This window comes from Paenibacillus sp. GCM10027629, from assembly GCF_042676425.1.
Classification (GTDB): domain Bacteria; phylum Bacillota; class Bacilli; order Paenibacillales; family Paenibacillaceae; genus Paenibacillus_K; species Paenibacillus_K terrigena.
This window is the reverse complement of record NZ_JBHTGZ010000009.1, coordinates 703,420-818,762: the sequence shown is the minus strand read 5'-3', so window position 1 is coordinate 818,762 and position 115,343 is coordinate 703,420. Positions and strand designations below refer to the sequence as shown.

Here is a 115,343-nt window from a genome sequence, read left to right as displayed (position 1 = left end):
CTCTTTTTGCTATCTCTTCCTGCGTTTTAATTTGACATTCTACTAATGGTGGCAGCTGAGGCATCCAGGTAATATACGGAATACCCCTTTCATGTAAATAGGCTATACTCCTGTCTTTTCGTTGTTCGCCTTCCTCAGATGTGATCTCTGGCCCCAGTACTTTTCTAGAAGCGGCATGAGGTCTGAAGTCAGCCGAACCTGAGCTGCCGTCAGGATAAACAATAACTTCTCCTTCTTGATCGAGTAAAATTCCGTTTATCAAAAAGCCGATCCCGCCAATTTCCGATAGCAGCTTCGTAAAGAGTTGCATCAGCCCGTCATTTATTTCCTTCTCCGATTCGATGGCAAACATCGTGTTTAAGACAGATATTTGTGTCATCACTAACCCTTTAAGATGCTCGTCTTCAAAAGGAATCCGATCATAGAACCCCATCATTCCTGGAATATTTCGCGAGAAATACTCGGGACTTGTTTCTTCAGTTGCGACTCTGATCGTGATTTTGTGTTTGTTGAACAACGTCTTGGACTTGATAAAATATTCATTCTCGTTAACCTTAACGTCAAAGCCCTTAACAAAAACGTCTAGTATTTTCGCTTCAATATCGTCAATGTCGTTCCTCGATGCAAATATCGTGAAATGATTCAAAACTAGTTCCTCCTCATTACCTTGTAAGCATTTTTAATAGAATGTTCATCCAACAGATACCAGTCTATATAAACATCTATTAAACTGCAACAATCGAAGAACTACTCCTTAACACCACCTGGAGTACATCCAACTCCGATTCAATTGTCTTATGAAATAATATTTCGATATTTAAATTTTGTTCATGTTTTAATTTCATAAAAATATATTAGAAATGGAGGTGCGAAATCAATCGGAGTCATCATCATCATTATTATTTTGGAGGGAAAATATTGAAACTGCTTCGAACAATCCAATGGAACAAGCTGTCGCTCGCTCTTGCAGTCGCCTTACTGGTGGCTGCCGGATTCATACCTGGAGTTCCTGTTTCTATCAAGTCCGTGCCTTCTGTCTATGCGGAGCAAGACCAGACGAATTCATTGCAGGAAGCCTTCGAATCCGCTGCTAATGAGTTTGGTGTGCCAGTGAGCATTTTAATGTCCGTTTCCTACAACCTTTCCAGGTGGGAGCATCATCATGGTGAGCCCAGTACTTCAGGCGGATACGGTGTTATGCATTTGACCGACTATACGCAACAGAATAACGAAGACTATAAGGGAACAGGCGACGGGGATAGAACATCGACTTTGTTGAACGATCCGAGCCTTCATACGTTGTCGGAGGCGGCCCAGCTATTGAACGTCGATCCGGAATTATTGAAGCGGGATCCTGTGAGCAACATTCGGGGAGGAGCAGCATTACTAGCGAATTATGCGCAAGAAACACTCGGTGAACTTCCTGTGTCGGAATCCGACTGGTATGGTGCTGTTGCCGAATACAGTGGTTCTCAAGAGTCAGAGGCAGCCATGGAGTTTGCCAATAATGTATTTGATACGGTTCAGCAGGGAATATCGCGGCAAACCTCGGAAGGACAACTTCTCAGTCTGACATCCAAAGAAATAAAGCCTAACCCTGATTCCGTGAAAAAAATGTATCATCGCCCAACGAAGCCCGAAGCCGCCGAGTGCCCTCGTAATCTCCATTGCAGTTTTGTTCCTGCAGCCTATCAGCAGAACGGGGATGACCCTTCGGACTATTCCAATTACGATCTTGCCGACCGTCCTAAATTTGGTCCTGATATCCGTTATATTGTCATTCATGATACCGAAGAAACCTATCAGGATACGCTCAACATATTTACCAATCCGGACTCTTACGTCAGCGCCCACTATGTTATCCGTTCCTCCGACGGACAGATTACGCAAATGGTCAAGAACAAGAATGTAGCATGGCATGCAGGCAATTGGTATTTCAATATGCATTCCATCGGCTTAGAGCATGAAGGCTTTGCTATGGAAGGAGCAACCTGGTTCACAGAAAGACTTTACCGTTCTTCAGCTGCATTGGTTCGTTATCTGGCGGAGAAATACGATATTCCACTCGATCGGGCCCACATTATCGGTCATAATGAAATACCAGGTCTAACTCCGGCGCGTCAAAAGGTTATGCATCAGGATCCCGGTCCATTCTGGGATTGGGAGCACTACATGGAGTTGGTTGGAGCACCGATCCGCTCCAAGCATGGGTCCAAAGATATTGTGACAATCAAGCCTGACTTTAAGACCAATCAGCCAGATATCAATGATGCTCCTGCTCAGCCGTCTAACTTCGTTTATTTATACAAAGAGCCTGACTTTAACGCTGAACTGATTGATGATCCTGCCCTTGTCGCACAAAATAAGAAAGACGGTTTCAGCGTAGGCGCCAAAGCTACCGTAGGGCAGTCCTTCGCACTTGCCGACAAGCAGGGAGATTGGACTGCAATCTGGTTCGGAGGACAGAAAGCCTGGTTCTATAACCCGCAAGGAATGAATACGGTTTCAGGCAAGGGAATGTTAGTCAAGCCGAAAGCCGGCACCGTTTCCATTGCGGTCTATGGTGCTGCTTATCCGGAAGAAGCGGCATATCCTTCGGATCTCACGCCGAATGTCTTGATCCCGCTTCAGTACACCATTTCTCAGGGACAGTCTTATATTGCTGTGGAGAAAGACAAAAGCGATTATTACGATGCTCCGATGTTCACGACTGACCCATATGCGACCAGTAAACTGGTCAATGGCAAAGAAGAGTTCTACCAAATATTCTTCAACCACCGCTTCGCCTTTGTGAAAGCCTCAGATGTCGAGAAGGTACGGATGCGGTCTATGAACGAAGAAGAGAATGACGATTAAACGATACGTCAGGATTTCAAGAGGCTGTCATTTGGGATAGCCTCTTTTTTGCTGAATGAAGAATGACAATTTTATATGGTTGATAAGATTGTGAAGAATGAAAAACGAAGCGGTCCTCCAACTAAGTTGGAAAGATCCGCTTCGTAATATAAGTCTAGTATAATTATCCCTTAACGAACAGGTTACTTGTTTTTTCCTTCAATGATATTGAAAATGATTTTTGCATTATCCGTGTTATCAATAAGTCCGGCGAACTTCTCTTTACCAGGCCCAAAAGCATAGACCGGCACATCTTCTCCAGTATGGCCGCCAGTAGTCCAGCCCGTATTGGAACGCGTATTAAAGATGGCTTCGATCGCATTGTCAGTCTTGGTTTGATCTTTGGTTGCAGCTGCATCTTTAACGGATTTGATTTCTTCATCTGTCAGTTCTAAGTTAATATATTTTTTCAATGTTTCTTCAACTGTTGCACCTGCAAGAATTTCTGCTGCCATGAAATCTGGTGTGCGTTTAGCAGCTTTAATCGGAGCTACATCAAAATTGTAGATGCCATTGGCGCCAATCGAGAATCCACCAGTTGAATGGTCAGCAGTCGCAACAACTAACGTATTCCCATCTTTCTTGGCAAAATCAATCGCTTCTTTAAATGCCTTCTCGAAATCGGCCATCTCGCTCATGGATGCGACGACATCATTATCATGTCCAGCCCAATCGATTTGGCTGCCCTCTACCATCAAGAAAAATCCGTCTTTATTTTTGCTAAGACGTTGAATGGCCGCTTTCGTCATCTCTTGTAGTGAAGGGGTCTTTTCGTTGCGGTCAATCATTTTATCCAATCCACCAGGCGCGAATAATCCGAGGATTTGGCTATTTGTGTCCTTCAACAAGCTTTCACGATCTGTTACATAGCTGTATCCGGCTTTTTTGAATTCTTCAGTCAGGTTTCTGTCCTTACGTACAAAATTGTTCAAACCGCCACCTAGTAAGACATCAATTTTGTGTTTCTTATTGACGAGTTCGTCGAAGTAATCATCTGCAATGGCATCCATATTCTTGCGATTGATGTCATGTGCTCCGTAAGCGGCAGGTGTCGCATGTGTGATTTCAGATGTAGCTACCAATCCGGTAGACTTACCATTTTCTTTCGCTGCTTCGAGAACCGTTTTAACTTCTGTGAAGTCATTATCAACGGCGATTGCAGCATTGTATGTTTTTACACCTGCGGACATGGCTGTTGCGGCAGATGCGGAGTCGGTAATATTCTGATGTTCGTCCTCAGGATAAGTCATTTGTGACCCAACGAGATATGTATCGAATTCTGTTTTTTCTTTAACGGGTGTTTTGGGATCATCTTTCATATAGCGATATGCAGACGTATACGATTGCCCCATGCCATCACCGATAAGGAAAATAACGTTTTTAACCTTTTTATCTTCTACTTTTTTAGAATCTGCTGAACTCGGTGCAGCACCCGATACCAAAGCTGTAATCGCCAGTGATGACACGACAGCGAAAGGAATTACTTTTTTAGAGATTTTCTTAAACATATATACCCTCCTTAGTAGTTAACGCTTTAAAATAATAATAGATTATCATTATTAGGAGAATATCATCAGAGAGTAAACCGAATGTAAATACTTTCGTGGTTAAGTTACAAGAGTTCTTCTCAAGTTCGCCATAAACAGCAGGTATCCCCCCATGTATTAATAAGTCGAAACACGAGTCTAAACAGCGCTTAAAGTCCTCTGTTTCGTTTATTCGGATTTCCCTCTCTCCGTTGCCCTATACTAGAAAATTTCGCAGATCCCCACCACTTTAAACGGCTGCTATATTGCAGCCTTTTAGCATTGAACTATCGTCTCCCATCCTGCAAAAATCTCCTCTCTTCTTTCACATGATTCATGACTAACCACACTGTCGACGTCCTGTTAATCTCATTGGATGTTTTCCAGAAAAATCCTTTATAGCGAATCTATCCGTCTTTTTTTATTCAAATTCGGGGTTGATTTGAAAAGTTCATTAGGTTACTATTATAGTAGTAACTCTAAACTGTGGTTCGTGACATAATAAAGAGATCTTATTACAGATGAAAAACTACAAGTGTCTTTGGATGAAATAGGAAAATATGCATATAACTAATTCAAATCTCAGGAAAGGAGCATAAGAACATGACCGATTCGATAAAGCCCAACGGTTCACAGCATGCCGCACCACCATCGAATGATCCGAAGAAACAAGGCAGGTCTGCAGCAAAGAAGAAATCGAAGTAACTCTGATATTAAATGATGGATAGGCCGCCGGTTTGGCGCTTTGGATCATCCGACAGCTTGCGTTTTTTGAACTCAAGTTCCTCGTTAACGTAACAACAGGCTACGCTGACATCCTTAATGGATGCACCTCGATTAACTGAGACCCCCGATGGTAAATCCAACGGGGGATTTGACATTGAAAGTCCAAGCATGTGACTTACAATACAACTAGCATTATGAAATCAGATTAGCAAAATCATAAATACTCGCATTGAAGGAGGCCAGTCCCGTATGTCAAATCATTCGTTAGAGCTTGAACACGTATTGCACCAGCTCCCCAAGGTTGAATTACATTACCATCTGGATGGAGGCTTACGCGCCTCTACCGTACGTGAGCTTGCTATCGAAGCTAATATTTCCATTCCCGAAGATGAGGCTGCATTGCTAGAACTCATTCAAGTGCAAGGTCACTGCAACAGTTTGACACAATATCTTGAAAAATTTCAGCTCCCTGTAGCCGTTATGCAAACATCAACTAGCTTACAGCGCGTAGCCTATGAAGCTGTTGAAGATGCTGCTAGCGCTCAGGTCAAATATATAGAGATCCGATTTGCCCCTCAGCTCCATCTTGAACAAGGATTAACATTAGAAGAAACAGTAGATGCCGTGCTACAAGGCATGCAACTTGGTGAAGCGAACACTGGAACGATTGCTCGACTCATCCTAACCTGTATTCGCAACCATCCCGTAGAGATGAATTTACAGGTTCTTGAGCTTGCGAAGAAATTCTATCTGCATGGCGTCGTCGGTATTGATCTTGCCGGCGATGAAGCAGGATTTCCTCCGTTGCTCCACCAGGCGGTATTCGAAGCTGCCCATCAAGCAGACATTCCGATTACCATTCATGCCGGAGAAGCTGCTGGTGCAGACAGCATTCGTGACGCAGTAGATTCTCTACATGCTAGGCGCATTGGCCATGGCGTTCGACTAGAACAGGATCTGGAGTTGCTCGATGAAATTCGAGCATCAAGAATTGCTCTCGAAATGTGCTTCACAAGCAACATTCAGACAAAAGCTGCTTCAGATGAAGCATCACACCCAATCCGCAGATACTACGATCTTGGTCTTGCTGTAACTATAAATACGGATAATACTACGGTATCCAATACGAATTTGTCCTACGAATATGCACGTTTGGCAGAACACTTTCATTTTGAACCAGAAGATTTTCAGAAGATGAACGTAGAAGCCATCCAAGCCTCTTTTGCCGAGGATGCAATCAAGAAAGAGTTATTGCAGCACTTTATCGGGTATGGTGAGGAGAAGAACGATGAATAAACAGCCCGGACAGATCGTCGTGGTCGGTAGTCTGATATGGACATTGTTGTGAAATCGCCACACTTTCCTGTGAACGGTACTTACGACAAGAAAACCGCAACCAGCACGTCTTATCAAGACATACCGCTTGCGGTTCAGAATTATTTAATATTGCTACACGGCGATCGACTGGATCTGCTGCACCAGCAGTTCAGTAAAATGCGCGGCATGCTTCGCAACGTCATTTAGATTATTATCGAAGCTGTCGGCCGAATCTGCGCCATGGCCGGTAATATCGGATACTGCCTTGACAGCTATCACCGGAATGCCATATTGAGCAGCAGCTTGTACAATCGCGAGCCCTTCCATGTCTGATACCTTGACGGTTGGAAAAGTCGATTTAATCCATTCCACTCGCTCGGATTCACTCATGAAGGAATCCAGCGTCAGTACTAATCCGAAATCTAGGGCATACGGCAGCTCTGCTTCGGCAGCAGCTTGTCTCGCTACATCTACCCAGTCACTGTTCAGATCGTATTTCGCCGGCATCTGCGGAACCTGGCCATGCTCATATCCAAAGCAGGTCGCATCGACATCGCCATATCTGTACTGTGTAGCGACAACGACGTCTCCCACCTTTAACCCTTCAGCAAAGGCACCCGATGATCCAGCATTGATGATCAAATCCGGTTGAAACCGTTCAATGAGCAGCGTAACCGCAACGGCTGCATTGACTTTGCCAATACCGCTCTCTACCAGAATAAGAGGTTTATCCCGGTAAATCGCTTCTTCAACAATGACCTTGCCCACCTGTGATCTTGATGTAATTCGTGATTCACTACGAAATGGAGCCATTTCCTCTTCCATGGCAGTGATAATTGCAATTCTCATAAGCTGCCTCTCTATTCTTCCAGGAATGTAACCGGCTTACTGACTGGTACTTTCGTGCCGCCGAATTCCTGTTCGATATATTTTTGCGTATCTTCATTATGGTACAACTCGCCTAATTTCAAGATGCCAGGATTGTCCTTTTTATCGGCGCTGGTCACAAGCACGTTGATACTGCTTTTGGTATCGACAGAAACTTCCTCATGGAATAAGGAGTCCTTCAATACATTCAGTCCGCCTTCCATCGCGATCGTATTACCGATCAATACAAGATCCACATCTTGAATCACGCGTGGCCCGGTCGTATCGTCGATCAACTTGAATTTTAGATTCTTGGGATTCTCAGTGATATCGTTCACCGAACCTGTTCCCTCATTGAAACCGTCCTTTAACTTGATGAGTCCGGATGCCTGCAACAGTTTTAATCCTCTGGCTGTATTGGCCGGATTATCTGCCAAGGCGACGAGTGCACCGTCCGGCACATCATTGATATTCTTGATCTTCTGAGAATAAATCCCCATCGGCTCAAGATACGTGGTCGCTACCGCTACGAGATTGGCATTGCTTTCTTTATTGTAGCTGACCAAGTAACCCCAGGATTGGAAGGCGTTCACGTCAACCTCTCCCTCTTTGGTCGCGTTATTCGTCACGACGCCCCCATCGATCTCCTTGACTTCAATATTGAGCTTGGCATCTTTAGCCGCCTGAGACTGCGCGATATGCTTCCAAATCTGGGCATCAGAGCCCATGGAACCAATGACGATTTTCTCGCCGTCGCCCGATGTTTTGCTTCCACAGCCTGCAATCACCAGTGTCAATGTTAATCCAAGCGCTAATCCGCCCCATAATTTTTTTATATTCATATGCTTTCGCCCCCCTCGATTCAATAAAATATCATTGCCCTAATGCATTGTCATGCCGCCGGTTACATTAATGGCCTGTCCTGTCATATAGGAAGATAATGGACTAGCCAGGAACAACACGACATTCGCAATGTCCTGAACCTCGGCGGTCCTTCCCAGCGGAACCTGAGAACAATCCTCTGCGTAGATCTCTTCTGCGGTCATTCCGCGGATGAGTCCACCTTCAATACGCTCTCGATGCTTCATCGACGTCTCCACAATACCTGGACATACCGCATTGACCAGAATGTTATGCCGCGCCAATTCAATTGCCATGACTTTCGTTAATCCAAGAACAGCATGCTTGGACGCGCAATATCCGCCCATAGCCCGATAACCGTTCTTTCCGGCTTGTGAAGCCATCTGTATGATACTCCCCGGCTTCCCGGCCTCGACCATCGCTTTCGCGAATATTTTGGATACCAGATAGAGCCCGGTTGAATTGATAGAGAATACCTTTTCCCAATCTTCCAGCTTACTATCAATTACATAATCCATCGTGGAAATGCCGGCGCAATTCACGACGATATCCGGAACACCTGACCGCTCGAGGATGAGATCTGACCAGCGATAGATATCTTCTGATCGGGACAAATCCAGTCTGCTCTCGGACAAGCGCCCGTCGATGTCCTTATAATCATCTGTATAGACGAGATCGGCTGAGATCACCTTGGCCCCGCTCTGCAGCAATATTTGCACGATACCTTGCCCTATGCCTGAATGGCCGCCAGTGACAACCGCCGTTAGATGCGATAAATCCAGCGTAATCATCGTCTATTACAAGACTCTCTCAAACGGGTCTCTGCTAATGCCGGCATCGAGTACAATCTTCGCATATTCTTGAGCCGAAAATAGCGAATGATCCTTGTAATTGCCGCATTCTAGCGCGGATACCGCCGGAACCACTGTCGTTTCGAGTACGCGCTTCAACGTTCTCTCTAGTGCGGATGCGATCTCTTCCGGATCACGCTCATTCCAGAGAATCAGATAATATCCCGTTCTGCATCCCATTGGTGAAATATCGATGATGCCTTGAATCTCATCCCTCATATATGTAGCCAACAGATGTTCAAGCGTATGAAGCGCAGCTGTCGGTATCGCATCTTGATTCGGTTGCAGGAAGCGCAGGTCGTATTTTTGCACGGTGCTGCCTTTCTCGTCATGCTCGACCCCTGCCGCTCTGACATAAGGTGCCTTTACGATCGTATGGTCCAATTGAAAACTTTCTACTTTTGCCATTGTTCTTCAGTCCTTTTTGTATAGTATTGTATATTTAATTCAGCACGTACCCGAAGGCAGCATACTGTATTAACCGTTACAAGTCTGCTATTAACGCATTGTCTTCTTGGTGAAATAATCACCGATGAATTGGCACACAAACACCAGAATCAGGATCAAAATCGTTGCTACAAGTGTGACATCCGTCTGGAATCGGTTATACCCCTTATTAATCGCCAGACTTCCCAATCCTCCTGAGCCAATGGCGCCCGCCATCGTCGTCAGTCCGATCAGGTTAATGATCGTAACCGAAGAAGCGCGGATAATCCCTGCCAAGCCCTCCTTGAGATAGACTCGGAAAATAATCTCAATCGGCCCCGAACCCATGGACTGAGCCGCTTCGATAATACCGGGATCTACTTCTACCAACGCATTTTGTATCTGTCTAGCATAGAAAGGTACGATTCCGATGACCAAAGGCACGATAGCTGCATGCATACCGATCGATGTCCCTACGATGAGTCGGGTAAGAGGAACGACAACAGCGATGAGTATGATAAACGGAATGGATCGGAACAAGTTAATGATTTTTTCCACGACACTATAGATCGGTCTGTTCTCCAGAATACCTCCCTTATCTACCACAACCAGGGTAACGCCAAACAAAATGCCGAATATCACGGAAAATAACGAGGTCACAGCCACCATATAAATCGTCTCATAGGTGCTCAAGAGGATATCCTCTCTTGAACTCCATATATTCGGGAAATATGTCATGAAAAATTCGCTCATACCGGATCACCTACTTTACTGTTCTGCAGATAACGGGAGTCGATCATTTCAACCGCCACCTGAATGGATTGCAAATATTGCAGCGCTGCTTCCAGATCGCTGGCGGCGCCCGACATGACAACGATCAGATTGCCGATCGGCGTCTGTTGCAAGATTTCCACATTCGCGAATATTAGATTGGTGGTCACGCGATATCGAGCGGTAAGCGCCGAAATGACCGGCTCGCTTGTACTATCGCCAACATAAGAAATCTTGCACAAGATATCGTTGTCCTTCAGATGAACCAATGACGGATGGAGCGCGAGCTTCTCCAGCGTCTGCTCTACATGTGTCGCCGTATTGATGAAATCACGGGTTAGCGCATTTTGCGGACTGCTGAAGATGGAGACGATATCGCCCTGTTCAATGATACGACCGGCTTCCATCACGGCAACCTTGTTGCATATTTCTTTCACCACCTGCATTTCATGCGTAATAATCACGATCGTCAGGCCGAGGTCTTGATTCAACTTCTTCAACAATTTCAGGATAGATAACGTTGTTTTGGGATCCAGCGCACTGGTCGCTTCGTCGCATAATAGAATTTCCGGATCATTCGCCAGCGCTCTGGCAATGGCCACCCGCTGCTTCTGCCCACCTGACAATTGAGAGGGGTATGCATTCCGTTTATCCGATAAACCTACCAGCTCGAGCAAGTCATTGACCTTCTGGGCTCTTTCACGCTTGGATAGCTTGGAGCTTTTCAGAGGGTAATCCACATTATCATAGATCGTTCTGGAATTCATGAGGTTAAAATGTTGGAAGATCATCCCGATCTTCTTCCTGGCGGCGCGCAGCTCTTTAGGGAGCAAGGCCAGTAAATCCTGACCGTTCACTTCAACGTTTCCTGATGTAGGTCGTTGCAGCAGGTTAATGACGCGAACCAGTGTACTCTTCCCTGCCCCGCTGTAGCCTACTATGCCATATACGTCACCGGCATCAACCTGCAGATCGACATCCTGAACGGCTGTCACTGTCTGAGAACTAGATTCAAATGTCACGTTAATATTCGATAAAGAGATCATGATGCCCAACCCTTCCTAAAACTTCTATGTACGAAATCTCCAATAATTTTTATATCAGTAATTGTACATCAGAATACTCGGAATTGAAACTAAAATTTTTAAATAGGATCCTGACACCATTTTAAGGCATTGTCCTAACAGTATTCTCTTTGAGACATAGATTGCTTCAAACAGTAAAGTCAGAATTAAGGACACCCGATCGGGTGCCCTTTGTGTGTAACGTCATATTCTACCTGGAAACTTTAGTAAAAGTTTTTTACTAGTGGCCACGATGCTTTTCTTTCGCCTTTTGTGCGACTTTTATGTTTATCTTGAGGCAGGCATTGTATGTTGAATTTCAAACGTCGACTATTCGGTTCGGTATAACTGTCCGCATGCAGCATGAATGTCCGATCCGAATTGAGTTCGGACTGTAACGTTCACACCATTTTGCTTCAATGTCCGGACGAACGTTTTGATCCTTTCGGGGTCAGTCGGCAAATAGCTTTGAGGCGTCACTTCTGTCGAATTATAGGGAATGAGGTTCACGTGGTAGAGATGTTCCCAAGATCCCCTTCCCTTCAACAGAGCGGCAACTGCTCTTGCATGCTCCGTCGAGTCGTTGAACCCTCGAAGAAGAATATACGCGATGTACACCTTTCTCCCCGTATGCTGGATATGGCGATCCAATGCATTCAGCACGTCGCGAAGCGAAAACTGCTTATTAATAGGCATCAGTTCGCTCCGTTGATCGTCGAACGGCGAATGCAGCGAGAAGGTTAGATTGACCTGCGGAAACTCCCGCGCCAACCTATCGATTCCCGGTAACAGGCCGATGGTGGATATCGTAATTCTTCGATGTCCTAAACCGAATAGATGCGGGTTGGTCAAAATCGCCAGTGCATCGAAAAGGTGCGGGTTGGCGAGCGCCTCCCCCATGCCCATGAAGGACACACTGTCCAAGGCGTGGCCGTTCAAGTGAAAGTGTAGCAATTGGTCGGTAATTTCGTCGGCGGTCAAATTACGTTTCAAGCCGATAGTACCCGTGGCGCAAAAGCGACACCCGAACCCGCAGCCGCACTGCGTGGAAATACAATACGATTTCCACCCCCGTTCATAGGTAAGTCGTACGGTCTCTACGCGTTCGCCACCATCGATGGCAAACAGCACCTTGCTGACTTGTTGCGAAGTGAATTCCTTCACTGGCATAACGCTGGAGACGTGCGGACCAAGCTTCTGGACCAACGCTTCTCGCAAGAATTTAGGAAGTATGGTGATCCGTTCGTATTCAGCAATTTTTTGATTGAAAATAGCGTCCATTATTTGCCCGTATCGGTACGCAGGCTGTTTGAAGTCGTTCAAAATTTGCCTAATCGTTTCATATTTCGAGGTTGGTTTCATGTGTTCTCCTTACCGCCGGAGAAAATGCAAAAAAGCAACCGTCATCCGTCGCTTTAATGCATCATTAACCAATTACGCAGGAAAAACACGATGCGTTTGCGGATAGAATCGCTACGTGCATCTGTCGATAGATTGGTAAACCTCCGGCAACAGATCTATTATTTTGTGAACCGAGTCAGCCGGCAGGAACTGGTTCACATTATCATCTACAATCTCAAGCTCATTGATCATCACTTTCATCCCCCTTGAAATGAGTTAAACGTTCAGTTCCACCATTTTTGTTGCGATATGATTGCAAAACTCGCTATCGTGCTCCACGAAAAGAATAGTCGGCGAATACTCAAGCAGCAGCTCTTCGATTTGCATCCTGGAAATGACGTCGACAAAATTGAGCGGTTCATCCCAAACATGCAAATGCGCGCGTTCGCAGAGGCTTTTCGCGATCAGAACCTTCTTCTTCTGACCGCCGCTATAAGAAGCGATGTCCTTTTCGAATTGCAGGCGCGAAAAATCGAGTTTTCTCAAAATCGCTTTGAACAAGCTCTCGTCAATCTCGCTGGATCTGGCGAATTCCGTCAAATTGCCCTGCAACTGCGAGGTGTCTTGTGAAACGTAGGAAATTTTCAACTGGCTCCCTTTTCGAAACACGCCGGAATTAGGTATCTCCTCGCCGCAGATCAGTTTGAGCAAACTGGATTTGCCTGAGCCGTTCGGACCGGAGAGCACGATGCGATCCCCTTGCTCAACCGTAAAGCTGATGTCGCGGCAAACGTTCTTTTCGCCAAAATGAATTGAAACGCGGTCAAGCTCGACCAATTGGTGTTTATGATAAGTCATTTGCGAGATTTTCAGACTTTCCGAGCTATCGACGTTTTTCAGAAGCTGGGATCTATCCTCGATCGCGGATTGCTGTCTTTGCTCGATCGACTTGGACCGCTTCATCATTTTGGCGGCCTTATGACCGATGTACCCTTTGTCGACCTTGGAGCCGGAGTTACGGGTGCCGTTTTTCGTTTTTTCTACTTCGTGAGACCAGTTGCTCGTTCGCTTAGCCGCTTCGGACAGCCGCTTTATATCCTTCCTCAGCTTATCGTTCTCAGCTAGTTCGAAATTGTCCTGTCGTTGTTTCATCTCCCACCAGTCTGAAAAATTCCCTTTCTGGATTTCGATATTGGTCTTATTGATCGAAATAATGTGGTCCACACAATTGTCGAGAAACGCCCGATCGTGTGACACCAATATAAAACCGCTCTTGCCATTCAAATAATCACTTACCAGCTTCCGAGCATGCAGATCCAGATGATTAGTCGGCTCGTCGATCAGCAAAAAGCTGTTTTCCTTCAAAAACAGGACTGCCAGCATCACCTTCGTCTGTTCACCGTTGGACAACGAGTCGAACGGTCGGTACAACACATCTTCTGACAACTTCAGCAACGTAAATTCGCGCATGAGTTGCCAGTGCTCATAGTCCGGAAAGATGTCGTCGATTACCTCGAATGTAAGTTTCTCCTTGTGTTCGACATGGTACGGGAAGTACTCGAAACTAACGTTAGAGGAAATGGTTCCGCTATATTCGTACTTACCGAGCAGCAGATTCAGAAACGTTGTTTTACCCCGGCCGTTCCTCCCCGTAAAGCCCAACTTCCAGTTGGTATCGATCTGTAAGCTTACATCCTCAAAAATGTTGTCGTAGCTGCCGTCATAGGCAAACGTCATATTCGTAACCTTGATCAATGCCATTTCAAAAAACCTCCTTTGTTCTCAAATAAAAAAAGAGCTGCAAGAAAGTTAACCTTTCTTGCAGCTCAAAAAATAAGACAAATCCAACCCTGCGCAGAGTCAGATAAGGATATATTTTTAGAGTGAAAAGAATAAGGTAACTTTCTTGCCAATAAAGAATAAAAACAGCGCAAAAAGAACTTGTTTTATTCTTTAAACTTCAGCAAGAAATTCTACATTATCCTCTTCAACTCCAATCATCAGAATTAGCGTAATCTTATCATACTCGCTATTTCATTTCAACTAACTCTTCGATGAAGACACCATTGATTTTGAGACTTCGACTTTGCTCGTCAGCCAATTTCATTTTCCATTTTTTACGTTATCCTGCCCGGTAGCTTAATAGGGCCTTTCAACTAATTAAACCCAAATTTAGTTTCTTTTTAACTAAATTTCATATTACTTTAAGGAATATATACCAAAATCAGGATATTCTGTTCACCGTAATTTAGGAGGAGATTTTTTGACGATCCGGTTGCGAATTACGCTTTGGTATATGTGTCTCATCACATTGATTCTAATTATTTTTAGCACAGCACTTTACAGTTACGTCAGATACAAAACAAATCAGGACATTGAATCTACCATAAATAAAACTGCGATGGGTATTCATATCGCTCCATCGTTAGATTTCTGGAATAACCTTCAAATCAGTATCTCCCCGAGCATTGCTAACAATCAAGTCATCATCCAAGTTGTAGATTATATCAATCAGCAAGTCCGCTACTCCAGAAACCTCGTAGAAGCAGGCATTAAGCTTCAGTATCCAGAACCAAGATTAGACTTTAAAAAAAATTACAGCAAGATCAGTGTTAATGGAGATCCATTCACTCTCCTCAACATTCCAATATTACTCGATGACCACAGCTTAGTTGGGCTTCTACAGGTTGGAATCTATACAGGAAAAGAAGCTAAAATTCTCCAGAATCTGCAGTGGATTTTGGTGTTATCATCGATCACGGTGCTGGCCATCGCCTTTCTATTGGGCTTATTGGTAACCAAACGAGCGCTGAAGCCTTTACACAATGTCATCCATGCCTCCAAGCGGATTGAGAGCGGGGACGATCTGAAAAAGAGAATCCCAAGAGATGTGCCTAACGATGAAATTGGACTTCTAACCGATACGCTTAATAGCATGCTTGTCCGATTGCAGGAGGCTTATCAGGACTTAAACGAAGCTTACGACGTACAGCGTCGGTTCGTTGCCGATGCATCACATGAGCTTCGTACGCCGCTTACTACGATCCGGGGTAACGGCGACTTATTAAAGAAGCTTTGGAGCACCATTGCCTCAAATCCGAATCATCATTTAGAGCCGCATCATATGGACTTGTCTCTGGAGGCAATTTACGATATGAACTCAGAAGCCGAACGTATGACCCGACTTATTAACGATTTATTGACCCTGGCTAGAGGCGATTCCGGTATTGTCATGGACAAAAAAACTGTAGCTATCTATTCCGTTGTTACCGAAATCGTTCGGAAGGCGAATTTGCTCCCGCGGACTGTTGAATGGCGAGTTGAGAATATAGATGATCTCATACCTGTTCAAATCCATGGAGATTCAGATTATTTGCAACAGCTATTGCTCATTCTGATCGATAATGCCTTCAAATACACATCGAATGGCTGCGTCGAATTATTTAGCCTGCAAAAGGATGGCAATGTTGGAATATGCATTTCGGATACGGGAATAGGCATGAATTCGGATGAGCTCTCCAGGATTTATGAGCGCTTCTACAGAGCGGATATTTCCCGAGGTAAGACTTCGGGGTACGGACTTGGGCTCTCCATTGCCAAATGGATCATCGAAGAACATGCCGGCTCAATTGAAGTGTCATCCAAGGAGAATGAAGGGACGACATTCATTGTCTGGTTACCAATGATATTCTTAAACAAATCTAGCTGAATTTGAGCATGCAAAAAAGGCTGATTCCTCCTCATGGTTCAAGTTGGAATCAGCCTTTGAAAGCTTATCAAGTGGTTGTCTAGTTAGTGTTTAACCATTTGCTGATATCATCGCCTTCTAACCTTATTGGTTTCTCTTCTGTTCCAACAAATATATATTGGGCAGACACTTCATCCATCCCTTTTGAACCTTTAAAGCTGGTTCCATAGAGAAGTGCTCCATCAAGTATAGCGCTTGTTAAATCAACATCAGAAAAATCTGCGTTGCTTAAATTCGCTCTTCGAAAGGATGCTCGCCTCAGGTCTGATCCAGATAAGTCAGCAAAGCTAAGATCTGCATCATCAAAAGACGCCTTTATACCTACGCAATTTCTCATATTTGAATGTTTTAAAGATGCGTAATCAAATACTGTTTTACTAAGGATACTTTCCGAGAGATTCGTTTCATCAAACGATGTACTTAAAAAATAGCAATCACTCATATCATTATTCGTTAAGAATGAATGATTCATATTTGATTCTACAATTTCTAAACAACTTAGATTCACCCCTGTAATGTGAAGTTCACTTATTTCTCCTTTTACAATTTCTAATTTCTCTCCAGTCTTACCATCCGATTGTATCCATTGGTGATGTTTCAAAAACATATTTTCTATATCCATTCGATACTTCCTTTCGGTTTTTTTATGGCCACCACAACACTTTATCACTTAAACCTAATTTTTTAACTGCCTCGCTTACTTCTTTGATATGTTCTGGAAACATTTTTGTTGTATCAATGATTACATTTTCGCCTTTTGAAAGAGATTCTTGTATGTCAGTAATTGCCTTTTCAAGGGTGTAGCCCTTTGGTGCGAATTTAGAGTACCATCCTTTTACGTCCCACTTTACACCATTAGCATCAATAAACTCTGCACCAGCAGGATTAGGGTCCCTAGCTATAGGACCAGGTAAATCCCCTCTAGCTTCTAACTCTAAGCCTGCTTGTCGCTCGATTTTTGATTTTGCATTAATACCAAAGTTTTTAGCTGGATCTTTAGCCAAACTCTCATACTCATCATGAGACCTTTCGAAGTATTTTCCTTTGTCCCCATACTTGTCTATTATGTCTTTATAGTAATCTGGAGCAGATTCTCTAATTTTGTCTAAGTCTGCTTTTGAGGTCCCCTCATCGGTTTTATCCTTATTCGGCGTATCGTCATCCGGTTTATTGGGATCGTCCGGATGCTCGCTCGGGCTTTCGACGTCATTCTTCGGAGGTTTCGGTTTATCCGGAACGTCGATATCCGGCTTCCGGGAACCTAGCTTATCCAGAATCTTGCGCACATAGTGACGCCCTTTACTCCCCAGCCATGTTAGCACTTTACCAAACGGGATTCGGTTAAGAGCAATGTTTATAGCGACGGAAAGCGCATTTTCGGGAGTCAGCAGCTTCTTCGGATCTCGGATATAGCCGGCAATCTCATGCCCGCTCCCGGCGATTCCCATCCCCGTCATTACGATACCAAAAGCCGGCCAGAATCCGACGAACAGCAGTGACAAGGCAAGGGCTCCAAGCAGGATCGCGCCCTGTTCATACCATTCCAGTCGATCCCACCAATCTTGCAACGAGTCGAACATGCAGGCGAAACATGCCGGTTCTCCACCGCTCGTATGTGCCCCTATGCCTGCGAACAGACCGGCCACGAGAAGAATTATAGCGAGTCCGGTTAACGCCTGGCAAAGAGCTTTTACCCGAGCATCGATAGGCTCCTGTCTGCTGGCCGCTTCGTCATTTCCATAAAGCATATGAAATCCAAGCTCCCTGCGCTCCCGGTAAAATCCAAGCCAATAGATGAATTTCCCCCGGTCGAGGCAAAAAGAGCGGCCCATATTCCACAGTTCGGTAAACGGATTAAGAAGCCGCTCGTTCGGCAGCGACGGAAGTCGGTTCCGTATTTTGTTCAGCGACCAGTAATCGGCAAAAAGCGATGCAGCCAGCATCAATAGGAAGACTGGTTGCGTTTTATAACCGCTGCCGGTCCACTCATGCAGCCGGAACACCCAACCCGGCAGTTGGTGTTGACCATTATAAGCCGCGTGATCCAGGATGGACCACAGCAAAATGATTACCGGGAACAGAAAAAACCATTTCGTCAGTCTTCTTCGCAGCCGGTAGGCTATTCCGCACGCAAGCGCGATCATTGCTGTATGTACGGGATGACCGACGGTCATTAGCGTCGGAAACAAACTTTCCTCGAAACGCCCCGGAAACAGCGAGAATAAGTCCCAATGGATCGTTTCGCCGCCCAGCCATGTATAGCTGTAGCCGAACTTTTCTTCAAGAGCACCGGAACTCAGCCATCTTCGGGACAACTCCTCCATCAGCTGGAAGCCTACACCCGTTGCCGCGCCGATAAGCGTGTAATCGCTCAAGCTCAAAGCGGAAGCTCGACGCGAGAACAACAGGAATATGCCGAGCGGAAGCAGCTTCCACAACTCTTCGAATATCGGCGTGATCACGGCAATAGACCAAGTGTCGGAAGTATTACCGCCGAAAAGCACGTGGAGAGCATTGACCGTAAACGTCGTGAACGGTACGACTAGAAAAACGCCAGCCAATACGAACAGAACGATCGGCTTCCACGGCATCGTCTTGCTGCGGCACAGAAACCAAAATTGCAGCAGCACATAAAACGACCATAAATATTGAACCACCATGGTGCGCGATTCTTTAACGAAAAACAAGCTTAAAACAAACATGATTAGCGACAACCAGGAATAAATCGTATACATCGATTTAATAAACGGATATTTCTTAATCCATGCTTGGCAAGTCCGGTAGATGGCCTCAAGAAAATCCCGAATTCCGGTTCGAATGGACCAGATCGTATTCACTACGGTCGCCTCCTTTGAAAGCCTGCCGCGTGCGAGCGGGACGTCTCCCCTGACGACGGCACGGCCCCATGAGTACAAATGAATTCATGAAAACATGTATCTAACCTTAATCTCACAGGATACCAGTATTATAAATATTCATATAAAATCTGGCAAAAGTCGTTGGTCTCAAATCTTGATGGATTATTTCGATAAAAACCGGGAAATTTCGGAAAATAATATTATATTTCATTAACAAAAAGACGCCATCCCGATAATACGGATAGCGTCTCTTTTTAATCTTATTAATTCACTTTCACCAATTTCCAGAGCTGGTTAGATGAACCACGCCCGGTGTATTGGATAATTGAAGCTGAATCAGAAGTAGATTCACCTTTAACATCAAGTACTTTATCGCTATTGATATTCACAATGGAGTAGTAACCTCCACCTGCGTCAATAAGCTTCCATTCTTGATTGGCACCCCGCCATTCCGTATCGTGGTACTGGACAGCCTGTGCTCCGTCTGACGTTGATTCACCTTGAATTTCTAACATTTTAACGCTATTACGGTTTTTGATTTTATAAATGCCTCTGCCCATATCTACAAATTGCCATTGCTGATTGGCTCCACCGTTATCTGCGTATTGAACGACACTCGTGCTATCGTCAAGATAGGCACCTTTGACATCCATTACTTTTCCGGAATTTTTATTCACAATTTTGTAGTATGCGGATGTATCAATTGCTGCACTGGACGTGTGATTTTTAAGGTTTATACCATCGACTACATAAGTAGTTACGGAATAAGCAGGCACTGTATTCTGGAACGACTTGTTGTTCATTACCACATTGATATTTGCAAAATTTTCTGGCGTTACACCATTGGATGGAGCTACGGTGCGGTACGCTGTTACTCCCCCGGTAATATCACCGAATTTAGACAGATCATAAGTCACATCGTTTGAAGCGCTGCGATCGTTAACCGTAACGATGACTAGTTTTTGTGAAGCTGCATCATATGCCGCAACGGAATCGCCATCTTCGATATCGATGATTCTATACCCTGGACGAATGAACTTGCTCCATTGGGCCATGGACCAAAATTTTTGTTTAACATTTGGTGTAAAAGCGTTGTTATTTGCGTCGTTTAGATCGGTTTCAATCATACCCCACCCAGGAGCGGCATTTTCCTCTACGGCTTGCCAATATACCCAAGCGGAGTTTTTCATGTACTTGATGTCCGATACGATGGATCTCGACATTTCGATCCCGTTCGCTTCGCCATCGCCGTGCTCAGACATCCAAATCGGTTTGTTACCCGCGGCATAGAAGACTTGTTTTCGTTCTGTATCATTCCCGTAATACGTATGGACATTATACTGACTTATCATAGACTTCGTTATATCTGTATAGGCATTGATCGTGTCTCTCGCTAGAAAAACGGCGTTCGAATCCGCGGAGCTTTGGGTTGTTGGCAGACCTTTTTGCACTAATGCATCATGCACGTGTTGGATAATCGTTCCTCTGCTGTACTGCGAGTAGAAGGCTCCCTCTTGACGGTTGCTGTACACCCAGAGCCCGTCCGGTTCGTTGATCGGAGAAAGTGTTCTGAATGTAATCCCTTCATTGTCCTTAAAATATTTAACGACAGTAGTCAAATAGTCCGCGAAATCATCGAACATATCACCTTTCAGGTTATCCGTCAATGGTAATACTGGACCTGTAACACTGCCGCTATTCGTCATCCACCATGGAGGCGAGTTTGCAAAGGCTTCGGCGATAAAATGCTCAGGAGTATTTCTTGCTTTGGCGGCTTGCAGCATCCAACGTTGATTGGCATCGCTGCTCCAGTCATAGTCCGCCGTTGAGCTTGCCTTAAATCCTGGCACGGCTGCACGAAGTTCCAAAAAATGATGCTGTGGATTTTCACCGCCACCGATATTGTAACGAACAATATTAAAGCCTAAACCTTGGTTCACATCAAATAATTGATCTGCATACCAGTTGCGTGTTGCATCCGATGCGCCTCCGATCCGGTTCGCAAACCAAGCTAGTGAGGTACCCCAGCCTTCCCAGGTTTGATACTGCTTGTCCGGGTTTACGATGGCCGTGTAAGAAGAAGCGTTTGCAGTTCTTTGGAGAAAAGGTGTACAAAGCGAAAAAATTAGTGCAGAAACAGCTACCAGAACAGTAAATCTTCGTTTAATCAACTGCTTTCTAATGTCATTCACCCTCCATTCTTGAATTTTAAATTTTGATGTCATAATCCGTATGCAATATGATTCATATCATGGCTGATGAATTTCAGTAAAGTGAACTATTTAAACCTTAGTGAATAATCGAGATGTTTTTCGTATTTATTGTGTTAAAAACGAAAAAAGCGCAGCTATAAGCTGCGCCACAGGCTGTTGCTAAAGTCGACAGCCTTCTTTAAATCTATTTAGGTTAATAAAATACCGCGTTAATATGATTTAAGGCTCGTCCTTATTTCCAGCCCCATTTTTGAAAGATTTGGTGAGATTCTTCCGTTCTTAAATAATCAATAAATTGCTGTGCTTCTTTTTTCTGATCGGTGATTTCCGTCAGGGCGATCGGCGTTCCACGATAGAGCTTTTCTTCTTCGGGCAGCTCGACCAGGTCGGTCACATCTTGGAGCCGGTAATGCCACGATTCATAGGTAATCCAGGCGTCCATGCTGGAATTCGATTTCCATTGTTCAATGGCTTCGGCACTGGATTTTACAGAAAGGTTAATATTTTGGGATATGCCTCCGATGAGCCCTTTTCTGCCTGCCATGTCTTCCCACAAGCCAAGCTGGCCAGCCCCATTCACATCGAGTATTTTTACTCCATTCTTCGTTAAATCCTCCAGGCTTTCAATCTTCTTAGGATTTCCTTTCCTCACCAAGATTCCTGCAGCACGCGTGTAAAGCTCCGTTCGTGATTTAGTGTCGATCATTTCAGGGTGGTTAAAAATGAAGTCCTGCAGCATATACTCGGAGCCACCGAAAATAATATCTGCATCTTGTTTTGCCTGGCCAATCCATTTGCCCTCTGGTCCGGCTGTTACTTCCACCTTGATTCCTGTTTTAGCTGAAAAATGTTCAGCAGCTTCCTTGATTGGTTCAAGTGGCCCGCCCGGTCCGTACACCCGGATGACATGATCACTTTTGCTAGAAATTGTTGTCGCCTGGGACGCCGGCTTATTGTCCACTTTTGCATAGGCTGACACTCCGGCAGTAGTAATGACAGAGAGCAGTAGAGCTGATAGGAGCACGACCTTCTTCATAATTATTCCTCCATTTTATACATGATTTTTACCGGTACTATTAAAGGGAACGAAAGAAGGCCGTAAACGGTTTGATTATAATTGCAAAATAGTTAGAAAGATTCATAACCTATTCCTTAAAACAAAAAAGCCGCCAATTTGGCGACTTCTAAAAAGCGTATATGTTCTTGGCCATTCAAAGTTCTCGACTCCTCGCGGGCATCCAACAGAATACAAACGGGTCTTCAGTACCATCGTCCAAAAAGTTACGGACTTTAAGTCCTCTCTCTTTAAGCCAAGAACAATGCATTTCATATTTTGTCTCCCAAATCCCTAAGGTCACGTCGTTAATTTAGCATATACAACAAAGAACACCATTACTTCTCCAATGATTATGTAATTGGGTAGAAGGAAGAACAAATCTACTGTAAAAAAGACTCCCAATAACCCTAATAAGAACGCTAAGTGTGATATCCCTAATCTTTGATGGATATGTCGAAATTTATGAAAAACCAACGAGGTTGAAAAAAAGTAGAGCAATACAGATCCAAAAATAAAAAATAACATAAATGAATAATTCAGTTGGTTCAGAAATAACAATTGAATCGAAGCTGCGATCATACACATGGATAAAAAAATGAATAAATGACCATAAATAATAGTTTGCCCTGCAGTCTCGATTGTTTTGTTGACTTTCTTCTCCACGTTGTCAAAATATTGCCACCACATCGCAATAATTAATATAAAAGTTAATGACGCAAATAAAATAGATTGCCACATCCATTGGCTAGACTGCAATACGGCTAGTATACTGATTACTGATTCGCCAAGAAGAATAAGTGTAAACAGTGAGAAGCGTTCTAATAGATGGTGAGTATTTATTGGGCTTTTCACCAGGTATTGCCGACCGATTAATGGGAGCAATATGTCAACAGCAATTCCCGCGTACAACACTGCATAACGAATCCACGAGTCAAAGAATAGTGATAAAGAAGATATCACCATACCAATCCAAAAGCGGCTCCCTAAATAACGGGCAGTGCTCTTTCTATGTGCCTCTTCTTTCTTATGCACCGCAAGATATTGAATAGCCGTCATAGCTCTTAAACCAACATAGCCTATTAAGAATGAAACATAGTATTGATCAAAATCAACCGATAGGCTGGCCGTCATGATTAATACAAAAAATAATTGTAGAATCAGAAATATTCGGTGAGATAAGATATCTTGTCCAAACCGATTTACAAAGAGCGATTGCCCTACCCAAGCCCACCAAATCGGAACAAATATTAGGATGAATTTCGTTAAGTACTCTACTGGAATTGAGCCATTTTCGACATGTAACAAGACATGACTTGCTTTAGAAACTGCCGCCACAAAAAGTAGATCATAAAATAGTTCTAGCCAAGTAACCTTCTTATCAGCAGATGCTTCATTTTGTTGAAATCCCGATACGTGTTTATTCATTATTTGCTCCTTTGCTATTTATATTTTGGGAACTCCCTTACTTCCGGCTGAAACACCGGCTATGGATACATGTTCTTGACCTCCGACACTACTAGGATAATAGAGCAAAAGCAGCCTATCCTCTGACGAGGAACGAGCTGCTATTTTTGTTCATTCAATCCAACCAACTCAGATTACACATTTCCTCAAAACTGAGGCTTTTGCAACGCTCTCCATGGCACCCTTTTACGGTATTACTGACTTATTCTGAGGATGTCTTGAGGCGGCACACCAGTGCTTTGAATTTGGGAAATTTGGGAGTTCGTAAGATTGCGGCCTACCAAAATAAACGAAGATGTGACATTGTTAAATTTAAAATTACTCAAGTTCGCCACGTTTTGGCTGCCACGGAACACACGGAATGATCCCTGAAAGTTAATTCTCGAAAACAGTACAAGTGTTACTTGAGATCTCTGCACAACATTTCTGAGTTGAAAACTCGAAAGAACGTTGTTAAACCGAAACGCTCCAAGATCACGAACCGCAACTCCTCCACGTCTGAATTGGATCCGACGACCAGTAAAATTAATACCTGACCAAAGTGAAAGACGTACATCTCTGTTTGCCAACTATATCACTCCTTTTCTGAGGTTGATATAGTTTATTACTATTTTCAAAGAACGGTTAAAGACAAATATACTAGATTTATAGTTTGTTTTTTGGATTTCCGGATTTACATCTTCCTAATAATCCATATTATCCGGATAATATGACTCTATGCTATATTTCTTAGAAAAATTGAAACATATTCCGTAGAAATTCATTTCCATATAAAAAAACACCTTAGTGCAGCTATGCTATAATACTCGTAATAATACTCCTAAACTGTTATATACTGGAGTGACCTCTGATGCAATCGAAACTAGGCAAACCCGTTGGACTGTTAAATGTAAACATAGAAAATCCCAAATTCTCAGTCTCCCAGTACTCACCCTCCGCCGATCTCATCCATTTCATTGAACATTACTGGATTGTCTGTTGGGATCTTCGAGGGCAGGAACCGTACCTACAGGAAACCTTGCCTCATCCTTCCGTTCATCTTGTGTTTGAAAGAGACAACTCGCGAATTGTGGGTGTTGTTAAAGGTAGATTTTCTGTGCTTCTCCAGGAACAAGGAGCCGTTTTCGGCGTCAAATTCCGTCCTGGGGCCTATTATCCCTTCCTGAAAAATTCCGTTTCAACCATAACAGACCGTACAGTTCCTTTCCAGGATGCCTTCGGAATGAGCAGCCAAGCGTTGGAACAACGGATTTTTTCCTTGGAATCCGCAGAACAGATGATTCCTCTAGTAGAATCTTTTATTCGGGAACGGCTCCCTGAACCAGATACCAATGTCGAATTCATTAATACCATCGTTCAAAGTATTATTTCCGATAGAAGTATCGTTAAAGTTGATGACATTGTTCGCCGCTTTCCTATTCACAAAAGGCAGTTTCAAAGCTTATTCCGTCAGTATGTGGGGATCAGTCCCAAATGGATCATTCAACGCTACCGACTTCACGAAACGGTAGAAAGGATGGCCGACGGCGATATTCCCGACTGGTCAAGGCTTGCTTTGGATCTCGGCTATTACGATCAAGCACATTTCATTAAGGATTTCAAATCAATCGTAGGTAAATCCCCAGAAACCTACACCAAATTGTTAAATGAACTAAACTCGGGCAACGACCATTAAAGCGGGTGTTTATATAGTTCGATCACATTACCATCGGGATCGCGCAAATGGGCAACCCTGGCATTCCAAGCATGCCGATCATGAGGTTCGTTAATGAGTACCACCCCTTTATCCTTCAATCGGGCGCAAACCTCATCGACTTCATCCACTGCAAATGTGAGTAAGAATTTCGATTGTGGTGCTGCGTCGGTTGGAAGATTCTTTTCCTCGATCACTTCAGCCATATTTTGACGTGAGAAAATTTCGATTTTGGTTTCACCGGTATTAAACGATGCGAACTGCATCTCCTCTGCGAAAAATCCCATTGGAAACTCCATCACGTCTCTGTAAAACGCTACACTTTTTTGAAAATCATTAACCAACAGTCTAATTTGCGACAATTTCATGTGTTCCACTACCTTTCTGTACAAATATTGGCTAACCCTATAGTACGAAGTTTTCCTATGCTCAATATAGCAAAATCACGGAAACCGGTATTGTAAAAACACGATGAAATCTTTCGCTGTAAAAAATATGTCTGCAGGCGCCATTTTTGAACGGAGACGTCCTCTATAGCGATGAAGTCTTAACTGTCGCCATCAACTCTGACTACGTTACTGGCTAAAACGGCAGGTTTGACGCTGTGTGGAAAATGGGAAGTGATTTCTCCCGACTCCATTCACTGAGATACACTAATCTGCCGTTAGCGGAACAAAGGGCTGCCAAGTGGCAGCCCTCCCGTCATTATTTATCCGAAATGGCCTGCGTCAGCGCCTGAACCAAGGTGAGAATTGATGACTTGTTCTTATTGTCCGTCACACTACCGTTCGGCCCGAACATCTTACTAACGAAAGGAACGGCTAACGTTGCTTCGTCCGGGATAGAGGCACTCATCATCTTTAGAGTCATAATCAGCGATTGTTGAGCCGTTGCACCCCCATCTGGATGAGGAGACGCGCTTATAACCGCCGTCGGCATGTCTATGAATTCTCCCGAAGATACGACCCAGTCCAGCGCATTCTTGAGCGAACCTGGGACACCTCGCGCATATTCCGGTGTACAGATCACAACTGCATCTGCTGCTCGTAATTCCTCCCGCCATTCACGTACAGCTTCATGCGATTCGGCTTCGTCACCATCTGAGTCTGGACTGAAATGCGGTAAAGCCGCAAGCCCTTGATACGTACGAAACTCTATACTGGCTGGCATCATTCCCCCGATGGACGAGAGCAACAAAGTATTGGAGGACTGCTTGCGCAGACTTCCGGATATACCAAGTACGATATGACTTTGATGTTCCATTTGATTCACCATCCTTTTCATTCGATATCTACATTGTACACCCTGACATTAATGTCATAGTCAATGCATATCCGACGCGCTCAATCGCTCCAGCTTCTAATTTTCCCACTATCCTATTCGTCTCATGGATTCCTTAACCATTAGGTTCACGCTTTGTCATTTGTGGCAGCCCGCTCCAGGAAACTTGCCGGATTTCCGAAGCGGTTCGTCCTTTGTATTGCTTGATCAATCGGGCAAAATGATTCGATGTTTTAAAACCACAGCGCTCGGCAATCTCGGAGACGGTTAATCCGGTATTCGTGAGCAGTTCCACTGCCCGGTTCGCTCGATAGGCCCATACGTATTGCATCGGTGTCGTATGTTCATGCTGTTTAAACAACCGAATCAAATGCTCCGACGAAACACCTGCATGACCGGCCAATTCATGTAGTGTAATTTCGTCTGAATAATGCTCATTGATCCATGTCAGCGCGGTATAAAGGGCTGGATGTTTCTCCCGCTGCAGAAGGAGTCGTCTCGTTTCAGTCGGGTAAAGATGTATCGCTGCGAGTCCAAGACTGAGGATCGTTATATCATTAGAGGGCACATGCCGCAGCATGCTGAGCATAAGATCAGTCAGCTTGTTCATCTCTTCCGTGAGCGGAAGCAGTTCCGGGAGCTGATGCAGCGTATTCCTCATCTCTTCTGACAGTGGTGAGACGTGCACAGAGATCCAGCGATGCCAGGTTTCTTCGGTTTTCGAGAAAGCAAACAATTCCTCGTGACCCGGCTTCAAAAGCACGACATGCCCAGGTTGTACATGTAAGGGGCGTCCGTCGATAGTGACAGTCATCTCTCCTGTGTATAACAGAACGAGCTGAAGATCCTGCTGAATACGGGGCCCATAGCGACCGCCGGGCGGATATACGATGGATCCTGCATACGCATTTCGTAAAGAATCGAACGGAAGTGACAAAGATACCGGCATCATGCTTACAAACCTCCATTCATCTCCACTATTTTCTCATTAGATAAACATATCAATTCCAGATACAATATTGCAAATTTGAGGCATTGTTGCACGTACGAATACAAGGTAAGCTGAATAGCAAAACAACGCTCACGAAGAAAAGGGGAATTCGAAATGAACACAACAATACCACCACTATTAAAGCCGTTCAATGAGGAACAAATCGATTTTTTCAGAGAAAATGGATATATATTACTCAAGCGAGGTTGTTCCAGCGATTTAGCAGATGCCTTTAATGGACACATCTATGATATCCGCAACCAGTCACCAATGCCGGAATGGGCGGCATGCGAAGAAAGCAAGAAATATGCTGTGCGGCTGTTCAATCCCCACAAGAATGATAGTTTCTCTCGTCAATTGATGAAGCTTCCAGTAATCCGCGGCGGTCTGGCCCAATTGATGGGCAAAGAGGCCGTATGTGTTCAAAGCATGTATTTCTATAAAGAACCAGGAGCTCCCGGACAGGCATCGCATCAGGATTATTACTACATTAAGAACGATCCGATGACGATGATTGCCGCATGGACCGCGATGGAGGATTTGGTTGATGAAGAGAACGGATGTTTATGGGTCATTCCGGGCACCCACAAGCTTGGCTTACTGCCGCACGGCGCCGTCAAAAACTTGGAGGAGCATGAATCGTGGACGGAGGAGACTGAGGGTATAGATACGAGCAATCAAATTCCAGTGATCATGGAGAAAGGTGATATTCTCTTCTTCAGTGAATTACTGATACACTCTTCGAACAAGAACAGGAGCAAAGAACGCTGGCGCCGATCTTATGTATGTCATTATATCCGCGAGGATGCCAATGTTCTCCATCATAAAGATCTTCGCCAGAAATACCCGCTTTATTAATAAGTTTTCTTGATCCTCATATGTAAACTTTTGATAAAACTCGTGTTCTTCCGGCTCCCAATAGACACCTTTTGCATAAATGCCCATTCTGAGAGCCGTAAAACACAAATATAGAGTACTATGGATAGACAATAGGATTAATCGGGCTTGCGGCGACATCCCCCGGTTTATCTCCACTATTTTCTCATTAGATAAACATATCAAATCCAGATACAATATTGCAAATTTGAGGCATTGTTGCACGTACGAATACAAGGTAAGCTGAATAGCAAAACAACGATCACGAAGAAAAGGGGAATTCGAAATGAACACAACAATACCACCGCTATTACAGCCGTTCAGTGAGGAACAAATTGATTTTTTCAGAGAAAATGGATATATATTACTCAAGCGAGGTTGTTCCAGCGATTTAGCAGATGCCTTTAATGGACACATCTATGATATCCGCAACCAGTCACCAATGCCGGAATGGGCGGCATGCGAAGAAAGCAAGAAATATGCTGTGCGGCTGTTCAATCCCCACAAGAATGATAGTTTCTCTCGTCAATTGATGAAGCTTCCAGTAATCCGCGGCGGTCTGGCCCAATTGATGGGCAAAGAGGCCGTATGTGTTCAAAGCATGTATTTCTATAAAGAACCAGGAGCTCCCGGACAGGCATCGCATCAGGATTATTACTACATTAAGAACGATCCGATGACGATGATTGCCGCATGGACCGCGATGGAGGATTTGGTTGATGAAGAGAACGGATGTTTATGGGTCATTCCGGGCACCCACAAGCTTGGCTTACTGCCGCACGGCGCCGTCAAAAACTTGGAGGAGCATGAATCGTGGACGGAGGAGACTGAGGGTATAGATACGAGCCATCAAATTCCAGTGATCATGGAGAAAGGTGATATTCTCTTCTTCAGTGAATTGCTGATACACTCTTCGAACAAGAACAGGAGCAAAGAACGCTGGCGCCGATCTTATGTATGTCATTATATCCGCGAGGATTCCAATGTTCTCCATAGGGAAGATCTTCGCCAGAAATACCCGCTTTATTAATAAGTTTTCTTGATCCTCATATGTAAACTTTTGAGAAAACACGTGTTCTTCCGGCTCCCTATAGACATCTCTTGCATACATGCCCATTCTGGGAGCCGTAAAACACAAATATAGAGTACTACGGATAGACAATAGGATTAAGCGGGCTTGCGGCGACGTCCCCCGGTTTAAGTCCTGGAAACCACCTTGCTAAGTCACTTCTTCGTGAATTGCTATCCGGTTCAGCAATAGGCGTTCCATCCGCAATATAGATGATAGTCATCACTTCGCGCATGCGATCCGTTGGGTTACCGGGAGCGCTGTGGAGGGTCCAACCAGCGTGAAAAGTAGCGTCTCCAGCTGCCATAGCGCCGTATCTTACTTGTTCTAACCCTTTACCCTCAATGTAGTCCTTCAAGGTGCGATGTGACTCATCAGAAATCCCCTGCTTCGTGATATAGCCATTGAGATGGGAAGCGGAAGCAAAGGTCATAGATCCGACTTCCTCCGAAACGGGAACAAGAGGCATCCATAAGGTTATTGTTTTGTCGGTATCCAATGGCCAATAAATTTGATCCTGATGCCATGGCGTATGTCCGCCCCCAGGCTCTTTGAATAATGCTTGATCATGATAAATTCTTACTGACGGTACTCCCATCAGATCAGCGGCTACTTTTGCAAACCGACGCGCCATAACAAATTTTTTAACGGAATCGCTCATTGTCCATAGGTTTTCGATCTGAATAAAGGCTTTGCCATACGTGTCCCTTTCATGCACCGGTTTTGTATGGTAGTTATGTTCTTGTACCATCTCACTGATGATCTCGCGATAGATGGAAACTTCATCGTGTTTCGCCAGTCCTCTTACAATTGTATGCCCATCGCGCTGATAATGAAGGATTTGCTCTTCTGGTAGATGATATGCCTCGTCCAAATTAGGCAGGTTGTTTGTTATGCTCATTCCGCTCTCTCCTTTATCAATTCATCATGCTTTACATAGCTAATTGTAAGAGATTTTGACAGTTTGGTCTTTGTATGCCATAATCGCGTTACTTGTATAAAACGACTAAATTTATAGGTGAATATCATGAATCTGTTTTCATTTTCTTACACCCATCCCATTGTCCCTTACATAAGAGAGAGCGATTTCGCGGTACGTAACGCCTATTATTCTCCTTTCCGTAAACTTCTCGATTTTTTGTTTATCTATATACAAAAAGGAGAACTAACGGTCGTCGCCGATGGAACAACATATCAGCTTCAAGAAGGACAATTCTGTTTGCTTCAACCCGGAACCGTGCATGATTTGAAAGCCATTTCTGATAATGAAACACCATTTGCTCATATGGACATTTTCTTCCATGCTGACAGAGACAAAAGCTTTCCAACAAAACCTGGACAGATCGATGTACATGCCTTTCAGCATCTCATGCAGCCTAGACTTAATGACTTCGAAGGTTTATCCATCCCTGTTCTGCTAGAGCCTAGCAAGCCGTATCTTTATCGCAATTTGTTCATGGAAATGATAGGAAGCTGGCTTGAACCGAATCCATTATCCAAACTGAAGACACAAGCAATTGCCACCCAGCTGCTCCATCTCATCATTCAAGACCACTCTAATCCTGCCAACCTCGGTTCGAGCCATCCACATGATCTGGATTGGATTCCGTCTTATTTTTCGGTTCATCTTGCCGAAACACTGTGTATACAAGACTTGGCTAAGCGCACAAACCTTTCCCCTTCTCGATTTAGAACCGTTTTTCGTGAGCGTTACGGAGTTCCCCCGCATCAGTTTTTAATCAATCTCAGACTGGATCACGCGAAGGAGCTGTTATCTTCTTCTACCTACTCAATCGCCAAAATAGCTGAATACTGCGGTTTCTCGGATGTCAGCCATTTTACAAATAGGTTCCGATCCCGAGAAGGCATGACTCCAGGAGCCTTTAGAGGAAAATGAACAAAATATCCAACATGTAAATGGCGAGAAAAGTTAAGCACACGCTTACGCTGCTTCGTGCAGCCGTGCCTAACTCTTCTCGCCTGATTCTCCTTATAATCGAAATCGATACCCTGCGCCCCATAATGTCTCGATGTATTGGGATTTAGATGCATCTATCTCAATTTTCTCTCTTAATTTCCGGATATGGACAGTGACTGTCTGTGAATCACCTAGCGCATCCATTCCCCATAATTTCTCGAACAATTGATCCTTGCTGAATACACGGTTGGGATTTACGGCTAGAAAATATAGTAAATCGAACTCCTTCGTCGTAAGGATCACCTCTTGATCATGAACGAAAACTCTTCGTGACCCATAATCAATCAAAAGGCCGTGAATCCGGATCTCTTCTTTTTTTTCCTTACTGCCAATCAGTCGCTCGTACCTAGCTAAATGAGCTTTCACTCGTGCAACTAACTCTCCCGGTTTGAATGGCTTGGTAATATAGTCATCTGCTCCAAGACCTAAACCACGAATCACGTCGATATCTTCTTTCTTCGCAGTAACCATTAGAATCGGTACATTATGCTTCTCGCGTATTTGTCTACAGACATCAAAACCATTGATTCGTGGAAGCATCAAATCCAAAATAATTAAATCGTACTCCCCGCTCATCCCTAGCTTTAACCCCGACTCGCCATCCGTGGCGATATCTACGTTAAAACCATTCGCCTCTAAATAATCTCTTTCCAGCTCCGCAATGATTTTCTCGTCTTCTACAATTAGAATTTGTTTCATTGTTGGTCACCAACTTTATGATTTCGGCGTGGTAAGGTCAATGTAATACACGTACTCTCACCAACCGTACTATTTGCTTGAATCGTGCCATCATGACCATCCATAATTTGTTTGGTAATCGCGAGGCCAAGCCCGCTTCCCCCCGAGTTACTGTTCCGAGACAGATCCGCGCGGTAAAACCGTTCGAATACATGCGGCAGTGCGTCCGGTTCTATTCCCTGGCCATTATCCGTCATCTGAATAACAACGTCGTCTTTTGTCATATAAGCCTGTAAATGAATCGTCTTCTCCGGTTTGTCCATATATTTTAATCCATTATCAATAATATTCGCGAATACCCGTTTAAGTTTGTCTCGATCGATTAACACATACGTCTCCGGTTCTAATGCAATATTCGATGAATATTGTACACCTTGTTTGCCGAGATCAAATTCGAGTTCTTCCGATAAATCGAATAAAAATGCGTGAAAATCAACGATTTCAAATTGAAATGGCAAACGGTTCAAATCCAGTTTGGAATATAAAAATAGCTCATCGATCAAGTGGTCCATCTCTTCCGCTTTGGAAGATATGATATCGATATATTTCTGTCTTTTCATCGGTGTATCTGCAATTCCGTCTCCCAGACCATCAATATACCCTCTGATTGCAGTTAAAGGGGTTCGAAGATCATGGGAAATGTTCGAGATGAGCTCTTTCCGATTCTCTTCATATTGGATTTGCGTATGAATTGAAAGCTGCAGCTGATTTCGCATTTGTTCAAAAGCAACACTGAGCTCTCCGATCTCATCCCTGCTCGTCGGTTCAACTTGAAATTCCAAATCGCCTGCTTCAATACGTTTCATGGCATTCTTCAGCTTCTGAAGAGGTCGAATGATACTTCTAGATACGAAATACGTCAATAAGGTATTCGTCAGAATCAGAATAATAATACTGGTGATAAAGAGAATCGGGAAAAATTTCTGCGCGAAATTCACGACGGGATTCACGTTGGTCACAACGATGACACTACCGGGTGTTTGGTCAGCGAATCTAAAGTCAAAATGTCCGAACGAAATGAGCTCCTTGCCAATATGTTCTACTTCATCTCTTTCCACATGTCCTGATCCTTCATATGCCGGCAAATGCTCCAGAATATCCGTCTGTTGTAATGAAGGAGATGAATAGATAATGCGTTGATCTTTACGTACAATCAAATTTGATTTATTCCGTAACAGCTCTTGATCCAGATCAGACAAGTAACTCGAATCGGACAGAATGGAAGGATTCTGCTCAACGGATCGTTTCATCTCCTTCAATATGCCTTCAACATGTTGATCTTCGAACATGCGATGGGCACCTGCTCCGTATTGCTCACGGATGGTCTGAAGATCACCACGAAATACGACAGTCAATAGTATAGCTGTGAAGAATGTGATAACTAATGGAATAATTAGCATGGCTGCATACGAGAGCAATAACTTAATACGAATCGACATCGGTAGATTCCCCGTTTACACTTCTTTTCGATCAAATATATAGTAACCTAGTGTAAAAAACAACACACAGCTGGATAACAAATAAAGTGAAGTAGACCATAACTTACTTACAGCGACGGTATGGCTGATCCATAGCATATGCCAGTCGGTATAGGAAGCAGGTGAGAATGTAGACATGGCACTCAATAGAAATGGTGAAATTTTAAGTGCCACATAGAGTACAATAGCAGATACCATAAAACCACTCGCACTCTTGAAAAATTGAGATACAAAAACAAAGACAGCAGATAGCGCGACCATCGCAACGAAAGCAGCAACATAGGCCTTTAATACGCCCATTCCCTCTGCGAAACTAAGGGCAGTACCTGCAAATACATTACAAATCAACGTAACCACGCCTAGTAATACAAGTAACGCACAAATCCCCACAGCGAGAGCTGCAACCTTCGCACAGAACACTTGAAATCTCGTATTGGGCCGTAAGAAAGCAAGCTTCAATGTTCGTGTAGCCACATCACTTGGGAATAAATCTGCCGTCATGGTTAAGATGAAGAGGGGAATCCATACCACCGTATAAATACTTAACATCTGAATCGGAAAGGATTGGCTAACCGCTACAAGTCCCAATATAGGCTGTAATGCGTGAAGCGACACGGCTAGTAGAATCGGAAGAATGACTGAGAATGCGAAGAATGCTACCATTTTCTTACGGTATAAGAGCAACCATAGCTCATTGATAAATCCTGCTCTCCATTTATGCACTTTCCTTCCCCCCTTTCCTGCATTCTAATTCATGAATATAGAATTGTTCCAGCGATTGCCCACTCGCAAGTAAGTGAGATACATACCCTTCCTGAATCAATTGCCCCTCCACGATGATCCCCACTCGGTTACATAGTTGCTCCAGTTCGTGGATCATATGACTAGAGATAAGAAATGTCGTTCCATGCTCTTCAGACAACTGTTTAATAAGCCGACGGAACATGACCGTGCCTTCAATGTCCAGACCATTCGTAGGTTCATCCAAAATAACAAATTTCGGATTCGGCAATATAGCCGCAGCAAGCGCTAATTTCTGCTTCATGCCGGTCGAATAATTTTTGATTTTATCTTTGCGAACTTGGATCAAGCCTACAACCTCTAACACCTCCGTAATTCGTTGATCCGTAATATTCGAATAGAATCGACCAACCAACTTCAAATATTGCGATGCCGTTATAAAATCATGAAAATCTGCTGATTCAATCATACAGCCAACATGCTGCATACCCTCTTCAAATTGATCGATTAGGTCTCCATTAAAGAGTGTAATCTTCCCTTGATCCGCACGGATCAAACCTGTAATGAGCTTCAAGAATGTTGTCTTGCCTGCCCCATTCGGCCCAAGTAATCCATACACATCACCGGCATGCAGCTGCAGACTGATATCTCGAATCCCTCTACTGTTACGATACACTTTCGTAAGTTGATGCGTCTCTAATATCGGTTCCATCTGGATGATACCTCCTTCATATGGTGATGCAGCAGATAGGCGCTGAGTAGAAGCCTACCTGCTGCTGATCCATTCTCGTTACTTCATTTATTCATTGTCATCGTGAAATTTACCATGATGACGGTTATCCATTTGTTGAACCTTTTTACCAGAAAGATCAATCGTATCTGGTGTTGTTGTGTTATAACCCGAAAGGTTCGCCTGCAGGTGTAAAGTCACTTGATGCGCTGTGCCGCTAGCATCTTTACCGGACACCGTGATGTCAGCTTCTTGATGCTCAATATAGTTAGCAGCGTTAATATTCGCTTTGAAGGAAACCTTCTCAATCTTAATATCTTGACTCAATTGAGGTGTTGAACCTTGAAGTACATCGCGATTAAATGGAAGTTGTTTCGCATCGTTGTTGTCTTTCTTCTCCCCATCTCGCTCATGATTGGAAGCATGTTTAATCACAATCGGTGCGATCGCATTCACAACCGTTGGAAGCTGTGAATTATCAAGTTGAGCCGTAATCTCCTTGGAACCATCTGTCTTCGCATCTACAGCAACATAATCCTTCAAGTTCCCTACTAGCGCATCTATAACCGTCTCAACTTGTTGCGAAATTTGCGGATCTAGCGTTTCTTTTGCTTCGTGCTTGTTTTTTCCTTTGTCACGTTCTTGTTGGACATAATACGTGTCATTGCTATTCGTTTTAAGTACGGTCTGATCTTTCTGCTTATAGAAGTTAACCGATTGTGTTGCACCATTCGCCTTTACATTTGCACTACCGCTCGCTGCCTGTTTGTCTAGGCTGATCTTGAAGTTACCTGCCGCGCTTGCAAGAACATTGCCATTATCCTGCAAAGAAGCGGATGCTTGCACAGCTACATTCTGAATCGTTCTTGTGTTCTTCAGTGCAGATTTATACGCGTCATACCCCGATGTACTCGCAAATGCACTTACTCCTGTTGTAATCATCATGACGCTACTAATACCTAGAGTGCCGCCTAGCATTAACCATTTCTTCTTCATGTTCTACCTCCTGCAAAATAAGATTTTTGACTTACAAGATCAATCATAGGCACTAAAACTGAAAATCTTGTGAACCAATTATTAAAATCTTATTAAATCAACAAAAAGCATCAAACGTGAATTTTCATGAGAAATAGACAACTGCCTAAGACAGTTGCCCTTACATTCTAGTTTATGTAGAATCCTTCTCATTATATTTTAATCTTACTAGATTAATGTTGAAAAACAGATATTTTTATTATTTGGGAATAATAAAAAAAAGTTGTGGGAAACCACTACAAAGAAAGGAAGTTATGTATGGAAGTGAACGAAAATAAATTAAAAATTATACTTAGCAAGGTACCTGAGGTTACTATTTTCTTTTGGATTATTAAGATTTTATGCACAACGGTCGGTGAAACATTTGCCGACTTCATAAATTTCAATCTCGGATTTGGTTTATCGCTCACGACAATCATCATGGGAGTAGCGTTTTTCATTGTATTGTTCTTTCAATTCAGAGCAACGAAATATGTTCCAAGCATTTATTGGCTAACGGTTGTGCTTATTAGCGTATTTGGGACGTTGGTAACGGATAATCTGACAGACAATATCGGGATACCTCTTGAGACGAGTACAATCGTTTTCTCCGTGCTGCTAGGTTTAACTTTTCTTTTTTGGTATCTTAGTGAAAAAACACTCTCGATCCACTCGATTTATACAAGAAAAAGAGAAGTTTTCTATTGGCTTACCATTCTTTTCACATTTGCACTTGGAACAGCAGTTGGCGATTTATTCTCCGAACAACTCGGTCTTGGTTATCTTCTCACAGGAACTACAGTCATTATTATAATTGCTTGTGTATTCTTGGCATGGAAATTCCTGAAACTTGATGGGATATTAGCGTTTTGGATTGCTTATATTCTCACTCGTCCACTCGGAGCATCATTAGGAGATTACCTATCTCAACCAACAAATAATGGTGGGTTAGGTTTGGGGACAACCGTTACGAGTGTCATTTTTCTTACAGCTATTTTAGCGATCATCGTATTTCTTGCTGCTACAGAATTTGATACAACGGCAAAAAATGAACCAGCAGAAACAAACCAAGCAACTGGAAGTAAGAAAAATGTTTTGGTGCAAACCATTGTGGTACTGTGTATTTTCTTAGGTGTTGGTATAGGCGGTTATGTTGGGTTAAGCAATAATATTGCATCGCAAACCGATTCTACACAAGCTACATTAGCAGGACAATTAACTGATTTCGTTAAAATTGAAAGTGATATGCTAAACAATGTAAACGCAAATGACTTTACTTCGGCCAAAAAAGGCGCTGACAATTTGGAACTTCAATGGGATACCGCTGAGCCTAAGCTTCGGAAAATTGATAGCAACACATGGGTCCAAATTGATGGAACGATTGACGTGGTATTAGCAGCAGTTCGTTCTGGTAACCCTGATGCTAGCCAATGCAAATCTGCACTTAACGATTCGCTTAGTACCTTAAACGGAGCAAATAAATCAGCATCACAAACCGATTCTTCACAAACTACTACATCAGTTGGAAAATCGAAAACCGATTCTTCACAAAATAAATTAGCTGGACAGTTAACAGACTTCGTTAAAATCGAAAGTGATATGCTAAAAGATGTAAACTCAAATGACTTTGCTTCGGCCAAAAAAGGCGCAGACAATTTGGAACATCAATGGGACACATCTGAGCCTAAGCTTCGGAAAATAGATAGCAAAACATGGATACAAATTGATGGAACGATTGATGTGGTATTAGCGGCAGCTCGTTCAGGAAACCCTGATGCCAGCAAGTGCAAATCTGCACTTAACGATTCGCTTAGCACCTTTAACGAAGCAAATAAATAAGCGTGAACTACGGTCGGCTGATTTCAGTCGACTGTTTTCTTTTGATCCTGATAAATTTTCTGACTTGTTAAAACTGCCTTCTGGGTGTTTTGAGTAAAATTTCTAATAAATACCTATACTATCCGTATTCTATAAAGGTGGTGTAGTGTTCTCGTGACGTTCCGACCATTAACAACGATTACGCCGTTGCAAAGCGCGTTGCTTTGGATCACGGTCATCGGTGTATCCAATCACGTCCTCATCATGCCTATACTACTCGATGCTGCTGGACGCGATGCATGGATCGGGGCTTTGCTTGCATTTCCGCTGATGCTCCTTTGGTGCGGACTGCTCTGGTTTATCATGGGTAAAATCAACGATTCTCTTGTTCCCTGGATTAAGAAAAAAACAAATACCGCCATCGCCATCGGCGCGGCGCTCATCTATACGGTATACTATCTCGTCATGACCTCATTTGATGTGCAAGACACGTTGCAGTGGACCAAGACAGCTTATTTACCACAAACACCCATTTGGTTTACCAGCGCCTGTTTAATCGGATTCGCATACATTACTGCGAAAAAAGGCATTGTTACAATTGCCATCACGAACGGGATTTTGCTTCCCTTCATTATTGTCTTCGGTTTGTATGTAATGACCGTCAACTTTCAAGTCAAAGATTACCATTATTTGTTACCAATCGGAACACATTCATTTTCTGACATTTGCATGGCAGCACTCTTCACAGCAGCGGGTATTAGCGGGATGATTTTTATTGTATTTGTTAGCGATGACCTGAAAGGCAAATTAAAAAAACGCCATTATGCGATAAGTTTGCTTATCTTAATTGAACTTACGATCGGACCGCTTATTGGTGCCATCGCTACATTTGGACCTACAGAAGCTGCGAGCATGTCATTTCCGGCATTTGAACAGTGGCGTATCGCATCGGTTGGAAACGAGATTGCACAAACGGATTTTTTGTCGATTTACCAATGGCTTGCCGGCATCTTTATCCGCCTATCACTAGCGCTGTATATTTTTCAAAAGTTATGGGGGCAAAAATCGCTGCCTTATTTGGCGTTACTGATCTATTTCTCGTCTTGCATCGGGCGATTTAACATTAACTTAGAAAAAACATCGGCGCTAATCTATCTGAGTGCTTTGGTGCTCAACATGGCCTTTACGATCTTTTTGTTCATCCTGTGCCAAATCAAAAAGAAGGAGGTAAATTAGGTGGACAGACAATATCTTCAAGAATATTTTGCAAACTGCGCGGACGTTCAAATTTTAGAATCAAGCCATGGTATGCTCATCCTCTATGTCAGTGGACTGGCAAACATTGAGCGTATTTACGAGCTCATCATAAGCAACTCTCTTGAACGACTGCCAGCGAAATCCGTTAAAGACATCATGGAAATTGAAACAGCCATTTTTAATGGCGAACTGGTTGTCGTTGACTCAGAACAAGGCGTGATTAGAAGCTTTATTACATCTAAGTTGCCGCAGCGTAAGCCGGAAGACGCCGTAACGGAAACGACAATTAAGGGCGCACGCGACGGATTTACCGAGAGCATCGAAACCAATATCGCGCTCATTCGCAAACGCATCCGCACAAGTACGTTTAAATGCGAGATGTTTAAGATTGGTACACGATTCCAAACCAAAGTGGCTCTCCTATATTTCGAAGATGTTGCAAATGCCGAGCTCATTGAAGAAGCGCGGCATCGATTGTCGAACATTGAGCTTGACGTTGTTATCGGAAATACGTCCATTGAAGCGGCGCTATCCGATAAAACTCGCTCCCTTGCACCGGTTGTTGATACAACAGGGCGTCCTGATTATGCGGCAGAATGTTTGAATGCAGGTCGGTTTTTTGTTCTTATCGACGGTTCATCCATTGGTATTATCGCCCCCACATCGCTTATCTCTTTAATTAAATCGCCGGAAGATGCCTATTTCACTGCACCCATTGTGAATATGCAGCGTGCATTACGCATTTGCGGAGGGGTATTGTCTGTTTTTTTACCTGGTTTTTTAATTGCGCTTACGACGTATCATTTTGAGCAAATTCCGATGCCTCTGCTTGCCACTTTAACGGCTAATCGCATGGGACTACCGCTAAGTTTACCTCTGGAAGGTTTCTTAGCGTTAATTTTGTTTGAACTATTTAAAGAAGCGGGGATCAAACTGCCCAAAACGGTTGGACCGACCGTCACGGTTGTCGGAGGCCTCATCTTGAGTACCGCGACAATCGAAGCCGGACTAACCTCGCCAACTGTTATGCTCGCAATGGCGGTTTCTGTTATTGCCGGCTATACACTCATCAACACAACCATCAGTTCTGTCGTACCCATCATTCGGATGTTTGTGTTTATCTTGTCATCGCTTTTAGGGATGTTTGGTTTTTTTATGGCAGTTTGTTTGATCATCGCGCTTCTAGGTAGCAAACAATCGTTCGGTGTGCCCTACTTGTCGCCTATTTCCCCACCCATTAAGTCCGACTTTTTCAAAGGCGTCTTTAAACCGTATACGGTAAACAATCCCACACGACCGAAAAATTTACACACACAAGATGAGACCAAACGACCGGAGGATCCCAAGTGAAAATCGCAGCTGTAACCATCTGCTTGCTTAGTGCGATGTTGCTTGCGGGCTGTTGGGATGTAAAAGATGCACAATATCATATTTTTGTGAACGAGCTCGGGATTGATTATCAAAATGGCGCATACACCGTTAACGTGCAAATCAACGAACCGTCCGCAATGGCGAAACAAAAAGGCGGTTCACCACCTCCAAATCCGATTATCGTCGGCAAAGCAACAGCTCCTTCGTTGGCAATGGCAATGGATGAAGTTGAAAAAATAAGCCAAGTCAAATTGGTGTGGTCGCAAAATAAGGCAGTCATTCTAACGAACAATGCACTAAGTCAAGGGTTTCGCACATTAAAAGACGATTATTTGCATTCAAGAGAGACGCGATACACTGCCTGGGTCTATATCACAGACGAACCGCTGGAGAAGGTGCTGAACACAAAGCCCATTACCGGCAGCTCCTCTATGGCAACATTGACGTATCAGCCAAAATTAACGTATAACATGCAATCGCTTCTCGCACCAAAAAGATTCCAGCACGTATTCCGCTCCCTAGGTGAGAACTGGGAAACGGTTGTAATTCCTAAAATCGGAATAAGCGAAAGGTGGACAAAAGGTGGAGAGAAAGAAAAAGTAACCGTCATGAAAGGTGGCGTCGCAATCACGCAGGGAAAGGACCCGAAATCATTTACCGAGTCGCAAATACAAGGGATGCGTTGGCTCGATCCACATGCAAAAAATGCAAATCTTGTCTTGGAGGATAGCAAAGAAAATACGACGATCTTATCGTTAAGAGAGCCGAAAATAGAACGAAAATACCACCGCGAAGGCGATTTTATTGTCGCGGACTATACAATCAAAATAAAAGGATTCATTCGTGTTCAAAAAGAAAATTTGACGATTGCAGAAATCGCTAGCAAAGCTGAAACAGCCGTCCAAAACGAGATCCGCGAGACGTTCGATGCAGCAAACAAGCAAGGTGTCGACATTTACAATATAAAACTTGGTTGTTATCGACAAAACATAAAGCCATGCGATTCGATCAAACTTGGGAACATTGACGTGAAGGTTTCGATCGAAAGCACAGGGATGAGACAAAAATGAAAAATAGTGAAGAAATAAAGAGACAGTTTAGCAGCAGGTGTTTCTTTAAGGTGAACCTGTAAACTCTTCTATGGAAATTCGATCTACAATATCGTATCCGTTCCCTCGACCCTTTGGTTTCACGACAACGGTACCTAAGTACGGAATTTCACCCAACCCTATTCCTTGAGGAAATCCGTGTGCCACAATTACGGTATTCGTCCCAGATACCGGTACCTTCTCTAACTCAGCTGTCAGTTCTGTTAAAGTATTAGCCTGGTCAGCAGGCGGTACGTGAGCACCTAATTGATAAATTTTAATCCAGTACGGGTCAACTTGAATATTATGTTTCCCAAAAGCCAGTTCTGCTGTTTCTCTTGTTCGACAAAAAGGACTTGCTGTAACTGGATAGTGAACTGGAATATGCAATCTTCGAAGAGCAGCCCCGAACGACACAGATTGTTGTCTGCCTTCCTCCGAAAGATTTCTTTGGGTTGCGCAATCTCCGTATATGATATGCGGTTGGTCCGCTCCTATTGTAGCTTCTCCATGTCTAACATAAAGGACATATCCACCATGGCGAAGTGAGTTCAGTATCGAAGGATCTATTGGATCGGCGTTTACTGTACTTGCTGACACCTCTACCATTTGTGTCTGGATCGTAAACAAGAATAGAAATAACCATAAGCAACCAATCTTCTTCATATTGCAACTCCTCTTGTTGATATACCCTCTCCTATATTGTAGTGTGCACAATACCTCCACGGATTAGGCATCTGTACAGTCAATTAGTTCTTTAACCACATATATATGCAGGATAGACGAATACCCCATTGATAAGGAGTGAAGTCAAATGGCATTTATGCCACCGCCGGGATCTCAAGGATCAACCGCTCTGCCACAGTCTCCTCCCCCTACATTCATCCCAGAAAAACCTGCTGTATCTTATATGGTCGACTGCTTATATCAATACACTTATGTCTGGCTAAAGAATGGGGAACGCTTCTGGTTTTACCCAACTCGCGTTGAGTATGGTGAAGTTTCAGGTTATCGATGGAATGGGGCATACTGGATGTTTTATGGCATTGACCCAAGATTTGTTGACGCTGTGTCCTGTTATCCAATTCCTACTCTATACTGATAAAAAAAGCCGGATTCCCATAGCGAACGGGGAAACCGGTTTTTTGTGAAGTTGACCTTTAATATTTGTTTTTTCGCGTTTTACCGTCTTGTTTGAGATGTCGTTAAGAAGCTAAACCTTTATTCATGAGGTCAGATGCGGTACCCGCTTTTTTCTGTGTTGCGTACTGAATAATAATACAGACTACAAGGATACCTAGTAAAATGGCAGAGGCGATCACAGTACCATTCTCTAAACCTAGTCCACCTTTTTCATGAGGCTTAATCAAGTAATCACCAAATGTCGCTCCAAAAGGACGAGTCAAGATGAATGCTAACCAGAATAAAACGACACGATTAATATTACTAAACCAATACGCTAAAAGAACTAATAAAATTAGACCACCTGTTATCATGGCTCCTTGAGCAATCGTAAGTCCTAAACCTTCTTCTAGAAAACTTCCTCCACCGGCTAATTTCCCAACGCCTTCAGCCTTATGCGATAAGAAATCTCCTGCCGCTGTACCTAGTGTATTAGACACTAAAATAGCAATCCAATAAAGAACCTCAACTCGTTTTGTAGCTATATGTTTGACATCTAATGATGGCTCTGTAAAATACCAAAATACAAAAATGATAATCAGTAAGCTGAGTAATATAGCAGAGCCTTTCATATACCCTAAACCTAATGAACGATCCATGTAGTCAGAAAAAGCTGTACCCGCTAGACTTGTTGCTGTGATGACAACCCAATAAACAACAGGTACATATTTCTTTACGAACAATTGAATGGTTAAAAAGACTGCAAATACACCGATAAAAAATAAAAACGGTATCAAATAATTATCTTCTGACCCAGGGATTGTAACTAAATCACTTCCAGTTTCCCCTAACGTTGTTGCAGCGATTTTCATAATCCAGAACAACAGTGTTAATTGAGGAATCTTGTTGATTGATGTACTGATAGTTTTGGGGGCTGTGCTCATTAATTTATACCTCCTAATGATTGATTCATGATTAATCCTCCCTCTCAAATTTGTACGAGCTGATCTGAGTATAGTAAGCCAAAATGAAAATTTGCTGTGAAATGCACAATGAAGCAAACAAAAAAAGAAAATCCATGGTTTGCCTTCCATGACCGAATTTTCTCATCTAATATTAATATTCCCCCTCTATACTGAAGGTATCCTAGTATATAGCTTAGGAATACATAGTCAACTTACAACATCGTGAGGTGGAACACTTGAAATTCGACGTAAAAATTTTTAAAAAAATGCTATCTCTATCATTCGCTTGTACGTTAATTGTTCTCTTGGTTAATGAATCAAGTGCACAAGCAGCAGCAACAGCAGTAATTCCGGCGAATACCCATATGCCAACCATCGATCATATCGTGGTGGTCGTTGAAGAGAATCACTCTTATAACCAGATTGTGGGGAGTAAGAAAGCACCCTATTTTAACCAACTGATCAAGAATGGGGCATTATTCACCAATTCGCATGGAATTACGCATCCGAGTCAACCGAATTATTTGGCACTTTTCTCAGGCTCAACCCAGGGGATCAAAGATGATCGGTGCGGAAAGTCTTTTTCAACCGGGAATTTAGCAAGTAAGCTGATTCAGAAGAAACTTACCTTCAAAGGTTACTCGGAAGATATGCCAAGAGCTGGATACACCGGATGTTCTTCTGGCGGCTATGCGCGTAAGCATAATCCGTGGGTCCAATTTAACAATGTTCCTGCGAGTTTGAATCAGCCTTTCACCGCATTTCCGAAAGATTTTAGCAAGCTGCCAACGGTTTCTTTCGTCATCCCGAACCATCAGAATGATATGCACGACGGAACCATTCAACAAGCGAATCAGTGGTTAAAAGAAAACCTGAGCTCCTATGTCGCATGGGCTAAGACACATCGGAGTCTCCTCATCGTGACGTGGGATGAGGATGATTTCTCAAAAGCTAACCGGATTCCGACGATATTTGTTGGTCCTATGGTTAAACCTGGTAAGTATTCGGAATCCATAAATCATTATCATGTGCTCCGAACAATCGAGGACATCTATCATGTATCAGCCTTGGGAGAAAGCGCGAAAGTGCATGCCATTTCAAACGCGTGGAAAAAGTAATGTTTGAAAATTTTCTGGTTATGTCAATTAATAATCCCTTGCTTCGTAATTTCCACTTGTACCACTGGGGTAAAATGCACTTTTTGGTAGTTGCTGCCCCATTCTTCTTTCTGCTTTTTCCAAACGCGTGGATGGAACGCCATCAGTTGTCTGGCGATACCTAACCCGTCGCAGCGGGCTTTTTGCATGTGCTCAAGAGTTTTTTGAGCCAGATCAGTCATCTTTTTCGAAAGATCCTTATTTAATTCTGCGACCACTTGTTTCTTTTCTAAGCGATCTTTCGGATACTCAATTACACTCACTTTCATTTTTAATTTCAAATGAACCGTAATTTGATCGCCCGATTGAACCTTTACTTTCATTTTTTGCTTTAACTTGTCTACATTAAAGGTCAGAAAGTCATACCTGATTTGAGGGTTCTCCTCTGTAGTACTCATTTCCCCTTTAATGCTCATATTTTGGGTGAATCTCGTCACTTTCCCCTTGTTGCCTTTCAACAATAAGTACATTGTTGATTCATCAGGACTCAGTGTGCCTGTTAACTTATTGTTATGAAACATGGCAATACGAGAAACATTCACACGAGCCCCTTGTTCCATCAGGTAAGGAAGAACAAAATCTTCCCCGGGGTCCAACATCACAGGGTAGATCTTTTCAAGTGTCACCTTGGGAACGGTTGTCGTCTCTTCTTTGCTCTTGATTAATTCATCAATTTCTTCTGCGATCAAGACATTCCCTACTTTCTTAAGGGAAAGTATATCTTCCGCTGTCCCTTGGGCCACTCCGATTCTGGCGTTTAAAGAACTCTTCGGATCACGGTAGAACACTTCGAGGACTGGATAAATATCTTGTTTGGCCAGTTCTTCTCCAATGAGAATAAACCGATTTTTATAAGTACGAATATGCCGTGATACCTGATCATCTGCATGATCGCGGGCATCCCTTGGCGTATTGCCCTCTGTCGTTATAATATCGTTTTTAGGACTCTGTTGTTCGCCTGATGGCACGTCCCGGATGACAAAGGTGACCCGAAGCTTACCATTCGGCGCGGGATCATATCCCCCACCATAGATCAGACGAGCATCCTTTAATAGATCTTGATCCCAGCAACCAGCTATAAATAAGAGGAGAGACATAATCACACATAAAAAGCAGATCCTTTTCATCAGACTTACGTCCCCCTTTTTCTCATAAAATACGCGAAACAAAGCAAGATCAGAGGAAGTCCAACCACAAATGTATAATGAGAAACCTTAATTGCTTGATCATAGAAGTCAGTGACCGATGGTTCTTGCGCAATCATAGCCAGAATAAAGAGTATGCATATAGTATAGGGGACGGCCTTTTTATGTTCGCCCCGGTGAAAGAAGCGGCCCAACCCAACCGTTGCCATATATATCCAAGAAACCATAGCATTGCTAACGACAAAAACCCATAACGACAAAAAGATCAAGTCGATCCGCTGGATGATCTGAAAAGAAAAACCTTTCAGCATGTAGAGGAGAGGTTCTGAAACCGCGGGCATGACCGCCGGGCTGAAAATGACTAAACTGGTAAACACCTCAAAGGTGTAGAAAAGTGTAATCATCATATTACCGAAAGAAGCTGCCTTTAATTTTCCGCCGCTCTTCCCTTCAACGAAAGGATAAAGCACCAATATAGCTTCATAACCTACTAAAGGAAATAATGCCTCATTCGCAGATTTGATGATATTCCCCCATCCCGCTTCGGTTATAGGAAAAATATAACTGAAATTCGCATTGACATAACCACATAAGGATAATGCCACCATTACAATGATCGTTAATGAAGAGATAACGAACAGCCTGGCAATCACCCGAAGGTTTTCTTTAGCCAAGTACATACAAGTGAGAAGGGCGAGAATTAATAATGCCCATCTAGGTGTTGCTAGCAGCACCCACCTTCCCACGACATCGGCAAACTTGGCTAGAACCGTTCCTGCAGAAAACAGAAAATAGCCAATATAAAGAAAGCAAAGCAGATTCCCAAGAAACTTCCCGGTAATCTTCGGCAAGAAACCGTATATCGTATCGGAAGGAAATCGTCTGCAAAGAGCCCATAGAATCAAGATAATAATTTGTACGGCCAATCCTGCGATGAGGACAGAAATCCACCCTCCTCCCTTGGCGCTTTCTTGCAATTTATGAGGAAGCGTTAAAATACCAACCCCCACTTGAGACTGTATGATAAAAAACATGAGCTGACCTTGCGTAATTTTACTCTTTTCCGGAATCATCCTGTTCCCACCCTCTTGAATTTCTTTCTTGAACATACTTTTGGGGATGCGGATCATGAGGGCGTTGATTCAGACTCCATATCGGAAAACGCACAAATGTATCCTTCATATCTTTCATTCGAAGAGGCATGACAGGTGCAAAATAGGGTGTACCAAGGCACTCTAATTTACATAAGTGAATCAAGATGAATAACATGCCGAACGTAATCCCGATCAAACCAAACAACGCAGCCAGGATCATGAGCGGAAAGCCCAGAATGCGAGTTGCTGTACTTATCTCATTAGACGGTGCGACAAAAGAGGAAATAGCCGTTAAGGCGACGACGATAACCATAGGATAGGATATCAATCCTGCACGTACGACTGATTCGCCAATGACCAAACCGCCAACAATACCGATGGTTTGACCTACCCGGCTCGGCAGACGAACCCCTGCTTCACGCAGTACTTCTAAGGTAATCTGCATAATAAGAGCCTCCACGATAGGCGGAAATGGAACCTTGTCTATACTGCTCTTCACGGAAAAAATCAAATTTTCAGGAAGAATTTCAGGGTGAAAGCCAATAACCGCGATATATAAAGCAGGTATGAGCGATGCGATGATAAAGCTCACCAATCGAATCAGACGAACAAACGATCCGGCAATCCACCTGCTGTGATAATCGTCAGGGCTTTGATAAAAGGCAAAGAAAGTCACCGGTAAAATCAGCGCAGACGGGTCTCCATCTGCTAAAATAACGACACGGCCTTCCATGAGATGAGCTGCCGTCCGATCCGGTCTTTCTGTAAGTAAGATTTGTGGAAATATAGAAGAAGGGTTATCTTCCATCATTTCGGCAATGAATCCTGGCGCAAGTGTCATGTCCAACGAAATGGAAGCGATTCTTTGATCTACTTCTTTGATCAGATCCGGATTCGCCAGATCCTGCATATAGAGCAGAGCCAGTTTTGTTTTGGTTTCCTTTCCGGTCTGATAATAACGAACGACCAGATTCGGATTCTCGACGCGCTTCCGAACCAGATAAAGATTCGTCATGAGGTGCTCTATAAAACCATCATGCGCGCCGCGAATAACCCCTTCGTTCACTGGCTCCGAAATATTTCGAATATTCACTGCAGCTACATCGACAATAAAAACTTCTGTTGAACCTTCAAATAACAATACACAATTCCCTTGAATTAAGGCGTGAGGCACCTCGCTCAGAACCGAGTTTTTCGTAATGTCCACAGAAGTCACGACTTTATCCACGTTTCCATGACTTTTTCCCTCTAGAGGCTTGATGACCTCTTGGTGAATTTTCTGTAGATCCGCCAAGGATTCTAGAAAAACAATGAGGCCCTTAGATTGATTAAAGCTAATGCTTCGCCACTTCAAGTCACTTGCATGAAAGAGCTGATTTTTAATATATTCCATATTTTGATCTAAAGAAGAATACACACTTATTTTCATATGAGGTTTTTCTTCTGCCCGGTTGTTCGAAAAGAATTTACTTAACACATCCTTCATGTTATTCCACCCTGCCGAATTCCAATTTTAGTTATTTTAACCATTGAAACCGACATTATTCCAAAGAATACCCCTTACCCTATCTATAGGATAATTATTAGCCAAGTATCTAGTAACGATCACACAAACAAAGTGTTGTCACCTGTCATAACATAACCTGTACTTAATAATGGGAGGTGTTGAAATGTCCGATATTCGTGGTCGTTTTACAAGCACTGGAACAATCCTAGTATTGTTCATCTTGTTAGTTATTGTCTCTTGTAGTTGTTTTTTTAACTAATTAACATCGATTAAGTACTTTTTGAAGCTGCTAACCGTTTCTCGGTAATCTTCCGGGGAACGGTTGTTTGGTTTCTTATGGGAACTAATAAAATTCTACGATTTATCAAATACACTTTAGTTATGTAACTATACCGACGAGAAATATCCGGAATATACTAGGATATCTCATATTACATTTTGAATATTATTCTAGGTAAGAAAGGTGATCATTGATGGAAAAAAAAGATATCTCCAAAAGATATCCAGCTTCTGATAGTGATTTTCCCCTATATCCGGATGATGAATCCCAATCTCAGCCAATTTCTAGTCAACCTATGTCAACCTTTGAACGAATAGGTGGAATGGATGGATTTATGACAATTGTTGGACAGCTCCAACAAGCGTATGGATTGTACAAGCAAATGGTTCCTACATTTCAATTGTTTAGCTCTTTCATGGGACCTAAAGCCATGGTACAAAACGTAAAACACAAAAAGAATAGAACTAAATATCAACCAAGTGGCTACAGGAATGCAAATCGCAAATTGAAAGGAAAAAGAACGCTGAATGCGCGCTAATTCTTGCACGTGAAAGACGGGATTACTTGGTTCCCGTCTATTTTTATAATTCCATTCGCTTTGCTTGGATCTTGATATATGCCTACTTCCAGAATTTCTATAGACCACCCATTTCAATACATAACATGACCTCTTTCTGAGCAAACTTCATTTGATATTATTTATTTCCTGGATATTATATATTTACCATTCCATCAGAAATCAAAGGAGTTACTTATATGCTAAATGATCCTACACTAACTGTATTGAACGAAGAGGAACGATTTCAAACAGGGGCTAGACAACCCCAGGAAAATCGCGCCGGCATATGTTTTTTGGGTGATCATTAATGGCTAGACCCATTTTCGTTTTCATGGTTGTGATGATTCTTATCGCAGGCGGAATGAATCACCATCGCACATTTGCAGATCCTTCGTTGCCGATTGTCGCTGACCAAGGATTCTTTTCCATTGAAGTATATCCTCAACGGCACAAGCTGATCGTACGTGCGCAAGGGCAAATCATCAAAACATATACCGTAGCTGTCGGTAATCCATTAACGCCTTCACCTGTTGGAGAATACCAGATTATTTATAAAGGAAAGGACTGGGGCCCTTCTTTTGGACCTCGCTGGCTCGGATTAAACGTACCTTGGGGTATTTACGGCATTCATGGAACCAATAGGCCCTCTTCCATCGGACAGCATCAGAGTCACGGTTGTATTCGTATGCGCAACAACGATGTCATTGAATTATTTGAGATGGTCCCCGTTGGAACCAAAGTAACGATTTATGGGCATGTTCTGGGCGACAGTAATCATGATCCGAGGGTATTGGCAGAAGGAGACGTAGGTGGAGACGTACAACTGGTCCAATCTCGTCTAAAAAGTGCCGGATATTTTCTAGGCGTTTGTAATGGGAAATTTCGTTCGGATACAACCATAGCCGTAAAACAATTTCAGCGGGATCATAAATTGATGCAAGACGGGGTTATCTCGATGAAGGTTTACGAAGAACTTGGATTATTAGAGTAGCAAAACAAAAAAAGTAGCCAAGTTCCCTTCCAGGAATTTGACTACTTTTGTACATTTTAGACTGGATTTCTTAGGACAGGCTCACCCAAAATTAAAGGACTGGCATCCGGAGTTCTTTGGGTTGATATTACCTCACTGACTGTATTAAGGATTAGCCCTTTTCGTTTAATTTCTTGAATCATTCCTTTTAATGCTCTGCTCGATGAATTCGTAGGATGCATTAAAATTAATGAACCTGATTCAACGTGTTTAGCTATTTTACTAATAATTGAATCAGGACTTGGATGTCTCCAATCCACTGTATCGACCGTCCATAATATCGTTTTTAAATGTAAAGCGTCTGCAATTTTAACTGTTTCCTTCGAATAGTCTCCTGATGGGGGTGCAAATAACTTGTTGTTTACACCAAGTTGATTTCTTAACAAGTCCTCTGTCTTCTCAATTTCTTTTAATGCTTGCGCCTTACTGAGTTGACTCATATTCTTATGTGAATAAGCATGATTAGACAACTCGTGTCCCTTTCCAGCGATAATTTTGGCCGTATCAATATGCTTGCTTAACCATGAGCCATCAAAGAAAAAGGTAGCACGGACTTGTTCTTTTTCTAATACGTCTAATATCTTGGGAATGAACTCATCTCCCCATGCTACATTTATCATTAATGAAGCCATACGTTTATTAGGATTCCCTCGATAAATCGGATTAGGCCCCAGATCATGAAGATTAATCGCCGGGACGACTTCTCGACTTACGTACCGTATAGGCGAATTTGAATGATGTTGGGCTAGCTCATAAGTCTTCTCTACATCGACTTCAAGTCCGTTATAACCGGGAATCGCGTACCATACATGATCCAATCGTGCGTTTATGGGAGGAATAAATCGTTTTGGGGCTTCCTCTCTAATTTGGGTTAATAATTCAGTCCTTGGTTTAGGTTCTGGCTTGATTTTAGCTATCGATGCTTGCACTGCAATGGGTAAGCATGCGAGAACAATAGTGACAATCATCATTAGCAATATAAGCTTTTTCTTAATTTTCATAATATCCTCCACTCCGTATCATTTACGACAACTAGTATTTGTCTGTTTTAGGTGGATAATTCAAATAACTATTTCCACAAACCAAAAATGCAAACAAAAGAGGATTGCTACCAAAAAGAATATATTCCTCTAAAAAGGATAAATTAGTGTGGTATGTGCAAAAGGAGGTGGATGTAGTGACAGTCGGATCACAAGTGAAAACAACCTTAACCAGCTTGAAAAGCGCACAAGCTTGTCTAGAATCATTTGCTCTTGAGACGCAAAACCAAGAAGCTAAAAACATGTTCGAGAACGCGGCAAAAACAACACAAAGCATTGTAGACCAAGTCTCATCTCGAGTACAGCAATTGGAAAATGAAGAACCGCAATTTAAGGGGTTTTAATTGTAGATAAATGGATCTCGATTCGCAAACGAATCGAGATTTTTTAAGTTGAGTGATAAGCATGAGGTTGAAGAGATGGAGATTAGGTCTGAATGAAAAGCCCATCCCCGCCAACCACTCGGCTATAAGAACATCTTCGTATTTTGAAACACGTTGTGATAAAAGCTGCTCCTTTAACCATAATTCATTAAAACCTAAGTCTTTGACCTCATCCCACAATACTTCCCCATCGCGAATAAGAGTAACAGGGACATTAACCGATTTACCTGTAAGATTGAAATCCTCCAATGTTGTTTTTTGATACTTCGCCTTCTTAAGTATGCTGATCGAACCATTCGGTTCTAAATAGCAATATGCGACCTCCCTAATCGAAAAGGTTTCACTCTGCCGAAGTAAACTTTGTAATTGATTTAAATTCATCCGATTTTTTTTCAACTCATGCCGATCTAATATCCCATCTTTAATAAGTGCAGCTGGTTTACCTTCAACAAAACCCCGAAACCATAAAGATTTCTGCCCAATATATTCAACAATGAGTAGTAAAAATCCCCACAAGGACATGGAATAGATAATTTCCATAACCCCAACTCTAGAGTCATATAATGCATTCCCAAGGATTTCTCCGATTACGATGGCCGTGATAAAAGTGAAAGGAGTAACTTGGGTAATGATCTTTCGACCGACGATCTTAACAATAATAAAAAGAAGAAAAAAACCTAACACAAGTTCGTATGTTAAATGAAGGAATTTCATCCTGCTAATATCTCCAATCGAATCCAATTAGGTATCCGCATTATCTATTCCCAGGAAAGTGATCATTTATAATTCAATAACTTGCACTATTTACTTACATTAAGATATTCATTAATCCCTTCTATAATGGATGTGGCCACGCGATATTGATAATCATCCTTCCACATTTTTTGCTCTTCATTTGGATTTGTTAAATAACCTACCTCCAATAAAACTGCTGGCATCACTGTATCTTTCACAACGAAAAAGGCTTCCTTTTTCACACCCCGATCCTTTGATCCGGTCGCATTCAATAGATTTTTATGCATAATCGTCGCAAAAGGAAGGGATTCCTCACGATAATAGAATGTTTCTGTTCCGAAAACACTCGGGTCTGTATACGTGTTTCCATGAATCGATATAAATAAATCCGCGCCAAGATGATTAGCAAATTTAGGTCTTTCTCTATCAATCGAAGAAATAGTGCGATCATCGGTTCTTGTCAAAAATATCTGTAACTGTGTTTCTCTCTCTGCAAGTTCTTTCACCTTTCGTGCTAGCTGCAACGTAAAATCTTTTTCATATTGACCACTGGTACCTTTCGCCCCGGGATCTTGTCCCCCATGTCCAGGATCAATCACGATTTTGAAACCTGGTTTGGTCGTACTTTCACTCTTGCTACTTAAACTATCATCTGCATTGCTAATATAGTTAGCTCCCATGACATAAGTTATATAGATTATCAAGAATAATCCTCCTAACAAAATGGTATTCCTTTTCTTTTTCATCAACGGTTCCTCTCTTCTATATCTTTCATCTACAGTCGATCATCCTTCAGGAAATTCATTTGGACATGCTCAGACTCATCATATACAGCGAATTTGTACTCTTCCTGCTTATAAAAGTTGATTATGTCCGGAAGCGCCTCTAATGTTTGAGGTTTCTCATGCATGAGTACGACTTCTAGATTCGATTTTGTGCTTCTCTTGATGTTTTCGACAATTTCATTAGGCTGATCCTTATGCCTCCAATCATTTGAATCAATCGTCCAATCCCATAATTTGATCCCAGCTTCTGCGATTTGATCTCGGATTTGTTTACTAGCTAAGCCTGGTACCGATCCATACGGTGGTCTTACCAAATGAGGTTTTTCACCTGTAATGTCATGGATAAGAGACAGTGTTTCATGCATTTCAGGGACAAATTGTTTTTCTTGATATAGTTTTTTATATTGATGCGTTATGCTGTGCGCCCCAACATAATGTCCTTCTTGTACCGCTCGTCTCACATCACTTTGAAATTGAGTACGCTGCAATTGACTTCCTTGCATAAAAAAAGTTGCCTTGATGTCATGCTCTTTCAATAAGTCTAGAAATTCAGCTGTTAATTTACTTGGACCGTCGTCAAACGTTAAATAAACGACTTTCCCTTGTGTTTCCACATCACGATCTTCTTTTTTACTCGTATCCACGGGTACTCTATTTTGTGGTTCGATTATCTCTTCAGGTGAAAATGTCGTTCTAGATTGAGATATCAAAAAAATAGTTGTAGCCAAAACGATTAGAAAAGTTGAAACCAGAATGATGAATCTCCTTCTTTTCGATCTCATCAAACTTGTTTCATGTCGATATAGATCAAAGTTACTTCGTGGTGTCATATGCAATCTATCTCCTCTCACAGAAGATAGCTTACTAGATTGAAATAAAGAAAAGATGCAGATGCCATTAATATAAAATAAAGATTTTAATCAGAAACAAAACAAATACCGCCTAGAAGCGGCGGTATTTGTTTAATCCTTTTTGTACTAAAAATAAAATGAGTTTGATGTTTTCGGCCGAGGTGATTCTTTATTCAAACAATTGTCTGTTTAACAGTATCCTTATTCTTCCTTGTATTTCTCTGAATCCTACAAGACATATTATTTTTGTTAACTAATTGATTTGCACAAGCCGACCTTGAACATTTCGCTTTAGCAAATCAAAATCAGCATGCAATGAAATAGAACGTTAACCATTAGCATACAATATGACTGGAGGAACATCAAAATGGCACAACAAATTGATACAAATTCTTTGAAAAAGGCGGAAGCAGTCACATCTATCGCTAAAGACCTTATTGCACAAGCCATCGAGCAATCTGCTTCAAATCAAATTCTTTGTGAAGAAGCTCTAAAACAAGCTGCTAACGAAATCAAACAAGCTCAAACTATGATCAGTCAAGTACAATCGACGTTTCAAACAGACAAAGCTCAACAATCAAAGTAACTTGTACCTGTAAACTGAAACCTTAAGAATAACTTAAATCGTGGGTTTCCTCAGAATACACCGAGACGATGATAGAGTTGAGATTATTCTCAACTCTTTTTACATGAAAAAATCTTGATTCTGCTCCTGCTACTGCAGTTTCGAAGCAAGATCCTTTAACTCCTACCTATGAATTAAAACCCTTTAAATTGCGGCTCTTCATTTTTGTGTTTTCTGTGCCAATAACCTCAAAAAAGAGACCAGGAATATATTCCCGATCTCTTTTAAACAATTCATGAACTTTAAATTAGCTCATTTGAGAGAAGTCCGCAAATGTAGGAGCATGAATGCCGGCTTCACCATCAAGTTGAATGGTCTGCCCTATTATGAATTCAGACGCATCGGATGCCAAACAGCCATTCAAGCATTTCATCATATATATATAAATGAGCCATTTGCGTAAGAAATTCTAGCGCTCTCTAACCCATCAGAATCAGCCATAACTGTAATGTTTTCGCTCCGTTTACGGAGGATGACTAAGGCGAGACCGTTAAAAGCTTTCCTTTGATCCGCAACATCAGGTTCATGGCTGGATGGATTCCCATTACCAACACCAACGATTTCCGCATTGATCACAGAGAATTGGATATGGTTATCTGCAGTCGGGCACAATAGCCCAGACTTATCCACGATTTCAGCCTTAAAGAGATCGTTATCTTTGCCGCTGTAGATTTTACTCAGTCTTATTGCAAACGGTTCTCCTGTTGTAACCTTGTAATCCTCTGTGACTGGTTTTCCATCATTATACGCGACTACCTTCACTTCACCAGGTACATATAAAGGTTCCCATCTTGTGATTAAACCTATGGTATGTTTTTTTCGGCCCTGAGACTCGTTGTTAATAAACAGCTCTACTTCATCACAATTGCTATACACATCGATGTGTACTTTTTGCCCTTCCTTGCCTTTCCAATTCCAATGCGGCAGCATATGAACCATAGGCTGATCCATCCATACACTCTGCCAATAATAGTAGACGTCTTTCTCAAATCCGCACATATCCATTGCCCCATATTGGGAATTAATCGTAGGCCAATTCCATGGGAACGTTTCTCCACGATAGTCAAATGCAGTCCATATAAATATTCCGCCCAAACCAGGCACTTCGTGTTTATAATGATTCCAGCAATATACTAGGTTAAATAGAGAGGAGGCACCGCCTACTGTTCCTGAAGAGATTTCCACATCCGAACCTTTCAATACTTTTTCATAATAACTGCCGCTGTCATAGCTGTCGCATACCCCTAATTCCCGGTTATCTTCATAGACACCCCTTGTTGATACGAAGCTTGCATCTTCAGAAGCCATGACCAATGAACCGGGGTAATTCTCAAGCCTTGCTTTTGCATGACCTGAATCATAATTGAACCCTACGACATCGGGGATGGATTCGTATTCCGAATCGCCTTTCGCAAATTGTCCTGCGACCGTAAATAATCTTGTAGGATCCAGTTTTTTGGCGTATGCCATTAATTCGTTCAGCAATCTTTTTCCTGGAGGGAGCAATGTGATAAATTCCTCATTCTCCATACACCACATAAATACAGAAGGATGATTCCGGGATCCTTTAATCAGCTCTTCCACGTCATTTAGGCCTTCCGGACCTACATCCAACCTTCTGTTTTCATTTAAGACGAGAATCCCCATTCTATCACATGCCTGCAATAGATAATCGGTTGCCGGATGATGGGCAGAGCGGTATGCATTACCCCCCATTTCTTTAATCCGGGTTAATTTATAATCGATAATATCTGGCGTTAATGCAGTACCTACGCCGGCAAAATCCTGATGCTCGCACACGCCCTTGATTTCGATCCATTTTCCATTAAGCAGCAAGCCCTGACTTGTATACTTAATATCTCTTACACCAAATAATGTTTCATTATGGTCAACAATTTCATTCTCCCTGACAATCTCCGTTACCATCTTATACAGATACGGGTGATCAAGATCCCAAAGAATCGGATTTTCAAGCATAAAATCAAAGGATATTGTGCCTACGCAAAGAGATCCTACCGTAAGTTCCTTTTCCTGATGATACAAAATCTGATCTTCTTGAGATACTAGAGATTTTCTGACAGTTACGCTGCAATCCGAGTGAAGCTTGTTTTCAATTTCTGTATCGATCATTACCTTTGTATTGCTGTCCGTGATGTCTTTGCAATAGACGAAGGTGCCATGTCTTTTCACGTGCACCGGATCCAGCTGGTACAACCATACATCCCTGTAAATACCGGCTCCTTCCGCCCACCAGCCTTCTTCATACGTACAATCGGTCTTCACCAGTATGACATTTTCACCTTCATCTCCATAATTCAGGTACGCGCTTATATCGTAAGCAAACCCGGTGTAACCGGATAAGTGAGAACCGATGTAGCAGCCGTTAACCCATACGATGGCATCCCGCATGACGCCTTCAAATTCAATTACAATTCTTTTTCCCAAATCCTCTTTCGGCAGAGAGAATTTCTTCCTGTAATATCCCACTCCATCCGGTAAATACCCTTTTTGTCCTTCTTTATCAAGCATGCCAGAGTAGCTGCTGGGTTTTACATAATCCTGTCTAATTTTCCAATCATGCGGGAGATCGACCATGTCCCATATTCCCTCAACGTGCTCTGCGATACTATAAAGGGAGTTCCCGTCCTCGATACCAATGACATCCGCTATATGTTGAGGGTTCTTATACACAAATCCCTCTTCTCTCGTTAGATTACTGGCACCTCCGCATGTCCCTGTTTTACTTGTAATTTTTTCAACTTTTTGTTCCAGTTCACCCATGTGAAAATACCAGTTACTGTTAAAATTCATTTTCTTTCTCATGCGCTCATTTACTCCTTACCGTCTCTTGTTTCTTTTAGCATGGCAACAATCTCAGTATGTTTTTTATTGTTTAAGTCATAGAATAGTAGAGGTAGAATACTGATTAACACAGTAATCGCCGGTACGATGGACATGGATGCATGTATTCCCATCAATGTTCCTGCCTGTTGCTGTACATTCGGTACATAGTTCGTTATGGAGAGTATGATTCCGATCAACCCTGCAGAGATAGCTGTTGCAAATTTAGTAACGAACGAATTTGACGAAGTAATAACTCCTTCGTTTCTTTGACCGGTCTTCCACTCTGCATATTCCATCGTATCAGTCAGCATGGAAGAGGCAACAACCGACATGATGCCCAATTGAAGGCCCTGTAAACCAATGATAATTAACACAAACATTACACTGTTATAGCCAGCAAAGAATAAAATAAGCCCTAAAATTGCGGTATACAGATTGCTTACGATCAGAATCGTTTTCTTCTCAAAGCGCTTACACAACGGCGCTGCCAGCAAGGATCCGATAATCGTGCCAGGCAGTAAAACCATGGAGAGAAGCGCAACATAATTCAATGAACCAAGGTTATATTGGGCATAGTAATTTTGGATATTCATCTTGGTCAATATCGTTGTCGTATTAAGTAAATTAACTAAAGCTAGCAACAACAACGGTTTGTTAGAGAAAACGGCCTTAGCAGCTTTTTTGAATTCAATTTTTTCTGTTGCAGGTATCACATGCTCTTTGATTAATATAAATCCCGTAAGATATAATAACCCTGCAAGGATCGCAATAATAATCGCAACCATCTGGTATGCTTGTGCTGGATCACCATGTCCAAAAGCAGTCAGCATAGGAGCAAGCCCGATACCTACTGCCAAACCTGCAACTGTAGTAGCAAGCCTGGAGGTGGCAATGATGCTTGTTCTGGCATTGGGATCTTCAGTCATAGCTGCAGGTAGGCTCCAATACGGGATTTCAATACAGCTGAACATGACACTCATAATAAAGTAGGTTACAGTCGCATAGATCATAGCCGGAACGCCTGTTAAATCAGGGACTGAGAAATTAAGAACGAGACCTATAGCCATTGGTACAGGCATAAACAGCAGCCATGGTCTGAACCGTCCCCATCTTGTTCGCGTACGATCCGCAACAAACCCGACAATCGGATCCACAAAAGCATCGGCGAGCCGTGTCACAAAAAGTAAAGTACCAACAAAAACCGGACTAAGCTTAAAAACATCTGTAAAAAAAATCATAATGAAACCGTTCCATAAGCCAAAGACAAAGTTTTGGCCGACACCTGCGATCGCGTGACCTAATTGCTGTGTTTTTGTTACTTTTCTGTTCTGCTTCTCTACGTTAGCATACAAGGCAATCCCTCCACTTAAATCAAGCAAATCGTACTTATGCATTTAGACTCCTAAGTGTTTAGAGAGCGCTCTCACAACACATCGCCTGTTCAATAAGAATAAAATAAACCGTCAATGAAAGCGTTGCCGCTTCTCGATGAATTATAATAATGCTGTATCGATTTACGACTACTTATATAAAAAAAACGAAAGAAAGCAGAGCTCTCTTTCGTTGTGACTATGGATTTGAAATCCCTCGGGATTGCCTAAACTCCTTGGGTGTCATGCCGTATTGTTCCTTAAATAAGGTATAAAAGTGATACCGATTTTCATAGCCTACCGTTTCTATAATCTGGTTAACGGGCAAATTCGTATTTAGAAGCAATTCGACTGCCTTGGAGAGACGAATATGTCTAAGAAATTGGGAGAAGGACATGCCCGTTTGTTTTTTGATCAGTCTTGTATAATAGTCCTCCTGGAAGTGAAAATGGTTCACGAGTTCTTTAATCGTGGCATCTTTATAATGTTTTCGAAGATATTCCTCCACTTTGATAAATAGCAGTTGATTCATTTTTTTCGACTGCGTTGCATTTAAGCTTAATTCATAATGCTTCGTCAATAGATCGAATATCCGTATCATGAGACCCTTGATGATATGGGAAGAGCCTTTCCTGTTCTCCTTCTTCTCCTTGGCGACCTGTTCGATGATCGGGAAGAGGACATCTTCCTTGCCTCGCGGTGTGAATTTAAGGAATTGTTTGAAGCTTTTTTGTTTTAGTAACGCGGTTCGAATGAATTTTTGAAATTCATCTTCTTCGATTTCGGATATAAACAACTCATCGAAAAATTCTTCCTTCATGCAAATGCTAATCATGAAATTATCCTGATCTCTTGCGGAGTCCGCATGTTCGCTATTCCTGTCTATAATACATACGTCTCCCGCTACAAAGGTATATATTTGGCCGGCGATTAACTGATTCAATTCTCCTTTGGCAACATAGGTCAACTCAATAAAGTCATGTTTGTGCATAAGGGACCAATCTGTATCATCATTGTATAAATTTGCAGTCAATTCAAAATTTATAGATAGGGAGAGTTTATTACTGCTTGTTTTTTTCCATAGATTGATAGTTAATGGCTCATTAATACTGTGAATATTACTTTCGTGAATGCTGTTTACGTTTGACGTATATAATTCTAGGAGTTGTTGATCTTTCATGATCGGATATGAAGTTGAATTGAATTTAAATTCTTCGATTACGTTCATTTTTCATCAGCCTTATTTGTTAATGTGATATGCATGCTTTTATACACTAAATACTATTGAATTAATAGTTGCCTAGTTCCATTGTAACCAATAGTAAATGTAAAATATACAATCAGCAACTCTGAGGGCTTACGGTAGTAGGGAAGAAAATCATGAATTGATTTTGACTATAAAAAAAGGAACACTGTAAATTATGCTACAGTGTTCCATGGAAGTAGAGGATTAACCTTGTCTTTGCTTGTGTTTGGTATTCACGCAGATGATCATGACGGTCCTATTTCTTCGAATGGTTTTACATTTTTCACAAATAGGTTTTACAGATGGTCTAACTTTCATCAGAAACCCCTCCTTGCCAGATTACTTTAATCAGCAATCTGCCCTTTATCAGTATAGAAATGAGTATATTAAATTAATATATGTATATAGTATATTATTCTATAATGATATATCAATTGATAATCACTGGAAATCGGCTATGAATACAGGTTCTTGTCTTTTCCGGATAACGATAAAAAAAGCCGCCACTATGGCGACTTCTTATGCGTGTACGTTCTTGTCCTGTGCTGTTCACGGTCCAACAGAACCTCAAATTGAATTTTCAAAAGGACGAGCAACACATAAAGGTGAAATCCCCCTTTGCACTACTCATCCTCCAATATCCAATCGCAAAGATTGATCCAGATTCCCGGAAGCTAGTCGAGTCTTATTATGGCCCAAATCAATGACTGAACTCGAGCTTTTTTAACGGCTCAAACTGCCCGCCAACCGCAATCGTTGACGATAGGGACCGACCGGTATAAAAATCAGCCCTGTTTCGTCCCTGGAAGCCGTTCGATAAAGCGCATCGCTGTCATTAGCGTCAAACCCGAGAAGCGGACGCCCACCCATCCCGAGGGCGGATGCCGCCAGTAATAATCGGTGCACGAGCATCCCGGCTTCCATTTGCTGAATGCGGTATCCCCGCTTGCCGAGCTGCGATTGAAAGAAACTCCTCTCCCCTGCCACATGAAAGCTGAGCGGCACTTGAAACAAATTGATATTGTGCAGCGACATTCCCCCCTGCATCCGTTGCCTGTAATCTCCAAGACTAACCGGCTGCAGCGCATGCGCGGCACCATCGTACCGATAAGCGCCATCCGGAACGTCTTCGACCCCATAGAAGCAGCCATAAAGGCATACACGGGGTTCCGACCGTTCCTGCGAACCATCCAGGTCGTTGCGATACGAGAAGGAAGCCGTCGCTTCCCGAAGCAGAGCTGCAAGCTGGGAGAGACCAATCGGCTTCAAGACAAATTCCGTCTCGGGTGAGAACCGGTTGCGGCAAAGCGTCGCTAAATCATACGACAAGCGGTCTACAGGCGGCAGAGGCAGTGCGAGCGCTTGATCCGAGATTGCTTGTTCATCCTTCAGGATCTGTCGAAACAATTGCGTCGAATCCAGTCGGGACGCTTCGCTCATCTGAAGCAGTATCGGATAATCTACGATCTTCTGCGACCTGACATAGTGATCATGCCTGACTGGCGACAACTCCCGGCATAGCTCGGAGGCGAATACCGTTTCCTCATCTTCGTTCCCGTTTGCCATCCACCCGAACGTCGGCTCCGTCGATAGTGGGATAACCGCATACACGCTCTCCTCTTGTTCTGATAGTCCGAGCAGATGATTGACGGCTTGATCGAGAAATTGAAAATGCACGCCAGACGAAAATCCGAATCGTTTCGCGACTTCAAGCAGCTGTCCGATCAAAACGCCAGCGTCCAGTCCCTGCAGCCGGTAGGCAAAATTGTTGTATTTGTAAAAATTCTTCCAGTATACCGTAGATACAAAAGCGGCGCCGAAGCAACCGTTCGCGTCGCAGCGATTCCCGAGCGACCTCGCCAAATATTCGTCGTAATTTCCTTCGCGCAGCAACGCCAACCGATGATGCGCCACATCGTAATGGTATAAGCCGGCAGGCAATTCGCCAAGCTTCAAATAGAGATACAGTTCGCTCGGATATAACCCTCCTCCGGATGGAACGAAGCGCCGGCACATCTGCAAGACGCCTCCCAATTCTTCCGATGTATTCCGCTCCATAACGGATTGGGTCAATTGCGCAAGCCCGAATACATAGTAGAGGAAATGTCCGATATCGGAAAGGCTTGGTACACCGGTCGTATCTCTGCCTTCGAGCGTTGCCGGTACTTCCCTAGATAGCGGAAATATCGGTAAGCCACGATAAAGCTTGTAAGGAAGCGGCGCGTCATCCCAATCTGTCTCCCAATCCAAGGGCTTGACCTTGTCCGGATCATATTGCAAATGGTGAAGAAAAACGTCAAGATTCATCACACTCATCGATTTCCTCCCTGGCTTCAAGCGTCGCCCCATAAGCCGTATTTATGGGAACGGGTGCGGATATGAATTAAGCTGCTCGGGCGACAAGGGCTCCAGCGAATAGGACAGCTCCGCAGGGACCCTGAGCACTCTATCCAGTCCCGTCAAACGGATGAGATGCTGCCCGAACGTCATCGGCAGCATGCCGGGAATGAGCACTTTCACACAATGAAGTCCGTTGCGACGCGTCTCAGGAGTCGTCTGGTCGACCACGATCACTTCAAGATTCAATTGGCGAAAAACATGCAACATGGCCTTCAGATCATCGGTCAGATCGGCGTTCCAGCCCCTCGGTTCAAACGCTTCGGCGAACGTTATCATCGGGCGATCGTCATTCAGCAGAAAATCGAGCCGTTCCTCCGCCTGTTTCAGCCCGTACAGCATGGAGTGGTCCTCCATCTGAACAACCTGGTACGGATCGTGAAGCATCCGTTCATACTGCTGACGGTTTTCCTCGAATTTCTCGCTGACCGTGAGCAGCATGCCCGCCACCTCGTGGATCGCGCTCTTCGCCGCGCGGATCGGATCCGGATGGGCGCCCGCAGCGCAAATGAGGTTCACGCCCCGCTCTTTCTTGTTTTTCGCGAGCGCCCACACGCTCGGTATACCGTGCTCCATTGTCGATTTATACAAATGCACCTCATAGCCCGCCACGGTCTCCAAACGATCCGTCATCCATCGCAATTCCCGGTCCTGGACCGAACGGTGGTCCAGGCGCGGCAGGGGCAGCCGCGCATACCAGGTCATGAGGAAGGAGTCGCGCTCCACCACTTCCAGCATCCCATAGAAGATCGCTTCCTCCAGACTGCCGCCCAGCGCGCAGCCATTGGACGTTTCGTAGACGAATCCGTGACCGCAACCCGAACTGTAATAAGCCAGCAGTTCCGGTACGAGAATCGGGCGCTGCTGCAGGAACGAATAGCCCCATACCCAATCGATCGGCCGCTCGGGATCGAATGGCTTGAACGGGAAGTCAGAACGTTCATACTGTTCCTTCGCATGGACGCCTACGCGGAGAGGATCGAGCGCCTGGTCCTGCACATTGCGGTAACTGTCATGAACGACGGATCGTTTGCCGCGGGGCGACAGACCGCAATAACGCTCCAGTCCCTCCAGGATGGCTGTCATTTCGCTATCCGCATAGCAGTGTGTCCGACCTGCGCAAGCCTCATCTCCGCCAAACAAGGGCAAATTGATGCTTGCATCGGCGAATGGGGACACGAGATCAACCATTTTCCCGTTCAGAAAACCGGTCCTAGCATCCAGGTATTCTTTGGCCAAAACATTCTTCAGCTCATCCATTGAACGGCTGCGATACGTTTTGTCGCTGATTTTCAGGCTTGGCTGCAACGCAACGCGGGCCGTCTCCGCATCGTCTTCAGGTAACGAGCCGCAGATTGGACATAGCGGATCGGGCAGGAAGAAGTGCGACGAGCTTTTCAACGTACGCAGATCGATCAAGTACATCCGGCCTTCCATCTCCGGCTGCCCGCCCTCCAATATCTTCACGGCTTCTGCCACAATAAGGCATGCCACCTGCAATAATCCCGTGCGTGACGCCCAAGCGTCCCGGGCGATTCCTCCATGCGACGCCAGCTTCTGCTGTAGGTCCCACGATTCCCTGCGGTCGCTTTCCGCCAGCAGGCGCCGGGTATCCGCGCATTGCGAGCATCCTTGCCCCTCCGGACGAACCAGCGGACCGACAATTCCCTCTCCGAATGCAACAAAACCGCGCAGCCAGGGCGTTCCCGACTGTCGGAAACGCTCCTCCGCCGCAGGATGAACGGAAGGATCCCATGCATCGTTCAACACCAGCGCCAAGTCTCCTGTTGTCGCCTCTCCAGATTCCATGCTCTTCTGCCGAATCAGCCGATAGCGGTCATCGGCAGACAATTGCTTGCTTACCAAATCCGCGAGCTGTCCTTCCCCAATGACCGTCACAATCGCGCTCAATGCGTCTCCTCCTCTCGCAGCGACACGCCAAACACGCCTGCCAGCTCTTCTTTCATAAACGGTTCTATCGACAAATCAACGACCGCGATCCGCTTATGGTTCAATTGCAGGATCTGCCGGACGGACTGCAGCGTCTTGCCGTATTCCGACTCATCGAAGCTGGGAATCGTCAGATTCTGCGGTAACGCATCTTCCACCTTGACCAATGAGCGCTCCAGGATTTGGCCTTGGATGTCCGCCGCATCGTTTTGGGTTTTCATCAGCGCCTGTCGGAGCGCTTCTCGCAGCGCCATCGTGCGGTTGACTCCGACTCCGCCATACCAGTACCCGTTCGTACCTACCCAGACGACCGGGAAACCCACCGCTTCTTGCCCCAGTCCGATTACCGGAGCGTCTCGCATCGTAGTTAATGCGCGCAAGCAATAGTGGCAAATATCATCCTCAACCTTGCTTAACTTGATTCGATGAACGGAGGGCAGGCTGGATTCGGAACGGCTTTTCAGCTCCTCGAACAGATAATTCCGCAGACCGCGGAAGACCGCTTCCTCTATTGTCTCTCCCGCTCCGATCCCTACATATTCTTGTGACTGCGAAGGTCTGGTAGCCTTCAGAACCCCGGCCAGTCGCGACACGTACGATTCGATGCCGACCAAACCCGCTTCCTTCCTTGCTTCATGATGCGTCATTCCTGAACAGACGATCTGCGGCAGCAGCTCGGCGGGGCCTTCCGACAACGGGTCGACTGCCTGGACACGACACTGCGAGAGCGGAAGCTGCTTCGAGTCCCCTTCTTCCCAACGGTGAAGAATGCCGGTCTTCTCCGAAGTCAAGCGATTGAAATAGGAGAGGAGACGGTCTGCTCCCTGCCTCTCCGTACGCTGATCGATCGGCAGGTCGAACGGATCCGTAGGCTCGGCCGGACGAAGACCCCTGACCAGCGGATGGGGAAGTAACGAATGCCACTCGCCCTCTAATGTTTCCGGATTCAGCAGAAACAGCTTTCCGTTCAATTCTGAAGCTGTCGTCCCCGTTACAGTCTTAAGCCATTCGAATACGACCACATTCGCGAGCATGGCTTCTGACGTACTAGATACGTCAGTTGCCCGCTTCTCATCGCCAAGGGCGGTTCGATGAATCCTGCGCCATGCGGATTCGAAGCAGATGTCCGAATCCGGGTCTACCAATGGCCCTACTATGCCCGCATGCCGCAAGTAGATGGCAGGTAGCAGTATCTTCTTCGCATCCTTGCAGGCATCATGCAGCGCTCTGAGCTCTCCGGGATCGTCATCCTGAGCGACGTAGAGAACGGAATCCGCCAGTCGTACGACTTCAGGCCAATTGAGGGAGCCGTCATGCGACGGAAAGATCTCCTCGATCTCGATCTCGGAGTCCGATAGCCGCGCGGTCGCTATCAGCTCGGAGATCCGCTGGCGATCCGTGGTCGCCTGGTTCGTGATCAACATACGAAACCGGGGCAATCCAGATTCCAACAAAGCCGCAACAAGCGAGACAAATATCGGACCGGAACCGACCGCAATCGGATTAGCCTGGCGATAGGTTTGAAAGCGGTGACCACCCGAACCGCCCAAGCTGTCCAGAAATTCGATCTGTGCGGAATATTTCCGTTCGATTGCTTCCGGGAGGCCGTGCGGGCGGTCTTGGCTGGTATCCCGGACAAAGCCGTTACTCAGCAGTACTTCCGCGATTTCATAAACCCGTTCCCTGTACGGTTCAGGCAGCCCATCCGTCAGATCCGCCATGGAATAATCCCCACTCCACATGGGCATCAATTTATCGATCCACTGATCGATCATGTCGCCTTCCATTCGGAATGAACCCGTATTATTGCGAAAATAGACGCCTCCATTCGAATCGGGGAGAAAGAACGTATCCCCTTTCACTTTCAAACGCATAGAAGGATTCAATTTTTTATTCCTCCTTAAGGTTTTGCCTCCGGCAAAACCACTTCGTAAGCATAAACTTAGGTTTTGCTGGAGGCAAAACCGCTTCGTAAGCATAAGCTTCGGTTTTGCTGGAGGCAAAACCATATTGTACGCAGGGCTTCATTTTCCCCCTCATTTTTAAGTTATGTAGAGCGGATTGTCCGTCATGTCTGAAACTAAAAAAGGAACAGCCCTGCAGAACGAGACATCTGCAGGGGCATACCTTTTACGGATCGCCAAACGGGCTTTTCGATACTCAGCGGCAGCGAGCGCAGCTTCCGCAACGTGAGCAGTTAAAGCAGTTGCTGCAGTTGAAGCAGTTACTGCAGCGGAAACAATTGCTGCAAGAACAAAAACCGCCGCTGCAAAAACCGACGCAAAAAAAGCAAATGCCAACACATAACCGGGAATCCCCCGGACCGGTCTGACCTTGCCCCGACGTAGGTGTCATCCCCGTCGCATTGAACTGGCCGACTTTCAAGTTTTGCAGATTCTTCTGGAAATCGCTCATTCTATACCCTCCGTATCATTCATTTCGCTGTCTCTGGATGGGGCAATCGATATACGAGAATGTTTAGATCTGGATCCGACCGGCATGCTGCCCATCCCATAATCGACTAGATATTTTATGTAATTGGATACGCTAGTGTTCCTATGACAACCGAATACAAAAAGAGGTGTGTAGTGGTGAATATTCGTGAAAGCAACGATCATGAGTTTAAACGTAAGACGGTTGAATATATGGAAACAACAGTCTACTCTCTGCATAATCCTAACTATGATGCGGTTCATCGAACTGTATCTAAGCACAAAGTAACGTTGACCAGAAAAAATACATCAATATAAAAAAGACAAAGCCACTCCTGCAACAATGGAGTGGCTCTGTCTTTATTGATTCTTTGTATCCCAATCAATATTATTTATCCAATCAATCCATAATGACTTTAACCCTTTAACTAGCGACTCTCCCCCAAATGTTATTATTCCTTCATGAGAAGCATAGATAATCCAATCCAAATTATGCGAAGTCCAAAACCCCTCACCGCCTGTAAAATCACCATTGTAGCAGTATTAGGGGTACAGATTTGAAACCTGTATGTTGTAGGTCTGACCTGTTTCTAGAAATTCAGTCACCTGCTCCACTCCATGTTGCTTAAGCAACGTAATAATATCATTTAACTTCTCTTCACTTTCAATATATTCGGAATTAAAAGCAATTAGGTCTTCTCTGCTGCAATCAAATAGTGGATACCAATAAGGTTTTCTTATATCCCATATGCGCTCCATATCTTTTCTCAAATTTATAGAAACCTCTTCTGGAATTATCTCCTTTTGCAAAAGAAAACCACCTTCACAAATGTAAGGTTCGTTTCGCCAACTGCTACTGTGAACGAACCATCATCTTCTTTGATACCCGTTAGAATTCCTGTAAAATGATTTGCTTATCAATATATTTACCTATTTAGTTGTATTATCAGGTGCAAGCAAATCGAGCATTGGTTTACGAGCTTCAGGTCCATATGCAACACTTCCGATAGGAACAGCATAATCTATAGCTTCGCTTACTTTAGCAATCCATATTGGCCCAAAACCTCCGCATAGTTCAATCATTTGAACGCCATCTTTCACAAGCTGCTGGGCGATTTGAATTACACGCTCTTTCTCTTCAAAATCAATTCCGATCGCAGTAAACGTGCAATCTTCGTTTCTGGTAGTAATTGTATTTTTTTCTGGGCTGAATTTTGGAGATAAATAGATATAAGCCCAATTATGAAGTGCCATAGAAACATTCCCCCGGTATATTTTAGTAATTACTCATACAGAAAATTATAAAAAATTAAAAAAATAATAGCAAATATGTCGGATTTCGTACCACTGCTCGTGATGCCTAAACAAAGAAGACGCCATCCAAAATACATCGGATAGCGTCTTGATATTTCGAATAGTTCTATTAAGGATTCGTTGACCAAAGTCCAGCATGTTTTAATACAACACGTGGATGAAGTTTTAGCTGTGCAACCATTAATTCTGCTAAATCTTCTGCTTGCATCACTTTTTCTGGGTTGCCGTCTGTTAAGTTTAGCTCAACAGCCATATCTGTTGCAACCGTACTTGGCGTTAACGTTGTAACGCGAATATTTTTCTTACGCACTTCAAGCATTAATGACTCACTTAGTCCAATAACAGCAGCTTTTGAAGCCGAGTATGCACTTGTAATTGGTGCACCTTTTTGACCAGCTGTTGATGAGATATTAATGATGTCGCCTGTGTTTCGTTCTATCATTTCCGGTAATACCGCACGTGTTGTGTAGTACACACCTTTTACGTTGACATCGATAATATTGGTCCATTCTTCAGGGGTTAAGTCCATGAAGCTACCGAATTTTGAAATGCCGGCATTGTTTACTAAAATATCGATTGCACCCAGCTCGCCACGAATTGATTCAACAGCTGTGGTGATCGAGTCTAAATCCGCTACATTCGCTGCAGCGATTGCTACTTTCACATCATACTGTTTAAGTTCCTCTGCTACTTGTTGTAAATTTTCAAGCGTACGTCCAACAAGACCTACGTGAATACCTTCTTGCGCAAAAGCTACTGCTGTTGCACGTCCAATTCCACGCCCTGCTCCTGTAATTAACGCCACTTTTCCTGCGATTGTTTGCATGTTTTTTGCTCCTTTGGATGAGATAGTTTTATTATAGACATCTTTAAGAGTAACTTCATCCTAATTACGGTTTTCCACATGGTGAAGATTTATGGATAACCAACTCCTCACAGATTCATTCCATGAGGAGTTGTCTACATTTATGAGAAAACCTCTACCCTCGGCCTTTCGAAGATGAGTGACCTATAAGTTTTGCTTGCAAAACTCGCTTCGAAAGCAGGGTAGGTTTTATCGCCAATCAGAAAGTTGTTTTTGCATGCCAAAAACTTATACTTTCTGATGTGGTAAGAATATCTTCTGTCCGCTCTTCGCACTCTCTATGGCACCCAGCACCATCGCCATGCTATGTATGTTGTCTCGGCAATCCGTCTCGGCACGGCGCCCGTGTTCCAGAGCCAGGAACATCTCATCCAAACAGCCTGCATGCCCCGTGTTTCCGTCCCACAGGAACGGTGCTTCCACGCGGACCATCTCCCGCATGAACTGGCCTTCCTGATTACCGGGAGACACCGCCTCGGCATACGGTGCACCCGCTCCGTCCCAGATGGCAGTTCCCTTCTCGCCCGTAATCCGCCAATCAGCTTCCCAGGATGTTGCCGCACCTTCCGCACACCATGAGCCGCGGTAACAGAATACCGAGCCGTCCGACATTTCAAAGATACAGATGGCGGAGGCGTTGCCTTGATACCAAGAACCTGGCGGATTGAATTCGTGACAGTACACCGATACCGGGTCTGCACCGAGTATAAATCGTGCTTGATCGAAGGTATGGATCGCCATGTCTAGGATCAAGGGGCTCTCCATTACATCGCGGAATCCACCGAAATGAGGGCCTAAGAAGAAATCTGCATTGATCATCCCGGGCTTCCCGATTGTCCCTTGTCGGATCAATTCGCGCAGCGCGCGAATATTCGGATCGTACCGCCGATTCTGCATCACCGCTAACGTCCGCCCAGTCGCTTCTGCCACCTGGATGATCTCCCGCGCTTGTTCCATCGAAGCCGCCATCGGCTTCTCGCCAAAAACATAACATCCCTGCTTCATTGCTGTCGTACTTATATGAAAATGACTGTCTGGTATCGTTACATCCAACACGAGATTGGCTTTCGATGCTGTAATCGCATGCTCCAAATCCGTATATAATCCACACGATAATTGGTACGTGTCTTTGATCTTCTGAGCATTCTCTGCATAGAGGTCTACCAGCGCAACAATCTCAGCATCTGCCCGCTTCATTACTTCCTTCACCCATGCGTGAGACATTCCACCGCAACCTGCGACAACGACTCGATAGGACTGTGTCTGCATCCCAACCCTCCGCTTCTATACCGGGTTCGGCACAAAAGAACCGCCGCGGCACTGTTTCAAATAATGTAATGCGTGAACTTGTCCTGTCATTTCCAGCTCATCCCGATAGACCGGATCATGCCAGCCCTCTATATCTATCGTTCCTTGATATCCTGCTTGGCGCAGGATTGTAATAATATCCGTCCAATTCGAATCCCCGAATCCAGGCGTACGGTGCCACACGAATTCTTTGGGACCGTGAATGCCATGTTCCTTTACGATGTCCCAAGCAATGGTCGCGTCCTTGCCGTGGACATGGAATACTTTACTTGCCCACTTCCGCAGCTGTGGAATCGGATCAATCAAACTTACCATCTGGTGGCAAGGCTCCCACTCCAGACCGATATTATCAGCCGGAACCGCATTGAACATCATTTCCCAAGCTTGCGGGTTATGTGCGATGTTCCAGTCGCCTTTCCACCAGTTGCCACCCATATCGCAATTCTCAAAGGCAATCCGTACGCCGCGATCGGCGGCACGTTGTGCTAGTTCGCTGAACACTACCTGAAAGCGGGGAATGGAAGCATCAATCGGTTGATCTGTTAGCCTGCCTGTAAAACCGCTTACGACATCGGCGCCGAACAAATGCGCGTGATCAATGACCCGCTCCCAGCTCGCTAACGTATCGGCATTGTCTCCTTCGGCTGTCAGCGGATTTCCGAATACACCCAGACTTGAAATTACAACACCATGTTCATCCACGATCTCTCGTACTCTTTTCGCCGTCTCTACCAGATCAATGTCCCCCGTGGACTGCCAGAATGTAAGGCTAAATGACTCAAACCCATGGGGTAAAATTTGCGGAATCATACGAACAGCATCATGCCCGCTGACCAAGGTACCTATACGCAAAAAATGATTACTTCCCATCATTGTCTACCACTCCTAAATTGAGTATAGTGTATTGCATAAGCCCATTTTAACGCCGTGAATTTGATAATTCTCTATACAATCTTGTGCTTTTTCGGTTCTATTTTGCGATAAGGAGCTTGAACGATGACCTATCCTCAAGAATTGCACGAACACACTTATTTTAGCGATCCCTCTTATCCGATTAACATCTTCAGGATCCATCAGGAGCCTTCCCATGTAGGTGCCCCTTCACTATATATGCACTGGCATGAACATTTCGAAATTTTACTGATGATCGAGGGTCGAGCTATATTTCATATCGACAGCAAACCCTTTGAAGCAGGGCCTGGAGACATCGTCATCGTCCCCTCAGGCGCACTTCATGTCGGATACAGTGCATGCGCAGGTCCATTAGAATACTATGCCATCGTCTTTAATGCCTCCCTGCTCAAATCCAACAAGGCAACAGATTCGATGCATGCCGTCTATATCGCGCCTTATCTGGATGGAAGTCTCTTGTTCCCCATTATGCATCGCCACATGGATATGTCGAATGCGTTGTTCAAGTCCGTGTTGGAGCAAGTGATTCAAGAATTCGAAGGGAAGCACCGCGGGCATGAGCTGATAGTCAAAAGTCACATGTATATCCTTTTCACCCTATTGTCTCGTCAATTCATGCCTAACCAACTACCTGAGAAAGTAAAGGCAAGTCATTCGAGAAATGTCGATCGGTTCAAAAAGCTTCTGCTTTATATCGACTCCCATTATCAAGAGCCAATTACGGTGGAGCAAGCCGCCTCGATTGTGAATCTGAATCCTTATCACTTCTGCAAAACGTTCAAGAAGGCGACTGGATCGACGCTGATCGAATACGTCAACTTTGTTCGCATGAATGCAGCCGAGCGACTGCTGCAAGATAGCGATCTTACCGTCACTGAAATTGCCGAGCACATCGGATGCAGCAATCCGAACTATTTTACCAAGCTGTTCAAACAATATAAGGGCATCGCTCCCTCGCAATGGAGGAAGGACGCCCTTCGATCTAAGTGTTGATGATCCCGCTTCTGCATTTCATGCATTCCCATTATGACGGCCACGAGCTCGTAATCAAGCAAGGGAACATAATGTTATTTGGGCCATATACTAGTGATTATTTGGAGAGGAGTATCCCCCAATGTATTATTATCCTTATCCTGGCTACTATCAAAGGCCAACGCCTTCAACTGATCCTGCTAATGTAGATCAATTCAAATACTCTGCGCAGCAATTTCTTGTACCTGCGACGGAAATGACCCATCTCTTGCATACGATTGCTTATAATCCTGGATACGCACAACAAATGAAGGAAGCAGCCTCAAAAAACAATGCGGAGGCGATTCGCGAATTAATTAAAGCCGCAGGTGTTAAAACACCTCATTCTGTTTATTTTACTCCTGACGGAATATTCATTACGATTAAGCCACAGGAAAACAGTGCATGTTCCGCTATACGTTTATCTCTTTGTTGGTGACGCTCTATGATAGAATAAACTCCTCACAGCTATAATCCATGAGGAGTTGTCTACACATATATAAGAATGCCTTCTATCCGCTCTTTAATCTTAATGATGATGCCGCTGTTGAATTTCATGCATTCCCATAATGACGGCCACGAGCTCGTAATCGTCAAGTCGGGATGACTGGTTATCCAAGCAATACGCTCCTGATTCGAACCAACTGCTGGTCTGCTCGAATTTCGCTACGAGCCGCTCTTGCATATCGTATATTTCATATTCCTTGGAAAAGGCCTCTGAGGTGATATCATACTCGCCCCGTCCATCCGTTTCATACGTAAACTTCTTGGAGAATAACGTCATTCGCTCACGCAGCAGGCCCAGTGACTCACCATGCGGACCTGTTACTTCCCATTTATTAGACAACATCGGAAACCGACCCGAGCAGCGAATCGCCCCCGTCTGGTCATACACATCCACAGTTGACGTGAATGCGCTCCGCAAATCCAATGTACCTAACAATTTCTGTGATTCGCTGAATATCTCCGTTTCCCCACTGCTAAAGAATCGATCTCGAAACATGAGCTTCATTTTTCATACCTCCTATAACCAATACGAACCATAAGAATGAAAAGGTGCAAAATAATTCCATATGTTCATTTTAGTTGCTCTACTTCGCAGCATAAATTACCAAATGAACCCTCGATGTACAAGAGCATATCTGCAATCCAAGGAAGCGATAGCGACCGGCCGCGACCGGTTAGGCAGTGCAGGGTTGTCGGTCCGGACCGAGGGCCGATTGGCCCGAAGCGTGAACATCGTGTTATGTGATGTCCTATGCCATCAGTGATCTGCCCACACTTCCTTACTTCTTAACAATAGGAAAATATATATCTGTTATTGATTCTTCTGCTTCTGGCCCTTTAAATCTTTCATCATATATTTCAATGTTGTATTGATTTGCTAATCTGTATTCATTGTTTTTAAGCCATGTTGTATATAGGTAATTGTGAACTTGACCCGCATTTTCTGCAGGTCCTTTAAAGGTAAATACAATATACTCATGCTTTGGTACTTCTCTAAAGACCATATCTTTTGGCAATTCTGTAGTTGCAGAAACCTCAACCCCTATAAAGTATTCAAATTTATCTGTTTCAGGATTATAATTCTCCGGATCAGTTGATAATCCAAATACTTCTCTTGTATTGATGATATTATGTATTTCTGATTTTCTAACCATAAATTGTTCAGCAAGATCAATTATCACTCTATTTTGTACATCCTCTAGAGTTACATCACATACCAAACCTACCAGTAATAATTCCTGTTTTTGAATCATTTTTGCTTCCATGAACATTCCTCCATTGAATGAGTTTTATATTAATTTGCATTGGATTTCATATACCGTTAATGTGTTCACGACGTCCCACCATCTCCGAAGGTCCGCAGCGTGATATCGGATGTCTGTGCCATCCTGATGGTTCTATCACTTATTTTATTTACTTTAATCTTAATCCTTTTAAAAACTTTTCTGATATCTCATTGGTTATACTAATTGCTTCTATTCTACTACTGGCTGGAGCAGTTATCATTTGACCCCTCTCCGAATTCCATCCAATACCGCTGTTATCCTTTAATTGATTTTGATCTGAAACTAATATTGTTACCTTAGTGAAATCGTTATTTATCACTAGTGATCCATATTGATAATTATGAGAACTTTCTGTTGCATTATCCTCTTTTCTATATTTAAAATACGGATAGTTAATAGCACCCCAACCTTCATTCGTAATTAATATATTTAATTTTCTCTGATCTAATGGAACAGGTATTTCTTCACCCGCTATGTCAATAGTACCTTCAAATTTTCTTTCCCCGAAGATGTTTTTGTATAACTTTCCTTCAATATTTACATTTACAAGTTTTTCTGACTCTAAAAGTTCAGTTCCTAATCTGTATTTTATACCTTGTGCATTAATATTAACTTTCTTGGGATAAAAATATATAAACATAACAATTGCCAAGGTTGTTAAAATTATTGTAATAACAGATAAAACAAGTTTCCTCATTGTGAACTCCTTATTTGTGCAGATTTCAGCTAACGTTGTATTCATGGACTTGTAAATAATCCCATATCTAGAGTATTCGCGAAATTATTGAGCTATCCTGCCCACTAGCTTAATAAAACAAGGAGCAGCTGCCGCGGCAATCTACTCCTTGTTTCGTTTAACTAACGGTCATATTCTTCCTCCTTTTTGTATGCCTCCATTTTTCCTTTGAACTATCCTGTTCGTTCCATTATAGAACAAACCCAGTACCGGTGTGGTACTGGGTTGTTTTTTACAAAAATTATATTTGTTTTACAGGATTCTCTCTGCGGCCCTTTGTTGATTATTTTATGATAGAGGGAAGTTTGAATGTCCAGAGCTGCGTACCATTCTCCGCCGAAGTGCTTCCTACACCAAAATCATTATCATTGATTATGACGAGTGTCCGTCCATGCAGCAACGTAATCCCCTCGATTTTCTCATAAGGGTATTTGAAACTCACCGCATCCAATACGGATCGTTTCGTCGGCGTAACAATCCCTTGTTGTGCTAAATCGGACGCATTCATTTGTTCAAGGGTTTTCCCAGATGTATCTGCCGTATCATAGCTTCCCAAAATATTAGTCGCAGCGGAAAGATCTGTCGCATAAATTTGTTTCAATTGTGCTTTCGTTCCGACATTTTTATCCCGCTCATCGATGAGCAGGGTATGTTCATTGACGGCGAACAAATCAGAAATAACAATATCGGATTGTTTCAAATCTTTGAATTGAGCGGCATCCTCCGTGACATAAGCATATTCAGCGATAGGTTTTAACGTCTTCATATCGATTTTCAAGATGCGTAAATTTCTAGAGTTGTCGACGGTTTTATCGGGATTACGAAGCGGGCTCTGCATAGCTGCGAACATCCATTTTCCATCCGGCGTGATGCTAATTGCTTCAATGCCACGATTCTGGCGTCGACTCAAGTAAGACGCTGGAAGTACTTCTTTAAGCGGAACCGCTGGAGATTGCAACATCGCGCTCATGCCTTGCGGAACAAGTCGTTGTAGGATGGTCCCGTCCTTCTTCACTTGTACAATACTTGGACCGTATTCTTCAGATAACCAGAACGTTCCATCTTTTGGATTGTAGGCTAGTCCTTCTAGATCCAAGCCATAGGGGTCATAGGACAGAATTTTAGTCGCTGCCGTATCATAAGGGATTTCATCATGTTTAATAACATTCGGTAGACCCGTGATTTTAGAGGTTCCTGTGACAGGATCTTTGCCTTTGACTTGTAGAGGGATCGACGAGAGAATGGAGATTTTACCTTTTTCTATTTTGATTTTATAGATGGAAGGCGTGAAATTCGGTAACGGGAAGGTACGTCTTGTTTCACCGTCGATTTCAACCTCACCGTTCGGTCCACGGTCACTGCTTGTGTAGAATACATTGTCAGGGTCGCCTGGTAAATGAACTAGCGATGATCCAAATCCCATTTTAATGCCTTTCGACAAATCAGGGGATTGAAGTATGTACTTCCCAGTTAGTTTGGGTTGGGATGTAACGTTGGTTTGATCAGCGTGGGCCTGCGGAATGGCTGTCATCATGATCCCTGTTCCGATCGTTGCTACAGCAAGCATGGATAAAAGAATGTTCTTTGCGTTCATGTAAGTTATTGCTCCCTTCGACATGTTATACCTTATTATGACAACAGCTTGTTCGCGAGGCATTAACCAAGTGTAAGAGTAATGTAAAAATTTTCTTGTCTTGGGCCTTTGATAAGAACTTATATCCATAAATTAAAAAGCCCGCTTATGCGGGCCTTTAATAATAGAATTTACAGCCCCGTACAATTCGTAGCCGAGGTTACTTCGTGTTAAGCCGTACATTCTTTATTGCGCAATATACGAAATATCTCTAGCAATATCACATTTAGACTAAGCCATGCCCCAGCAAATATATACCCGGCTGCTACATCGCTTGGATATTGTACATTGAAGAATATTCGGCTAATTCCTACCAGTAAACAAAGGATGAATACGAATAACGTTGCAGTTATCTGCATTTTCACATTACCATAATGGCGGACCAATAAAAAAGCTGCAAATCCACAAACTGTAAGCGAATTTAAAGTTTGTTCGCTTGGGAATGTATAGGGAAACTGAAGCCCTACTAGTTCAGGACCTGTTCGATGAAACAACATCCGCAGTCCCTCCGCGAGTATTTCTCCTCCAATAATAACAAAGGCAAAGAAAGAGATTTCAAGAAATCGGTCTTTTCCCTTAAAAAATATCCACACACTTGTGAGGATGATTACTGGTGCATACACGTAATAAGAACCCAACAAAGCGAAATTGTTCATCGAAGCCGTCCAACTTGAATCGAATATCTGATGAATGACGTAAGATGTAACCTCATCAAATTGTGTAAATTCTTTCTCAAAGAAATCTTGGATTATCCCAATCATTAAAGAAAAAAACAAGACAAATACTACAAAGACAGAAAGCACAAAAAATCTAACCTTGCCCATGGATTGGAATCGCTGTACCCATTTATTCAGGCTGCTAATGAGCTGATTTTCGATTTGCTGCTTATTTTTCCGGTATATATAAACCAATATAAAAATAACTGCCGCAATGATTCCGCCTATAATCAGATATCGATTTATGGTGTGATGATACTGCTCCCATTTAGGGCCTAATACTTTACCTAGTGATATAAAAACACTGACCCAGAAAAAAGCCCCAATATAAGAAAAAATGGCATATTTCCGAAATGGTATGCGAGTGACACCTGAAAAGTACCCAGTTATATGGCGTACCCCGGGGATAAAATAAGCGATGATCAATACCTTATTTCCGTATTTTTGAAACCAATGTGAAACCTTGTCAAGCTTGTCAGGTCCCAGATGAATGCGGGTTCCATACTTTTCAAAGAAAGGAGTTCCTAACCCAAAGCCGATCCAATAAGAAATCGTCATTCCAACAGAAGCTCCGGCCCCAGCTGTTAGTATTGAGAGAATCCAATTGAGTTTTCCTTGAAAAACAAGGAGCCCGGCATAGCTCATTAATACCTCTCCTGGAAGTGGTAATGCAAGCATCTCAAGTAATAAAGAAAAAAAGAGAACCCAATTTCCATAATGCTCTAGCCAGTTTGTTAAAAAACTCAATTTCCATTCCCCCTCCATATCTATTTTAAACATTTAAGAAAAAAAATAACCCTTGATTCGAATCAAGGGTTGCTCGCTGGTAGCCTAGCTTAGCCTGGACAATAAGTTATAAGCAGGACTTACTTCCCATGTTTCATACGGAATAATAGACCTTGCTCGCATAGCATCGAGTGTACGAGATCTTTGGTTTGGACGCGTTATGTATTGGTCTATATTAGATTCGTTTAACGCAATATATCTAGCTTCTTGAATTTCTTCTGGTTGAATTTTTATCTCATCACTAACGTACTCTGCTGTAAAAACTACTGATAATACATGTTTCGTTGCATTATAATACACACCTGTAATTCCAAGAGGTCGTATGACAATGCCCGTTTCCTCCAGGTATTCCCTACAAACAGCAACGTCCAATGGTTCCCCAGATTCAACGTTTCCTCCTGGCATTTCCCATGTATCCGATCGCCAATGTGTCCTGAGTAATAAGACCTCGCCCTTTTCATTCTTAACAAAAGCTGAAACAGAAACTACATGTTTTGGTTGTTCGTACTCCACTCGATATCACCATCCATATTTAGTTACACTAATTTTACCAGTTAGTTCCTCGATTAATGACTTTTTAGCCTCTAATAGACAAAGTATAATAAACAAAATTAAAATTCTGACCATTCATTTCAAATTCTTCGTCACTTGTAGCAACTTGATCAAATCCATTTTTCTCTAAAACTTTTTGAGATGCTATGTTATTAGTTGTAGTTTTAGCTATAATCTGGTTTATTTCTTTGTCAGTTATTGTTTCTAACAATAATTTCAACGCTTTATTTGCAATACCTTTTCCAGTATGTGCTTGCCCCACCCTATATCCAAGATGACCGATTTTTTGAAATTTATCGATATCTACTAAATTTATTCTTCCTAGAATTGAACTATCTTTATCTTTAATTAAATAAAAATACGAACCTCCTTGAACTTGTTCTTCTAGTAAGGATTCATGTCTCTTTTTAAAAATCTCGGGATTATAGTAATCATCTCCACGAGTTGGTACCATCTCTTCGAAAAAAGTTCTGTTTTCAAGTTCAAACTTATACAAATCTTCTGCATCTTTAACATGTAGTTTTTCAATAAATACATCCATGTGTAATAACCACCAATCCATTCTCAATATTTACATTGTTACCCTATAACTGCTTATACTATTATTATAGAGTTAATCTGATAGCTCCTTCTGATATTTGCTATGACCATCTTCAGTTCTGCCTAAAAATTGAAATCCACTTTGTATGTAATATTCATTCAATTTTAAATTATCATTAACACAATCAAGCTTTAAATATCTCTTACTTTGGGGAATGTCAAATCCATGCTCGATCCAGTTTAGTATTTCCCTTCCTAATCCTCTACCCTTTTCCTTATGTGATATTGCAAGTCTATGTATGAATATAGAGTCTCTAACATCTAAATCTGCCCATACATGTTTATCCCAATCATCTGGGTCCAACTGGATTGTCACTGTACCGACTAAAAGATTATTCTTAAGAAAAACATAGGCAGTGCCATTACTGATGCTGTCTAGTACATCATCCCTCCCATGATCATCAAGAAAATGACTCCATTGATTTAAACCGAGATTTCTGAGCCATTTAGAGGATTCAGTAAAGAGATCAATCAATGTACTAAAGTCACTCACATATGCTTTACGAACAACTAATTCATTAAATTCTGTTTGTTCCTTCATTTTCAATTGTCCCCCCTTTAACAGATAACTTGATAACACCAATCACTTAACCCTTATTCTACCATGTTAAATATGGGGGTGTCTTATTTGCTTCAATCAATCAATTAGCCACCACAAAAAAGCCGCTTCACAGAGAGATCCATGCGAAGCGGCTTTGCTTTGGAGCAATACGACTAAGTTTAATGAATGAAACGATAAATACGATACAACATCACTGCTGCTTCGGCACGCGTTATAGTTTCCTTCGGAAGAAAATTGCCGCGTTCGATTTGGATGAATCGTTCACGTAACAATGCTGCTACATTCTCCGCGGCATATGCTGCAAGTGATTATTGAATCAAATGTTAAAGCGCTTTACAATCGATTTTATGATCATGAAGCGATTAAGACATTTTTCTTTTACGAATTAGTAAATAAAGTAAAATCAGGCATCCAAACGCGAGAAGTGTATATACAATGTTTGAGTAAACATCCATATATGCAACAATAGTTCCCCATGAAGATCCTACAGCAGCACCAATGCTAACGAGAATAACATTCCATATCAATGAGCCGAGGGTTGTTAAGAGTATGAACACCCCGAAGTTCATGCGGGTGCTGCCAGCCGGAATGGAAATTAGACTCCGGACTAATGGAATTAGCCGGCATAGAAATACGGTCCAAACACCATATTTCGAAAACCAGGCATATGCCTTATGCACGTCTGACGTAGTAAGACGCATCAATCGTCCCCATTTAACAATGATACGTTCCATCCTCTTGGCATCAACTAAATAACCGATGTAGTACAATACAATTGCCCCGACTGCTGACCCAATTGTTGCTGAAATGACAACGCCAGCGATACTAAGATTGGAGTAAGTCGTCATAAATCCACCAAATGTCAAAATGACTTCAGATGGAATCGGTGGAAACAAATTCTCAAGAGCGATCAATAGGAAGACACCCATATAGCCAAACTCATTCATGATGTCCGTAATCCAGTTTTCCATTTACGACACCTCTCATTATGAATATGATTATAATTCATGTTTTTGCAACTTCTGATAGATCAAGACATCGAGCACTTTATAAATAAAAAATAAGAAGATAAATGAAGTACCATACACGGCAAGAATCGTTTCAATGATGAGCGTCATTAACGAGTTTAAGACAAACAATCCATCCGTTACGACAAGTAAGCTAAGGAGTGTAAATGCCACCGCACTCCATCCGAATAAATAATAATGAGCGTGCAGATGGAATAGAGAAGAATTCTTCGATAAAGATAGTAACTCTTTTACTTTGAATTGTGAGATGGCTTCTGCTATCGCCTGAGCTTCGGATATCCCCTGATTCATTAAATCCTCCGCGTAGTCCTCCAAGTAATTGCGCAATTCGACCTTGTCTTCACTGCTCATAGCTAACTGTTCGACATAGGCTTGAATATCATTCTGCTTCCTGTACATCGCGTTAATCCGAATATGACCTATATAGTTCGTTCCACTCCACAATACCGCCATTCCGAATGAAACGCCGTATCCAACAGACAACCAGAATTGGTCGTCAGGATTGTACGAACGATCCAAGTAGAAAAAAGCGCCGCATATTGCCAATGAAACGATTAACAGCCAGCAATACTTGATATCATATAAACTAAATGCTTTCCTTAGCAGGTTCATATTTGATCCGTCTCCTTATATAAATCGGTTAACGATTTCGTATGTATTCCGCCAGTCTTCAATATATCGATCCAAAAGTACTCTTCCTTCGTCTGTAATCGAGTAATATTTTCGCCTCCCTCCATGCGTCTGATCCCCCCAGTAGGAAGAGACTGCGTGCTGTTTTTCCAACCGCTTTAAGGATAAATATAAAGTTGCCTCTTGTAGTTCTAATGCTCCTAATGTCTTTTCCTTGATTGCCTTTGAGATTTCGTATCCATAATTATCTTGTTCCTTAATAATCGAGAGGATGAGAAGATCGACGGTCCCCTTTAACATTTCCGCATTCAATCGCTGTACCCCACCTTCTAATTACCTAACTATTTTCAGTACTTAACAATCATAAGTTAAAGTACTTAAAAATGCAAGGTAATTTAGAAAATGCGAAAAACCACCCCGAAGGATGGCTTTTCGATAGATAAATCAATTGTATTAGTTGTCTTATTACCGTAAGTTCGCATTCGGTTCGATGCCTTCTGTATGCTTACGATTTGGTAATCATCCACGTGACACCGAACTTATCTACGACTTCGCCATAATAAGCACCCCATGGCTGAAGAGCAAGAGGATACTTGCTAACGCCGCCCTCGCTAAGCTTGGCATATGCCGTTTGAGCTTCTGACACTTCGTCATAATTCAAGGCAAGACTGATGCTTCGGTTATACGAGACCGGTTCGAAAGAGTCTGACATCATTAACGTATTCGTACCAGCTACCGTCAAAGCCAAATGCATGACTTTATCCTTCATTGCCTCGGGGATTCCTGGTGTCTCACCGAATGTGGTGAGAAACTGAATTTCGCCACCGAGTGACTCGACATAGAAATTCGCCTGACCTCTTGCATCCTCCGACATCAGATAAGCGTGAATTTGTGCTCCCATAAAAGTTCAACAACCTTTCTACTTGTTTTTGTCCTTCTATGAATACGACGAGTGAACGTTGGTGAAATCGACAAAAGAAAAAATATTTTTTATTATTTTTCGTTTCCCTGCTCATTCAAGCTTGATTTTATGTATCAAAGTTGCATTACGATCTATTTCCCGTCTCAGCTTCCCACTTGGTAATTTCCTCTCGAACCCGTGGTGCAACCTCTGTTCCTAGCAGCTCAATAGCTCTCATCACTTGGTCATGCGGCATCGTACTCAACGGTACATACATCATAAAGCGTGTAATGCCTACATGTTTGCGAAGGTGAATAATCTTCTGGGCAACCGTGTCCGGATCGCCAACATACAGTGCGCCTTCAAAGCTGCGCGCGGCATCGTAGCTAGAGCGGTCATAATAAGCCCAGCCCCGCTCCTTGCCGAGCTTATTCATACCTGCCTGGGTAGATGGGAAAAATGTATCTGCTGCTAGTTCCGTATTCTCTGCTATAAATCCTATTGAATGCGATCCAACCTTAAGCCGCGATTCGTCATGACCAGCGTGCGCTGCCGCCTTCTTATACAGCTGTACAAGCGGTTCAAAGTGCATCGGACTCCCCCCAATGATCGCCAGCATCAAAGGCAGTCCTAGCAGACCGGCACGGATTGCTGACTCCTGATTCCCCCCGCTGCCGATCCATATCGGCAAAGGATCTTGAACGGGCCGTGGATACACGCCCAAATCGTCAATCGCTGGCCGATGCCCGCCCTTCCAGGTTACTTTTTCGGAATTCTGTATTTTCAGGAGTAATTCCAAATGCTCTTCGAATAGTTCATCATAGTCATGTAAGTCATAACCAAACAAAGGGAAAGATTCGATAAAGGAACCCCGGCCCGCCATAATCTCCGCACGTCCATTAGATATCCCGTCCAACGTAGAGAAATCCTGAAAAACGCGCACCGGATCAGCTGAAGAAAGCACCGTCACTGCACTGGTCAGCCGAATCCGGCTCGTCTGTGATGCCGCCGCAGATAGCACAACTGCTGGTGAAGAAGCTGCATAATCCTTTCGATGATGTTCGCCTACTCCGAACACATCAAGACCCACCTGATCGGCAAGAACAATTTCCTCGACTACTTCACGCAATCGCTGTGCGTGACTTATCACTTCACCCGTCTGAACATCCGGCTTGGTTTCTACAAACGAAGTAATCCCTATTTCCACAGCCACTCTCTCCTTTTTATTAAACATCATATGATAGAAACTTATTTGACTTCGGCAGCCGTAGCTCGTCTGGTCATTGCCCAGAATAGCAACGCTACAGCACTGACAGAAGCCCCCAGCAAACATACTCCTTCCCAACCATAATGCGCATAGATATGGGTCGAAGCGATTGAACCGCTGGCACTTCCAATGGAATAGAACACCATATACCCAGCAGTTAGTCGGCTGCGCGCCTCCACACGTAACGGGAGGATCATCGTTTGATTCGTGACATGTACAGCCTGCACTGCCAAGTCGAGAAGCACAATGCCAATAACCAATGCGAACAGTGATTGTTCGGTATAGCTAATGAACAACCAAGAAATCAACAATAAGATCAGCGCAATACCTGTCGTTCTCTGTCCGTAACCTCGATCAGCCAGCTTCCCTGCTCGTGCTGCAGCTAACGCTCCAGCTACTCCTACAAGACCGAATGCTCCAATCGCGCTATGCGATAGAGAGAAAGGCGGCCTGCTTAGGGGCAATACGAGCGAAGTCCATAAAATGCTAAAATCGGCAAAAATAAGCAGGGCCAGAACAGAGCGGATACGTAACATTCGTTCTTGCACAAACAGGATAAGCACGGATCCCAGTAACTGAGGATAGGACAGTGTTTTGACCTCGCGTTCCACTTGAGGCAATAACTTAAAAAATATAAGAACCATAACAAGCATCAGCGCAGCAGAGACCAGATATACGGAACGCCAACCCGCAAGATCTGTTAATATCCCTGAAATGGACCGCGCAAGAAGTATGCCGATGACAATCCCGCTTGTTACTATACCAACGACACGCCCACGTTCGGCCGGGGCAGCCATCGTTGCCGCGAACGCCACAAGTGTCTGAGTTACTACGGCAAGGATTCCCACCAAAGCCATACCTGCAAATAGAAGTGTACTGTTGGGGGCAGTTCCAACGATAACCAAGGCTATCATGGACAATAACATCTGACCGATAATCAAGCGGCGCTGGTTCAATATATCCCCAAGCGGTACCAGCAGCAGTAGTCCCAATCCATAAAAGATCTGCGTGATCGTAATAACCATGCCAATCATTGAATAGTCAATGCCGAACTCACTCGACAGCTGGTCGAGTAGCGGTTGGGCGAAGTAGATATTGGCGACCGACATCCCGCAGGCAACCGCAAATAATAGTGTCATATAGCGAGACATGGAAGTATGACGGCCTGTATTAGACGTGATCTGCTGCGGCTGTGACGAATCAACATCGCCTGCTGCTTTTTCTATAACCTCCTCCATTTGTGTACCTTCCCTCCATTCATGTTGACCGGCGGAAATCATATTTTATCGATCGGTATGTTATTTGCCAAGTAAATATATCCCATGGTTAATGATACTGTCAACCCATTGGAATAATCCAACCTTCATTGACAAAATGAACGACTAATTATAAAATTATAATATACTATTCAGTACATAATATGACATTAAATCATGTCCGGAATCATAGAGCAATAAAAAAAATCGAGTTGAATGAGAGGTATTCATCATGGCAAGAACCCGTGAATTTGACGAAGAGAAAGTATTGGATGCAGCGATGCAGCTATTTTGGGAGAAGGGGTATGAAGCTACTTCGCTTAGCGATCTAACTGCCAGAATGGGTATTCAACGCCCTAGCATATACGCTGCCTTTGGAGATAAGAAAGAACTGTTCGAAGCCGCGCTTCGTAAATACACGATGTCCCGTGCTTCCGATATACGAGCTAGACTTCAAAGCCATTCTTCTGTAAAAGATGCATTTTCCACTTTTTTTGATGACGTAGTTGCTGAGGAATATTCAGAAGATCGCAGTCGGGGCTGTTTTTGTATCAATACCCTGGTCGAACTTGCGCCTCATGACGAGAAATTTGAAATTCTGACCAGAGAACATCAAATGTATCTAACAGTCATTTTTCAAGAAACCATTGAACGAGGGGTAAAAACGGGTGAGCTCGAGGCCAACACAGACACAAAGGCTGTATCACGTGCACTAATTATAGCGTTAATTGGAATTTCAGTAATGATGAAGGCTCGTCCACAGCGATCATTTATTGACAATGCAATAACAACGACACTCACTTTACTCAAGTAAATCAGAAGAGTTCAATCACGTCATGCTGATTTATTAACACCCGTCATATGAATAGCGCTTTTTTCGTAAAATAACAAGTTATTTTAATGTCTTTTTTACAAACAAAACAAAAATAAGCAGACTAATTAACCCAGATACAGCACAAAGAATAAATAGCATATGATAACCCATGAGCTGTGAGACAAATCCTAGAATCATAGCCCCTAACCCAATCCCTAAATCAAAAGCAGTAAAGAATGCAGCGTTTGCCACACCTCTTTTCTCTTGTGGAGCTAATCGTATCGTTGCTACTTGAAGAGCGGGTTGTGCTGATCCAAATCCAATTCCGTACAAGATAGCTGTAATTACGAGTCCAACAAGCCCATTTGTCATTGCTAGGACTATTAGTGCGAGTATCAGTATAAAAAGTGCAGGGACAATAATGAATCCTTCCCCATATTTATCAGATATCTTCCCTGCAAGCGGTCTAATTACTGCAAGTGTGATAGCATAGACTAAGAAAAAAGTACCAGCATTAACTTGGATTTGTGCTGCGAACAATGGTAAAAATGTTGTAATCCCACCAAATGTAATGGATAGGAAAAATGTAGAAATACCTATGGGTAAGACTGTTTTTTCATAAAATGATATTGGTTTTTTGGATGTATTTTGAACCACTGGTATTTTTGTACCAAGTGCACATATAAATGCAATCATTGCTAATGCTGTGCATAGAAGAAATAGATAATGAAATGAAAATGATTTTGCTACCCAAAGACCTAAAATGGGTCCTAAAGCCATACCTAAGGTCATTGCAAGTCCATACCATCCCATTCCTTCCCCACGACGTGACTCTGGAATAACATCAGTCACAGCTGTTCCTGTTGAAGTTGTAGCAACTGCCCAGCTAATTCCATGAAGGATACGTAAAATCACTAAAAATAATACTCCTGTTACCCAATCATAAAAATACATTGTAATTGCAAAAAACAGTAGTCCGGTTAATATAAATACCCGTCGACCATACCGATCCATTAATCCCCCAATAATAGGACGAAAAATGACTGCCGATATCGTAAACACTCCAATAATAAATCCAACTTGAGATTCACTTCCACCTAATTGCTGAATAAACATAGGTAGCGTTGGCATTAGTAAATAAAATCCACCAAATAGTAATAACGCTGTAATTGTCAGCATGATATAGTTTTTTGTCCATAAACGTTCCATTGTAATGTAATCCTTCTTCCTATCGATAGAATAAGCGAATAAAAAAGCAGTACCACCGCTAAAAAAGTGTTGGTACTGCCATTTTGCGTGTCAAGTATCTTGTTAATTAGAATGTACTTGCTACTTTAACAGCCTTTTCAAGTCCAGTGGCAATAATTTCTTCTGCTTGATCAGGGAATTGGTTGTGACCTTCAATGACTATTTTCTCGATATCTTTTACACCGAAGAAGCCCATCATACTTGCTACATATTTAACAGCCATTTCTATTTCAGCGGCTGGTCCTTTAGAATATACACCACCACTCGCGTTTAATAATGCCATTTTCTTATTTCCAATAAGACCTACTGGACCTTCTGGCGTATATTTAAATGTTTTGCCCGCGCGGTTTAAGTAATCAATATATGTGTGTAGTACAGCTGGGATTGTTAAATTCCATAATGGGAAACCAAACACAACTTTATCCGCTGCAAGGAATTGATCTAAATATTTATCAGCTACAGCTACGGCTTTTGCTTCTTCTTCTGTTAAATCAAGTCCTCTACTCGCCTTAAATGTACCGTTAATCATATCTACGCCTACATATGGCAATTCTTCCTTGTATAAATCAAGCTCTACCACGGTATCATTTGGATGTGATTCTTTATAGCACGCTAAAAATGCCTCATATAATCTCACACTAACCGCTTGATTTGCTGGACGATTGTTTGCTTTTACGAATAAAACTGTTGTCATTCTCTTTTCCTCCTGTTAATCACTCATGTTGTGATTTGCAGTCAATCTGGTTGACTGCATTTTATAAAATTTATATTTCACCACTAATTTAATCTAGCATTAACAATCCCCATCTATATTACATTGCAGTCCATCCAACTCATTCTCTTTATTCTTTTCTATTTCTTGATCAATTGCCTTTGCTAATTTTTCTTTGCTAGTAAAACCTTGAATAACTTCGTCACCAATAATGAACGTTGGAACAGCCGTAATTTGTGCTTCAACATGGGCATGCTTTATAGCTTCCCGATGCATTTTTTGGTACTTTCGTGATACTAACGCTTCTTTAAATGCTTCCTGAGAAAGCCCCACTTCGTCCGCTAATTTTGTTAACACTTCGATGTCTTCAATACTTTGTTCCTCTTGGAAATGTGCAATAAACACTCTATGGTGAAACTCATTTCCTTTGCCATGTTCCTTTGCAAATTGGTAACCTTCAAACGCGAGGTGCGTATACGAACGCAAATGAGGTAGCTTTATATCTAATCCTAATTTTTTAGCAGTAGGATAAATAAATGAATTCCAAGCTTCCATTACACGAGGTTGAGTCCGTGGATCAATTTTCGGAGATGGACTAGGACGCAATTCAAATGGCATCCATTCTACTTTTACATCTTTTTCCTTTACAACTTCATCTAATGGACCTGTCCCTAAAAAACAAAATGGACATATAAAATCAGAATAAACTTTAATTTTCACAGTCATATATATGCTCCCTCACTTTTCTTTTTATCTCTCAAAGGCGTAGAGAACCGTTGGAGAGCCAAGACTGACGTAATAACCATAATGAGAAAACTTCGATTATGAATACAAATTTATCTTGGTTCGATTACAATGTAGCAACACATTGACCTTACAATATTTTTGTAAAACGATATTCCATTTCTCCAGCTAAAGCTTCAGGTGTATCACCCGTTTCTCTAAAATCATGTGTATACAGTTGTTCAAGCGGACCAAAATTTACTTGCTTATAAAATTCAAAACAAGGGAATCCATCATGTGCACCTTCTATCTCGACAGTACCATCTTGTTTGACATGTAGATTTAATAGATAGTCAACGGGAGGTGCATATTCATTTAGTGGGTTGCTAGCACTTGCACTCATTTGAAACTTGACGTTATCAGAACTCCATACGATATCAGTGCACAAAATACCTTCAATACTAGCTTTTCCTGTCCTCTTATGAACGGAACCATCTGGCGTTGTGACTCTTTCTGTTGTTATGCCAGTATTCGCATATGTGAAGATCTCTTTTTTATCAAAATCTACAACGACTTCTTGTTCAACTCTGGAACGCATCGTGTTGACTGCATAAGGTGTAAATTCACGTGAGTCGCCTTCGAATTGGATTACATTCCCCGTTAGAACATCCTTCCTCGCTTCAGTCCAAGACATTGGAATAAATACGCTTGCTCTTATTTTAACAATGTGAATCATATAGCACCTCCATCGTATTTTTTAGCGAATTCCATTTTGTTCATGAGAAAAACCGTATAGTCAACTTGATTGACTATATGCCGTATAGTACAATGAAACTTAAATAAAGTCAACTTAATTGACTATATTTTTAGGAGGTTTTACGTATGAATCATTCAGGATTAGATCTTACATCACTTTTGTCTTTATCCTTCAGTGCATTGATAGATGAACTACATGACAGATTGAATGAGTTGGGGTTTGGAGATATTAGACCTGCACATGGTTTTATGTTTAAACATATCATCCCTGATGGAGCAACCGGTATAGAACTAGCTGAGCACCTAGGAATTACGAAGCAAGCTGTGAGTAAAATGGTGGATTATCTTGAGAAGAGTGGTTATGTCATTCGTCAAACGCATCCCAATGATAAGAGAGGGAAAATTATTGTTCTGACCGAACGTGGCCGACAAGTAATGAAAGCAAAAGAGGAGATCATAGCTGAGATAGAACAGCGCTGGATTGATAACATAGGTGCTGAACGAATGCTAATGCTCAAAGAAGATTTAACAAAATTAGTTTATGAAGCAAATGAAGGTAAAATATCATCGAGGTCAAAACCTGTCTGGTAAATTGGTCGTGATTGACATTCGCATACAATGGTTTCCAGTTATTTGCATGGAAATTTTGAATAATATCGTTCTTCATTACAATAAATATTTGATTTGAGAAAGTACAAGTAATAAATTAAAAAAATTATAATATGAAATGCCGCGCATAAAGTATTAATAAGATGATGCGAGTGGGAGGTTATTTCATATATGCCAGATCCTTTTGTAACACGATCCCTCGATGAAATACGATTCTGGTCACGTATTATGAAGGAACATTCTTTATTTCTTAAATTAGGTTTTCGTTGTGATGATACGCAATTGATTCAGGAAGCCAACCATTTCTACGCCGTATTCGAAGGGATCGAAAATAAATCACATGCGTATACCGACGATACTGATCCTCAGACGATTCGGAGATTCAATGAAGAAGTCTATGTGGCAGCCTCTAATATTTGGGTTTTCAAGCGTAAGGTTTTAGGTCTCATTATTACATGCAAATTGCCTGGTGGTAATAACTTGCCATTACTAGTAGATCACACCAGCAGGGAGGCCAACTATTTCAGAAACAGGCTTTCCGAATTAAATCTAGGCAATCTAGAACCGCTGCCCGATGCAATCATTGATGAGAATGTATTTTTCCTACGCATCATGGCAGATCATGCCAAATTCATCGGACATCTATTAGATCCGTCCGAACGTAAGCTCGTTGAACAAGCCAGGAACTTTAGCCATGATTTTGATACTTTATTATTCCAAGCGATAGATCTCGACTCCATGCGTCCACAATCTCAAACCTATCCTCTACTTGATCAATTCCTTGACGAGAACAGAGTATCGGTGAAATCCCTCCGCGATTTTAAGAAAACAGCACGCGATCTGATCGATGCGTGCCGAATCAAAAGCGTCATTCATCCCTTATTGGCAGACCACGTCTTCCGAGAAGCCGAGAGATTCCTCTTCATTATCGATGCGTTCGATGCTTCACTCAACAAACAAAAGCATTCCTGACCGCGCAGTGACCTATTTGATACCTCAAGCAAATGGATTGAACCACGATTTGATTTTCATACACAATCGTCCATATGTAAAATTGAGAAGGCAGCTTTTAACCGGCTGCCTTTTTCATTTGCCCTTATTTCGAATACTCGGGTACTTTTTGATCTAGTCCATGATACTAACGGACAGCAGTTTGCCGTCTTCCTTAGATTCCTTATATGTGATTGGCAGCATTCCGTCCGGGAACGGCACCTCAAACCGATAGACACCGATCTTCGCATCGCTTTTGTCCACTAGTTCTTTTCCTTCATAGCTCCCTTGAACGCCAGCCTTTGTCAGTAGCTCCAGCGTCTTCTGCAAGCTGGCACCTTTATATCGGCCCTGCAAGTGCTCTGTCCACGTCATGGCATCCCAGTCGGGAGCTTTCACGTTTACGCCGTCCTGCCGCATCGTCTCCAGCAGATTGACGACCAATCGCCCGTCTCCTTCCTGCATTGCACAAGCAAGCGCCACGTAAGCACGGTTCATCGTCGTGATGTAATTGGTTTTGTTCTTGGCGGTCAACAATTCGAATAGATTCTCTGTACTCTGCTCCGCGGTGAACCAATAAGTATGGAAATCAAATGGATTTATCTGACTTGTACCCGGGATCAAATACCGCCCGTCATCCGAAACTCGGAATACCGATGAAATATCAAAGCGCGTTGGATATTGCATGACAAAAATATGACTGCCGTCACCGCTAATCATCATTTGAATGGATATTGGCTCACGCGGCCTCTCCCCTCCCGGCAGGATCGAAGCAGAGCCACTCATACTGGAGTAGTAGAAGCTGCCATCGTTAGCTGTCTCCCGAACAAGTCGATACAAAATCCGGCTCTTGTGCATGATAGGCTGCACGTCAATTTGAGTTGAATACCCATATGAAGTGCGGATTTCCTCACTTACCTGCCACGTAATGTCGGCTATCCCACGCAGTTCCTCTGGCTTCCGCTCGTTGGTTAAGTCCGGAAGCCTTATAGCAAGACGGTAATCATTTGTCTGCCACTCGTATGCTGTATACTTTTGATCTGATGTATGGAATACGTCAGAGAAATTCGTATTGAAAGAGATACCGTCGAGCCGCTTTTTGCTGCCGAAATCCAACTCACTTAAATGGTTGCCAGAAACTGCAAAAATACCTGCCGAGACGAGTACCGGCACGAGCAGTACGATCATAGCGTTTACAATCCTAGGTGTGCTGACCTCACCGTATGGCAGATCCGGAACCTGTTCGCCGTCCAGCGTTAGCTTCGCTACTAGCAGCCTCATAAGCCCGTAGATCAGCAAGGTACCAATGCATGCATAAGCGAGCAACGGTACCGCGTATCCCCAAGGGGGTGGCAGTGACCGGAATAGGCTGACGACTAGGGTACAAAACATGGCTAACAGCGCAAGCGGCAGCAATGTGCCGAAATAGCGGCGAAACATGCGAGGCGCCTTTGCTAATGCATCACTGAAAGAGATATTTTGGAGGACTATCAGATATGGCGTCAGCGAGTAGAACAGTAAAGCAATCATCAATATGATCCCCAACGGGAAAAAGATTGCAGCGAGGAAAACAATCAATACGCCTATCACGCATTGAAAGATTGACCAAGCGATCATATCACCGAAATACCTGCGTCCACATGCAAATAGAGGGCCTACCTTACGGTTCAGAACCCATCCTTTCAGACCGCCGAGGTACATGCCCCGGACAAAACTTTGCAATCCCATGACAGCCGCAGATACAAGGAATGCCATGATTCCCCATGCCTGTGGGCCCGTCTGTAGATACGTATATGGGACTTTCAAATCCGTAAGCGATGGCATATATAATGGGATGGTTACGGTAATGCCGAATGTCTGCACAGCAGTACCCGTTGTCGCTAACAGTGTCTGAGTATAAGGAAATATTGAAAATCCAAAATAAATGCCAAGTCCGACTACAGCCGTGACAAGTACTTCAAAAGCTAACACCAAAACAATCAAACGTGTGTAGGTCATCGTTACCTCCTCTGAATGATCAACTCATGTTCCCTTCACTCACATCTTCTAATATTTGACGAAATTGGATAGTAATTGTTGCACAAACATTGAAAAGGCAGCGATCATATTAGCTCATAATTGAAATAAAAAAGTTATTCAAAACGCGAACTTTAATGGTATATTATTACACGAAATGAATATTAAATTCGTATGATTAAGGAGGGTATTATGAAAAATTTTCGATTAAGAATGCCGTACTTGCTCATTGTAAGCTTGTTGGTCATGCTTTTCGTTCCCCAGTTTGCCTATGCGGAAGAGCACGTAGGCACTCGAGAAACAGCTGATTCAACAACCATTATCGGCGGCGTGAGTCCGTCGGACGGAGCAATGATTACCGAGAGCTTTACGAACATCAGCTTTGCGCTTGGGATTCCAATAGCAGATACGGGTTCGATCATGATCATGGTGGATGACCAACAACTTATAGAGCCGAATTATATGCATGGAATGGTGTTTACGTATTGCTCTAATTTGCAGAACGGTAACCATTCCTTAAACATTCGTGTCTTAGATCATGATAAGAACATCTTGCAGGAATACAACGGAAGCTTCAACGTCCGGCTTTCGGTATGGAAAGACAGTATCTTGAAAGCAGAGAATATCGAAGCGACTTCAGTCCGTTTATCCTGGACACCCGCCAAAGAGAGTTTGGGTTACAGAATATATGGAAACAGTCTTCTCCTAGGTTTTGTGAACGGAAATATAAACACATTCGATGCAACGAATCTGACGCCAAAAACCACATATAACTTTAAGGTAGAGGCTGTGCGCTCAGACGGAAGATGGACGACGGACGGCCCTGCCCTTACGGTGTCAACATTCCCTCAAGATCGACTAAACCCGTTTATTGAATCGGTGTCTCCCGCTGATGGCGATAGCTTAACAACGGCCTGGCCGAAGATCACAGCCAAAGTATACGATGTAGACTCCGGCATAAATGTAAGCATGAGTATGGTCGGGATCGACAATAGGATAGTGCCGTTCAGTTATGACGAAGCATCTGAGACGCTGATCGCGATCGCTCCCAGATTGCCGAGCGGTACGCATTCCCTTCTGATCTTTGTCACAGATAACGACGGTAATCAAACGCGGTACAACAGCAGCTTTACCGTAAAATACGAGGCGGGAATGCCGTTCCTGGAACGGAGCAACACAATTCGTGCCGCTCTTGACGCAGGTGATCCGGCAGATGTTGAGGATGTGCGCAGGCTAAGTTCTGAATTTGCCGAACTGGACGAGATAACCGACCAGTCCTTGATTGATCCGATCTGGAACAAAATCAAACTCAAGCTGCCTGCATCTGTTGACAAGGTTGAGTTGAAAAGGAAGCTGTTTCATATCATTGTGACGATTGGTTCGCTCCCATACGATCAACAGGAATCTGGGATAAAAACCATCTTGTCTGATCCCGAATTTTTATGGACATTGAATACGATAGCTGTGGCAGGTGGAGAAACAAACCTCACGATGGAGGATATTCTTTCGTTCATTTTCGGGGATGGCGTCGATCTCAGAGGTATCGAAGGCCATGTTCTATATTATCTCTCGGAATTGTCTCCCATCGAACTGTCTGGTCTTCTAGGCGATCATCAGAAAATGACGGACATCCTGATGAAAGCAATAACGAATCAGCTTAGTCAAACAAGCTATTACAAAATCAGCAAGATATTAAGAAATCTTAACGTCACTGCTTATGATGTTCAGTCGACTTTACTGAATTTCCAGAAAAGGCTGAAACATGACGGTTCCGCCGTTCATGCATGGACAGTTGCTTATATCCGCTTAATGGCCCAGGAATCCGTTAAAGTTAGTAACGATGGCTATCAGCACAATTACAGCTTGAAGGTAGCCTCCGTTGACATTCCGCCGCAAGCGCTAACATGGAAGAAGGTATCCGGAAGCTCCCATCTCACTATCACGCCAGACGGCATCGTCTCCATTCCTGAAGAGGCGCATATTGCGACCGCGGTTATTCAAGCGGCGCTCATCAATCCCTCTAGTGGAGCGAATAAAGTTATTTTCCAGAAAGAAGTGACCCTAATCGCTGGCAAAGATCCAACCGTCATTTTCCAGAGCATTATGAAAACTTTCGAGGGCAAGCTGGGTGAAATACAAAGCAAGCTTAACGTCGCGACAACACACGAAGAGCAAAAGTTGCTGCTGGTGGACTTGGTGAATGCAGGGAAACAGGCGATCAAGCAGATCAAACCGTTAAATATATCCGAAGAGGTCAAAACGAAAGCCATTGACACGATCACTAACGGGATTGTGCATGCGGCTAGCAGTTTGCTATTCTTCTAAAGCTGCTTTGTAACATTGTGTAAAATAACGAAAATGTAGGAACATTTGTGCATTTTTCTTTGACACAAATGTTCCTACATAAAAAAAGAAAAGCCTGGTTTTTTTAATATGTTCTTGTCCTTCGAATGATTTACTCTTTCGGCCCTTCAGTCTACCCACTCTATTTCACCTTAATGGCGATCCGAGTGACAAATTCATCTGGATTACTTGACGACAGATAACCGAGTAGCTCAAGCTCAAACGCATCACCGCAGATACGCATTTTTTTAGCATGAATGTATGCCTTCAACTGCTCGTAGGATGAATCCATGCTCTCGTAAGTGCCTTTGTGATTGATCATCGCATAGGCTCCTTTGGGCTTAATAAATAGCTGATCGCTTTCATGCTTTTCCTTGATCTTAATAAAATAATTCGTCTCTCTATAATCCCCTGCTTCCACACGACTTTGATCGATGGAACAAATGGCAACTTCAAGTTCAACTAAGTCTTCCTCGAGTTCATGAAGTTGTTCATAATACTTACGGATGGATTCCTTCTCGCCATCTCCTTCAGCTACGCGTACAGCAATAAAATATTCTTCCTCGCATTCTTCAATCCACGGCACTCCAATGACAGCGCGCAGTCCTTGATCCGTAATCTTGATAGCTCCTTGCAGTATATTTTGCATGCGCGCCAATTTATTTTGCTCTATGGTTAGTTGCTGTTGCATTTGTGTAAGTATGGATAAAAAATGTGACGAATTCTGATTTTGAATATAGTCCCTTATTTCTTTTAGTGCCATTCCCCCTTCTTTTAAAACTGAGATAATTTCATAGGTATAGTACTGTTTGATATCGTAATAACGATAACCATTGGGATTCGTTATCCTCGGCTTCAAGATGCCAATTTCATCATAGTAAAACAACGTATGTTTGCTTACTCCGCATATTTTTGCAAAGTCACTGGTAGTAAGGTATGGAGTATTCTTTTGATCTGACATGATGTTCATCCCCCTCTTGACTATAGGGTTACCCTATACTGTAAAGTATATTTTTGCAAGAATCCGATGGAATTTGCTGAGATTTTTAAAAGAAGGATGAGAATAATGATAAGACAAGCCACGAAGAAAGACGTCTCCCAAGTAAGTGAACTCATTTATATGATTATGGATGAAAAGGAGTCTTATTTCACTGAACATTTCAATAAAAAAGAGGTCATGGCGTTTATTCAACATGCTTTTGACCAGGAAATAAGTTTTTTTAGTTATACCAATATCATCGTAAAAGAAATAGAGGGTCAAGCTGTGGGTATTGCGTTAATGTACGACAGCCAAATGACTGATGCATTCTGCGAGCAATGGGAAAATGATGTGACGCTCTTCTTTGGTGAGGACCAGGATGAATTCGAGACGAGCGAAGCTCAGCCTGGAGAATTTCATTTGGACACAATTGCTGTTTATGAAGCATTTCGAGGACAAGGGATCGCTAAAGAACTTCTTGAGGAGATGGATCAGTTGGCACGCAGACAAAGCCATAACAAGCTGTCATTAAATGTTTCTGCTAAGAACATCGCCGCTAAGCGACTTTACGAGCGCCATCATTATCAGGTCGAGAGTCAATTTCTAATTTCTGGACATACATACTTTCATATGACGAAAAGCTTATAGTTAAAGCGGACCAATACGATATATTTTGTTTATGGCTCATGCATCGACTTCATTCCACTCATACGGATGTGTGAAGAGCGCGATAGCGACTTGGTGTCATGCCGGTTAACCGTTTAAATGTGTTGCAAAAGTGAGAAACATCTTGAATACCAACGCTCCCTGCAATTTCCGTTATGGGTAGATCCGTTCCTTGTAAAAGATCTTTGGCCTTCGTCATTCGAATAGAAACCAGGAATTCTTTCATCGTGACTCCCGTATATTGCTTAAATATTCGAAAGAAGTAGGAACGTGATACATGGAAATGTCCACATAATTTCTCCGCACTGAGAGACTCATCGTAATGCTCCATCATATAGCTGAGAATACCTTCGACCATCTGTTTCTCTACATCATTTCGAACTTGGACGACTTCCGGAGATTCAATCTGATAACGCCCTAACTGTGCAAACAGTTGTAAGAGCAGACTTTTAACAATGATCGGATAACAAGGCTGTTTCCTCTTCGTTTCCCATTCTAATTGAGCTAGTATTTCCTGCAATCGCAATATTTGCTGGGTATTTAATTGCGAATGAATTGAGTCATTTTCTTGATCCGGAAGCCATTGTCTGACCGTCATCCAACATTCTCGATCTTCTACATATAATTGTTCTAAATAACTCCTTTCTACCGCTAGGATATAACGATGAAAGGGAGCATTCTGATGTGGTCTAGATCGATGTAAGGCCATTGGCTTAATAACGGTGAACGTCCCCGCTCCCAGTACATGCATCCGTTCACCAACGATAAAGTGGCCCTCACCCTGTACACACAGATAAAGCTCGTAACCACGATGGGTGTGAAACGTTGGCTGCTCTAAGCTTGTTGTTCGATACACGCAATGAACCGGGAAATCCATGAGTGTTGCATTCGTTAATTCATCCTCTACAGATACAATTCTCAGCTTCTCCAACTCCAAAGTTAGGTCCCCCTTCCACAATTCCAAATCTTAAAGACAATATCCCAAGCCAAAAAGACGATCGACCAAGATTTACTTCACCTTGCATTGTATATTCAATATATACATTCTCACGTTTATGGAGGAGCGAATCGAATGCCAAAACCAATTTCTCACGATTCTCTGCGACATACTGCAGACCAAGTTTATCGCTATATGGTATCAGATCACACAGGCAATTGGGGAATGGATATTCAGCATTGGGACTGGGTTCCCGGCGTAGGTGTCATTGCAATACTGTCTTATTATGAGAATACGCGCGATGAGGGAGTTCTCGATTATCTAATCAAATGGGCACGCACAAATATGCCGACGTCGGAACAAGCAATCGTTATCAATGCTGTGGCCCCCTTTGCCATCTTTCCCACACTTTATGAATACACACACGATCCCTTATTTCTAGAGGAATCCCTGCGCGTCGGACAATGGATACTTACAGAAGCCCCACGTACTCGTGAAGGAGCTTTCGAGCATACCGTCACTGAAAATGTCAGTTTTCCTGAGCAGGTATGGGCCGATACGATCTTTATGGCTGTGCTCTTCTTAGCTCGTCTCGCACGAGTCACGGGAGATGATTCCTACGCTATTGAAGCTGTTAGGCAGGTGGAGCTTCACTTGGAATTACTAGAAGATAAAGAAACCTGTGTCATGTTTCATGGATGGAATTGTATAGCGCAAGATCACATGTCCGCAGCACGTTGGACTCGGGCGAACGCTTGGATCGCCGTGGGTACGCCAATGATCATGCAAGAGCTGGAAGGCATCGCAACCCTATCGCAAGAAGCAATGAAACGCTACCGCGCAATGATGCATGGATTGATTCGCTTTCAACAAGCTAACGGTCTATGGACCACGGTGATGGATCGACCCGATTTCTATCCAGAAACATCGGGCAGTGCTGGAATTGCCTGCGGCATGCTAAAGGCTTTTCGCCAAGGCTTAATAGACAACGCTTATGAGGATTCTGCTTTTCGGGCACTGAAGGCCATTGTTCAAAAGGTACTACCAAGCGGAGAAGTTACAGGCGTTTCTGGAGGTACGCCGGTGATGCCTTCCATTGAAGCCTATCATGATATTCCTTGTCATCCTGCGCTGTATGGGCAGGGGCTTGTTCTCATGTTATTCTCTGAGCTTCTATGAGTTATAACGAATCAAATGATTTGGAGAGCCCCCATGCAAACGCCATGGAGGCTCTTTTATCATGCCTAGATTTTTTAGACGGGATGGATATCATTCGGTTTAACTGCGATAGATATCTCATGTGGTAAACGATTCCACCGATTTGTTTCAACTCGTGCTGTGACAAAACCGGCTTCTTCGATGACCGATATATCTGGCAAATTCTCTACCACTTCTCCAATCGCTAATGAGAATAAAAAAGCTGCTCGATTTAACGCATGGAAGTCTATTGTTCTTCGCCCCCCCGAATATATAACGAAATCTAACCCAATACGTTGTTCCAGTGCTGTCACTTCCCAATTCCAGCCTCGTTGCTCGCCGCCGCTATCCATAGCCAAAAGTTCGTCGAAAGCAGCATATACGTTATCAACTCGTAATGGTAATCCGTTGATCTCTACTTCTGCTCTCGCCCCTTCCGCTACAATGCGTACACCATCTAAACAACCTCCGAATTCCATCCGAAGCCGGAAATCCGATGCCTCTATACAACCCTCAATACGATCCAAACCCGGATGTGTATCTCCACCATTCGTCAGAAATCGTACACCAAGTAGAAGATGGCCCTCTTCCTCCGCAACGTTAAGTACCCCCGAACAATAATCATAACCTTCATGTAAGCAGCGCATCTGCAAATACGTAGCTGCCCCGTTATTCTCGAAATAAGCGACGAGTCCTCGTGTTTGATTCCACATGATTTCATTTTTGAAAAACCCGATCGTATAACGCGGTGTCATCCTCGTTTTTGCCCATTTCACAAATCCCGTATCTTCATTACGATAGTAGGGCTGCTCAAGTACCTTCGTATTTGCGCTGCTCATGAACAGATTCAAGTAAGCATCCGGACATCGGCAACCACTGCCATACCACTCCGCATCATATTCTAGATCATCATCGGAGAAGAAATGCAACCTATTATCCGTAGTGATTTGTAAGAATGATTTTATTTTATTGTTCAGAAGTGTACTATAACTACGGCTATGCGGACCTGCCCATTGCTGGGAATTAGGGTGATAATGTTCTGCTACCATGTGCCAACCGATGTCTAACAGGTCATTCGCTATTTCCTTAGCTCGTGGGTTCATGGAATACGTATAGATTTTGGACAACTCGACGATGGCGATGACAGAATAATGTGGACTGTTAAATTCCTGGAAGGTCCTTAGACGTTCTGTATATTTCTTCAACTTTTCTAATCGCTGTAATGCATAATCCTCATAGTCCTGCCTACCATACAGTTCTCCGGCGATCAATGTCACAAATGCCCCCATGATCGAAATATTCGTATAGTGGGGTCCCATATCCCGTTTCATGATGGCATCACAAGCACAGCTTATTCCTTCACGGATCTGCTCTCTCAGGTCTTCAGGCAGCCGATGACCGTGAAGCAAGGATGCAAGCACAAGCTCTTTCCCACAAAAGTCAGCCCAGTTCCAGTCAGGTGGAGACATTTGTGTAAGCGGCTCTTCATAGAACCAGGGCCATATGCCGTAGGTATCTCGGTCTGGGTCGCGATCTTGCAGCGTAAGAACGCACTGAATGATATCACAAGCCCTCTGCACATATTCAGGAGATCCCGTATTTAACAAACCCACGGCATATAACAACGATGGATGTGTCGGATGAACGAGTGGATAGTCATCGGAGGTTAATGTCGTATGATATCCTGGCGTGTGCAAGGGTCGAAGCAGCATATGAACCAGAGGATCGTAGTCCTTTTCTTGTGAAATGACTTTTCGCAATAAAAACTCTTTATGATCGATAGATTGTCTATACAGGCTCATTCTTGACTCCTCTCCTTCACTTTACAAGGAACAATAATATTCGTATTCGTATTCTGTAATTGAATGGGTTTGAATAACGAGGACTGCTTACTTGCACCAATACCACTCCCCCACTCCACATATCCTTTACGACCATTCCCATCGTTCTCATTGACGACAATCGACAGACTCAGGATCCCATCACTCGGAACAATTGGCGCCAAGTCACTCCATGGGAGTGCTAGCTGGTATATCGTATTCTTTGCCGCCTCGTCTCTCGTTACTTGCAGGTTAGGATTCACAATAGATCCCGGCTCAACGCCCTGCGGGGCCATCCACCGATAGAGCTCGGGTCCTTGCGATGTCAATGCCATGCCATACTCATACCACTGCAAATTCTCTCCCGGCATCCCAGCAGATACAGCGAATTGAATGCTATCCCCTGACCAGATTTCTCCACCTTGCTTCGTCTGTGAATACACATCGTCATGTACACTCGCTGTCATGTACAGATGATCATTATCATACGTAGCCCACACCGTGCCACTGAGATCCTCGGGACCGTTATAGGAGCCTATTCTCGAATGAACGTCTGTGATGAGATCAATTCCCGCCACATCCTGTAGATCATCTAAAGAGCGAACCGTTCGATATACCAGTGGAACTCTAGATTCAGGTGGAACAAGCTTGACACTCCCATCACTTTGCAATACCGCCCCATCTTTCATATACAGTTTAAATTGATAGGATTGCAGTGTTCCCTCTGTAATACCCGACAACGGGAAGTCGATTGTATGGACGGTATTACCAGGGATAACAGCGTTATAAGCTTTAGAACCCGTAGATGACCCAATGCTCCAATCGATCCGTTTCAAATGACGTTTTGTAGGTCGTTCATTCACAAACGTTATTTCCATCACATCCGCACCATTCTTCACCACATGCTTCGAAGATACTTTCTCGGCCTGTTGAATCTGTGTGGTACCAGATAACCCTGCGAACACTCCATTCGTGGATCGAACCGTTGCGGTCGCCATTTTACTGCCAATCTGTTCAACCCCCGGAAACTGAGCGCTGTAATCTCCGGGTGCATGGATGGAAATTTCTTTCGTTATACCTTGAAAATTCACCTGAGCGGTAAGTTCTCCTTCTTGCCCGAGGTCATTGACATGCAGCGTAACCGTCACGGGGTCATTCGCAAATGAGAACGTGCTAGTCAGGGATAACGGACTGCTTTGAATAATGCTGCCCATGTCTCCTTGAACAAACAGGGGCTCTCCCGTCAATGTTAGGTATATTTTCCCCTGTACCGGTGTATAGGTAGTCTTCCTCCCCATCATATCCGTCACCGTAAGCGGAACTAGTGTATTCAAGGTGACATCTTTTTTGTCCAAGGACCATAAGACATGAATGCGATCGTTATTTTTGTCGAAAACATAATGATATAGTCCATCCGTTACATCTTGACTTACAGCATTCGCATCCGATAGCTGTCTTGTAAGTGTAGCAAGAGCAACATAGGCCGGTTTAGGGGTATAGGATCCAAGCGCATCACCCGTATTATGGATGATTCCGAAATTATGTTCATTGTTAAGCTTATCCGTTCCACTATCCATCAAGTTGTACCAAAATACTTTCTCTACACCAGCAGCGATACTCAGCACATAGGTACGGATCAAATAAGCAGCCTGTGTATTTTCATCCACACCCGTTGGGTTCAAATGCGTTGGCCAACCAACCTCCGAGAACCACAGAGGGATGGTCTTACCGTTATTATGATCGCGCACAAGCTGATTCAAGCTGTCAATCTCTTCGATCAACCCTTCGGGTGTTTGCGGATAGCGGTAGGGATGGACAGAAAGCGAATCCATATAATCCAGACCACCGAGCTCAAATACGTCTTTCAGCCAGTCTGCAGGAATTCCTGCTGTCGCTCCACCAACGACGTTCAGATCTGGACGAATCGATTTCGATGCTTCATACCCTTTCTTCAGCAGATTGAAGTAGATATCCGCTCTTGAGGCTGCAGGACCATTTCCACCGAAATAGGGCAAGTTGAACTCATTCCATAGTTCTCCCGACTTTATCTGATTGCCGAACTTCCCAAGCATGGCCTTTACATAGTTCGCATAGGCGGTATGCGCTTCATCTGTATAGGGTGTTTTGCCTTCATCATAATATTTATTACTGAACGCGAAGACGAGGAATGGATCAATATTGAACTCTTTGAAAGATTGCATCGGAAGGGTGAACTTCGGAGTAAACGTGTATTGTCCTTTATTGACTTCTACTTCTGACCAATAAAAGGAGTCTCGTACGTTTTTGGTGCCAGCATATTTAAGGAGCGGAATGGATTCTTTATTCCAGTTAATACCGTAATGGGTTTGAATGCCAAATGGAGACTTCGTCACACCAGATAGATCGAAATCAGGAAGAATGGCAAATGTCGTTTCTGTAGTCTTGACTAAGGTTTCCGCTTGATACGCTTCTACCTTCAATCTATAATATCCCTCTACAGGCATGGGTAGGTCTAGCCGTAGTTTGCTTCCGGTGACTGGAACGGTTCCCGAAGATATCGGTTCTCCCCAAGCATTAATCGTACTCCAATGAATAACATTACCTGTGGTGAGGATGTCAAAAGCCGCTAAATGATTACCTGCAAAGACATTTCCAACTTGCACCTGGGCAATCGCCAGATCAGGGGTTTCGACCTTCACTCGAATATCATCAAGCCAAATCGAGCCTATCGTTTTCCCTGATTTCATCGATGCTTTGGTCAGTTTGTAATACATTTTCTTTAACGGGCCATGCCACTCGCCATCGTTACTTCCGCCCCACTTTGTATAATTGATCCCCGAAGTGAAGGAGCTTACCGTCACTTTTTGCCACTCTGTTGTTGGATCTAATATAATCGTTTGTTGATGATTCTGATTCGAATTGTCGACCAATATTATATCGAACTTCGCCATATCCGCTGTCTTCACCCAAAAACTAAGTTCCAGCGCGTTCGTAGGAAGAACACGTTTAAATAAGTACTTTTCTAAAGAAACATAGCTGTTCGTATACGTTGATTTGCTGCTGAAGTCTAGTTGCAGCTTTCCCGAGGAACTCCCCGTGTGAAAATTCGCAGAATCTCGACTGAATTCACCGTTGCCAAGCGCACCCCCACTACCGATCAAGAAATCCCAAGATTCGTCATTACTTTCGAAATCACCTACTGTCAATTCAGGGGAATTATCATCTGCATAGGTTGTAGATTCGGGGGTTCTCATTTGGAAAGAGGCAAAGGATAAGGAAAATAGGAGAATAAACACCGTTGAACTGGAAAGAATATGCTTCCATCTAATCATGTATATCACTCCTTTGGTATAAGAAGTCTTGTGATGGAGGATGGATTCCAGCCTTATCCTTAGAATCCATCCTCGCTTAAGATTACTTTTTCACATGTAAAAATTCTTTATTTTTCTCATACCATTCTTGCGCTAGCTTCTCTACATTCTCACCACCAAGGCGTTTCCATTCCTCGCGAACCTGCTTCATTCCTTCTTCAGGACTTAATGCATTTCCGCCTGTCACGACCTTGACTTCAATTTGTGTTGCAATCGGGGCAAACGTAGCAATCAGTTGACTCACTTCAGGAAGGTCCGGACTAAACGCGATATCTCTACGATATTCATTCTTAAGTGCTACTTCTAATGCCTTAGATTTAGCAAGAGCAATTTCTTGAGAGAGAGCATCTTGTGCCGCCATGATAGGAATCCATTCCGGCTTGGTATTCCATTGACTAAGAATAGCATATTCGTTCGCATAGGCTACTTCCTGACGATATTTGTCTGAATCCAGCCTTTGCGGAACTTTACCATCCACCAGCTTATAATGGACATTCTCTTCACCGAACTTCATAGACATCCAGCCCTTTTCCAACATCCAATCCAGGAATTTAACCGCCGTTTCAATTCGATCCTTATCCATGCTGCTATTGAATGCGACCAACACGTTGGAAGGTAATTCTTGATATAGACCATTTTTGCCATATTTACTGGCTACAGACTCTAGCGGAGTGAACTTCGCGTCAGGAACATTCGCCTTAAGATCACGCATTTCATTATCCATACTCCAATTCCCGAAATAGATCCCTGCCTTACCCGTCGTCCATAGTTGACGCGCACGTTGGAAGTTACTATCCGTGATATACTCTTTATCAATCAGTCCTTGGTCAAATAATGATTTCTGGAATGCAAGTGAATCCGTAAAACGATCCAACGTTCTGCCGTATTTCATTTGGCCATCTTCCAAGTACCATTGGTTCTCATTCGTGAAGAAGAACGCACGCATAATTTGGACCGCATTACCGTTAAATACGATAGGTACTGTATCCTTTTGACCATTGCCATCCGGATCTTCGTCTTTGAACTTCTTAGCTACCTCGATCAATTCTTCCACCGTTGTTGGTGCTTTCAATTGCAGCTTATCCAGCCAATCCTGCCGAATCCACATGCCATTATTGGCAATCGATTCAATACTTCGTTCACTTGTAACCGCATACATTTTCCCATTAATCGTCATCGCTGATTTTAACTGAGGGTGCTCCTCTAAATATTTCTTCAAGGTCGTACTATATTGTTCGATATAACTATCAATGGGCTGGATCGCACCCTGATTTGCCAATTGAGCGATATAATTCCGATCGTATTCCCAGATCAGATCGGGTGCGCTTCCGGATGCAATAAGTGTACTTAGTTTCTGTTGTGCTTGCCCGCGATCAACCGGGATCCATTTCACAGTAGCTGGCGAATTCTCATCAATCCATTTGGTCCAACGATTACTCTCATAGCTTCCTTCTTCCGTAGGCACACTCCCTCGATCAAAGGCTGAAATACTGATTTCTTTCTTCGTTTCTGCTGACTTCGTATCTACCGTTGTAGCTGCGGGAGTCGTTTTTTCAGGTGATTCCGAAGGTTTCACTGACGTTGTATTACTACTACATGCTGCCAACACCATGACACATAAGCTCACCACTAGAACCGATTTCCACATACGCTTCGACATTCTCAATCTTCTCATCCCCTTATCAAGTCTTAGTCCTTACGAAATATATCAGGAACCTAGGTTCCGATGATATCATCCTTTCACAGAACCGATTAACACACCTTTGACAAAATGCTTCTGCAAAATCGGATACACAATGAGAATCGGAGTAACCGCAATTACGATTGCCGCGGCTTTGATCCCTTCCGGTGTTAGCATGACTTGATCGACTCCTTCACTTCCAGAGCCACTATTCAAAAGACTCTGATTCACTTGTAGAATCATCTGATAGAGCTTAAGGGTTAATGTCTGCAGGCTACTCTTCGTAATATATAGCAACACGTTGAAATAGGAATTCCACCAACTTACGGCATAAAACAAGGAAAGCGCAGCCATAATGGGTTTACATAATGGCAAAATAATCTGTACCAGAATCCGCCAGTCTCCCGCTCCGTCAATCGCAGCTGATTCCTCTATTTCTTCGGGTAAACCTTCCATAAAACTTTTCATGACGAACATATTATAGGTACTGAGGAGTGCCGGCAACCATAAGGACCAATAAGAATTCATGAGTCCAAGTGATTTCACGAGTATAAAATTGGGGATGACACCTGATGTGAACAACATGGTGAATATGATAAACATAAGTAGGTAATTACGACCTTTAAGCCTTTTTCTGGATAACGGATAAGCTGCTAATGTCGTTAATACCATATTCAACAGCGTCCCTACAAGGGTTACGACGATCGTATTCCCCATCGAGACGAAGAGTTGACCATCATCAAATAATCGTAGATACGCTCGTGTGTTAAACTCAACGGGCCACAAAGATACTTCACCTGCCGTTATCGCCCTACTACTGCTAAATGAAGACACGATGACATACCACAACGGATATAAGGCTGCGAGTGAAAAGATACCCAGCATGGTATAATTAGCAGTTGTCCCTACACGAGACCAGACAGATTGGATGTTATTCCGAATACTCATGGGTTACCAGAGCCCCCTTTCCCCGAACGCTCGGGTTAACCGATTGACACCGACGACCAGAATTAAGCTAATTAGGGATTGGAACAAGCCTAATGCGGTCGTATAGCTATAATTCATATTTTGCAGACCGACTCGATAGACGTAAGTACTGATCACATCGGCCACATCCAATACGGACTGATTCTGTAAGATGAGTGTCTGCTCCAATCCGACATCGAGCATACTGCCCATTCGTAGAACGAGAAGGATGGCAACCGTACTTCGAATTCCTGGAAGCGTAATATGCCAAATCTGGCGGAGTTTACTCGCTCCATCCATCTTAGCTGCCTCGTAGAGCTGAGGATCAATCGAAGCCATAGCTGCTAAATAGAGAATGGTACCCCAGCCAGCTTCACGCCAAATTCCGGACAACGTGTATGCAACAGGCCACCATCTGGAATCTGCCATAAAGTAAATCGGTTCCATACCGAATACATGCTCAAGGACCGTGTTAACAACACCTGTACTCGGGGAAAGGAGCGCGATGAAAATGCCTCCCAAGACGACCCATGATATAAAATGGGGTAAATAGAGCAAGTTCTGTACGGTCCTCTTGTACCATTCTTTACGAACTTCATTAAGTAGAAGAGCCAATACAATCGGTACCGGAAAGCCAAAGACAAGACTGTATACATTCAGTACCAACGTATTCCGTAGAACTCGCCAGAAATCAATACTTCCGAATAAACTCTCGAAATGTTTAAATCCCACCCATTTGCTCCCGAATATTCCATCTCCCAAGCGATAATCTTTAAACGCGATTACCTCGCCGATCATTGGAGCATATTTGAATAGGAGATAAAACAAGATCACAGGCAGCAGCATCAGGTACAAGTGTCGATCGCGTAGGAATCGAATACGGAAAGTGGAACGTTGATCCTCCATCTGGTTCATCCTTTCGTTTGTGGCTAAATCGATCCTACCGTGAGATCGAATGATTGGAAATAGACACGTTCTGAACACGATCACTATTCTTGCAAAATGGACAGTCACCATTCTTATACTGGGTTCATTTTTTGTGATATGGTCTGAAAAACCCTATAATGACGCGGTTTATCCGTCATTCCCTAAGAAATCAAAAAACATGTACAAGTTAATCCCTCACATGAAAAAGGATTATGTCCTATACATGTCTTATAAGTTCAATCGCATTCAAGGCTCAATTCATTCAAATTCTCCATCTGTATCTGGGATCGGTACTCTAATGGGGTCATACCTGTATATTTTTTAAAAATCCGAATGAAGCTGCGCGTATTCTGATAACCAACGGCTTCAGCAATCTCGTTTACTTTCATATCCGTACCCGCTAAGTGTTGTTGGGAAGCATTCATTCGTATTCCAATGAGATAATCAATAAAGTTGCTTTCCGTGTATTCCTTAAATTGTTTACTAATATAGGTCGAACTCAAATGGAATTCTTGAGCAAGCCTGTCCAAAGAAAGATCATTCTCTTGGAAATGGTCTCCGATATAGATGAGGATGCGTTCAATGGTATCGTTACTGCCTCTTTGGCTTCGCTTGGCTTTGATCTTGGAAGATATCTCCTCTAGAAATAGGAAAACCAATCTTTCCATCTCTTTCAAGTGCCCGCTACGGTTGATCCGCTCATACATGCTCTCCAGTTGGCTCATGGATTCATTCAGGTCGATCCCAGTGGAACTAACAGACTGCACCGACTTGACGATGAGATCAAAAGAAAGCTGACGTATCAGATCAGGGGATAAATTTCGATCCATTGCCTCACGAAAAGTTTCTTCGACATACGCTTTTAACTTCACCGAATCGGTGAGTTTCAGTGCATCCGTAATTCGATCCGCCATACGAGTGAGTCGATAATAATCTTGACTATCCAGGGGCTGCAGGTCTTCAATCGAGATGACAGCGTGCCCCCCGAATACGATTTTGTAATGAAGTGCCTTTTGTGATTCGTCATACGACTTGGGAATATCTTGCATCTCACGATAACCTCGACCTACGCCGACTGTCACGACCAGATCGAATTGCTTCTTCATCTTATCAAGGATCAGCTCCATGATCGCAAGCGCACGCATATGATTCTGCTCCGCATTCCCTTCAGCAAAACTGAAGATGACTGCTGCACGCCCTCCTCCTACATCAATCGCCATGCCTGCGTTCTCGATATTGATCAATTCCTCTGCCACATTACAGAATACATACGTGTACAGCGTTTCATCCTTCGCTCTGAAGTCCATCCCCTCTTTGCTGATCTCTGCCGTACAGACAAGAAATCTTTCTGGAAATAAATGAACGCCTACGAACTCCAAGTGGTGTAGGACGGCCAAATAATCCGTTCGATAGCCGACAAGCATGTCCATCATCATTCTCCACTTCATGACCGGCTTCGAGTCCCTGACGTGTTGCTCTAGATGTTCCCGATCCTGCAATAGCTGATCAAATACGCTTTCTAGATAGGTAAGTCCAGCATCCCTTCGTTCCTGTGTATGGGTGAAATGATAGGTTCCTGAAATTTTACCAATCAATTGATGAAGCGGTTTAAAGGTCCAACGACTCACGTAGAAGAGTACGATCAGTGCAAGAATAATCATACTTACAGCTAATACGATGAGCAGATTGCGCGTCACCCTGAGCGGTTCATAGATTTGTGACTCCGGCACAATACTGATTAGTTTCCACCCTGTATAATTAGAATCACGGTAGAATATCGATTGACGAACACCATCCAGCTCACCGGTAAAGGTGCCGCTTCCTTTTCTGGAAAGTATACTTTTGAGATGAGGAAGTTCTTTGATATTATGGTAGATTTGCGTCTTATCATCGTGGGTTACGATATTTCCGTCGCTATCGATAATGAACATATGGCCAATTTTACGATCTTCGTATACCGCATTCACCATATCATAGATGACCTTTTCATTGATATTGACAGCTACCATTCCCTTGCGATACTCGGGACTACTGATCGTCGGATAGGATCTCACCAACGTAATCACGTCTTTATTCGCGTTACCGTCCGATATCTGATGCGTTGTTAACCACTTAAAATAAACGGGCATATCTAAATAATCACCCAACCAATTATGAACCAATGATGTATCCTTCATATAAGCTTTATCTGTCAACAGGTGACCGCTTACCGCTGAATATACAAAAATAGATGAGAACTGGGGATTCGTATTAATGAAATCTTTCAGCTTTGTGTTTAATCCATAAAAATTGCTATACTTTTGGCCATCATCCATATAACTATCGTACATAAAATAAACGAACTCGAGATCATTCATTAGCGTTAGCAGATCTTTCTCCGTCTGACGAAAAGCCACTTCAATCTTTTGGTCCACTTGTTTCAATAACGCAAGGTTCGTATCATTCAAATCATTTCCTAGCTTACCTACCGTTCCTGTGTAAGATAACCCGAAGGTCAGCGTGATGATCACTAAGAAAACGGTCCCATAGATCAACATCACTTTCGTCGATAGGCTGAACTTCATCATCGATATACCTCCGTCAGTATCAATCATCTATTTAATAGATATGCTAGAATTCCCCTTTCATTCATTCAAATGGGTTGATCCTCTGACGATAAGGTTACCGGTAAGAAGAATTGGATCTGCTTCGATGCCATTCATTCGGTCAAGCAACATATTCATCGCTGCTTCTCCTGCTAGCTGACGGGGATAGTCGATAACGGTTAGCGGTGGTGAACATTGCGAAGACATCAAGATATTCTCGCAGCCCGCAATGGCCATATCATGAGGTACCCGGATATTTCGTTCACGACATGCAGCTAGACATCCTGCAGCCATTAAATCGTTGGCGCATATGATCGCTGTGAAGTCTGGATGGACCCCCTCTTCACAGTCAAGTAATCTACCAAGCACCTCTTGCGCCTGTTCGAATCGACCTGAGCCATCCAGATATCTGGATACAGCTGCATTAGTATCTAGACCTCCGAGCCGCATCACTTCGCAAAAAGCGTGATATCGAACGGCGTAATGAAGGTTTTGTCCCCCTTGAGACATAAAGGCGATTCGTTCATGCCCTTGCTGTCGTAAATGAGAGATAAGGTTCCTCATCACAGGCAGCCATTCAATGTCAACATAAGGAACATTGTTCCTTTCCCCCCAGGTTGAAGGCTGCATAACGGATACAATAGGTATCTCGAGCGAATTGAAATATTCAAATGTCTCTCGGCTAAAGCATGGGCCTAGGAGTAGAACCCCGTCTACCCGGCCCATGAGTAACCCTCGCAACTCTTCTTCCCGGTTCGGATCGTACGTCTGCACGAATACAAAATATCCATGCTGCTTGGCAGTCGCTTCGATGTGAAGCAACAAGCCTGCCTCGAACGGATTGCCGATATAATGAATCAGCACGGCAATTTGCTGTGATTTCTTCGTCTTCAGGCTCCGCGCTGTCTGGTTTGGGCGATAGCCCAACTCCCGAATCGCTTCTTGTACTCTGCGCTTGGTTTCTTCCTTCACGATTTTACGACCGTTGAGCACATAGGAGACAACGGCTACGGATACACCGGCACGATTTGCTACTTCCTGTCTAGTTACCATGACCATTCTTTCAATGGCACCATCGAGTCGTCAGGTACATAATAGTTAAACGGATTATCACTAATGCTACCTAGCAGCTGCTTGCGAATAGGGCTCGCATCCTTCAGCAGACGTTCTGAAGCAACCTTGTAATCGATTGGACGCATCCAAATGGGGCTATATCCGAGAAACAATTGACGTCTGGTTTCTGATGAATGGTTCGGTGCACCCGAATGCCATAAGTTCTGTGGAAAAATAAATACATCTCCTGGATCTCCGCAAATCTGAATTTCATCCGACAGTGTTTCCCTCACATTGTCCGATTCAGGTTGGTACACACGATTATGCGAGCTCGGGATAATCTTCGTATTGCCACGGTTCGGTTCAGACATATCGCTCAGGATATAGCAGACTTTAATATAGTAGGTCGCTGTAAGTCCTCCGATCTTTGGAAACTGAGGATGCGGTCCGTCTTGATGCCAGTTAATGAAGCTATTCGTCGCTGTCTGAACATCCCCAGGATTAGGCTTCCGAACGGTCAGGTGAGAGATATGCAATTGAATATTATATCCGAGCAATTGAACGATAAGAGGCAGCACCGAAGGTTCATCGATTAATGAGGCAATTTCGTCATGACGTTCTACACTGTTATAAACATTGTAAGAAAGTGATTCAGGTTCTTCATCCAATATTCCATCTACAGCAGCATTTAACCGTCTTACTTTATCTTCGCTCAATACACCTTTAAGCAACAGATAACCCTCGTCATTAAACTTCTGGATCCATTCAGAATTAATTGATTTAATCGTTGTCAATTTGCATTCCTCCTGATTCAAATGATTTTTAGAAAAATTTACTCGTGTAAATTTGATTTAAAATTACTATATTTTGCCAATGCTTGTCCTGTCAACATATTAGACTGCAAATAAAAAAAGCCTACAAGAGTCACAATTTATGCTCGTGTAGGCCTAAAGTATAATCTTTAAAAAAGGGTAAGCAGTCACCCCTGAATTCTGGACTGTAGCATCTCCAAATCATGAGCATTGTACATAATACCCAGAACGTTCCCAAATGGATCCGTAACAGAAGCCGTGATGGATCCCTCCCCACGATGTACGAGCGATTCATACTCTTCAGCTCCCATGGCCTTCAATTTGTTAAGTGTGGCTTCTATATCATCAACATGCCAGTACATGATGGCACCACCGGGGGCAGCCGATGCGCTTGCAGGCGCAAAACGGCGATCGATCAGACCCAGTTCGTGCTGATAGTCTCCTAAGCGAAACTCGGCATAGACGAGTTGACCATCTGGTCCTGAGCGTTCGAAGTATGGTGCACTGCCCAGCAGGTCCGCGTACCACGCCTTTGCCACTTCCATATCATCCGCCCATAACTGATGGTCGCAAATCCACGATGTTTTGTAAGCAAATTTTGAGCCATTGGACATTTGATCTGGTGGCCGTCGGGCGCTCATTGTTGTTCTACATTCTTCCGAGCTGTCACAATAGGTTGGTAATAGCCTGTATTCGCGGGGAGATGCCACTCGATATCCGTAAAACCAGTTTCACCTAACACTTTATTAATATCTTCCCGCAACAGTGCCCTGTACTCCGTTTTATTATGTTTTGTTACCCATTTCCCGTTAACTTCCTGCATAATATAATGGTTTATCGTGTAGGTTTTACCGTCATCCGCCCAATCCCACACTTGAAAAACGATCCGTTTACCCTCGTCGAAAACACGCGGCTGTGTGATTGTTAGCTTTTCTTGTACCAATGCATCGTAGTCTCTTATCGTAACGATCAACAAGCCATTCGGATTAAGCTTTACCTGAATATTTTGAAAAGCTTTAGTTAAATCTCCATCTGTAAGGAGATGAGGTATAGCATTATCCGCCGACAGGACGATATCAAATAAACCCGATACATCTTTATCCAACGAGCGAAAATCTGCCACGCCAAAGTTTATATTAACGCCGTGAGTTACTGCTTCTTTTTCTGCTCTTTTAACGGAAACAGGACTTATGTCAGTCGCGCTTACGTTATACCCGTATTTCGCCAATCCGATTGCTTGTGTACCTATGCCACACGAACAATCCAATAGTGAAATGTTTTGCGTAGTAGCAACAGGCAGCTTTGATTGTATGACTCTGTCAAGAACCTCCGCTTGCGATGAAATCGCTTGATTCCAATCCACAAATATCAGATGATAGTCTTCCGCCAGTTCATCATAGAACTTTAATACTGAATCATTCAATTCGAATCACCTCTCGAATTAGATATAATTATTATTAGCGTATCAAACCTACGTACCAGCTCTGAATTATCGCATTTGGACTTCTAATCGACCGTAAGTAACTGTTCCATGAATCCCCCGATTTCGAGTTCCCTATCAACGAAATGGATCTCCAGAATCCAGTCTCGAGGGCACCCGTTTTGATCTGACGCATTCATGGGAATATGGTTGTCGGGATGAATGTAATTTTCCACTTCTTCTCCTTGAATTTGTTCGTGAGGAAATTCACCAATAAGATGTCCCGCGTGCGGTCCTCCATATTCCCAACCATATTTTCGGGCAAGTGCAGAGACGAACGAGAATAGTTCGCTCCCCGTCATGTTAGGATGAGATTCAAAATATTGCTTACCCTCCGCCCAAGCTAGGGCGATATCATTACAAAGCTTTATCTTGATTGGATCTTCACCTAGCACAAATGTCCTGCCAAAATCAGCTTCCCAGTCATCAAAGATCGGACCAAAATCAAGAAAAATAATATCATCTTCACGAACCATTAAATCAGGAGGATTCTCTCGATAAGGATACAACGTATTTTTCCCAGCTCGAACAATACGTTTGTGCCAATACTTCTTAATGCCATACATCTGGAATGCTAGATCATAGATCTCACGATTGATCTGTTTTTCTGTTACACCTTTCCGCAAAATACCTTTTTCTTCGATGGTTTTGAATAGTTCTTCCGCTTTCCGTTCAGCTTCTCGTAATGACAAATGCCGCTTTTCCAAAAACGAATCCATTATACCTCTCTCCTCATTATGTATTTGAATTGTGTTTAGTGTATCTCTTCCAATAATCGGCTCATTCTTTGTTCTTTTTGACAATCGGTAAACATTCTTGACACAGCAGTTTAACAAGAATATGTACCGATATAATAAAAAGACCGCGATTTCCGCGGCTTCAAAAACAATTAAGCTGGAAGTTAACCACGAAGAATGTAGAAGAATCGACTACTTTTTACATGGCCGGCTCTTCTACATTAAAACCTTATAAATATTGTGACATTATGACTCTTGCGCAGTAAGTGCATTATCTGGCGCTTTTTGGTTCATGATCGGCACCATGACCAGTGAGCCAATAAGAAATAATAATCCTGCTCCGCTATAGATCGTACTCAGCGAAAAGGTGTCCTTTAACGCGCCAGCGAAAGACATCGAAACGACCATCATGCCAACGAACATCGGATTCAGAACCCCATTCACCCG

The 115,343-nt window shown here is 43.2% G+C and carries 103 protein-coding genes and 3 pseudogenes (1 of these 106 running past the window's edge); 25 read left to right on the top strand and 81 right to left on the bottom strand.

The genetic code is table 11. The features are described 5' to 3' along the window. Positions 1-646, bottom strand: partial view of a DUF4272 domain-containing protein gene (locus ACFQZR_RS13250; RefSeq protein WP_379346514.1) — the 5' portion only. It extends 530 nt beyond the left edge of the window; the window shows 646 of its 1,176 coding nt (coding positions 1-646); it begins with the start codon at positions 644-646; its stop codon lies off the left edge, out of view. 272 nt (positions 647-918) lie between these two features. On the opposite strand from ACFQZR_RS13250, the gene ACFQZR_RS13245 reads away from it, so the two are divergent. Further along, positions 919-2,856 carry an N-acetylmuramoyl-L-alanine amidase gene (locus ACFQZR_RS13245; protein ID WP_379346512.1) on the top strand — a complete coding sequence of 646 codons (1,938 nt, stop codon included), beginning with the start codon at positions 919-921 and terminating at the stop codon, positions 2,854-2,856. A 182-nt stretch (positions 2,857-3,038) separates the two neighbouring features. On the opposite strand, the gene ACFQZR_RS13240 is transcribed toward ACFQZR_RS13245, so the two are convergent. Then, positions 3,039-4,403: an alkaline phosphatase gene (locus ACFQZR_RS13240; protein ID WP_379346510.1), complete on the bottom strand. Its 1,365-nt coding sequence runs from the start codon at positions 4,401-4,403 to the stop codon at positions 3,039-3,041. Positions 4,404-5,396: 993 nt separating this feature from the next. Here ACFQZR_RS13240 and add point away from each other — a divergent pair. Continuing rightward, positions 5,397-6,443 carry an adenosine deaminase gene (gene add / locus ACFQZR_RS13235; RefSeq protein WP_379346508.1) on the top strand — a complete coding sequence of 349 codons (1,047 nt, stop codon included), beginning with the start codon at positions 5,397-5,399 and terminating at the stop codon, positions 6,441-6,443. Between the two features lie 153 nt (positions 6,444-6,596). Here the strand turns inward: add and ACFQZR_RS13230 are convergent, their stop codons facing one another. From ACFQZR_RS13230 to ACFQZR_RS13195, 8 genes are all read right to left on the bottom strand, one after another. After that, a complete protein-coding gene (locus tag ACFQZR_RS13230) occupies positions 6,597-7,313 on the bottom strand; it encodes a 5'-methylthioadenosine/adenosylhomocysteine nucleosidase (protein ID WP_379346506.1) in 717 nt (238 codons plus the stop codon). A gap of 11 nt (positions 7,314-7,324) precedes the next feature. Continuing rightward, positions 7,325-8,173, bottom strand: coding sequence for a MetQ/NlpA family ABC transporter substrate-binding protein (locus ACFQZR_RS13225; RefSeq protein ID WP_379346503.1), 849 nt, complete (start codon positions 8,171-8,173; stop codon positions 7,325-7,327). Positions 8,174-8,212: 39 nt separating this feature from the next. Continuing rightward, complete coding sequence (locus ACFQZR_RS13220; RefSeq protein WP_379346501.1) at positions 8,213-8,983, bottom strand: SDR family NAD(P)-dependent oxidoreductase; 771 nt, start codon at positions 8,981-8,983, stop codon at positions 8,213-8,215. 6 nt (positions 8,984-8,989) lie between these two features. Further along, the gene (locus ACFQZR_RS13215) at positions 8,990-9,451 is read right to left on the bottom strand and encodes an S-ribosylhomocysteine lyase (RefSeq protein WP_379346498.1); all 462 of its coding nucleotides are present in this window, start codon (positions 9,449-9,451) and stop codon (positions 8,990-8,992) included. Between the two features lie 90 nt (positions 9,452-9,541). Then, the gene (locus tag ACFQZR_RS13210) at positions 9,542-10,162 is read right to left on the bottom strand and encodes a methionine ABC transporter permease (protein WP_379346496.1); all 621 of its coding nucleotides are present in this window, start codon (positions 10,160-10,162) and stop codon (positions 9,542-9,544) included. Between the two features lie 56 nt (positions 10,163-10,218). Then, complete coding sequence (locus ACFQZR_RS13205) at positions 10,219-11,286, bottom strand: methionine ABC transporter ATP-binding protein (protein ID WP_379346493.1); 1,068 nt, start codon at positions 11,284-11,286, stop codon at positions 10,219-10,221. 348 nt (positions 11,287-11,634) lie between these two features. After that, positions 11,635-12,666: a Cfr family 23S rRNA (adenine(2503)-C(8))-methyltransferase gene (locus ACFQZR_RS13200; RefSeq protein WP_379346491.1), complete on the bottom strand. Its 1,032-nt coding sequence runs from the start codon at positions 12,664-12,666 to the stop codon at positions 11,635-11,637. 255 nt (positions 12,667-12,921) lie between these two features. Continuing rightward, entirely contained in the window at positions 12,922-14,406 is a 1,485-nt protein-coding gene (locus tag ACFQZR_RS13195; RefSeq protein WP_379346490.1) for an Lsa family ABC-F type ribosomal protection protein, read from the bottom strand. 502 nt (positions 14,407-14,908) lie between these two features. Between ACFQZR_RS13195 and ACFQZR_RS13190 the strand changes: the two genes are divergently transcribed. After that, complete coding sequence (locus ACFQZR_RS13190) at positions 14,909-16,354, top strand: sensor histidine kinase (RefSeq protein ID WP_379346489.1); 1,446 nt, start codon at positions 14,909-14,911, stop codon at positions 16,352-16,354. Positions 16,355-16,433: 79 nt separating this feature from the next. On the opposite strand, the gene ACFQZR_RS13185 is transcribed toward ACFQZR_RS13190, so the two are convergent. From ACFQZR_RS13185 to ACFQZR_RS13165, 5 genes are all read right to left on the bottom strand, one after another. Then, the gene (locus ACFQZR_RS13185) at positions 16,434-17,015 is read right to left on the bottom strand and encodes a pentapeptide repeat-containing protein (RefSeq protein ID WP_379346488.1); all 582 of its coding nucleotides are present in this window, start codon (positions 17,013-17,015) and stop codon (positions 16,434-16,436) included. A gap of 22 nt (positions 17,016-17,037) precedes the next feature. Next, entirely contained in the window at positions 17,038-19,230 is a 2,193-nt protein-coding gene (locus ACFQZR_RS13180; protein WP_379346487.1) for a PrsW family glutamic-type intramembrane protease, read from the bottom strand. 284 nt (positions 19,231-19,514) lie between these two features. Continuing rightward, positions 19,515-21,422, bottom strand: coding sequence for an RICIN domain-containing protein (locus ACFQZR_RS13175; protein WP_379346485.1), 1,908 nt, complete (start codon positions 21,420-21,422; stop codon positions 19,515-19,517). A gap of 274 nt (positions 21,423-21,696) precedes the next feature. Beyond that, complete coding sequence (locus tag ACFQZR_RS13170) at positions 21,697-22,500, bottom strand: extracellular solute-binding protein (RefSeq protein ID WP_379346483.1); 804 nt, start codon at positions 22,498-22,500, stop codon at positions 21,697-21,699. A gap of 318 nt (positions 22,501-22,818) precedes the next feature. After that, positions 22,819-23,946: a low temperature requirement protein A gene (locus ACFQZR_RS13165; RefSeq protein WP_379346481.1), complete on the bottom strand. Its 1,128-nt coding sequence runs from the start codon at positions 23,944-23,946 to the stop codon at positions 22,819-22,821. 889 nt (positions 23,947-24,835) lie between these two features. Between ACFQZR_RS13165 and ACFQZR_RS13160 the strand changes: the two genes are divergently transcribed. Beyond that, positions 24,836-25,660, top strand: coding sequence for a DUF6597 domain-containing transcriptional factor (locus ACFQZR_RS13160; protein WP_379346479.1), 825 nt, complete (start codon positions 24,836-24,838; stop codon positions 25,658-25,660). On the opposite strand, the gene ACFQZR_RS13155 is transcribed toward ACFQZR_RS13160, so the two are convergent. From ACFQZR_RS13155 to ACFQZR_RS13145, 3 genes are all read right to left on the bottom strand, one after another. Continuing rightward, positions 25,657-26,046 (bottom strand): VOC family protein, encoded by a 390-nt coding sequence (locus ACFQZR_RS13155; protein ID WP_379346477.1) that lies wholly within the window; start codon positions 26,044-26,046, stop codon positions 25,657-25,659. The genes ACFQZR_RS13160 and ACFQZR_RS13155 overlap by 4 nt on opposite strands. A gap of 337 nt (positions 26,047-26,383) precedes the next feature. Continuing rightward, the gene (locus tag ACFQZR_RS13150) at positions 26,384-26,941 is read right to left on the bottom strand and encodes an NADPH-dependent FMN reductase (protein ID WP_379346475.1); all 558 of its coding nucleotides are present in this window, start codon (positions 26,939-26,941) and stop codon (positions 26,384-26,386) included. Positions 26,942-27,074: 133 nt separating this feature from the next. Then, on the bottom strand, positions 27,075-27,911 hold the full coding sequence (locus ACFQZR_RS13145; RefSeq protein ID WP_379346473.1) for a helix-turn-helix transcriptional regulator: 837 nt from the start codon (positions 27,909-27,911) through the stop codon (positions 27,075-27,077). A 153-nt stretch (positions 27,912-28,064) separates the two neighbouring features. Between ACFQZR_RS13145 and ACFQZR_RS13140 the strand changes: the two genes are divergently transcribed. Further along, positions 28,065-28,808 carry a phytanoyl-CoA dioxygenase family protein gene (locus tag ACFQZR_RS13140; RefSeq protein WP_379346471.1) on the top strand — a complete coding sequence of 248 codons (744 nt, stop codon included), beginning with the start codon at positions 28,065-28,067 and terminating at the stop codon, positions 28,806-28,808. A 304-nt stretch (positions 28,809-29,112) separates the two neighbouring features. Further along, complete coding sequence (locus ACFQZR_RS13135; RefSeq protein ID WP_379346469.1) at positions 29,113-29,856, top strand: phytanoyl-CoA dioxygenase family protein; 744 nt, start codon at positions 29,113-29,115, stop codon at positions 29,854-29,856. 118 nt (positions 29,857-29,974) lie between these two features. On the opposite strand, the gene ACFQZR_RS13130 is transcribed toward ACFQZR_RS13135, so the two are convergent. Beyond that, positions 29,975-30,796, bottom strand: coding sequence for a phytanoyl-CoA dioxygenase family protein (locus tag ACFQZR_RS13130; RefSeq protein ID WP_379346467.1), 822 nt, complete (start codon positions 30,794-30,796; stop codon positions 29,975-29,977). 126 nt (positions 30,797-30,922) lie between these two features. Between ACFQZR_RS13130 and ACFQZR_RS13125 the strand changes: the two genes are divergently transcribed. Then, positions 30,923-31,792 (top strand): AraC family transcriptional regulator, encoded by an 870-nt coding sequence (locus tag ACFQZR_RS13125; protein ID WP_379346465.1) that lies wholly within the window; start codon positions 30,923-30,925, stop codon positions 31,790-31,792. A gap of 93 nt (positions 31,793-31,885) precedes the next feature. Here the strand turns inward: ACFQZR_RS13125 and ACFQZR_RS13120 are convergent, their stop codons facing one another. The 5 genes from ACFQZR_RS13120 to ACFQZR_RS13100 form a co-directional block, all read right to left on the bottom strand. Then, positions 31,886-32,572 carry a response regulator transcription factor gene (locus ACFQZR_RS13120; protein ID WP_379346463.1) on the bottom strand — a complete coding sequence of 229 codons (687 nt, stop codon included), beginning with the start codon at positions 32,570-32,572 and terminating at the stop codon, positions 31,886-31,888. Continuing rightward, the gene (locus ACFQZR_RS13115) at positions 32,569-34,050 is read right to left on the bottom strand and encodes a sensor histidine kinase (RefSeq protein WP_379346461.1); all 1,482 of its coding nucleotides are present in this window, start codon (positions 34,048-34,050) and stop codon (positions 32,569-32,571) included. The genes ACFQZR_RS13120 and ACFQZR_RS13115 overlap by 4 nt, the downstream gene beginning before the upstream one ends. 15 nt (positions 34,051-34,065) lie before the next feature. Continuing rightward, complete coding sequence (locus tag ACFQZR_RS13110) at positions 34,066-34,812, bottom strand: ABC transporter permease subunit (protein WP_379346459.1); 747 nt, start codon at positions 34,810-34,812, stop codon at positions 34,066-34,068. After that, positions 34,805-35,542: an ABC transporter ATP-binding protein gene (locus ACFQZR_RS13105; RefSeq protein WP_379346457.1), complete on the bottom strand. Its 738-nt coding sequence runs from the start codon at positions 35,540-35,542 to the stop codon at positions 34,805-34,807. The genes ACFQZR_RS13110 and ACFQZR_RS13105 overlap by 8 nt, the downstream gene beginning before the upstream one ends. An 87-nt stretch (positions 35,543-35,629) precedes the next feature. After that, positions 35,630-36,556, bottom strand: a complete 927-nt coding sequence (locus ACFQZR_RS13100) for a hypothetical protein (RefSeq protein ID WP_379346455.1) — start codon at positions 36,554-36,556, stop codon at positions 35,630-35,632. Between the two features lie 297 nt (positions 36,557-36,853). On the opposite strand from ACFQZR_RS13100, the gene ACFQZR_RS13095 reads away from it, so the two are divergent. The 4 genes from ACFQZR_RS13095 to ACFQZR_RS13080 all read left to right on the top strand — a co-directional run bounded on the left by ACFQZR_RS13095 (position 36,854) and on the right by ACFQZR_RS13080 (position 42,090). Then, positions 36,854-38,413, top strand: a complete 1,560-nt coding sequence (locus ACFQZR_RS13095) for a COG4705 family protein (protein ID WP_379346453.1) — start codon at positions 36,854-36,856, stop codon at positions 38,411-38,413. A 153-nt stretch (positions 38,414-38,566) separates the two neighbouring features. Beyond that, a complete protein-coding gene (locus ACFQZR_RS13090) occupies positions 38,567-39,628 on the top strand; it encodes a GerAB/ArcD/ProY family transporter (RefSeq protein WP_379346451.1) in 1,062 nt (353 codons plus the stop codon). After that, a complete protein-coding gene (locus ACFQZR_RS13085; protein ID WP_379346449.1) occupies positions 39,629-40,999 on the top strand; it encodes a spore germination protein in 1,371 nt (456 codons plus the stop codon). It abuts the gene before it with no gap. Beyond that, entirely contained in the window at positions 40,996-42,090 is a 1,095-nt protein-coding gene (locus tag ACFQZR_RS13080) for a Ger(x)C family spore germination protein (protein ID WP_379346447.1), read from the top strand. Before ACFQZR_RS13085 ends, ACFQZR_RS13080 begins: the two co-directional genes overlap by 4 nt. A 45-nt stretch (positions 42,091-42,135) precedes the next feature. On the opposite strand, the gene ACFQZR_RS13075 is transcribed toward ACFQZR_RS13080, so the two are convergent. Continuing rightward, entirely contained in the window at positions 42,136-42,774 is a 639-nt protein-coding gene (locus tag ACFQZR_RS13075; protein ID WP_379346445.1) for a histidine phosphatase family protein, read from the bottom strand. Positions 42,775-43,313: 539 nt separating this feature from the next. Further along, positions 43,314-44,174 carry a COG4705 family protein gene (locus ACFQZR_RS13070; protein WP_379346443.1) on the bottom strand — a complete coding sequence of 287 codons (861 nt, stop codon included), beginning with the start codon at positions 44,172-44,174 and terminating at the stop codon, positions 43,314-43,316. A 287-nt stretch (positions 44,175-44,461) separates the two neighbouring features. Between ACFQZR_RS13070 and ACFQZR_RS13065 the strand changes: the two genes are divergently transcribed. Continuing rightward, on the top strand, positions 44,462-45,313 hold the full coding sequence (locus ACFQZR_RS13065) for an alkaline phosphatase family protein (protein WP_379346441.1): 852 nt from the start codon (positions 44,462-44,464) through the stop codon (positions 45,311-45,313). A 23-nt stretch (positions 45,314-45,336) separates the two neighbouring features. On the opposite strand, the gene ACFQZR_RS13060 is transcribed toward ACFQZR_RS13065, so the two are convergent. The 3 genes from ACFQZR_RS13060 to ACFQZR_RS13050 are packed head-to-tail and all read right to left on the bottom strand — an operon-like array spanning position 45,337 to position 49,020. Then, entirely contained in the window at positions 45,337-46,479 is a 1,143-nt protein-coding gene (locus ACFQZR_RS13060) for a Ger(x)C family spore germination protein (RefSeq protein WP_379346439.1), read from the bottom strand. Between the two features lie 5 nt (positions 46,480-46,484). Beyond that, the gene (locus tag ACFQZR_RS13055) at positions 46,485-47,570 is read right to left on the bottom strand and encodes a GerAB/ArcD/ProY family transporter (RefSeq protein WP_379346437.1); all 1,086 of its coding nucleotides are present in this window, start codon (positions 47,568-47,570) and stop codon (positions 46,485-46,487) included. Continuing rightward, positions 47,551-49,020 carry a spore germination protein gene (locus ACFQZR_RS13050; RefSeq protein ID WP_379348833.1) on the bottom strand — a complete coding sequence of 490 codons (1,470 nt, stop codon included), beginning with the start codon at positions 49,018-49,020 and terminating at the stop codon, positions 47,551-47,553. Before ACFQZR_RS13050 ends, ACFQZR_RS13055 begins: the two co-directional genes overlap by 20 nt. A gap of 226 nt (positions 49,021-49,246) precedes the next feature. Between ACFQZR_RS13050 and ACFQZR_RS13045 the strand changes: the two genes are divergently transcribed. The 3 genes from ACFQZR_RS13045 (at position 49,247) to ACFQZR_RS13035 (ending at position 50,928) form a co-directional block, all read left to right on the top strand. Further along, positions 49,247-49,357, top strand: coding sequence for a YjcZ family sporulation protein (locus ACFQZR_RS13045; RefSeq protein ID WP_379346435.1), 111 nt, complete (start codon positions 49,247-49,249; stop codon positions 49,355-49,357). A 214-nt stretch (positions 49,358-49,571) separates the two neighbouring features. Next, a complete protein-coding gene (locus ACFQZR_RS13040) occupies positions 49,572-49,916 on the top strand; it encodes a hypothetical protein (protein ID WP_379346433.1) in 345 nt (114 codons plus the stop codon). 382 nt (positions 49,917-50,298) lie between these two features. After that, positions 50,299-50,928, top strand: a complete 630-nt coding sequence (locus ACFQZR_RS13035; RefSeq protein WP_379348831.1) for a L,D-transpeptidase family protein — start codon at positions 50,299-50,301, stop codon at positions 50,926-50,928. A 56-nt stretch (positions 50,929-50,984) separates the two neighbouring features. Here ACFQZR_RS13035 and ACFQZR_RS13030 read toward each other — a convergent pair whose 3' ends face one another. Continuing rightward, a complete protein-coding gene (locus ACFQZR_RS13030) occupies positions 50,985-51,968 on the bottom strand; it encodes a polysaccharide deacetylase family protein (protein ID WP_379346431.1) in 984 nt (327 codons plus the stop codon). Between the two features lie 176 nt (positions 51,969-52,144). Here ACFQZR_RS13030 and ACFQZR_RS13025 point away from each other — a divergent pair, with 176 nt between their 5' ends. After that, the gene (locus ACFQZR_RS13025; protein ID WP_379346429.1) at positions 52,145-52,351 is read left to right on the top strand and encodes a DUF1657 domain-containing protein; all 207 of its coding nucleotides are present in this window, start codon (positions 52,145-52,147) and stop codon (positions 52,349-52,351) included. An 82-nt stretch (positions 52,352-52,433) separates the two neighbouring features. On the opposite strand, the pseudogene ACFQZR_RS13020 reads toward ACFQZR_RS13025, so the two are convergent. The 3 genes and pseudogenes from ACFQZR_RS13020 to ACFQZR_RS13010 form a co-directional block, all read right to left on the bottom strand. Further along, positions 52,434-53,104 (bottom strand): annotated as a pseudogene (locus tag ACFQZR_RS13020) (DUF421 domain-containing protein). Between the two features lie 86 nt (positions 53,105-53,190). Then, positions 53,191-53,871, bottom strand: a complete 681-nt coding sequence (locus ACFQZR_RS13015) for an N-acetylmuramoyl-L-alanine amidase family protein (protein WP_379346427.1) — start codon at positions 53,869-53,871, stop codon at positions 53,191-53,193. A gap of 29 nt (positions 53,872-53,900) precedes the next feature. Next, positions 53,901-54,692, bottom strand: coding sequence for a polysaccharide deacetylase family protein (locus ACFQZR_RS13010; protein WP_379348828.1), 792 nt, complete (start codon positions 54,690-54,692; stop codon positions 53,901-53,903). A gap of 436 nt (positions 54,693-55,128) precedes the next feature. On the opposite strand from ACFQZR_RS13010, the gene ACFQZR_RS13005 reads away from it, so the two are divergent. Then, the gene (locus ACFQZR_RS13005; protein ID WP_379346425.1) at positions 55,129-55,347 is read left to right on the top strand and encodes a hypothetical protein; all 219 of its coding nucleotides are present in this window, start codon (positions 55,129-55,131) and stop codon (positions 55,345-55,347) included. A 411-nt stretch (positions 55,348-55,758) separates the two neighbouring features. Here ACFQZR_RS13005 and ACFQZR_RS13000 read toward each other — a convergent pair whose 3' ends face one another. The 13 genes from ACFQZR_RS13000 to ACFQZR_RS12940 form a co-directional block, all read right to left on the bottom strand. Further along, complete coding sequence (locus tag ACFQZR_RS13000) at positions 55,759-58,209, bottom strand: glycoside hydrolase family 2 TIM barrel-domain containing protein (protein ID WP_379346423.1); 2,451 nt, start codon at positions 58,207-58,209, stop codon at positions 55,759-55,761. A gap of 8 nt (positions 58,210-58,217) precedes the next feature. Further along, on the bottom strand, positions 58,218-59,624 hold the full coding sequence (locus ACFQZR_RS12995) for an MFS transporter (RefSeq protein ID WP_379346421.1): 1,407 nt from the start codon (positions 59,622-59,624) through the stop codon (positions 58,218-58,220). Between the two features lie 175 nt (positions 59,625-59,799). Continuing rightward, a complete protein-coding gene (locus tag ACFQZR_RS12990) occupies positions 59,800-60,591 on the bottom strand; it encodes an AraC family transcriptional regulator (protein WP_379346419.1) in 792 nt (263 codons plus the stop codon). Between the two features lie 459 nt (positions 60,592-61,050). Next, entirely contained in the window at positions 61,051-61,164 is a 114-nt protein-coding gene (gene rpmJ, locus ACFQZR_RS12985) for a 50S ribosomal protein L36 (protein ID WP_379346417.1), read from the bottom strand. A 405-nt stretch (positions 61,165-61,569) separates the two neighbouring features. Beyond that, complete coding sequence (locus ACFQZR_RS12980; protein WP_379346415.1) at positions 61,570-63,162, bottom strand: SagB family peptide dehydrogenase; 1,593 nt, start codon at positions 63,160-63,162, stop codon at positions 61,570-61,572. A 42-nt stretch (positions 63,163-63,204) separates the two neighbouring features. Beyond that, on the bottom strand, positions 63,205-65,154 hold the full coding sequence (locus ACFQZR_RS12975) for a TOMM precursor leader peptide-binding protein (RefSeq protein WP_379346413.1): 1,950 nt from the start codon (positions 65,152-65,154) through the stop codon (positions 63,205-63,207). Then, positions 65,151-67,079, bottom strand: coding sequence for a putative thiazole-containing bacteriocin maturation protein (locus ACFQZR_RS12970; RefSeq protein WP_379346411.1), 1,929 nt, complete (start codon positions 67,077-67,079; stop codon positions 65,151-65,153). Before ACFQZR_RS12970 ends, ACFQZR_RS12975 begins: the two co-directional genes overlap by 4 nt. Before the next feature lie 156 nt (positions 67,080-67,235). Next, complete coding sequence (locus ACFQZR_RS12965) at positions 67,236-67,496, bottom strand: hypothetical protein (RefSeq protein WP_379346409.1); 261 nt, start codon at positions 67,494-67,496, stop codon at positions 67,236-67,238. Positions 67,497-68,168: 672 nt separating this feature from the next. Further along, complete coding sequence (locus ACFQZR_RS12960) at positions 68,169-68,435, bottom strand: hypothetical protein (RefSeq protein ID WP_379346407.1); 267 nt, start codon at positions 68,433-68,435, stop codon at positions 68,169-68,171. A 120-nt stretch (positions 68,436-68,555) separates the two neighbouring features. Further along, positions 68,556-68,879, bottom strand: a complete 324-nt coding sequence (locus tag ACFQZR_RS12955; protein ID WP_379346405.1) for a DUF6506 family protein — start codon at positions 68,877-68,879, stop codon at positions 68,556-68,558. A gap of 169 nt (positions 68,880-69,048) precedes the next feature. Next, on the bottom strand, positions 69,049-69,765 hold the full coding sequence (locus ACFQZR_RS12950) for a 3-ketoacyl-ACP reductase (RefSeq protein WP_018759383.1): 717 nt from the start codon (positions 69,763-69,765) through the stop codon (positions 69,049-69,051). Between the two features lie 267 nt (positions 69,766-70,032). After that, positions 70,033-71,073: a Gfo/Idh/MocA family protein gene (locus ACFQZR_RS12945; protein WP_379346403.1), complete on the bottom strand. Its 1,041-nt coding sequence runs from the start codon at positions 71,071-71,073 to the stop codon at positions 70,033-70,035. A gap of 15 nt (positions 71,074-71,088) precedes the next feature. Continuing rightward, entirely contained in the window at positions 71,089-71,985 is an 897-nt protein-coding gene (locus ACFQZR_RS12940) for a sugar phosphate isomerase/epimerase family protein (protein ID WP_379346401.1), read from the bottom strand. A 123-nt stretch (positions 71,986-72,108) separates the two neighbouring features. On the opposite strand from ACFQZR_RS12940, the gene ACFQZR_RS12935 reads away from it, so the two are divergent. Together ACFQZR_RS12935 and ACFQZR_RS12930 are read left to right on the top strand one after the other, a co-directional pair. After that, positions 72,109-73,017: a helix-turn-helix transcriptional regulator gene (locus tag ACFQZR_RS12935; RefSeq protein ID WP_379346399.1), complete on the top strand. Its 909-nt coding sequence runs from the start codon at positions 72,109-72,111 to the stop codon at positions 73,015-73,017. A gap of 121 nt (positions 73,018-73,138) precedes the next feature. Then, positions 73,139-73,474, top strand: coding sequence for a YuzC family spore coat inner layer protein (locus tag ACFQZR_RS12930; protein WP_379346397.1), 336 nt, complete (start codon positions 73,139-73,141; stop codon positions 73,472-73,474). Between the two features lie 90 nt (positions 73,475-73,564). On the opposite strand, the gene ACFQZR_RS12925 is transcribed toward ACFQZR_RS12930, so the two are convergent. The 16 genes and pseudogenes from ACFQZR_RS12925 to ACFQZR_RS12850 form a co-directional block, all read right to left on the bottom strand. Beyond that, positions 73,565-74,047 carry an LURP-one-related family protein gene (locus ACFQZR_RS12925; protein WP_379346395.1) on the bottom strand — a complete coding sequence of 161 codons (483 nt, stop codon included), beginning with the start codon at positions 74,045-74,047 and terminating at the stop codon, positions 73,565-73,567. Positions 74,048-74,321: 274 nt separating this feature from the next. Beyond that, entirely contained in the window at positions 74,322-74,807 is a 486-nt protein-coding gene (locus tag ACFQZR_RS12920) for a GyrI-like domain-containing protein (RefSeq protein ID WP_379346393.1), read from the bottom strand. 148 nt (positions 74,808-74,955) lie between these two features. Next, the gene (locus tag ACFQZR_RS12915) at positions 74,956-75,570 is read right to left on the bottom strand and encodes a hypothetical protein (protein ID WP_379346391.1); all 615 of its coding nucleotides are present in this window, start codon (positions 75,568-75,570) and stop codon (positions 74,956-74,958) included. Between the two features lie 277 nt (positions 75,571-75,847). Beyond that, positions 75,848-77,158: an esterase-like activity of phytase family protein gene (locus ACFQZR_RS12910; RefSeq protein ID WP_379346389.1), complete on the bottom strand. Its 1,311-nt coding sequence runs from the start codon at positions 77,156-77,158 to the stop codon at positions 75,848-75,850. Positions 77,159-77,367: 209 nt separating this feature from the next. Next, entirely contained in the window at positions 77,368-78,660 is a 1,293-nt protein-coding gene (locus ACFQZR_RS12905) for a bifunctional DedA family/phosphatase PAP2 family protein (protein WP_379346387.1), read from the bottom strand. 84 nt (positions 78,661-78,744) lie between these two features. After that, a complete protein-coding gene (locus tag ACFQZR_RS12900) occupies positions 78,745-79,212 on the bottom strand; it encodes an NUDIX hydrolase (RefSeq protein WP_379346385.1) in 468 nt (155 codons plus the stop codon). Positions 79,213-79,276: 64 nt separating this feature from the next. Next, positions 79,277-79,792 (bottom strand): GNAT family N-acetyltransferase, encoded by a 516-nt coding sequence (locus ACFQZR_RS12895; protein ID WP_379346383.1) that lies wholly within the window; start codon positions 79,790-79,792, stop codon positions 79,277-79,279. 72 nt (positions 79,793-79,864) lie between these two features. Continuing rightward, on the bottom strand, positions 79,865-80,392 hold the full coding sequence (locus ACFQZR_RS12890) for a GNAT family N-acetyltransferase (RefSeq protein WP_379346381.1): 528 nt from the start codon (positions 80,390-80,392) through the stop codon (positions 79,865-79,867). Positions 80,393-80,571: 179 nt separating this feature from the next. Next, on the bottom strand, positions 80,572-80,685 hold the full coding sequence (locus ACFQZR_RS12885) for a hypothetical protein (protein WP_379346379.1): 114 nt from the start codon (positions 80,683-80,685) through the stop codon (positions 80,572-80,574). 90 nt (positions 80,686-80,775) lie between these two features. Continuing rightward, positions 80,776-81,384 carry a DedA family protein gene (locus tag ACFQZR_RS12880; protein WP_379346377.1) on the bottom strand — a complete coding sequence of 203 codons (609 nt, stop codon included), beginning with the start codon at positions 81,382-81,384 and terminating at the stop codon, positions 80,776-80,778. A gap of 27 nt (positions 81,385-81,411) precedes the next feature. Then, positions 81,412-82,053: a permease prefix domain 1-containing protein gene (locus ACFQZR_RS12875; RefSeq protein WP_379346375.1), complete on the bottom strand. Its 642-nt coding sequence runs from the start codon at positions 82,051-82,053 to the stop codon at positions 81,412-81,414. Then, positions 82,050-82,178 (bottom strand): hypothetical protein, encoded by a 129-nt coding sequence (locus ACFQZR_RS12870; protein WP_379348945.1) that lies wholly within the window; start codon positions 82,176-82,178, stop codon positions 82,050-82,052. Before ACFQZR_RS12870 ends, ACFQZR_RS12875 begins: the two co-directional genes overlap by 4 nt. Positions 82,179-82,182: 4 nt before the next feature. Then, a pseudogene (locus tag ACFQZR_RS12865) lies at positions 82,183-82,371 on the bottom strand (PadR family transcriptional regulator); the annotation flags it as partial. Between the two features lie 205 nt (positions 82,372-82,576). Then, on the bottom strand, positions 82,577-82,972 hold the full coding sequence (locus tag ACFQZR_RS12860; RefSeq protein ID WP_379346373.1) for a VOC family protein: 396 nt from the start codon (positions 82,970-82,972) through the stop codon (positions 82,577-82,579). 145 nt (positions 82,973-83,117) lie between these two features. Next, positions 83,118-84,179, bottom strand: a complete 1,062-nt coding sequence (locus tag ACFQZR_RS12855; RefSeq protein ID WP_379346371.1) for an LLM class flavin-dependent oxidoreductase — start codon at positions 84,177-84,179, stop codon at positions 83,118-83,120. A gap of 41 nt (positions 84,180-84,220) precedes the next feature. Beyond that, entirely contained in the window at positions 84,221-85,390 is a 1,170-nt protein-coding gene (locus ACFQZR_RS12850) for an MFS transporter (protein WP_379348826.1), read from the bottom strand. A 337-nt stretch (positions 85,391-85,727) separates the two neighbouring features. Here ACFQZR_RS12850 and ACFQZR_RS12845 point away from each other — a divergent pair, with 337 nt between their 5' ends. Further along, on the top strand, positions 85,728-86,309 hold the full coding sequence (locus tag ACFQZR_RS12845; protein ID WP_379346369.1) for a TetR/AcrR family transcriptional regulator: 582 nt from the start codon (positions 85,728-85,730) through the stop codon (positions 86,307-86,309). Positions 86,310-86,387: 78 nt separating this feature from the next. Here the strand turns inward: ACFQZR_RS12845 and ACFQZR_RS12840 are convergent, their stop codons facing one another. The 4 genes from ACFQZR_RS12840 to ACFQZR_RS12825 form a co-directional block, all read right to left on the bottom strand. Next, positions 86,388-87,518: an MFS transporter gene (locus ACFQZR_RS12840; RefSeq protein WP_379346367.1), complete on the bottom strand. Its 1,131-nt coding sequence runs from the start codon at positions 87,516-87,518 to the stop codon at positions 86,388-86,390. Between the two features lie 106 nt (positions 87,519-87,624). After that, the gene (locus ACFQZR_RS12835) at positions 87,625-88,251 is read right to left on the bottom strand and encodes an FMN-dependent NADH-azoreductase (protein WP_379346365.1); all 627 of its coding nucleotides are present in this window, start codon (positions 88,249-88,251) and stop codon (positions 87,625-87,627) included. Between the two features lie 99 nt (positions 88,252-88,350). Then, positions 88,351-88,995: a DsbA family oxidoreductase gene (locus ACFQZR_RS12830; RefSeq protein WP_379346363.1), complete on the bottom strand. Its 645-nt coding sequence runs from the start codon at positions 88,993-88,995 to the stop codon at positions 88,351-88,353. Between the two features lie 148 nt (positions 88,996-89,143). Next, positions 89,144-89,728 (bottom strand): DUF3238 domain-containing protein, encoded by a 585-nt coding sequence (locus ACFQZR_RS12825; protein WP_379346361.1) that lies wholly within the window; start codon positions 89,726-89,728, stop codon positions 89,144-89,146. A gap of 146 nt (positions 89,729-89,874) precedes the next feature. Here ACFQZR_RS12825 and ACFQZR_RS12820 point away from each other — a divergent pair, with 146 nt between their 5' ends. After that, positions 89,875-90,339, top strand: a complete 465-nt coding sequence (locus ACFQZR_RS12820; RefSeq protein WP_379346359.1) for a MarR family winged helix-turn-helix transcriptional regulator — start codon at positions 89,875-89,877, stop codon at positions 90,337-90,339. Positions 90,340-90,528: 189 nt separating this feature from the next. Next, a complete protein-coding gene (locus tag ACFQZR_RS12815) occupies positions 90,529-91,329 on the top strand; it encodes a DUF2935 domain-containing protein (RefSeq protein WP_379346357.1) in 801 nt (266 codons plus the stop codon). A gap of 153 nt (positions 91,330-91,482) precedes the next feature. Here ACFQZR_RS12815 and ACFQZR_RS12810 read toward each other — a convergent pair whose 3' ends face one another. After that, complete coding sequence (locus ACFQZR_RS12810; RefSeq protein ID WP_379346355.1) at positions 91,483-93,345, bottom strand: hypothetical protein; 1,863 nt, start codon at positions 93,343-93,345, stop codon at positions 91,483-91,485. 210 nt (positions 93,346-93,555) lie between these two features. Here ACFQZR_RS12810 and ACFQZR_RS12805 point away from each other — a divergent pair, with 210 nt between their 5' ends. Beyond that, entirely contained in the window at positions 93,556-95,688 is a 2,133-nt protein-coding gene (locus ACFQZR_RS12805; protein WP_379346353.1) for a fibronectin type III domain-containing protein, read from the top strand. A 160-nt stretch (positions 95,689-95,848) separates the two neighbouring features. Here ACFQZR_RS12805 and ACFQZR_RS12800 read toward each other — a convergent pair whose 3' ends face one another. Then, entirely contained in the window at positions 95,849-96,667 is an 819-nt protein-coding gene (locus tag ACFQZR_RS12800; RefSeq protein ID WP_379346351.1) for a MerR family transcriptional regulator, read from the bottom strand. Positions 96,668-96,763: 96 nt separating this feature from the next. Between ACFQZR_RS12800 and ACFQZR_RS12795 the strand changes: the two genes are divergently transcribed. Then, positions 96,764-97,333, top strand: a complete 570-nt coding sequence (locus tag ACFQZR_RS12795) for a GNAT family N-acetyltransferase (protein WP_379346349.1) — start codon at positions 96,764-96,766, stop codon at positions 97,331-97,333. A gap of 58 nt (positions 97,334-97,391) precedes the next feature. Here the strand turns inward: ACFQZR_RS12795 and ACFQZR_RS12790 are convergent, their stop codons facing one another. Next, on the bottom strand, positions 97,392-98,288 hold the full coding sequence (locus tag ACFQZR_RS12790; RefSeq protein WP_379346347.1) for a helix-turn-helix domain-containing protein: 897 nt from the start codon (positions 98,286-98,288) through the stop codon (positions 97,392-97,394). 135 nt (positions 98,289-98,423) lie between these two features. On the opposite strand from ACFQZR_RS12790, the gene ACFQZR_RS12785 reads away from it, so the two are divergent. Further along, positions 98,424-99,467, top strand: coding sequence for a glycoside hydrolase family 88/105 protein (locus tag ACFQZR_RS12785; protein ID WP_379346345.1), 1,044 nt, complete (start codon positions 98,424-98,426; stop codon positions 99,465-99,467). Between the two features lie 74 nt (positions 99,468-99,541). On the opposite strand, the gene ACFQZR_RS12780 is transcribed toward ACFQZR_RS12785, so the two are convergent. The 12 genes and pseudogenes from ACFQZR_RS12780 to ACFQZR_RS12725 form a co-directional block, all read right to left on the bottom strand. Then, complete coding sequence (locus tag ACFQZR_RS12780) at positions 99,542-101,287, bottom strand: hypothetical protein (RefSeq protein ID WP_379346343.1); 1,746 nt, start codon at positions 101,285-101,287, stop codon at positions 99,542-99,544. Then, complete coding sequence (locus tag ACFQZR_RS12775) at positions 101,284-104,616, bottom strand: sugar-binding protein (protein WP_379346341.1); 3,333 nt, start codon at positions 104,614-104,616, stop codon at positions 101,284-101,286. The genes ACFQZR_RS12780 and ACFQZR_RS12775 overlap by 4 nt, the downstream gene beginning before the upstream one ends. A gap of 82 nt (positions 104,617-104,698) precedes the next feature. Next, the gene (locus ACFQZR_RS12770; RefSeq protein WP_379346338.1) at positions 104,699-106,303 is read right to left on the bottom strand and encodes an extracellular solute-binding protein; all 1,605 of its coding nucleotides are present in this window, start codon (positions 106,301-106,303) and stop codon (positions 104,699-104,701) included. Positions 106,304-106,387: 84 nt separating this feature from the next. Beyond that, a complete protein-coding gene (locus tag ACFQZR_RS12765) occupies positions 106,388-107,284 on the bottom strand; it encodes a carbohydrate ABC transporter permease (protein WP_379346336.1) in 897 nt (298 codons plus the stop codon). Between the two features lie 3 nt (positions 107,285-107,287). Further along, the gene (locus tag ACFQZR_RS12760) at positions 107,288-108,208 is read right to left on the bottom strand and encodes an ABC transporter permease (protein ID WP_379346334.1); all 921 of its coding nucleotides are present in this window, start codon (positions 108,206-108,208) and stop codon (positions 107,288-107,290) included. 257 nt (positions 108,209-108,465) lie between these two features. Further along, positions 108,466-110,796, bottom strand: coding sequence for a helix-turn-helix domain-containing protein (locus tag ACFQZR_RS12755; protein ID WP_379346332.1), 2,331 nt, complete (start codon positions 110,794-110,796; stop codon positions 108,466-108,468). Positions 110,797-110,853: 57 nt separating this feature from the next. Continuing rightward, the gene (locus ACFQZR_RS12750) at positions 110,854-111,867 is read right to left on the bottom strand and encodes a LacI family DNA-binding transcriptional regulator (RefSeq protein WP_379346330.1); all 1,014 of its coding nucleotides are present in this window, start codon (positions 111,865-111,867) and stop codon (positions 110,854-110,856) included. Then, entirely contained in the window at positions 111,861-112,661 is an 801-nt protein-coding gene (locus ACFQZR_RS12745; protein ID WP_379346328.1) for a phytanoyl-CoA dioxygenase family protein, read from the bottom strand. Before ACFQZR_RS12745 ends, ACFQZR_RS12750 begins: the two co-directional genes overlap by 7 nt. Before the next feature lie 185 nt (positions 112,662-112,846). Beyond that, positions 112,847-113,293, bottom strand: a complete 447-nt coding sequence (locus tag ACFQZR_RS12740) for a VOC family protein (RefSeq protein ID WP_379348824.1) — start codon at positions 113,291-113,293, stop codon at positions 112,847-112,849. A 23-nt stretch (positions 113,294-113,316) separates the two neighbouring features. After that, positions 113,317-114,102 carry a class I SAM-dependent DNA methyltransferase gene (locus ACFQZR_RS12735; RefSeq protein ID WP_379346326.1) on the bottom strand — a complete coding sequence of 262 codons (786 nt, stop codon included), beginning with the start codon at positions 114,100-114,102 and terminating at the stop codon, positions 113,317-113,319. 83 nt (positions 114,103-114,185) lie between these two features. Beyond that, complete coding sequence (locus tag ACFQZR_RS12730; protein ID WP_379346324.1) at positions 114,186-114,878, bottom strand: M24 family metallopeptidase; 693 nt, start codon at positions 114,876-114,878, stop codon at positions 114,186-114,188. 264 nt (positions 114,879-115,142) lie between these two features. Next, positions 115,143-115,343: pseudogene (locus ACFQZR_RS12725) on the bottom strand (MFS transporter); the annotation flags it as partial.

What these genes read in the sequence shown, in the direction of transcription:
- ACFQZR_RS12880 (WP_379346377.1), bottom strand. Translation starts at nt 81,384, where the DNA reads ATGGAAAACTGGATTACGGACATCATGAATGAGTTTGGCTATATGGGT.
- ACFQZR_RS13055 (WP_379346437.1), bottom strand. Translation starts at nt 47,570, where the DNA reads ATGATTCCGGAAAAGAGTAAAATTACGCAAGGTCAGCTCATGTTTTTT.
- ACFQZR_RS13100 (WP_379346455.1), bottom strand. Translation starts at nt 36,556, where the DNA reads ATGAAGAAGAAATGGTTAATGCTAGGCGGCACTCTAGGTATTAGTAGC.
- ACFQZR_RS13045 (WP_379346435.1), top strand. Translation starts at nt 49,247, where the DNA reads ATGGGAGGTGTTGAAATGTCCGATATTCGTGGTCGTTTTACAAGCACT.
- ACFQZR_RS12730 (WP_379346324.1), bottom strand. Translation starts at nt 114,878, where the DNA reads ATGGATTCGTTTTTGGAAAAGCGGCATTTGTCATTACGAGAAGCTGAA.
- ACFQZR_RS12785 (WP_379346345.1), top strand. Translation starts at nt 98,424, where the DNA reads ATGCCAAAACCAATTTCTCACGATTCTCTGCGACATACTGCAGACCAA.
- ACFQZR_RS13195 (WP_379346490.1), bottom strand. Translation starts at nt 14,406, where the DNA reads ATGGCATTGATCAAGGTTACGAATATGACGTTTGCCTATGACGGCAGC.
- ACFQZR_RS12820 (WP_379346359.1), top strand. Translation starts at nt 89,875, where the DNA reads ATGAATCATTCAGGATTAGATCTTACATCACTTTTGTCTTTATCCTTC.
- ACFQZR_RS13005 (WP_379346425.1), top strand. Translation starts at nt 55,129, where the DNA reads ATGGCACAACAAATTGATACAAATTCTTTGAAAAAGGCGGAAGCAGTC.
- ACFQZR_RS13010 (WP_379348828.1), bottom strand. Translation starts at nt 54,692, where the DNA reads ATGAGATCGAAAAGAAGGAGATTCATCATTCTGGTTTCAACTTTTCTA.
- ACFQZR_RS12835 (WP_379346365.1), bottom strand. Translation starts at nt 88,251, where the DNA reads ATGACAACAGTTTTATTCGTAAAAGCAAACAATCGTCCAGCAAATCAA.
- ACFQZR_RS12805 (WP_379346353.1), top strand. Translation starts at nt 93,556, where the DNA reads ATGAAAAATTTTCGATTAAGAATGCCGTACTTGCTCATTGTAAGCTTG.
- ACFQZR_RS12925 (WP_379346395.1), bottom strand. Translation starts at nt 74,047, where the DNA reads ATGAAGCTCATGTTTCGAGATCGATTCTTTAGCAGTGGGGAAACGGAG.
- ACFQZR_RS12980 (WP_379346415.1), bottom strand. Translation starts at nt 63,162, where the DNA reads ATGAGTGTGATGAATCTTGACGTTTTTCTTCACCATTTGCAATATGAT.
- ACFQZR_RS13065 (WP_379346441.1), top strand. Translation starts at nt 44,462, where the DNA reads ATGCTATCTCTATCATTCGCTTGTACGTTAATTGTTCTCTTGGTTAAT.
- ACFQZR_RS12890 (WP_379346381.1), bottom strand. Translation starts at nt 80,392, where the DNA reads ATGAAGGAACAAACAGAATTTAATGAATTAGTTGTTCGTAAAGCATAT.
- ACFQZR_RS13200 (WP_379346491.1), bottom strand. Translation starts at nt 12,666, where the DNA reads ATGAAACCAACCTCGAAATATGAAACGATTAGGCAAATTTTGAACGAC.
- ACFQZR_RS13145 (WP_379346473.1), bottom strand. Translation starts at nt 27,911, where the DNA reads ATGATGCCGGTATCTTTGTCACTTCCGTTCGATTCTTTACGAAATGCG.
- ACFQZR_RS13155 (WP_379346477.1), bottom strand. Translation starts at nt 26,046, where the DNA reads ATGAAATTGTCGCAAATTAGACTGTTGGTTAATGATTTTCAAAAAAGT.
- ACFQZR_RS13240 (WP_379346510.1), bottom strand. Translation starts at nt 4,403, where the DNA reads ATGTTTAAGAAAATCTCTAAAAAAGTAATTCCTTTCGCTGTCGTGTCA.
- ACFQZR_RS13230 (WP_379346506.1), bottom strand. Translation starts at nt 7,313, where the DNA reads ATGAGAATTGCAATTATCACTGCCATGGAAGAGGAAATGGCTCCATTT.
- ACFQZR_RS13040 (WP_379346433.1), top strand. Translation starts at nt 49,572, where the DNA reads ATGGAAAAAAAAGATATCTCCAAAAGATATCCAGCTTCTGATAGTGAT.
- rpmJ (WP_379346417.1), bottom strand. Translation starts at nt 61,164, where the DNA reads ATGAAAGTTAGACCATCTGTAAAACCTATTTGTGAAAAATGTAAAACC.
- ACFQZR_RS12750 (WP_379346330.1), bottom strand. Translation starts at nt 111,867, where the DNA reads ATGGTAACTAGACAGGAAGTAGCAAATCGTGCCGGTGTATCCGTAGCC.
- ACFQZR_RS13115 (WP_379346461.1), bottom strand. Translation starts at nt 34,050, where the DNA reads ATGTCGATTCGTATTAAGTTATTGCTCTCGTATGCAGCCATGCTAATT.
- ACFQZR_RS12810 (WP_379346355.1), bottom strand. Translation starts at nt 93,345, where the DNA reads ATGACCTACACACGTTTGATTGTTTTGGTGTTAGCTTTTGAAGTACTT.
- ACFQZR_RS13125 (WP_379346465.1), top strand. Translation starts at nt 30,923, where the DNA reads ATGAATCTGTTTTCATTTTCTTACACCCATCCCATTGTCCCTTACATA.
- ACFQZR_RS13205 (WP_379346493.1), bottom strand. Translation starts at nt 11,286, where the DNA reads ATGATCTCTTTATCGAATATTAACGTGACATTTGAATCTAGTTCTCAG.
- ACFQZR_RS12875 (WP_379346375.1), bottom strand. Translation starts at nt 82,053, where the DNA reads ATGAACCTGCTAAGGAAAGCATTTAGTTTATATGATATCAAGTATTGC.
- ACFQZR_RS13140 (WP_379346471.1), top strand. Translation starts at nt 28,065, where the DNA reads ATGAACACAACAATACCACCACTATTAAAGCCGTTCAATGAGGAACAA.
- ACFQZR_RS13030 (WP_379346431.1), bottom strand. Translation starts at nt 51,968, where the DNA reads ATGAAAATTAAGAAAAAGCTTATATTGCTAATGATGATTGTCACTATT.
- ACFQZR_RS12935 (WP_379346399.1), top strand. Translation starts at nt 72,109, where the DNA reads ATGACCTATCCTCAAGAATTGCACGAACACACTTATTTTAGCGATCCC.
- ACFQZR_RS12770 (WP_379346338.1), bottom strand. Translation starts at nt 106,303, where the DNA reads ATGTGGAAATCGGTTCTAGTGGTGAGCTTATGTGTCATGGTGTTGGCA.
- ACFQZR_RS12870 (WP_379348945.1), bottom strand. Translation starts at nt 82,178, where the DNA reads ATGGAGGGAGGCGAAAATATTACTCGATTACAGACGAAGGAAGAGTAC.
- ACFQZR_RS12945 (WP_379346403.1), bottom strand. Translation starts at nt 71,073, where the DNA reads ATGCAGACACAGTCCTATCGAGTCGTTGTCGCAGGTTGCGGTGGAATG.
- add (WP_379346508.1), top strand. Translation starts at nt 5,397, where the DNA reads ATGTCAAATCATTCGTTAGAGCTTGAACACGTATTGCACCAGCTCCCC.
- ACFQZR_RS12765 (WP_379346336.1), bottom strand. Translation starts at nt 107,284, where the DNA reads ATGAGTATTCGGAATAACATCCAATCTGTCTGGTCTCGTGTAGGGACA.
- ACFQZR_RS12780 (WP_379346343.1), bottom strand. Translation starts at nt 101,287, where the DNA reads ATGAGCCTGTATAGACAATCTATCGATCATAAAGAGTTTTTATTGCGA.
- ACFQZR_RS13015 (WP_379346427.1), bottom strand. Translation starts at nt 53,871, where the DNA reads ATGAAAAAGAAAAGGAATACCATTTTGTTAGGAGGATTATTCTTGATA.
- ACFQZR_RS13000 (WP_379346423.1), bottom strand. Translation starts at nt 58,209, where the DNA reads ATGAGAAAGAAAATGAATTTTAACAGTAACTGGTATTTTCACATGGGT.
- ACFQZR_RS12800 (WP_379346351.1), bottom strand. Translation starts at nt 96,667, where the DNA reads ATGTCAGATCAAAAGAATACTCCATACCTTACTACCAGTGACTTTGCA.
- ACFQZR_RS12950 (WP_018759383.1), bottom strand. Translation starts at nt 69,765, where the DNA reads ATGCAAACAATCGCAGGAAAAGTGGCGTTAATTACAGGAGCAGGGCGT.
- ACFQZR_RS12740 (WP_379348824.1), bottom strand. Translation starts at nt 113,293, where the DNA reads ATGTCCAATGGCTCAAAATTTGCTTACAAAACATCGTGGATTTGCGAC.
- ACFQZR_RS13150 (WP_379346475.1), bottom strand. Translation starts at nt 26,941, where the DNA reads ATGGAACATCAAAGTCATATCGTACTTGGTATATCCGGAAGTCTGCGC.
- ACFQZR_RS13105 (WP_379346457.1), bottom strand. Translation starts at nt 35,542, where the DNA reads ATGGAACCGATATTAGAGACGCATCAACTTACGAAAGTGTATCGTAAC.
- ACFQZR_RS13165 (WP_379346481.1), bottom strand. Translation starts at nt 23,946, where the DNA reads ATGAATAAACACGTATCGGGATTTCAACAAAATGAAGCATCTGCTGAT.
- ACFQZR_RS12815 (WP_379346357.1), top strand. Translation starts at nt 90,529, where the DNA reads ATGCCAGATCCTTTTGTAACACGATCCCTCGATGAAATACGATTCTGG.
- ACFQZR_RS12825 (WP_379346361.1), bottom strand. Translation starts at nt 89,728, where the DNA reads ATGATTCACATTGTTAAAATAAGAGCAAGCGTATTTATTCCAATGTCT.
- ACFQZR_RS12940 (WP_379346401.1), bottom strand. Translation starts at nt 71,985, where the DNA reads ATGATGGGAAGTAATCATTTTTTGCGTATAGGTACCTTGGTCAGCGGG.
- ACFQZR_RS13070 (WP_379346443.1), bottom strand. Translation starts at nt 44,174, where the DNA reads ATGAGCACAGCCCCCAAAACTATCAGTACATCAATCAACAAGATTCCT.
- ACFQZR_RS12795 (WP_379346349.1), top strand. Translation starts at nt 96,764, where the DNA reads ATGAGAATAATGATAAGACAAGCCACGAAGAAAGACGTCTCCCAAGTA.
- ACFQZR_RS12990 (WP_379346419.1), bottom strand. Translation starts at nt 60,591, where the DNA reads ATGCACAAACATGACTTTATTGAGTTGACCTATGTTGCCAAAGGAGAA.
- ACFQZR_RS12920 (WP_379346393.1), bottom strand. Translation starts at nt 74,807, where the DNA reads ATGGAAGCAAAAATGATTCAAAAACAGGAATTATTACTGGTAGGTTTG.
- ACFQZR_RS12830 (WP_379346363.1), bottom strand. Translation starts at nt 88,995, where the DNA reads ATGACTGTGAAAATTAAAGTTTATTCTGATTTTATATGTCCATTTTGT.
- ACFQZR_RS12860 (WP_379346373.1), bottom strand. Translation starts at nt 82,972, where the DNA reads ATGGGAGCACAAATTCACGCTTATCTGATGTCGGAGGATGCAAGAGGT.
- ACFQZR_RS13060 (WP_379346439.1), bottom strand. Translation starts at nt 46,479, where the DNA reads ATGAAAAGGATCTGCTTTTTATGTGTGATTATGTCTCTCCTCTTATTT.
- ACFQZR_RS12850 (WP_379348826.1), bottom strand. Translation starts at nt 85,390, where the DNA reads ATGTCTCGCTATATGACACTATTATTTGCGGTTGCCTGCGGGATGTCG.
- ACFQZR_RS12930 (WP_379346397.1), top strand. Translation starts at nt 73,139, where the DNA reads ATGTATTATTATCCTTATCCTGGCTACTATCAAAGGCCAACGCCTTCA.
- ACFQZR_RS13185 (WP_379346488.1), bottom strand. Translation starts at nt 17,015, where the DNA reads ATGGATATAGAAAATATGTTTTTGAAACATCACCAATGGATACAATCG.
- ACFQZR_RS13075 (WP_379346445.1), bottom strand. Translation starts at nt 42,774, where the DNA reads ATGAAGAAGATTGGTTGCTTATGGTTATTTCTATTCTTGTTTACGATC.
- ACFQZR_RS13120 (WP_379346463.1), bottom strand. Translation starts at nt 32,572, where the DNA reads ATGAAACAAATTCTAATTGTAGAAGACGAGAAAATCATTGCGGAGCTG.
- ACFQZR_RS13130 (WP_379346467.1), bottom strand. Translation starts at nt 30,796, where the DNA reads ATGAGCATAACAAACAACCTGCCTAATTTGGACGAGGCATATCATCTA.
- ACFQZR_RS12760 (WP_379346334.1), bottom strand. Translation starts at nt 108,208, where the DNA reads ATGGAGGATCAACGTTCCACTTTCCGTATTCGATTCCTACGCGATCGA.
- ACFQZR_RS13050 (WP_379348833.1), bottom strand. Translation starts at nt 49,020, where the DNA reads ATGAAAATAAGTGTGTATTCTTCTTTAGATCAAAATATGGAATATATT.
- ACFQZR_RS13160 (WP_379346479.1), top strand. Translation starts at nt 24,836, where the DNA reads ATGCAATCGAAACTAGGCAAACCCGTTGGACTGTTAAATGTAAACATA.
- ACFQZR_RS12845 (WP_379346369.1), top strand. Translation starts at nt 85,728, where the DNA reads ATGGCAAGAACCCGTGAATTTGACGAAGAGAAAGTATTGGATGCAGCG.
- ACFQZR_RS12755 (WP_379346332.1), bottom strand. Translation starts at nt 110,796, where the DNA reads ATGATGAAGTTCAGCCTATCGACGAAAGTGATGTTGATCTATGGGACC.
- ACFQZR_RS13035 (WP_379348831.1), top strand. Translation starts at nt 50,299, where the DNA reads ATGAATCACCATCGCACATTTGCAGATCCTTCGTTGCCGATTGTCGCT.
- ACFQZR_RS12910 (WP_379346389.1), bottom strand. Translation starts at nt 77,158, where the DNA reads ATGAACGCAAAGAACATTCTTTTATCCATGCTTGCTGTAGCAACGATC.
- ACFQZR_RS13220 (WP_379346501.1), bottom strand. Translation starts at nt 8,983, where the DNA reads ATGATTACGCTGGATTTATCGCATCTAACGGCGGTTGTCACTGGCGGC.
- ACFQZR_RS12775 (WP_379346341.1), bottom strand. Translation starts at nt 104,616, where the DNA reads ATGATTAGATGGAAGCATATTCTTTCCAGTTCAACGGTGTTTATTCTC.
- ACFQZR_RS12995 (WP_379346421.1), bottom strand. Translation starts at nt 59,624, where the DNA reads ATGCATAAGTACGATTTGCTTGATTTAAGTGGAGGGATTGCCTTGTAT.
- ACFQZR_RS12895 (WP_379346383.1), bottom strand. Translation starts at nt 79,792, where the DNA reads ATGGATGTATTTATTGAAAAACTACATGTTAAAGATGCAGAAGATTTG.
- ACFQZR_RS12840 (WP_379346367.1), bottom strand. Translation starts at nt 87,518, where the DNA reads ATGGAACGTTTATGGACAAAAAACTATATCATGCTGACAATTACAGCG.
- ACFQZR_RS13170 (WP_379346483.1), bottom strand. Translation starts at nt 22,500, where the DNA reads ATGAAGAAGGTCGTGCTCCTATCAGCTCTACTGCTCTCTGTCATTACT.
- ACFQZR_RS12955 (WP_379346405.1), bottom strand. Translation starts at nt 68,879, where the DNA reads ATGGCACTTCATAATTGGGCTTATATCTATTTATCTCCAAAATTCAGC.
- ACFQZR_RS12915 (WP_379346391.1), bottom strand. Translation starts at nt 75,570, where the DNA reads ATGAATACAACGTTAGCTGAAATCTGCACAAATAAGGAGTTCACAATG.
- ACFQZR_RS13225 (WP_379346503.1), bottom strand. Translation starts at nt 8,173, where the DNA reads ATGAATATAAAAAAATTATGGGGCGGATTAGCGCTTGGATTAACATTG.
- ACFQZR_RS13135 (WP_379346469.1), top strand. Translation starts at nt 29,113, where the DNA reads ATGAACACAACAATACCACCGCTATTACAGCCGTTCAGTGAGGAACAA.
- ACFQZR_RS13095 (WP_379346453.1), top strand. Translation starts at nt 36,854, where the DNA reads ATGGAAGTGAACGAAAATAAATTAAAAATTATACTTAGCAAGGTACCT.
- ACFQZR_RS13215 (WP_379346498.1), bottom strand. Translation starts at nt 9,451, where the DNA reads ATGGCAAAAGTAGAAAGTTTTCAATTGGACCATACGATCGTAAAGGCA.